The sequence below is a fragment of the Longimicrobium sp. genome, from assembly GCF_036399935.1.
Taxonomy (GTDB): domain Bacteria; phylum Gemmatimonadota; class Gemmatimonadetes; order Longimicrobiales; family Longimicrobiaceae; genus Longimicrobium.
Map to the genome: position 1 here is coordinate 1 of NZ_DASWMD010000012.1, position 107,992 is coordinate 107,992.

Sequence of the window (107,992 nt, forward strand, 5' to 3'; positions counted from 1 at the left end):
GTACAGGCCCTCGTCGTAGGCCACGATGAACCGCATCCGCTCGTCCATGGGATTCGTTTCCAGCCAAGGCACGGCTCGCCTCCTGAAGGGGGTTGCCATGCACGTTAACTGTCAACGATCCTCCCGGTTTAGATTGTCAACGATCTACCCGGTTTGTACCCTCGGGAGCCCCCTCCCCCCGGCCCCCGTCCCCCGCTGCGCAGGGGAGGGGGAGACCTGAATCGCGCTTCGGCTGGCTGCGCGAGGCCATCGGCAGCCCAGGAGCGGGTGAACCCGCGGCTGGGAAAGCGGAAAGCCCCGACTCGCGCCGCTGTCGCGTCGCGCTCGGGGCTTCAACTGCACGCGCTCCACACCATCCGAAGCGCACCGGGCTGGCTCCCTTCCCCCGCGCTGTTTGCGGGGGAAGGGTTGGGGATGGGGGGCGCCGGCCCGAGCACCAGACCGGTCCCGACACACCAATCCTGAAGTGTCAGCGCGGCCGGGTGACGGCCCCACGGCCGCCGGGGCCCACACTTCCGTGACCGCTGCCGCGCCCGACCTTGTACGTGTCCGCCGCTGGATCCTTCGGCCCGCGTAGGATGATGTACGGGCGGGTGCGGTGCGCCTGGGCCTCAGGATGACAGGGCCTCGTGGGGTGCCTGGCTGCGGCTTTACCGGATGGCCGGAATCGTCTAAGTTTGTGCCTCACCCGTGTCGCCATCCTCCCCTTCGTTTCCGGCCCCAGATGTTCCCAATCCTCTTCGAGATCGGCGGGTTCCAGGTCACCAGCTTCGGGCTGATGATGGCCCTGGCGTTCCTCGCCGCCTCGTGGGTCACCGCCCGCGAGCTCAAGCGGGCGGGGCACAACCCGGAGCACGCGTGGGACCTGGCGGGGTGGGCGGCCATCGGCGGCATCCTGGGCGCCAAGATCTACTACCTGATCCTCAACTTCTCCGAAACCGCGGCCGACCCGTGGACCGCCCTGCTGTCGCGCTCCGGCCTGGTGTGGTACGGCGGCTTCATCGGCGGCGCGGTGGCGGTGCTGTTCCGCCTTCGGCAGATGAAGCTCCCGGTGTGGCCGTACGGCGACACCATCGCGCCGGGGCTGGCCGTGGGGTACGCCATCGGCCGGCTGGGGTGCTTCATGGTGGGCGACGACTACGGCGCCCCCACCGACGCGCCCTGGGCCGTGGCGTTTCCCAAGGGCGCGCCGCCCTCCACCGCGGGCAACCTGCGCGCGTTCGGCGTAGACCTGCCCGCCAGCGTTCCCGACACCCAGGTGCTCGCCGTACATCCCACGCAGCTGTACGAGGCGGGGATGTCGTTCCTCATCCTCTTCGTCCTGTTCAAGCTGCGTCCACGCCTGGCCGACACGCCGGGGAAGCTGTTCTTCGCGTGGCTGGCGATGGCCGGCGTCGAGCGCTTCATCGTCGAGATCTTCCGCGCCAAGGACGACCGCTTCTTCGGGGCGATCTCGGTGGCGCAGCTGATCAGCATCGGGCTGGTGGCGACGGGGCTCGCCGTCCTGTACGCGCTCAACAAGCGGGGGGAACAGGCTCCGCGCCGGGTGGCTCGCGCCTGACGCCGCGCCGATGACCGATCGCGACGACGCGCCGGCCGGTGGACCCGTTCCACCGGCCGGCTCGCGTTCACCCCTCATCACGCGCAGGCGTTTTCTGGCCCTGGGCGCGGCCGGCGCGGCGGCGGTGGGGGGCGACGCCTTCCTGGTGGAGCCGCGGCGCGTGGAGTTCACCCGCCACGCCATCAACGCGCGCACCTCGCCGGAGCAGCGGCAGGTGCGGTTCGTCCAGGTCACGGACCTTCACCTGCACTCCGTCGGCCGCCTCCACCGGCGGATCGCGGCGGAGGTCAACCGGCTGAAGCCCGACTTCGTGCTCTTCACCGGCGACTCGGTAGACGACAAGGAGCGCCTCCCCGAACTGGCGTCGCTGCTCGAGTTGTTCGACCGGCGCACGCCCAAGTACGCCATCGCCGGCAACCGCGAGTACTGGGGCGGCGTGGACATGGCCGACCTGGGCGCCATCTACGCGCGGTTCAACGGGCGGCTGCTGGTGAACAAGTCGGCCGTGCACGAGGTGGGGGGCAGGGGGCTGGCCGTCATCGGGCTGGACGATCTCCTCGGCGGCCAGCCCGACGGTCCGGGCGCCTTTGTCCGCGCCGCCGCCAAGGGTGCCGATGCGCACCTGGTCCTGGCCCACTGCCCGGAGCACCGCGACCGGCTGTTCGCCAACTCGGCCTTCGGCGTCGCGGCGCCACCCACGCCGGCCCCGGACTTCGATTTGCGCCGAGTGGCGGCGGTGCTGAGCGGCCACACGCACGGGGGACAGGTGAACCTCTTCGGATGGACGCCCATCCTGCCCCCGGCCAGCGGGCGCTACGTCCGGGGCTGGTTCCGCGCTCCCGGCGCCGCGCCGCTCTACGTCTGCCGCGGCATCGGGATGTCGACGCTCCCGGTGCGCTTCGGCTCGCCCCCCGAGGTGGCCGTGTTCACGATGTGGGTCTAGCGGCGGAGTGCGTGCAAGAACCGAAAAACAAAAGCAATCACGCAGAGGACGCAGAGAGAACGGAGAGGACGCAGAGACGCTTGCATGCGCCTCTGCGTCCTCTCTTTCATCTCTGCGCCCTCTGCGTGAAACGTCTTGAAAAGCCGGCGGCTACTCCGGCAGCCGCTGCTCCACGCGAGAGTCGGGCTCCTGCACGGTGATGTTGTTGGGATCGTTCTTCAGCGCGGCTGCGCGCTTGGCCGCCTTGCCCGTGGGCCTGCCCTTCTTGCCCGTGGCCTCCGGTCCGCCGATCTCGTCGTTCATGCGCCGGGCCCCGGGTTGCGGCTCGATCCCGCTTCCTCGCTCGATCGCCCAGATCTGCGTGAACTCGGCGCCGAAAAGGATGATCATCGACGAGTAGTAGATCCACACCAGCACCAGCGCCAGCGACCCCGCCGCGCCGAACGCCTCGCCCGGGTTGCTGCGGCCCAGGTAGTAGCCCAGCGCGAACTTGCCGATGACGAAGAGCAGGCCGGTGAAGACGGCGCCCACCAGCGCATCCTTCCACGCGATCCGCGCGTCGGGAAGCACCTTGAAGATGGCGGCGAACAGCCCGGTGATCACCACCAGCGAAAAGATGAAGTTGAAGATGTGGAGCACCACCTCGTTCGCGCCCGGGATGATCTGCCCGATGAACCCGCCCAGCGCAGAGATGGCGGCGCTGAGGGCCAGCGACACCAGGAGCAGGAAGGCGATGCCGAGGACCATTCCCAGCGAAAGCACCCGCTTGAAGATCATGTTCTTGATGCCGCCCGCCTTCGGATCGGGCTCCACCTCCCAGGCCCTGTTCAGCGCGCTCTGCAGCTGAAGGAAGGCACCCGTCGCGCCGAACGTCACCGCCGCAATCCCCAGGAAGGCCTTGATCCCCCTGCCACCCGGCTTTTCCGATTGCTGGAGGATGGTGCCCACCTCTTCGGCGCCGGCCGAGCCCATCAGGCTGCCCATCTGCGTGGCCAGCGCCTCCTGCACCTGCGCCGGGTCGAACACCATCCCCGCGATCAGCAGGATCAGGATCAGCAGCGGCGGCAGGGAGAACACCGTGTAGTACGAAAGCGCCGCCGCCATCCGCGGGCATTCGTCGTCGGAGAAGTCCTTGAATGCCCGCTTCAGCAGGCCGAAGGTGCCTTTGACGTCCATCGTCCGGAGTTCCTGGTTTGTAGCAGGTTCGTCGAATGCGGAGCCGTTTGCAAAGGTGGTTCCAGCGGGAGAGCAGGGCAGGAGGGTCAAGGCCATCGGCAGCCCAGGAGCGGGTGAACCCGCGGCTGGAAAAGCGGAAAGCCCCGACTCGCGCCGCTGTCGCGTCGCGCTCGGGGCTTCACCTGCACCCGCCCCACACGATCCGAAGCGCACCGGGCTGGCTCCCTTCCCCCGCGCAGTTTGCGGGGGAAGGGCTGGGGTGGGGGGCGCTGGCGGGAGCACCAGGCTGTCCAGGCGCACCCAAACCCGAAGTGTACCCCCTCTCCCACGCTGTTTGTGGGAGAGGGTGGCACGCGTGTCAGCGCGGCCGGGTGAGGGCCCCACGGCAGCCGAGGCCTCGGGCTCCGTGACCGCTGCCGCGCCCGAGTTGGTACGCGTCCGCGGCTGGATCCTTCGGCCCGCGGCCATTGTGCTGCCGGCGAGTGCGGTGCGCCTGGGCCTCAGGATGACAGAGTTGCGTGGTTGGCTCGGTGCCATGCGCCTGGGCCTCAGGCTGACAGCGGTGCGAGGGTTGGTTCAGTGCGGTAGGGGTTAGTCCGGGGCTACGCTGAACCGGTAGACCGTGCGCGAGGTGTAGCGCTCGCCGGGACGGAGGATGGTGCTGGGGAAGGCCGGCTGGTTGGGCGCGTCGGGAAAGTGCTGCGGCTCCAGGCAGAACCCGCAGCGATGACGGTACGGCACTCCGCCTTTCCCCACGGCCTCGCCATTCAAGAAGTTGCCCGAGTAGAACTGCAGCCCGGGCTCGGTGGTGTGAAGCTCCAGCACGCGCCCGCTCTCCGGCTCCACTACCCGCGCCGCCAGAGACAGCGAGCCGCCGCCCCGAAGCACGAAGTTGTGGTCGAATCCGCCCGGGGCCTCGAACTGCGCGTCGCCATCGCCGATCTGCGCTCCGATGGCCACGGGCTGGCGGAAGTCGAACGGGGTGCTCTCGACGGCCGCCAGTTCACCCGTGGGGATCAAGGTATCGTCCACGGGGGTGAACCGGTCCGCGTTCAGCTGCAGCCGGTGTCCCAGGATGTCGCGCGCGGGATCGGCCGCGAGGTTGAAGTACGTGTGCTGCGTCAGGTTCACCGGGGTGGCGGCGTCCGTCTCGGCCTCGTAATCCACCGTCAGCGCATGGTCCGCGCTCCAGCGGTACGTCACCGTCGCCCGCAGGTTTCCGGGATATCCCTCGTCGCCGTCGGGGCTGGTGTACTCCAGCGCCACCCCGTCCTCCAGCGGCCGCGCGGACCAGAGCACCTTGTGAAAGCCGCGCGGGCCGCCGTGCAGGTGGTTCTGCCCGTTGTTGACGGGAAGCTGATACGCCCTCCCGTCGACGGAGAATTGCCCGCCGCGGATGCGGTTGGCGTGGCGGCCGATCAGCGCGCCGAAGTACGCGGGGTCGGCCACGTACTCCGCCAGGGTGTCGAAGCCCAGCACCACGTCGCCCAGCCGGCCGTCGCGGTCGGGGACGCGGATGGAAAGGATCGCCCCCCCGTACGGCGTGACCCGCACCTCGGCCCCGTCGGGCGACCGCATGGTGAACACCTCTACGACGTTGCCGTTCAGCTCACCGAACGGCGCACGCTCCACAGTCATTCGCGATCAGGAAGAAAGGTCAGAAAAGGACGCACGCGGAGGCGCGGAGAACGCGGAGAAACGGAGGAAACGCTCCGCGGCTCTCCGCGACCTCCCCGCCTCCGCGTGAAACCCGTCAGCTGGCCGGGCACTCGCCCGAGGGCCGGGCGATCTGCCGCCCCGAAGCCACCGGCAGCCCGAAGCTGGGCGATCCGTCGGCATTCCAGGTGAACATCTGCATGCGGATCACCCGGTCCCACCCCGGCGACGTGCTCGTCTTGGCGTGGTAGACGATCCAATCCTCCTTGCCGTCGGGCGACGTGGTGAACCCCGCGTGGCCCACACCGACCACGCCCTCGCCCGAAACGAACACGGGGCCGCTCTTCGTCCAGCTGGCCGGCGACAGCGGGTCCGCGCCGGTCAGCCGCAGCTGGCCCAGGCGGTAGTCGGGGAGCCACGACTCGCGCGTGGAGTAGATGATGAACGTCTGCCCGTTGCGCTGAAGGAACTCGGGCCCCTCCTGCAGGTCCAGCTCGGTCCCCCGCTCCCACGGCTCCACCGGCGAGCTGATGCGTACCCGCGCGCCGCTGATGGTGTACGGGTTGGACATCCGCGCGATGTACAGGTGCTGCGGCGTGCGGTCAGTGGCGGCGTTCTGCTCCCACCCGGACCAGGCCGCGTACATCTGCCCGTTGATGGTGGCCACGGAAACGTCGATGGCCCACTTGCTCTCGCCCGCCTGCGCCGGGTCGTCGCCCGTGTACAGCATCCCGCGGTCGACGTACGTGCCCTGCGGGTCGGTGCCCACCGACTCCAGCACGCCGCTCCGCTGGTGGACGTACGGCGGCCCGGCGCTCCCCGCGGCGTAGTAGATGTACCAGCGGTCGCCGATGCGGTGAAGCTCGGGCGCCCACACGTTGGTGGCGTTCCACCCCGTCGCCGGCGGCGTCCACACGCGCACCCCGTTGCCGGCCACGCCGGTGAGGGTGGTGGACTTCGTCACCCAGATGCCCCCGTCGCGCGACTGGACCATGTGGTACGAGCCGCCGTCGCGCACCACCCAGGGGTCCGCCCCCGCGACGACCGGGTTGGCGAAGGTGCACGCCGCCGTCGGCGGGGGCTCGATGGTGCCGGGGCCGTCGCCGCACGCCGCCAGAAGCAGCGGCAGCGCCGCGATCCGAAGCCAGTCCGTTCCTGTCATCGATAAGTCCTTCGCCAGCGGTCCCGGAAAGAAGGGCCGCGGACGGCCGCACGGGGCGGCCGTCCGCGGCTTTGAATCTCGCTGAACCCGCCCCGCCTTACCAGCCGGGGTTCTGCTTGACGTTCGGGTTCAGGTTCGTTTCCGTCGACGGAATGGGCAGCAGCGCCCGGTGCGGCGCGAAGGCGTCGAAGTCCGGGTCGCGCGAGCGCAGCACGGTGATGCGTCCCGCGTCCGCCAGCCATCCCTGCCGCGCCAGCCAGAGCCAGCGCTCGTTCTCCAGCCCCAGCTCCAGCAGGATCTGGTGCTCGATCTCGGTGCGCATGGCCGCCTGCGACATCCCCGCGGCCAGCGGCGCCAGCCCGGCACGGGCACGCACGCGGTTCACCAGCGGCCGCGCCAGCTCCACCTGGTTGTTCTCGGTGAGCGCCTCGGCATGGAGCAGCAGCACGCCACCCAGCCGCATCACCTCGACGTTCACCGGGTTGTCCCAGTCCTGGTCGGTCTTGTAGTACTCGCCGAACTTCTTCCAGAACTCGTCGCCCAGCCGGTTGCCGTAGCGGGTAGCGAAAGGCGTGCCGTACACGTCCATGCCGCCGGGGCGGTTGTAGAAGAGCGTGGCGTCGAGCCGCGGGTCCGTGCCCCCGGCGACCGTCGTTTCCCTGCGGAACTCGTCCACGTACCACTGGCGGGGCTCGCCGTCGCAGAAGCCCACGCCGCAGGGGCCCATCATCTTGATGATGTTCTGCCCGCGGCTGCCGGCCGCCAGCACTTCGGGGCCGCCGAACTGCACCTCGAAGATGGTCTCGGCGCTGTTGTCGCCCGCGGCGGTGAAGTTGTCGCCGAAGTTGGGCAGCAGCGAGTACTGGGTTCCGCCGGTGACGTCGGCGAACGCGCCGGCGGCGAGGGCCCACTCGCGCTGCTGCAGGTGCGCCCGGCCCAGCAGCGCCGCCGCGGCGCCGCGGGTGGCGCGGCCCACGTCGGTGCCGGTATAGCTGGCGGGAAGCGCGGCGCGCGCTTCCGTCAGGTCCTTCTCGATCTGCGCCCACACCACGTCGGGCGTCACCTGCGCCGGCCGGTCGGCGGGGTTCGAGGGCTCCAGCACCAGCGGGACGTTGCCGTACAGGTTCACCAGGTTGAAGTACGCCAGCGCCCGGATGAACTTGGCCTCGCCCACGATTCGGTCGCGCGTGCCCGCGTTCATTCCCGTGATGGCGGGAACGTACGCGATCACCTGGTTGGCCCGGAAGACCGTCTGGTAGTGGTGCTGAAAGATCTCGCGGTTCACCTCGAAGTCGTAGCTGCCCAGCACCGACTTGGTGAAGTTGGCCAGGTCGCCCCACGGGCTCCGGCTGTAGCCGATGTCGGAGCGCATGTCGTAGGCGAACTGCAGCCATCGGCCGTAGCCGCCGTTTTCCTGCAGCCCGCGGTAGGCGGCGTTCACCCCCATCACCGCGTCCTGCTCGGTTTGCCAGAAGGTGTCGGCCGTCCGCTGGTTGGGATCGGTCACGTCCAGCTCCGCGCACCCCGCCAGCAGCGCCGCCGCCAGCAGGGCCGGGATCACTCGAAAGGATTTCGTCATGGCTCGGGGTCTCCCCCCTGGTTGAAGGTCCATCCGTCGGCTGCGGGGCATCACAGGTTCACGTCGATGCCGAGCGAGAACGTGCGCGGGTTCGGGTAGATCCGCCCGTCGTCGATTCCGCGCGTCAGCGTGTCGCCGCCGCGGATTTCCGGGTCCCAGTTGGAGAAGCTGGTGAACGTGTGCAGGTTCTGGATGTTCAGGTAGATGCGCGACCCCTCGCCCGCGATCCCGAAGCGGCTGGTGAGCCCGGCCGGAAGCCGGTAGCCCAGCACCACGTTCTGAATGCGCAGGAACGACGCGTCCTCGATCCACCGGTCGGTGTTGGCGCGGGCGTTGTCGGCGCCCGCCGGGCCGAACACGGCGCGCGGGTCGTCGGTGCTGGTGTTCCCCGGCGTCCACGGGTCCAGGTCAGCGCGGTAGTTGCTGTTCTCGTCCATGCGGTCCGTCCAGAACCGCGCGACGTTGAACACCTCGGCGCCAAAGCTGCCGCGCATCGACACGCCGAAGTTGAAGGCGCGGTAGTCGGCGTTCAGGCTGAAGCCCGTCTCCAGGTCGGGGATGGGGCTCCCCGCCACGTAGCGGTCGTCGTCGTTGATCAGCCCGTCGTCGTTGTTGTCGGCGTAGCGGATGTCGCCGGCCTTGGCGTTGGGCTGAATGAGGACGCCCTTGCTGTTCCGGTACGCCTGCACCTCGGCGTCGCTCTGGAAGATGCCATCCGTCTGCAGCACGAAGAACTCGCCGATGGAGCCGCCCACCGTGGTGCGCGACACGTTGCCGAAGCCGGCGAAGATGGGCTGCCCGCCGTTGCCCAGCTCCGTCACCTCGTTGCGGATGGTGGTGAGGTTGGCGGCCAGGTCCAGGTCCAGGTCGCCGCGCTGCATCGTCATCTGCGCGCCCAGCTCGAAGCCGCGGTTGCGGATGGTGCCCGCGTTCACCGTGGGCGCGCCCACGGCGCCCAGGCTCCAGGGAATGGGCGCCTGCACCAGCAGGCCGCCGGACTCCGACACGTAGTAGTCGGCCGTCAGCAGCAGGTCGCCGCCCAGCACGCCCAGGTCCAGGCCCACGTTCATCTGCGTCTGGTCCTGCCAGCGGATGTCGGGGTTGGCCAGGCTGAGCTGCGTGGCGCCGGTGGCGATGGTGTTGCCGAACAGGTAGCTCTGGTTGGCGATGACCGACGCGGCGTACTGGAAGTCGCCGATGTCCTGGTTGCCCAGCGAGCCGTAGCTGGCGCGCAGCTTCAGGTTGTCGGCCCCGCCGACGAAGGGGATGCCGGCGAAGAACGTTTCTTCGCTGACCACCCAGGCCGCCGAGCCCGAGAAGAAATTGCCGTACTTGTTGCCGGGACCGAAGCGCGACGAGCCGTCGCGGCGGAAGGTGCCGGTGAGCAGGTAGCGGTCGGCGTACGAGTAGTTGGCCCGGCCCAGCAGGCCGCGCAGCGCGCCGGGGATGGTGAAGCCGCGGTTGGCGAAGTTGCTGGTGCCCGCGTCGATCTCGTTGATGTCTTCGTCGGCGAAGCCGCGGCGGTATGCCTCGATTCCGCGGATGTCCGTGGTCTGCTCGGTGATGCCCGCTACCGCGTTCAGGGCGTGCTCGCCGCGCGAGCCCTCGAACTGCAGCAGGTGCTCCTGCAGCAACGAGAGGAGGCTGCCGCGCCGATTGAGCCCCTCGTTGAAGGTGGGCACCGTGTTCTGCCGGATCTGCCGCTGACGGACGAACTGGCGGAAGTCGGTGTCGACGTACTCAGCCCCGAGGTTCACTCGGTAGCGCAGCCCGCCGATCAGCGAAAGTTCGCCGAAGACGTTTCCCAGCAACCGGTTGCTGACGTCGGTGTTGTCCTCGCGCTCGAAGGCGCCCACCGGGTTGGTGCCGAAGGTGGCCAGCGCCCCGCCGCCGCTGCCGTAGCCGAAGCCGCTGGCGTTGTTGGGGTCGTACACCGGGATCCCCGGCTGCAGCCGCACCACGTCGATCAGGGGAAAGCCCACCACGTTGTCGCGGGTGCTGCGCGAAACGGCCAGGTTCTCGCCCACGCGCCAGCGGTCGCCGCGCATCTCGCTGTTCACCCGCAGGCTCGCCCGCTCGAAGCCGGTGTTGATGATGGTGCCTTCCTGCTGGAGCCACCCGGCGCCCAGCAGGTAGCTGGCGTTGTCGGTTCCGCCGCCCACCGAGAAGTTGTGGTCCTGGATGTTGCCCGTCTGGAAGACTGCGTCCTGCCAGTCGGTGTCTACCGAGAACTGCGTGTTGTCGGCGGGCATGCCGGCGTTGGTGCGCGCCATGTTGTTGATCTGGCTCCACCGCGAGCCGCTGACGAGCTCGATGCGCTGCGGCACGTCCTGCACGCCGTAGTACGAGTTCACCGACACGCGCGGGGTGCCGGAGCGCCCCCGCTTGGTGGTGATCACGATCACGCCGTTGGCCGACTGCGCGCCGTACTGCGCCGCCGCCGAGGCATCCTTGAGCACCTGGATGGTCTCGATGTCCTCGGGGTTCAGGTTCGGGTTCTGGCGGGTGTACATCCCGTCGATCACGTACAGCGGGTCGCTGTTGCCCAGGAAGTTCTGCCCGCGGACGATGACGCGGGAGCTCTGCCCCGGCTCGCCGGTGGACTGCACCGTCACGCCCGGAATGCGGCCGCGCAGGGCCTCTTCCATCGTGGCGACCTGCTGGTCCTCGATCTGCTCGGCCGACACCTCCGACACCGCATCGCTCACGGTGGCGCGGCGCTGCGAGGTGTAGCCCACGGCCACGATCTCCTCGAGCATCACGGCCTGGGTGCCCAGGCGGAAGTTGGCGACGGCGGTCTGCCCGTCGGCCACGGTCACCGACACGGTGTTCGAGGCGAAGCCGAGCTGCCCGGCGCGGACCTGGTACGTGCCGGCGGGAACGCGGTCGATGGTGAAGCGGCCGTCGGGGCCGGAGCGCGCCCTCATCTGCGTGCCCACGACGGACACGGTTGCGTCGGCCACGGGCGCGCCTGCATCGGTGGTGACGGCGCCGGTGATCCGGCCCGTGCCCTGCGCGGCGAGGGGCGACGCGCCCCACGCGAGCAGGGCGAGGCAGGCGAGCGCGGAGAGCAGCCTCGCGGCGAGCCCGGCGCGGTTGAACAGGGAGTTCTTCATGGCGTTCCCTCGAATGGGAAGCGGGTGAACGGGCCCGGCCACGCGGGCCGGAAGGGTGAGCGGATCGTGGTGCTGCGTGCGCCGCGCCCTGGGGGGCGAACGGCCGGGTCGGAACGCGCTCATGGGTACCGCGGAACGGCAAGGGTGCGGAACAGGCGGCGGATGAGGCCGCGGGACTACCTCGATCTCAGGGCGTGGCCACGCTCCGGGCGCGCCCGCCGGCGGCGGCGGTGCCGCCGCCGTCCGCCGCCGCCAAGCGGATGCGGCCCCGCGGTGCGGGCTGGGAAACGGCCCGGGTGGAATCGCGCACCACCAGCTCGGCCTCCAGGTGAACCTTCTGGGGCGGAAGCGTTTCGCGCGACTCGATGTGCCGGATGAGCATCTGCGCGGCCAGCTGGCCCATCTCGAACTTGGGCATGCGCACGGTGGTCAGGCGCAGCGGCAGGTACTCCAGCATCTGGATGTCGTCGAACCCCACCACCGACACGTCGGTGGGCACGCCGATGCCCAGCTCGCCCAGCGCGCGGCACAGCCCCAGCGCCACCAGGTCGTTGTAGCAGGTGACCGCCGTGGGCCGCCCGGCGGGGGACAGCGCGCCGAAGTACTCCAGCCCGGCGCGGTAGCCGTCCTCCATGTGCGCCCCGGCGCGCACCACGTCGTCGTCGCCGAAGATCACGTGCGAGGCGCTGCAGGCGCGGCGCACCCCGTCGACGCGCTCCTGGCTGTGCCACGAGTAGGCGGGCCCGGCGAAGTGGACGATGCGGGTGTGGCCCTGCGCGATCAGGAACTCCACCGCCTTGCGCGAGGCTTCCTCGTTGTCCACGTCGATCAGCCCGGCGGGAACGCCGCGCAGCTCCTCGAGCAGGACGAAGGGAAAGTTGCGGCGCTTCAGCTCGAACAGGTGCGAAAGGTCGGCGTCGTAGTCCAGCACGGGCGTCAGGATCAGTCCGTCCACCTCCTTGCGCTGCAGCAGCTCCACCGCCTTGCGCTCGGCCTCGTACTCGCCCTCGGAGCTGGTCACCAGGAGCGTGTAGCCGCTCTCCTGCGCCGCGGCGCGGGCGCCGGTAACCACTTCGCCGTAGTAGGGGTTGTCGATCTCCTTGATGACCAGCCCGATGCTCCGCTCGTTCTGCGCGGCCGCCCGTCCGGAAAAGCCGGCGGGGCGGTAGTTGACGTTCTCCATCACCGACAGCACCCGGTCGCGGGTGCTGGCCTTGACCGTGCCGGTGTCGTTGAGGACGGCGGAAACGGTGGCCTTGGATACGCCCGCCAGCCGGGCGACGTCGGTGATGGTTGCGCGCTTGCTCTGCATTCGCTTGCGAAAAGGTGCCGCGGAAGGCACCGGCAGGAGGTCCCACGAGGAAGTCGAACACGCCTGAACTGGTTCGGGCGCGTTTAGGTTAGGCCGTGCGCCCCCGGGTGTCAAGCTCCTTGGTCCAGAGAACGGATGATCTGCTCCAAATCCTTGACAGCGGTGCTGGCCGCGTGTACTCTCGGATCAATTGAACCCGTTCGGACAGGTTCAGAACCTCCCCCGCGGCTCCGCCGCTCGCGTCGTCACCCCTGTACCCTCGGCACGACACATGTCCCTTCCGCAGCGCCGCAGCAGCAGGCTCCTCGCCGGCATCCTCGCCGTCCTGGCCGTCCTTCCCATGGCCGGGTGCCAGCGCAAGGACGATGGAAAGTTCACCGTGGGCTTTTCGCAGATGGGGCACGACAACCCCTGGCGGATGGCCCAGACGGCCAGCCTGCGCGACGAGGCCAAGAAGCGCGGGATGGAGATCGTGGTGACCGACGCGCAGGACCAGACGGCCAAGCAGGTGGCCGACGTCGAGGACCTGATCGCCCGCCGGGTGGACGTGATCCTGCTGGCGCCGCGCGAGTTCGAGGGACTCGCCCCCGCGCTGCAGGCGGCCCGCGACGCCAACATTCCCGTGATCCTGGTGGACCGCGAGGCCGAGGGCACGCCGGGCGAGGACTTCGTCACCTTCCTGGGGAGCAACTTCGTGGAGCAGGGGCGCCGCGCCGCCGAGTGGCTGGTCAAGGAGACGGGCGGCACCGCGGGCATCGTGGAGCTCACGGGCACGCCGGGTTCGTCGGTGGCGGCGGACCGCGCCAAGGGCTTCCGCGAGGTGATCGCCAAGCACCCGGGGATGAAGATCCTGGCCTCGCAGACGGGCGAGTTCTCGCGTGCCAACGGGCAGCGGGTCATGCAGAACATCGCGCAGTCGCTGGGTCCGCAGATCACCGCCGTCTACGCGCACAACGACGAGATGGCGCTGGGCGCCATCCAGGCGATCCGGGCGGGCGGCCGCACGCCGGGCACGGACGTGAAGATCGTTTCCATCGACGGCCAGCGCGCCGCGCTCGAGGCCATTCAGCGCGGCGAGCTGGGCGCCACGGTGGAAAGCAACCCGCGCTTCGGCCCCATCGCCTTCGAGACCATCGAGCAGATCCGCAAGGGCGAGCAGGTGCCCACGAAGAAGCTGATCTCCGACCGCTTCTTCGACCGGAACAACGCGGCGCAGTTCGTGGCAGAGGCATACTGAAGTGCGTGAGTGCGGAAGTGCGTTAGTGCGTGAGTAACCGCGCAAACGCACCTCCGCAGTTCACTTCCGCACTAACGCACTCACGCACTAACGCACTTCCCCCTCCCAGCCCCGCACCGCATGACGAACCCGGCCCCCGTGCCCCCGCCCTCCGTCGCCCCCGAGATTCTCCGCATGGAGGGCATCGTCAAGCGCTTCGCCGGCGCCACGGCGCTCGACGGCGTGAACTTCACCCTGCGCGCGGGCGAGGTGCACGCGCTCGTCGGTGAGAACGGCGCGGGCAAGAGCACGCTCATCAAGATCATGACCGGCGCCTACCGCCGCGATGGCGGGCAGATGTGGCTGGAAGGGCAGCCGGTGGATTTCACCACGCCCGCCGCCGCGCAGGCCGCCGGCGTCATCGCCGTGCACCAGGAAATTCACCTTCTCAGCTTTCGCACCGTGGCCGAGAACGTGTACCTGGGCCGCGAGCCGCGCCGCTGGGGGCTGGTGGACTGGGGCCGGATGAACACCGAGACCGCCGCCCTGCTGCAGCGGCTGGGGCTGGCGATCGACCCCGGCGCCACGCTCGGCGCGCTGAGCACCGCCGAGCAGCAGATGGTGGCCATCGCCCGCGGCGTCTCGCTCGGCGCCAAGGTTCTCGTTCTCGACGAGCCGACGAGTTCGCTGGCCGAGCGCGAGGTTTCCATCCTGTACGACCTCATCCGCCAGCTGCAGGCGCAGGGCACCGCCATCGTCTACATCAGCCACCGCTTCGACGAGCTGTACACCGTCTGCGACCGGGTGACCGTGCTGCGCGACGGCAAGCTGGTGGGCACCCATCGCGTGGCCGACCTGGAGCGGCTGGACCTCGTCTGCCTGATGCTGGGCAAGCAGCGCGACGAGCTCCGGCAGGGCACCACGGGGTTCGGCGCCAACCAAGCGGAAGCCGAGGGCACCGCGCCCCTGCTGCGCACCGAGGGGCTGCGCCGCGGGCAGAAGCTTCGCGGCGTGACGCTGGACGTGAGGAAGGGAGAGATCCTGGGCGTGGCCGGGCTGCTTGGGTCGGGGCGGACGGAGACGGCGCGCGCCATCTTCGGTGCCGACCCGGCCGAGGACGGCACCATCCAGCTGGATGGAAAGCGCCTTTCTCCGCGCACGCCGGACGACGCCATCCACGCGGGGATCGCCTTCGTTTCCGAGGACCGCAAGGGCGAGGGGATCATCCCCGAACTCTCCGTGCGCGAGAACCTGACGCTGGCCGCGCTCCCGACGCTCACGCGGATGGGGATCGTGGACCGGGCGAAGCAGCGCGAAGTCGTCGACCGCTTCATGAAGCGGCTGGGCGTCAAGGCCACCAGCGCCGACCAGAAGATCCGCGAGCTTTCGGGCGGCAACCAGCAGAAGGTGCTCCTGGCCCGCTGGCTGTGCATGAACCCCGCGCTGCTGATCCTGGACGAGCCCACGCGGGGCATCGACATCGGCGCCAAGGGCGAGATCCAGGCGCTGATCAACGAGCTGGCCGGCACCGGGCTGGGCGTGCTGATGATCTCGTCGGAGCTGGAAGAGCTGGTGGAGGGGAGCTCGCGGGTGGTGGTGCTGCGCGACGGCCAGAACGTGGCCGAGCTGCGCGGCGACGACATCTCGCAGCAGTCGATCATCCACGCGATGGCCGAGGGAAGCGCCGTGTCGGCCTCCGCGGCCCTGGAGGCCTGAGATGGAAGCAACTGCAGCGGTCCCGCGCGGCGCGGGGCTGGCCGGCCGGGGATGGGCGGCGCTGGGCGCCACGGGGGGCGCGGTGCTCGCGCTGGTGGTGCTGGTGATCGCCAACGCCCTCTTCACCCCCAACTTCGCCTCCGTCGGCAACTTCTGGAACATCCTGTTCCAGCTCGCCGTCACCCTCCTCGTCGCGGTGGGGATGACGCTGGTGATCGCTACCGGCGGTATCGACCTGTCCGTGGGCTCGGTCATGGCCATCGCCGCGGCGGTCGCGGCGGTGACGCTGGATTCCGGGCTCCTCGTCGCCATTCCCGCGGCGCTGCTGGCGGCGATGGCGGTGGGGCTGCTGAACGGCGCCTTCGTCTCGTACTTCAAGGTGCAGGCGATCGTCGTTACCCTCGCCACCCTGCTGGCCGGGCGCGGGCTGGCGCAGGTGATCAACCGCGACGGCGCCCTGATCGCCATCAACGATCCCGGGTTCCTGTCGCTGGGGCGGGGTCATCTTGGTCCTGTTCCCGTGCAGGTGCTGATCGCCGCCGTGGTCGTGGGCCTCGCCGTTTTCGTCCTTCGGTCCACGCCGTTCGGGCGGTACGTCCTGGCCGCCGGCGGGAATCCCGCCGCCGCGCGCTTGGCGGGCGTGCCCGTCAACCGCACCGTCGTCTCCGTCTACGTGATCAGCGGCTTGCTGGCGGGGATGGCGGGGCTGATCGAGGCGTCGCGCCTGGGCGCCAGCGCCGCCGCCAAGATCGGCCAGAACGTGGAACTGGATGCCATCGCCGCGGTGGTGGTGGGCGGAACGCTGCTCAGCGGCGGGCGCGCGACCATCATGGGCACCGTCGTGGGCGCGCTGATCATGCAGGTGATCGCCACCAGCTTCAACATGCTGCTGGTTCCCTACGCGTGGGCGCTGGCCTTCAAGGCGCTCATCATCTTCTTCGCCGTCTACCTCCAACGCCCGAGGCGGGTCTAGTGGAACATCAGGGGCAGATGGGCGGCGCCGCCCTCGACGTGCGCCTCGCGGAGCCCGGCAGCACGCCGCCGGGCGCGGGAAGCGGAGTCCCCTCGCGCCCGGTGCCGGCGCTGCGCGCCAGGGCCGCGTCGCTGCTGCAGCGCCAGGGCGCCGTGGTGGCGCTGATCGTGGTGTGCGTGTTCGGCGCCATTCGCTACGCGCCCTTCGCCACCCCCGAGAACCTGCTGAACGTGCTGCGCCAGAACAGCATGCTCGGCATGGTGGCGCTGGGGATGACGACGGTGATCCTCACCGGCGGTATCGATCTTTCCGTCGGCTCGGTGCTGGCGCTGGCGGGAATCGTGGCCGCCGTTCTTTCGCCCCAGGGGACGTTCGTCGCCGTCGCCGGGGGACTGGCGGCGGGGGCGGTGCTGGGGACCATCAACGGCGTGCTGATCACCAAGGCGCGCATCCAGCCCTTCATCGTCACCCTGGCGATGATGATCGCCGCGCGCGGCGTGGCGCTCGGCGTGACGGAAGAGAACTCGGTGCGGGTGGACCGGGCCGCGCAGGGCTTCATGTGGCTGGGCCGCGGGCGGATGCTGGGGATCCCCGTCCCCGTGGTCATGGCGGCGCTGGCGTTCCTGATCGGCTGGGTGGTGCTCCGCTACACGCGCTTCGGGCGCTACGTGTACGCCGCGGGCGACCACCAGGACGCCGCGCGGCTGCTGGGCTTGCAGGTGGACCGCGTGCTGATCGCCACGTACGCCATCAGCGGAGTGCTGGCCGCCATGGCGGGAATCGTCCTCGCTGGGCGGCTGGGCGCCGGGCAGCCGGTGGCGGGTACGGGCTGGGAGCTGGACGCCATCGCCGCCGTGGTCGTAGGCGGAACGCTGCTTTCCGGCGGGCAGGGCGGGGTGGGATCCACCGTCGTGGGCGTGCTGCTGTTGGGGGTGATCTTCAACCTGTTCAACCTGGAGGGCACCATCACCCCCTGGTGGCAGGGGGTGCTGCGTGGCGTGTTCCTGCTGGGCGTGGTGGTGGTGCAGAGCCGCCTGCAGCGCCGGGCCACGCCGGGCCATTGACGACCGTGACGGAAACGAACGACCTGCTGGAACACCCGCACCGCCGATTCAACCCGCTTTCCGGCGAGTGGGTGCTGGTTTCACCCCACCGCGCCAAGCGGCCCTGGCAGGGACAGGTGGAGCGGCCCGCCGCGGAGGTGCGCCCGCCGCACGATCCCGGGTGCTACCTGTGCCCCGGGAACGCGCGGGCCGGCGGCGAGCGGAATCCCGACTACACGGGCACGTACGTCTTCGGCAACGATTTCGCGGCGCTCCGGCCGGACGCGCCCGAGGCGGAGGTGGAAGTCGAGGGCCTGCTGCGCGCCCGCAGCGAGTCGGGCGTGTGCCGCGTCGTCTGTTTTTCGCCGCGCCACGACCTGTCGCTGCCGGACCTGGAGCCCGGCGCCCTCCGCGGCGTGGTGGACGTGTGGGCCGACGAGTTCGCGCGCCTGGGAAGCCGGCCCGACATCGGGCACGTGCAGATCTTCGAGAACAAGGGCGAGGCGATGGGGTGCAGCAACCCCCATCCCCACGGGCAGATCTGGGCCCAGCGCTCCGTTCCGCTGATCGCCGCGCGCGAGGGGGAGCGGCTGGGCGAGCACTTCGCCCGGCACGGCCGCACGCTGCTGGACGACTACCTGCGGCTGGAGCTGGATCGGCAGGAGCGGATCGTTTGCGCCAACGACGGTTTCGTGGCGCTGGTCCCCTTCTGGGCCGTCTGGCCGTTCGAGACGATGGTCGTCAGCCGCCGCCCCGTGCCCGACCTGCTGGCGCTGGACGACCGCGAGCGCGACGCCCTGGCTGACGTGCTCAAGCGGCTAACCACGCGTTACGACAACCTGTTCGGCGTCTCGTTTCCCTACTCGGCGGGGCTGCACCAGGCGCCCACCGACGGCCAGCCCCACCCGGAGTGGCACCTGCACATGCACTTCTTTCCCCCGCTGCTCCGCTCCGCCACGGTGAGAAAGTTCATGGTGGGATACGAGATGCTGGGCGAGCCGCAGCGCGACGTGACGCCGGAGAGCAGCGCCGAGCGTCTGCGCGCGCTCTCCGAGACGCGCGCCACGGCGGGTGCGGCGTGATGCGCATCGCCGTTCTCGCCCTTGCCGCGCTCTCCGCTTGCGCTCCGCCGTCCGGTCGCGCGCCGTCCGCGGACGCGTCCGCATCGACCGCGACGTACACGAACCCCGTCCTGGACATCAACTTCCCTGATCCGACGGTGATCCGGGCGTCGGACGGGACGTACTACGCCTATGCCACGCAGGGCGAGCGCGATGGCACTCCCATCAACATCCAGGTGGCGCGCTCCCGCGATCTGGTGGCCTGGGAGCGGATCGGCGACGCGTTGCCGGTGAAGCCATCGTGGGCCAGCCGCACGCAGGATTTCTGGGCGCCGCACGTCTCGGAGCACGGCGGCACCTTCTACCTCTACTACTCCGCCAAGCCCGACGCGGCGCTCAGCGACACCACGCGAGGGCTCTGCCTGGCCGTGGCGACCGCCAGCCGTCCCGAAGGTCCATTCACAGACAAGGGCCAGCCGCTGCAGTGCGGTCCCAGCTTCGTGAACATCGACCCGATGGCCTTCGACGATCCGCAGACCGGACGGAGGCTGCTGTACTGGGGCTCGGGCTTTGGACCGATCAAGGTGCAGGAGCTTGCGGCGGACCGCGTCTCCTTCGCGGCGGGGAGCACCCCGGTGGACCTGGTGCACACCGTGCCGACGTCGGATTCCACCGACTACCAGCGGCTGGTGGAGGGGGCGTGGGTGACGTACCGCGCGCCGTTCTACTACATGTTCTACTCCGGCGACAACTGCTGCGGCCCGCGTGCGCACTACGCGGCGCTGGTGGCGCGCTCGCGCAGCGCGACGGGCCCGTTTGAGACGCTGGCCCAGGCGACCGGCGCGCGGACGAGCGCCATCCTGGAGCGAAGCGGGCAGTGGAACGCGCCGGGGCACAACTCGGTGGTCACGGACGCGCGCGGCACCGACTGGATCGTCTACCACGCGGTAGACGTGCGCCGTCCGCGCTCCAAGCCCACGGACGACGTGAACACCCGTCGCGTGATGCTGATCGATCCGCTGGTCTACGTCGACGGCTGGCCCCGCGTGGACCGAGGCCCGTCTTCGGAGCCGCGGCCAGCGCCGGAAATGCAATGAATTCTCCCCTCTCCCGCGCAGTTTGCGGGGGAGGGGCGGGGGAGGGGGAACCGACGTGGCTCGGGCATTGGTGCTCGCTGCCGCGCCCACGCTGAGAAGTGCCGCAGGCTAGATCCTTCGGCGCGCGAAGGATGAGGTATGGGCTGGTCCGGCGCGCCTGCGCCTCAGGATGACAAAGCTCTGCTCTCCGGACGTAGTTTGTGCCGTGAGCGATGTTCTCCCCCTCCCCTGCGAAGCGGGGGACGGGGGCCGGGGGGAGGGGGCTGCCGCGGCATGCATCGGCATCCAGCCTCGACCGCCCCGACGTTCTCCCCCTCTCCGCACGTAGTTTGTGCGGGGAGGGGGCGGGGGGAGGGGCCTCCGGGGGAACTACGCCGGCGGCGGGCAGTACGGCAGCCCGTCCTCGTCCCAGCGAAGCTCCACGAGGGCGGCGTTGCGGGGCGCCTCCGGCGAGCCGAAGCGGGCATGGGTCACCAGCCACTCGCGGCCATCGGCGGCGCGGAACCAGTCGCAGTGGCCGGGCGCATGGAAGCCGTGCTCGGGAAGCGAGCCCAAAACGAACCCGCGCCCATCGCGCGTAACGTTCACCAGCGCGCCCGCGTCGTCCTCCACCAGCGCGCCGACGGCGTAGAAGCCGAAGTAGCATCCGCCGCTGTACAGGTAGACGCGCCGGCCTTGGGGATTCACCAAGCCCCCGACCGGCCCCTCGATGGTGCTCCAGCGCACGGTGTCGGTGCGCCAGTCCACGCCGGGGATGTTCTTCCACGGCATGCGGCGCGCGCCGTCGAACAGGTGCCAGTCCTCGGACGGGCGCGCCAGCAGGGCGGGGGATGACAGGACGCGCGTGAGGTCGTCGCTCACCGCCACCTCCACGATGCCGGTGCCGTACGGCTCGCGGTCCACGAAGTCGGTGGCGTACGCCATCCGCAGCGAGCCGTCGGGAGCGGGGTACACGTCGGCGTCGATGGCGAAGTCGGTATCCGGCGTCAGCACGTGGCCGGTGTCCACGAACGGGCCCTCCGGGCGCTCGCTGTCGGCCCGGCGGATCTGGTGGCCGATGTGCGCCTGCTCGCCGATGCCCGCGCCGTGCGAGTACAGCATCACGTACGGGCGCTCCAGGCCGGCCACGTACCGCACGCACGGCGCCCAGAAGGCGTAGCGCGTCGCGTCGCCCTCCAGCGTGGGCCCGAGCGGGTGCCAGGTGGCCAGGTCGTGCGAAGCGAACGCGGGAAAGGCGCCGGGGGTCGCCGTGCCGCCCCGCCCATCGCTCGTTTGGTCCCGCGTCACGTACACGTAGTAGCGGTAGTCCGCCGCCACGCCGTCGGGAATGGCGAGCAGGTAGGGATCGCCCTGGTCGGCGGGCTCGGGAAAGAGGGGCCGGTAGCTTGCCGGCCCGGGAACAGCCTCTGAGGAAGTCATACGATGAATCGCGCTCGTGGTCAGACTGCCTTCGCCCGCGCCGCCTGGGGCCTGCTCGCCGCCGCGCAGCTCGCGGCGTGCACCCCGCCCGTGCAGGCGCCGGGCACGCCCGCACCCGCCACGGGCGCGGTGTGCACGTTCACGAACCCCGTCGCCCGCGGCGCCGACCCGTGGCTGGAGTTCCGCGACGGCTACTACTACATGGCGCAGTCGAAGAACCAGGAGGGTCAAAATAGCACCATCTGGGTCTTCCGGTCGAGAAAGCTCACCGACCCCATGCGCGACAGCGTAAAGGTGTGGACCGCGCCCGACACGGGGTGGAACCAGACGCACGTCTGGGCGCCGGAAATCCGCCTGGTGGACGGCCGCTGGTACATCTACTACGCAGCCGGCCGCCCCGGGCCACAGGACGCGCCGTTCATCTACCAGCGCGCGGGGGTCATCCGCGCCGCGACCAACGATCCGCAGGGCGCGTACGAGGACCTGGGCCAGCTGGATACGGGCGGCACCCTGGCTACGCACGCCGACGACGTGTGGGCCATCGACTTTACGGTACATCGCTTCAACGGCCAGCTATACGGCATGTGGTCGGGGTGGGAGAACAACACGCCGCTCGCGCGCACGCCGCAGTACATCTACATCGCGCGGATGTCCAACCCGCACACCATCAGCGGCCCGCGCGCGCAGATCTCCGCGCCCACCGAAAGCTGGGAGCGGAGGGAAGATCCCGTCGACGGGCTGGACCTGAACGAGGGGCCGCAGGTGCTGGCGCGCGGCGACCAGACGTTCGTCGTGTACTCCACGCGCGAGTCGTGGCTGCGGTCGTACCGCCTGGGGATGCTGCGGCTGAACAGCCCCACGGCGGACCCCATGCTGCCCTCCAGCTGGACCAAGACGGGCCCCGTGTTCGCCGAGGCCAACGGGGTGTACGGCCCGGGGCACAACGGCTTCGCGAAGTCGCCGGACGGCACCGAGGACTGGATCATCTACCACGCGAAGGTGGACACGGGGCCCAACTGGAACCGGGTGATCCGCGCGCAGCCCTTCACCTGGAACGCCGACGGTTCGCCCAACTTCGGCCAGCCGGTGGCGTCCGGGGTGCCGCTGCGCGTTCCGTCCGGCGAGCCCTGCGAAGGCTGACCGGGCGCGTTCGATGAACGAAATCCGGCTCGCCGCCGTCACCGATGCGCCTTTCCGGTTCGAGGGGGCGATCACGGACGGGTGCACCCTCGTCGTCATGGGACCGGACGCGGCCGGCGCGCGGGCCGTGGGGGAGTACACCCTGCGCGAGCGGACGCACAATGGCTGGCTGGACGTCTACGCAGAACTGGCGGCGCGCTTCGGCACGCGGGTGCCGCGCAACCGGCAGCCGCCCGAGCCGGCGACGTTCCGTGCCCCCTTTCGCCCGCTGCTGACGGAGAACCTGTCGCCGGACGTGCTGCACGGGTACGGCGACCCGGCGGTGATGCGCGCGGACGAGGAGGGCGGGAGTTGGTACTACCTGGTCGCCACCTCCAACGACGCCCCCGACGCGTTTCCCATTGCCCGCTCGCGCGACCTCGAGGACTGGGAGATGGTGGGCTTCGTCTTTCCCCGGGGCCACAAGCCGGCGTGGGCGGCGGACGGCGAGGGCGTCAGCGACTTCTGGGCGCCGGAGATGCACCGGGTCGGCGGCGAGTACCGGGTGTACTTCGCGGCGCGGGAACGGGATGGACACGACCTGGCGATGGGCGTGGCGACGTCGCCCAGCCCCGGCGGGCCGTTCCAGACACCGTCGGAGCCGGTGCTACGCGGCGGCGTGATCGATCCGCACGTGGTGGTGGACGACGATGGTGCCGCCTACCTGCTGTGGAAGGACGACACCAACGGCGTCTGGCCGGGGCTGCTTCACCAGCTGCTGCACGAGCACGGCCGGCTGATCGCCGAGCTGCTGCCGGACGAAGCCGACCGCCGCACCGCGTCCCTATTGGCGACGCTCTGGCCGTGGGTGCGGACACTGGAGCCGATGGAGCGCTTCTTTGCCCAGCAGGTGCTGGTGGAAGCCGTCACCGAGCGGTTTTCGGCGGTGAGGAACCGGTTCTCGGCCATGCTCGGCCGCGAGGCGGACCCGGCGGTGCGGCAGGCCATCCGCGCGGTCCTCAGCGCGATGCGCACGCCGGTGTGGGCGCAGCGACTTTCGGCGGACGGGTGCAGCCTGGAAGGGGAACGCACCCTGGTGCTGCAGAACGACCAGCCCTGGGAGGCGCACCTCATCGAGGGCATCTGGGTCACCCGTCGCGGGGGCAAGCACTACCTGTTCTACGCCGGCAACGACTTCTCCACCGCGCGCTACGGCATCGGCGTGGCGGTGGCGGACGCGCCGCTGGGGCCGTACCGGAAGATGGCCCAGCCGCTCCTTCGCTCGACCGCGGAGTGGTGGGGGCCCGGGCATCCGTCCGTGGCGGAGGGGCCGGACGGAGAGCCGTGGCTGTTCCTGCACGCCTTCTTTCCCGGCCGGACGGGCTACAACGAGTTCCGCGCGCTCCTCGCCGTGCCGCTGGTGCTGGACGGGGAACGCGTGGTGGTGAAGGCGGACGACGAGGGCGTCGCCGCATACGATGACGTGACGGAAATGCAAACGATCGGAGTTGCGCGATGAGGGTGCTGGTTACGGGTGGGGCGGGGTACATCGGCAGCGCCGTGGTGCACCAGCTGGTGGCGGGTGGGGACGAGGTGGTGGTGTTCGACGACCTGTCGCAGGGGCACCGGGCCGCCGTGCATCCCCAGGCGACGCTGGTCGTGGCGGGGCTGGACGACCGCGGGGCGATCGACCAGGCGATGGCGGAGCACCGGCCGGAGGGCATTCTCCACTTCGCCTCGCACACGCTGGTGGGCGAGTCGATGGAGCACCCGTTCCGCCACCTGGGGAACAACGTCCGCAACGGGCTGAACCTGCTGGAAAGCGCCGTGGAGCACGGCGTCGGCCGCTTCATCCTGTCGTCGACGGCCAACCTGTTCGGCCTGCCGGACCGCGACCCCATCGACGAGGGCACGTCCATCTCGCCGGGAAGCCCGTACGGCGAGTCGAAGTTCATCCTGGAGCGGATGCTTCACTGGATGGACGACCGCTTCGGGATGCGCTATGCGGCGCTGCGGTACTTCAACGCCTGCGGCGCCCTCTCGCCCGAGCTGGGCGAGGACCACGATCCCGAGACGCACCTGATCCCGATCGTCCTGCAGGTGGCGCTGGGGCAGCGGGAGCGCGTGACCATCTTCGGCGAAGACTACGAGACGCCGGACGGCACCTGCATCCGCGACTACATCCACGTCGAGGATCTGGCCGACGCCCACATCCGCGCCCTGCGCGCGCTGGACGAGGGGAGCCGCACGTACAACCTGGGGATCGGCCACGGCTTCAGCGTGCGCCAGGTGATCGAGGCCGCGCGCGACGTCACGGGCCACGCCATTCCCGCCGTCGCCGGCCCCCGCCGCCCCGGTGACCCCGCGCGGCTGATCGCCGCGAGCGACCGCATCCAGCGTGAGCTGGGTTGGAAGCCGAAGTGGACGGACCTGCACGCCATCATCGAGAGCGCCTGGGCGTGGCACCGGACGCACCCCCGCGGATACGACGACCGCGCCGCCGCGCCCGCTTCCTGAACCTTGATCCATTTCCTGACATGAGCAGCGACAACGGCCTTCGCGCCCGCGTGACGCGGGAGTTCGAGGCGCGCTTCGGCGAGCCGCCGGCGTGCGTGGCCCGCGCGCCCGGCCGCGTGAACCTGATCGGCGAGCACACCGACTACAACGACGGCTTCGTGCTGCCGATGGCCATCGACCGCGCGGCCTGGATCGCCCTGCGCCCGCGCGACGACTCGAAGGTGTTCATCCACTCGCTGGACTTCGACGAGGACCGCGAGTTCGACCTGGACCACCTGGCCAGCACGGGCAACGAGTGGATCAACTACGTGCAGGGCGTGGCGTGGGTGCTCCAGAAGAAGACGCGCGGCCTGAAGGGATGGGACGGCGTGGCGGCCGGCGACGTGCCCATCGGGGCGGGGCTTTCGTCCAGCGCCGCCTTCGAACTGGCCTCCGCCCGCGCCTTTGCGTCCATTTCGGGAATGCCGTGGGACCCGCGCGAGATGGCGCTAGCGGCGCAGCGGGCGGAGAACGACTGGATCGGCGTGCGCTGCGGCATCATGGACCAGATGATCTCGGCCGCGGGCGAGGAAGGGCACGCCCTGCTGATCGACTGCCGCTCGTTGGAAACGCGCTCGGTGCCCATGCCGCCCCGCAGCGCGGTGGTGATCCTGGACACCGCCACCCGCCGCGGTTTGGTGGACTCGGCGTACAACGATCGGCGGCTGCACTGTGAGGAGGCGGCCGACTTCTTCGGAGTCGAGGCATTGCGCGACGTGGACGTGGAGCGGTTCGAGCGGCTGGCCCCCCGGATGGAGAACGTGATGCGCCGTCGCGCCCGCCACGTCATCACCGAGAACGCGCGCACCCTGCAGGCGGCGGATGCGCTGGAGCGGGGCGACGCCGCCACCGTGGGCCGGCTGATGAACGAGAGCCACGCGAGCCTGCGCGACGACTTCGAGGTGTCGCGGAAGGAACTGGACGTGATCGTGGAACTGGCGCAAGGTCACGATGCCTGCCGCGGCGCGCGGATGACGGGCGCCGGCTTCGGCGGGTGCGCGGTGGCGCTGGTGGACGGGGAAGGCGCCGACGACTTCGCCCGCACCGTGGCGGAAGCCTATCAATCCGCGACGGGGCTGGAGCCGCGCGTCTACGTCTGCTCGGCGTCCGCGGGCGCATCCATCGAGACCCCCGCGCCCATGCCAGTCTAAAACTGCAAAACAGTTTCACGCAGAGGACGCAGAGAAGACAGAGAGGACGCAGAGACTTCTATCAGTTCTCTGCGTCCTCTCTTTTCCCTCTGCGACCTCTGCGTGAAACTGTTTTGATCAGTGAGGTTACGCGCGTCCAGCGGCTTCCAGCTTGGGGGCGGCGGCCACGCGGTTGCGGCCCGACTCCTTGGCCCGGTACAACGCCGCGTCGGCCAGGCCCAGGAGCTCGGAAGGGGTGGCGGTGCAGTCAGGGCAGGCCGAGACGCCGACGGAGGCCGTCACCGAGAGCGGCCGGCCCTGCCAGTTGACCGTGCGCGATTCCAGCGTGCGCCGGATGCGCTCGGCCGCGTCCATGGCCTGGCGCAGCGTGGTCTCGGGAAGCAGAACCGCGAACTCCTCGCCGCCCAGCCGCGCGGGCAGGTCCACGTCGCGCACGGTGCTCTTCAGCAGCTCCGACACGTGCTGCAGCACGCGGTCGCCCGCCTCGTGGCCCCAGGTGTCGTTGAACTTCTTGAAGAAGTCCACGTCCAGCGTCACAAGCGCGAACGGGCGCGCGTAGCGGTCGAAGTAGCTGGAAAGCGCCGCCAGCCGCTGGTCGAAGGCGCTCCGGTTGGGCAGCCCCGTCAGCGGGTCGGTGGATGCGCGCTGGTCCAGCGCCTCGAAGCGGCGGGCGCTGCGCATGGGCATGGGCGCCACCGAGCACAGCAGGTGAAGGATCTCCCGCTCCCGCTCGCCGAAGCGCCCCGGCTCCGGGTGCCACGCCGCTACCACGCCGATCGCCCGCCCATCCACCATCAGCGGCAGCACCGCGGCCGAGCGCGGCGCCTGCTCCCACTTCTCGCCCGGGGCCAGCAGGGGCAGCCGGTCGCGCTCGCGTCGCAGGTCCACGTAGTTCAGGTCTACGCCGTGCTTCACCGCCAGCGACAGCCGCGACTCGCCCTCGCCGAACGCCTCGGCGCCCATGGGCATGGGCTCGCCGGACGCGTGGAGCACCTTGCCGCGCCCCGCGTCGTCCGTCACCAGGGCGACCGCCGCGCCCGCGGCCCCGGTGCCCTGGCGCACAGCGGCGGCAAGCTGCGCGGCGAACTTGTCCAGTTCCAGCTCGCCGGGAAGGGTGCGCACGGCATCCGCCATCGCCCGCATCCCCGCGTCGGCGCGGCGCACGGCGGCGCGCGACTTCAGCAGCCCCAGCAGCGTGCCCAGGTGCTGGCCTCCGCGCACCGCCGCGGCCTCGGCCCCGGGCGGCACCTGGCCGGGGTACGCCAGGGCGAGCACCATCACCCGTGCCTCCACCTCCACCGGCAGCAGCAGCATCTCCGCCGCCCAGGGCGACGGCAGGTCGCGCTTGCCCCGCTGGATGCGCTGCGGAAGCCGCTCGTCGATGGCCCACGCGAAGGGGTGCCCGGCCAGCGCCACGGGCGACTCGGCCGCGGGCACCTCGGGCGCCGCGGCGCGCACCAGCACCGCGGCCGTGCGCTGGTCGTCCACCCCGTCGGCCCGCCACAGCGCCGCCTCGTGCGCGTCCGTGGCGCGAAGGATCACCGCCAAGGCGTTCTCCACCGCCTCCGCGTCCGTCGCCTCGCCATCCCGCCGGGGCGCCGCCTCCGGCTCCGGGACCACCGCGCTCCCCATCCGCTTCGCCCCCGGCCCGTGCGCCACCCAGGCCGCCAGTCCAGCCGCCAGCGCCATCAGCAGCACCCATCCCGCCGCCGCCGTCCATACCGGCGCCGTCCCATCCATCCAGTCCGCACCGATCGCCAGCGCCGCCACAACGCCCGCCGCGGGCGCCGCCCACTTGGGCGCGCGCCGGCCGAACAGCACCACCCATCCCGCCGCGAGCGGCGCCAGGGGCGATGCCAGGTGTCCGGTGGCGGCGATCAGCAGGTGGACGGGGGGCCAGAGCGCCGCGGCGGCCCCGGCGTCCTTGCCGCGAACGCGGAACGCCCACACGGCCAGGGCCAGGAGGAGGATGACGAACAGTCCCGCGCCCCACCACGGCAGCCGCGCCGCGAGCCCGAGCGCGGCGGCGTACGCCAGCGCCGAGACGGCGAGCGGAAGCGGATGGGGAACGCGGATCGACGTGGAAATCGTCAGGCGGGCGGAAGCAGGTTGATGCGCGACGCGGCGGCCGCCGCGCCGAACCCGTTGTCGATGTTCACCACGGTGACGCCCGAGGCGCAGGAGTTCAGCATCCCCAGCAGCGCCGAGAGGCCGCCGAACGAGGCGCCGTAGCCCACGCTGGTCGGCACGGCGATCACGGGGACGGAAACCAGGCCGCCCACCACGGAGGGGAGCGCGCCCTCCATCCCGGCGATCACGATGACCACGGCGGCGGACGACAGCGTGTCGCGCGCGCTGAGGATGCGGTGGATGCCGGCCACTCCCACGTCCGTCAGCCGCTCCACCGGGTTGCCGTAGGCGCGCGCCGTCACCGCCGCCTCCTCCGCGACGGGCAGGTCGCTGGTGCCGGCGGTGACGACCAGCACGGTGCCGCGCGTCCGCCGCTCCACCGGCTGCGCGGGCGCCAGGTACGCCGTCCGCCCCAGCTCGTTCAGCTCGATGGCGGGAAGCGCGGACCGCAGCGGTTCGCGCGCCTCGGGCGCCAGGCGCGTGGCCAGGAACCCCTCCCCGCGCTCCGCGATGCGAACGGCGAGGGCGACGACCTGGTCCGGCGTCTTCCCCTGCCCGAAGACGACCTCGGGAAAGCCATGGCGCAGGGCGCGGTGGTGGTCCACCCGCGCGAAGTCCAGGTCTTCCACCGGCGCCCAGGCCAGCCGCCGCTCGGCGTCGGCGATGGACGACGCGCCGCTGGCCACCTCGCCCAGCAGCGCGCGCAGAGATTCGGGGGTCACGCCGCCGCCCCCTGCTCCACCTGCGCCAGGTAGCCTTCCAGCAGCCGCTCGGCCTCGTCCAGCCGCCGCACCTCAAACAGCTCCTGGCGCAGGTAGCGCCCGTTGGGGAGCCCCTTGGTATACCAGCCCAGGTGCTTGCGGAACTCGATCATCGCCTTTTCCTCGTCCGCTTCCCAGGCGATGGCCAGCCGCGCATGCTCGATGACGATGCGGAACCGCTCGGCCGCCTCGGGGTCGGCGGGAATGGGCCGCCCCTCCAGCGCCGCGCGGGCCTGCGCGAACAGCCACGGCGCCCCGTGCGAGCCCCGGGCGATCATGATGCCGTCGCAGCCGGTGTGCTCGCGCATCCGCGCCGCCGCCTCGCCCGTGAACACGTCGCCGTTGCCGATCACCGGGATGTCGAGCGCCTGCTTGACGGCGGCGATCTCGTCCCAGTTGGCCGTTCCGCTGTACATCTGCGTACGGGTGCGGGCGTGCAGCGTCAGCACCTCGGCGCCGGCGTCCTGGCAGCGCAGGGCGATCTCCACCGGGTTGCGCGTCTGCTCGGTGAAGCCGCTGCGGATCTTGACCGTCGTGGGGATGGAGATGGCCGCCTTCACCGCCCGGATGATGTCGCGCACCAGCTCCAGGTCGCGGAGGCACCCCGAGCCGCCGTTGCGGTTGACCACCTTCTTTACCGGGCAGCCGAAGTTGATGTCCAGGAAGTCGGGCTCGTACACCTCTTCCACGAGACGCGCGGCCTGGGCCATGGCCTCCGGCTCGGCGCCGAAGATCTGGATGCCGATGGGCCGCTCGTCGTCGTGAAAGCGCAGGTATGAGTGGGTGCGCCGGTCGTGGCGCCGGATGCCCTCGGCCGACACGAACTCCGACACGACGACGTCGGCCCCGTACGACCGGCACAGCCGGCGGAAGGGCGATTCGCTGACTCCCGCCTGCGGGGCCAGGTACAGCGGCACGGTGCCGCTCTTGAGCAGGTCGATGGCACTGGTGGACATGCGGCAATATAACCCGCCCGCGCCGGACGGTTCAACCACGGCAGCTCGCGTCCTCGAAATCCTCTCCCTGCGTCTCCGCGGCTCTGCGTGAGGCCTGTCGTTTACTGCCTTTGGATCACGCAGAGGACGCAGAGGAAACAGAGAGGACGCAGAGGGAACCCCGCACCTGGTGCAGTTCTCTGCGTCCTCTCCGTCATCTCTGCGTCCTCTGCGTGAAACTCTTTGAATGTCAGCCATCGAGCTCCAGAGTCGCAGAGCCGGCGCGGCCTACTCCCACTCGGGCTGCAGGTTCGCGTACTTGAGCAGGATGCTCTTGCGGCCCACGTCGTCGAATTCGATCGTCGCCTTTACGTTCTCGGCGTAGCCCGACAGCTCCATCACCGTTCCCACGCCGAACGTGGCGTGCCGCACGCGCGAGCCCTTGCGCAGCGAGGGCGAGTCCTGCGAATCGGAGTAGTCCACCTGGTAGCTGGGGTCGCCGTCGTACGCGGGCGCGGCGGGTGCGGAGCCGTACAGCCGCTCGCGGCGGGTGCCCGGACGCCCGAAGTCGCCGAACTGCTTCCACGGCTGCGGATAGCTGGACGTGCGCTCCAGGATGCGCGGCGTGCGGCGCGTCTCCGTCAGCTCCTTGGGCACCGACTCCAGGAACTGCGACGCCACGCAGTCCATGTACGTGGCCCCCCGCCGCCGCCGCCGCGCGTGCGACAGGTACAGCTTGCGCTCGGCGCGCGTCACCCCGACGTAGAACAGCCGCCGCTCCTCTTCCATGTCGGCGGGCTCGTCCATGGCGCGCACCAGGGGGAACAAGCCGTCCTCCAGGCCGGTGATGAAGACCAGGGGAAACTCCAGCCCCTTGGCGTTGTGAAGCGTCATCATCGACACCGCGTCGGCGTGCGGGTCGTGCTGGTCCACGTCCGCGACAAGCGCTACATGGCCCAGGAACAGGTCGACGGCGCGCGGTGAGGTTTCGCCCACCTCTTCCAGCTCCATCATCAGCTCGGGATCTTCGTCCTGCAGCCGCCGCTGCACGTCGGCCGCCCCCGCGATCAGCTCGTCCAGGTTCATCAGGCGGTCCTTGCCCTCGGGCCCCTCGGCCTTGAGCGCCTCCACCAGCCCCGCCTCGATCACCAGCTCCCGCAGCAGCCCGTCGAGCCCGATGCCCTCGCGCCCGGCGAGCGCGGCATACTTGCGGATCAGCGCGGCCATCTCCGGCAGCGCCCGGGCCGCCACGCCGCGGATTCCATCCACCGAGGCCGCTTCCTCGGCCGCGCGCAGCAGGGGCAGCCCCCGCGCCGTCGCGTGCTCCGCCAGCCGCGCCACCGACGCATCGCCGATCCCCCGCCGGGGAACGTTGACGACGCGCAGAAATGCCTCGTCCGCGGCGGGGTTGGCGACGAGCCGCAGGTAGGCCAGCGCGTCCTTCACCTCGCGGCGTTCGTAGAAGCGGGTTCCGCCGATCACCCGGTACGCCATCCCCTCGCGCCGCAGCCCCTCTTCCATGGCGCGCGACTGGGCGTTCGTCCGATACAGGACGACGAAGTTCTTCAGCGCCAGCGACGGGTTGTCGGCCATCCGCACTCGGATCTCCTCCGCCACCCAGCGCGCCTCGTCGGCCTCGTCGGCGCATTCGACCAGGGTGATGCGCTCGCCCGCGCCGGCGTCGGTGCGCAGCGTCTTCCCCTTGCGATGCACGTTCTGCGAGATCACGCGGTTGGCGGCGTCCAGGATGGTGCTGGTGGAGCGATAGTTCTGCTCCAGCCTTACCATTCGCGCGGCGGGGAAGTCCTTTTCGAAGTCCAGGATGTTGCGGATGTCGGCCCCGCGCCAGCCGTAGATGGACTGGTCGTCGTCGCCCACCACGAACAGGTTGTGCTGCTCCCCGGCCAGCAGGCGCAGGAACACGTACTGCGCGCGGTTGGTGTCCTGGTACTCGTCCACCAGGATGAACGGAAAACGCCGTTGGTAGCGCTCCAGCACGGGCGGGCTCTGCCGGAACAATTCCACCGGCTTCACCAGCAGGTCGTCGAAGTCGAAGGCGTTGGCGTCCTTGAGCGCCTTCTGGTAGCGCGGAAACACGTCGGCCACCACGCGCTCGAACGGATCGCTGGCGCCGTGCCCGTACGCCTCCGGGCCCATCAGCTCGTTCTTGGCGGCCGAGATGGCCCCGTGCACCGCGCGGGGCGAGAACTTCTTGATGTCCAACTGCAGCTGGTCGCGAAGGATGCGCTTCACCAGCCCGTCGGCGTCGTCCGCGTCGTACACGGTGAAGCCGGGGCTCCACCCCAACCGGGTGCCGTCGCGGCGCAGGATGCGCACGCCCACGGAGTGGAAGGTGCCGATCCACATCCCCGCGAGGTCCTTGCCCAGGCTGGCCCTCACCCGCTCGCGCATCTCCCCCGCGGCCTTGTTGGTGAAGGTCAGCGCCAGGATGGCGGCCGGGTCCACCCCCATCTCCTCCACCAGCCAGGCGATGCGGGTGGTGAGCACGCGGGTCTTGCCCGATCCGGCGCCGGCCAGCACCAGCAGCGGCCCCTCGAAGTGGGAGGCCGCCTCGCGCTGCTCGGGGTTCAGGTGCGACAGGTCAAACGTCATCGGTGACTGCGGTCAGGACGGTAACAGAAAACGAGATGCGGAAGCCCGGCCCAGCGGCTTCCGCATGCGATGGCGTCGGCCAAGCGCACCATACCCTCGGATGCAGTCCGCGAAGGCGGACTTCGGGCCGTCGTTGCCGCGGATTCATCCGCCCGAGCCCAGCCCGAGGGCTGAACTCAGGACGCCGCCTTCCGCGCGAAGCGCTTGGGCACCAGCTGGTCGTCCGCCGCATCCTTTTCGCGCGGGGCGGCGGGCAGGATCATCGCGAAGCGCGCCCCCCGGTCCGACGGCTCCAGGCGCAGGCGGCCGTGGTGCACGTCTTCCACGATCCGGCGCGCGAGCGAAAGGCCCACGCCCCACCCCCCCTTCTTGGTCGAAACGCCCGGGTCGAAGAGCGTGCTGCGGACCGCCGGAGAGACACCCGGTCCGTCGTCGATCACGCGGATCTCCACCCGCCGCTCGCCGTGCGCCTGCGCCTCGATGCAGATGCGCCCGCCGGAACCCGCCAGCGCGTCGAGCGCGTTCTTCACCAGGTTTTCAAGCGCCCACTCCAGCAGGATGGCGTTGCCCAGCACCGGCGGCGTCCCCTCGGGCACGTCCACCTCCAGGTCTACCCCGCGCCCCAACTGCGGCAGCCGCACGCGGATGTAGCGCTCCAGCACCCGCAGGAGGGTCCGCACGTCCACCGGGTCCTTCTGCACCGGCCGGCCGATCCACTCGAAGCGCCGCGCCACCTTCTCCAGCCGGTCCAGGTCGGCTTCCATCTCGCCGGCCACCGCGGGAAGGGTGGCCATGGGCTCGCGCTCCTCGTCCGGGAGGCGAAGGATCTCCACCCATCCCGCCAGCGACGACAGCGGCGTGGCCATCTGGTGCGCCGACTCGCGGGCCATCGCCGCCCAGATGCGCTCGCGCTCGGTGCGCTGGTTGTGGCGGATCAGGGAGGCCAGTGCGCCCAGCAGCCCCACCAGCGCGCCCACCTGCAGCAGGGGAATCCACCGCAGCCGCTCCACCGTGGGCGGATCGCCGAAGTAGATGGTGCCCAGCCCCTCCTCCGTCAGTGGCGGGTTGCGCGAGGCGAGCCGCGCGGAGTAGTCCATCACCCGGATCATGTCGGCGGTATCACCCGGGATGGCCTCGAACGGAAGGTTCACCCAGTACGCGGGAACGCCGTCCTGGTCGGCGTACACGATGGGCACGCGCAGGCGCTGGATCTCTCCCGACAGGGCCAGCAGGGTGCCCACCGGCTCGGCCTCTGGGTCCGTCAGGCCGTGGAACACCCGCACCACCATGCGCGAGTGCACCTGGGCGTCCTTGCGCATCTCGCGCACGAGCGCCTGGCTGTACACCAGGTACCAGGCCAGGATGGCCGCGGCCAGCACCGCGAGCGCGGTGGGCCAGTGGCGCCGGTTCATCCGCGGCGCGGCGGGGCGGGGGTCCGCATGAAGGAGCGGTGGATGGGGTCCGGCGCGCCCGGCGGGGCGCGCCCGGCCGCGGTCAGGGGCGAACCAGCCGGTCCGTCCCCAGGTACGGGCGCAGCGGCTCGGGAACGATGACCGACCCGTCCTCCTGCTGCCCGTTCTCCAGCAGGGCGATCACCGTGCGCGGCAGCGCCAGCCCCGACGCGTTCAGCGTGTGGACGAACTCGGGCCGGGCGCCGGGCTCGGGGCGGTAGCGGATGCTGGCGCGGCGCGCCTGGAAGTCGGTCATGTTGCTGGCGCTCGACACTTCCAGCCAGCGGTCGACGCCCGGCGCCCACACCTCCAGGTCGTACGTCTTGGCCGAGCCGAAGCCCGTGTCGCCGCCGGCCAGCAGCAGCACGCGGTACGGAAGCCCCAGCAGCTGAAGCACCCGCTCGGCGTGCCCCGTCATCTCTTCCAGCGCCTCCCACGAGTGCTCCGGCCGCTCGAAGCGCACCAGCTCCACCTTGTCGAACTGGTGAAGCCGCAGCAGCCCGCGCGTGTCCTTGCCCGCCGCCCCCGCCTCGCGCCGGAAGCAGGGCGAGTAGGCGGTGAAGCGCGTGGGCAGGCGGCCGGCGTCGAGCAGCTCGTCGCGCAGCAGGTTCACCAGCGGCACCTCGCTGGTGGGCACCAGGTAAAGCCCGTCCTCCGGCAGCTCGTAGGCGTCGCCGTCTTCCACGAACTTGGGGTACTGCCCCGTGCCCTGCATGGACTCGCGCGTCACCAGGAAGGGCGGCTCCACCTCGGTGTAGCCGTGCTCGCGGGTGTGCAGGTCCAGAAAGAAGTTGATCAGCGCGCGCTGCAGCCGCGCCCCCATCCCCCGGTACGCGGGAAAGCCGCTTCCCGCCACCTTCGCGCCGCCCGCCAGGTCCATCAGCCCCAGCTCGGCGCCGATCTCCCAGTGCGGCCGCGGGGCGAAGCCGAACGCGCGCGGCTCGCCCCAGGTGCGGACGACCACGTTCGCCTCTTCGCCGCCCTCGGGAACGGACGGGTCCACCAGGTTGGGGATGCGCAGCAGCTCGTGCTCGACGGCGCCCTCCACCTCGCGCAGCCGGGCGTCGATTTCACGGATGCGGTCGCCGGCCGTGCGGGTTTCGGCGATCAGGTCGTCGGCGCTCTCGCCCCTGCGCCGGCGCTCGCCCACCTGCTGGCTGACGGCGTTGCGGCGGGCCTTGAGCTCGTCGCCCTCGCCAATCAGCGCGCGCCGCTCGGCGTCGAGGGCCAGCACTCGCTCGATGGCCGCGCTGGTTTCGCCGCCCTTGCCGCGCGCCGCCAGCCGCTGGCGTACGGCGTCGGGGTCCTGCCGGATCAGCCGAACGTCGATCATCAGTCGGCGAGGCGCTCGTCGTCGCAGTTTTCGTTGAGCACCACCGCCAGCCTCACCGTCTGCGCCGCCGCGTCGAGCGCCGTCACCTTGGCCTTGGCGTACGTCTGGCAGCGCTGCAGGCCGTTGCCCCAGGGGCGCGAGCGCATGATGTAGGTGGTGTTCAGCACCAGCGGCACGGCTTCTTCGCCGTAGTCGGCGCCGCCGCGGGGCGCCGTGCGAAGGGCGTCGAAGTCGCGGGTGGAGAGGCCGATCTCGGCGCCGCTGCCGCCGCCCAGGGGCACGAACGGGCGCAGCACCAGCTGCGCTCCCACCTTGCGGACCGTGAAGTCGAAGCGGTCGGCGTCGGCGGGGGTTTCCGGGAAGCTTTCCAGCGGGCTCCCCGGCACCCCGGGGACCAGGTCGATGGCCGTGGCGAAGGTGGTGGCGCTGGTGGGCGCGGCAAGCGAAACCGTGTCGGTGCGGAGCCGCGGCTCACCGAAGAACGAGTTGCCTTCGCAGGCGCTGAGCGCGCCGGCGAGCGGAAGAACGAGCACAAGAGCAAGGAGCGAAAGTCGCACCGCCGGATCCCTCCAGGAGCGGCCCGGCCCGCGCGCGCTGCGCGGGTGGACGCGTGAAAAAAACAGCGCCGCCACGAGGGCGGGCGCGCGGGTAACCATAGGGGACGGCGGGAGCGCGCGTCAAGGTGGCCGCCCGGTTTTCCAGGGTTGACGCGGGGCCGCGCCCGCCGGTACGTTGCTCGCGTTCCACCGGCCCTTTTCACCACGGCGGAGAGCGCGCGAAATGCCCCAGCTCGAGACGGCCCTTTCCTCGCTTCGCGGCCACCCGGGGGTGCAGCACGTGCTGGTGCTGGGCCACGACGGCCTGCTGATCGCGCACCAGGGCGAGGGACCCCTCGATGCCGAGACGGTGTCGGCCATGGTGCCGGGCGTGGCCAGCGCCGCGTCGCAGCTGGGACGCGCCGCCGGCGCGGGCCCCGCGTCCGTGGTGGCGGCCCGGCTGGAGCGCGGCGTGGCGCTGGTGGCCACGCTTTCGCCCGAGGTGCTGCTGGCCGTGCTGCTGGGCGAGGGCGTGGGCTTCGCCCCGCTGCTGCGCGAGCTTGCCGACCGCCGCGACGAGCTGGCCGCGCTGGTGTGAGCGATACAACCCCGTCCGCGCCCAGCCGGTTCCCTTCGCACCGCCCGACCCCATGACCGAAACTCCCGACGGCGGGCCGCGCCGCGTGCTCGTGGCCGACGACGAGCCCCACATCGGCCGCATCATCCAGATGAAGCTGGAGCAGGGGCCGTACGAGGTGACCCTGGTGGCCGACGGGCGCGCGGCGCTCGACGAGCTGCAGGGCCCCGAGCCCATCGACGTGGTGCTGCTGGACATCATGATGCCGTACGCCACCGGGCTGGAGGTGCTGGCCGAGGCGCGCCAGCTGCCGCACCGGCGCGACACGCCCATCATCATCCTCACCGCCAAGGGCCAGGACGCCGACCGCAGGCAGGCGCTGGAGCTGGGGGCGACGGACTTCTTCACCAAGCCCTTCAGCCCCAAGAAGCTGCTGGCCCGGGTGGACGAGCTGTTCGGCGGCCCGCCCGCCGGGGAGGACGACGAATGACGGCCGGCGGGCCTCACCTGTGGACGGTGATCCTGGCCGGGGGCGTGGGCTCGCGCTTCTGGCCGGTCAGCACCCCGCGCCGGCCCAAGCAGCTGCTTCCGCTGGCCTCGGACCAGCCGCTGATCCGCGATACGGTAGACCGCATCACCCCCCTGGTCCCGCCCGAGCGGCTGCGCATCCTCACCGGCCCGCACCTGGCGGAGCCGCTGCTTTCGGCCCTGCCCGAGTTCGACGCCGGCAACCTGCTGCTGGAGCCGCGCGCGGCGGGAACGGCGCCGGTGCTGGCCTGGGCCGCCGCCGAGCTGGAGCGGATGGACCCCGACGCGGTGATGGTGTCGCTCCATGCCGACCACGTCATCCATCCCCCGGAGGCGTTCCGCGCCCTGATCGCCCGTGCGGCGGAGCTGGCGGCCGGCCACCGCCGCCTGTTCACCATCGGCGTTCCGCCCACGCGGGCCGAGACCGGGTACGGCTACATCCACCTGGGCGCGCCGCTCTCCGCGCTGGACGGCGACGCGCACCCGGAGCCGGGGAACGCGGTGGCCGAGTTCGTCGAAAAGCCCAACCGCGAAACGGCGGAGGCGTACCTGGCGGCGGGCACCTACCTGTGGAACACGGGCCTGTTCGTATGGCGCTGCGCGGACCTGCTGGACGAGCTGGACCGGCACGCGCCCGAGTTCGCCGGGCTCGTCCCGCTCCTGCGCCGGGGCGGCCCCGATGCCACGGTCGAGTTCTTCGCCCGGGTGCCCACCATCTCCATCGACGAGGCGCTGCTGGAGCGCTCCGACCGGGTGGGCGTGGTGCGTGCGACCTTCGCCTGGGACGACGTGGGGGCGTGGGACGCGGTGGCGCGCACGCGCACCCCCGACGAGGCGGGCAACGTCCTCCTGGGCGAGGCCCACGCGGTGGACAGCAGCGGGTGCATCCTGTACGCGGACGCCGGGCCCGTGGTGGCCTTCGGGTTGACCGACGTGGTGGTCGTCCGCACCGAGGGGGTGGCCTTCGTGGCCCAGCGCGACCGGCTGCCGGAGCTGAAGTCGATGCTGGAGCGGCTGCCGGAGGCGCTGCGGAAGCTGGACTGAACTGCAGTGCGTGAGTGCGGGAGTGCGTGAGTGCGGTAGTGGGCCTGGGTGCGCACTGCCGCACTCGTCGTTTGGGCGCGGTTTCGAACTCGCCTAGCCTAGCTCAAAAGATGCAGAGGCGCGCGCCCGGACTCACGCACTAACGCACTAACGCACTCACGCACTCACGCACTCGCTCCTCCATGCTTTCCCTGATCCTCTTCGACGACGCGATTTCCCGCGGGTGGCAGCCGTTCGCGCTCACCCGGCCGGGCGGCGAGCTGGCGTTCGGCGCCCTGTCCATGCGCCGCCGCGCCGAGCGGGTGTTCGGGGCGCGGTGCGCGGCGCACCTGGCGGCGGATCACCTGGCCGGCTTCGCGGAGGGCGATGCTCCTCCGGTGCTTGCCTACGCGGACGCGCCGGCGGAGGGCGACCGCTTGTTCCTTTCCGCCCGCGCGGTGCCGGCGTGGGGGAGCGGCGAGGTGTGGAAGGCCCGGCGCGGCGGGGCAGGGCCCATCCTGGTGAACGGCGAGGTGGCAGGCTGGTTCGCGCCGGACGGCACCCCCGGCCCCGACGCCCGCTTCTTCGACGCGCCGCCCACCATGCTGGACCGCACGGGCGCCGTGGAGCTAGCGGGACGAATGATCGGCCCCGTGTGGGAGCTGATGTCGGGCAACGGCGACCAGCTGACGATCGACATCCAGTCGCTTTTCCCCGAACCTCCCGCGGTCGACCTCCCCGCGGGCGCGCACCGCCTCGGCGAGCACGCGCTGGTGCTGGGGGAGGGGGTGCGCATCGAGCCGGGGGTGGTGCTGGACCTATCCTCCGGGCCCGTCTGGCTGGACGACGGGGTGACCGTGCGCGCGTTCACCCGGCTGGCCGGCCCGGCGTACGTCGGGCGCAACAGCACCGTGCTGGGCGGGCCTCTGGAGCAGGTGACCATCGGGCAGGGGTGCCGCATCCGGGGCGAGTTCGCCGAGAGCGTGTGCCTGGACTTCGTGAACAAGGCGCACGACGGCCACATCGGCCACGCGTACCTGGGCGCCTGGGTGAACCTGGGCGCGGAGACGACGAACAGCGACCTGAAGAACAACTACGGCAGCGTGCGCCTGTGGACGCCGGAGGGCGAGCGGGACACGGGCGAGATCAAGCTGGGCTGCTTCCTGGGCGACCACGTAAAGACGGGGATCGGCCTGCTGCTGAACACGGGCACCGTCGTGGGCGCGGGAAGCAACCTGTACGGGGCCGCCATGCCGCCCAAGTACGTTCCCCCGTTCAGCTGGGGCACCGGCGACGAGCTGACGGCGTACCGGGCCGACAAGTTCCTGGAGGTGGCGAAGCGGGCCATGGCGCGCCGCAAGGTGCAGATGGCCGACAGCTACGCCGAAGCCCTTCACCGCGCCTGGAACCTGGCCCGCGGCGGCGAAGGCTGACGCGCCGATCCGCCGGGCCCGAACAGGGTTAGACGCTCTCCCCCACTTCGATTACATTGGAGCAGGGGAGAGCGTCCGTCGTTCCGCAGTTCACTCCCGCACTCCCGCACTCCCGCACTCCCGCACTCACGCACTTCGTTTTGAACGTCACCATCCTGGGCAGCGGCAGCCGCGGAAACGCGATCCTGGTGGAATCCGGCGACACCCGCCTGCTGGTGGACGCCGGGTTCAGCGGGCGCGACCTGGAGCGCCGGCTGGCGGAGGTGGAGGTGGACCCCGCCTCGCTGACCGCCCTGCTGGTGACCCACGACCACGGCGACCACACCCGCGGGATGGGCGTGGCGGCGCGGCGGTGGAACGTGCCGCTGTACCTGACGGAGCTCACCCGCAACGCCTGCCGCCAGCTGCTGGACGGCAGCGAAGAGGTACGGACGTACGAGAGCGCGTCGCCCGTGGAGATCGGCGGACTGGTGGTGACGCCGTTCCTGACGGTGCACGACGCCATCGATCCCGTCGCCGTGACGGTGACGGAGGCGGGGACGGGCGAAAAGCTGGGGATCGCCACCGACCTGGGGCGCGCGACGGCGGGGGTGCGGCACGCCCTGCGGTGCTGCGACGTGCTGGTGCTGGAAAGCAACCACGACGAGATCCTGCTGCGCGAAAGCCCCTATCCCTGGTCAGTCAAGGCGCGCATCGGCGGAAGCCACGGGCACCTTTCCAATCGCGCCGCCGGCGAGCTGGTGACGGAGCTGTTCCACGACGGCCTCTGCGCCGTGGTCCTGGCGCACCTGAGCGAGAACGCCAACGAGCCGTCGCTGGCCAGGGAAGTGGTCGGCCAGGCGCTGGCCAGGCGGCGCTTTTCCGGGATGCTCGACGTGGCGCGCCAGGACCGGCCCACGCCCCCCATCGACGTCACCCGCATGAAGGCCCTGCGCCTGCCCCCGCAGATGGCGCTGTTCTGACCCCTTGAACGGCTGTTTCACGCAGAGGACGCAGAGATGAAAGAGAGGACGCAGAGAAAAACATTCTTTTCTCTGCGTCCTCTCCGTTTCCGCTGCGTCCTCTGCGTGAAACCGCAGTTCGTCAGGCCGCCTTTTCCTCTTCTTCGCGGCGCTTGCAGTCCAGGCAGTATCGCGCGTGCGGCAGCGCCTCGAGCCGCTGGAAGGGAATTTCGTTCTGGCAGCCGTGGCAGATGCCGAACGCCTCGGGCTCGGTGTACAGCCGGCGCAGCGCCTCTTCGATACGGTACAGGTACCGCCCTTCCTTGCTGGCGAACAGGAACGACTTCTCCCGCTCCATGGCGTCGGTGCCCTGGTCGGCCATGTGGAACGAGTAGCTGGAAAGGTCCGCGTCGGCAGAGTCGCGGCTGACGGAGTGCTGCTGGAAGCGGCCGATGGAACGCCTGATCTTGTCGCGCTCGCGCACAAGAAGACGCTCGATGGATTCGATTTGGGTCCGATCCATGTCGCCTGTCTCGACTGTCACTGGTGTGGCCCGGCGCAGGAAGCCCCGGAGCGGGGCGCGCCCGAATTCGAACGAACATCCGTTCCCGGCAGAGGTGCGGAACAGCCAGGAAATGTAGCACCAAATGGGGCGCGCGTTCAAGTGCGCGCCCCGGCCGCGCGTTTCAGCGGCTGAGGAAGCGCTCCACGTAGCGCACCACGTCGTTGCCGTTGGCCCACAGCATCAGCCCCACCACGATGATCAGCCCCACGTGCGAAAGGCGGATGCGCGCCTCCACCGAGAGCGGCCGGCCGCGCACCGCCTCCACCAGCAGGAACATCAGGTGCCCGCCGTCGAGGATGGGGATGGGGAGCAGGTTCAGCACGGCCAGGTTCACGGAAAGCAGCGCCAGGAACTCCAGGAAGCTCCATCCGCCCTGCTGCGCGCTCTGCCCCGACGCCTCGCCGATGGAAAGCAGTCCGCCCAAGTTGCGCGGCGACAGCGCGCCGGTCACCAGGTCGCGCAGCGTGGTCAGCAGCAGCTCCACCATCGCCACGGTCTGGTGCCACCCGTGGGCGATCGCCGCGCCGAAGCCCAGCCTGCGGTAGTGGATCAGCGGAAGCTCCTGCGCGCCGATCTTCCCCACCATCCGCTTCTGCCCGTCCACCTTTTCCTCTTCGGCGTCGGGCGTCATCACCACCGAAACCCGCTTGCCGCCCCGCTCCACCTCTACCTGCAGGGGCTTGCCGGGGCTGCCGCGGAAGCGCTCCACCGCCTCGTGCCACGCGACGACCGGCTGTCCGCCGATCGCCACGATGCGGTCGTTCGGCTTCAGCCCGGCCCGGGCCGCGGGGCGGTCGGGAAGGACGATGGCGAACACGGGCGGGCTGTAGGGACGCAGCGCGCCCTGCACGGTGTCGCGGCTGGGGCCGGGGGCGGGAAGCTGCAGCGTCACCGCCGCGCCGCCCTGCACGCCCAGCTGCACCGGCCCCGCGGGAAGGGCGGCCAGCCGCTCCTGCATCTGGTTGTAGTCGCCCACCGGCCGGCCGGCGACGGAGACGATTTCGGCGCCGGTGGGAATCTGCCGCACCTGCGCCGCGCTGCCGCCCAGCTCGTGCATGGGCGCAAGGCGCCGGGTGCCCACGTACGGCTCGCCCTGGCCGGCGGCCAGCACGATGTTGGCGAGCAGCGCGAAGACCAGGTTCATGATCACCCCGGCCGAGATCACCCAGGTGCGTGCCCAGATGGGCTTGGCGTCGAAGGTGCGCGCCGGGTCCACCGGGGGCGCTTTTTCGCCGCCCTCCAGCACCTCCATGGCCTCGTCGTCCTCCATCCCCGCCATCTTCACGTACCCGCCCAGCGGGATGGCCGAGATCACGAAGTCCGTCTCGCCCCACTTGAAGCCGGTCACCCGCGGCCCCAGCCCCAGCGAAAAGGTGGGCGCGGCGATGTCCACCGACTTGGCGGCGAAGAAGTGCCCCAGCTCGTGGATGAGGATCAGTACGGAAAGGGCGACCAGGGTCGCGACGACAGTCAGCACGGGGCCAGCTGGTTCAGGAAATCGTTCGTGGCGCGCCGGGCCCATCCGTCGGCGGCCAGCACGTCGTCCAGGGTATCGACGGGGCCGTTGGGCCACCGGTCCAGCGCGTCGGAGATGGCTTCGGCGATGCCGGGAAAGGTGCAGCGGCCGGCCAGGAACTCGGCCACGGCCACCTCGTTGGCGGCGTTGAACACCGCCGGCGCGGTGCCCCCGGCCCGCCCCGCCTGCACTCCCAGCGCGAAAGCGGGAAACCGGGCCGTGTCCACCGCCTCGAAGGTCAGCGGTCCCCCCGCCACGGGGTCGTACCGCCGCGCATCGTACGGCAGGCGCTCCGGGTACGTCAGGGCGTAGAGGACGGGGATCTCCATGGTGGGAAAGCCCATTTGCGCCAGCACCGATCCGTCCACCGTTTCCACCATCGAGTGGATGATGGACTGCGGATGCACCACGGCCTCGATGCGGTCGTACCCCACACCGAAGAGAAAGTGTGCCTCGATCACCTCCAGCGCCTTGTTGGCCAGGGTGGCGCTGTCGATGGTGACCTTGGCCCCCATGTTCCAGGTGGGGTGGCGCAGGGCGTCGGCGGGAGTGACGGCGCCGATGCGCGCCAGCGGCCACTCGCGGAACGGCCCGCCCGACGCGGTGAGCACCAGGCGGCGCACGTCCTCCACCCGCGTCCCCGACAGGCACTGCAGGATGGCGCTGTGCTCGCTGTCCACGGGGGTCAGCGCGCCCCCGCCGCGCCGCGCGGCCTCCAGCACCAGCGGACCGCCGCACACCAGCGACTCCTTGTTGGCCAGCGCCACCCGCTTGCCCGCACGGAGCGCCGCCAGCGTGGGCTCCAGCCCCGCGGCGCCCACCAGGGCGTTGATGACGATGTCGGCGTGGGGGTGCGTGGCGGCGTCCAGCAGCGCCTGCCGCCCGGAACGCCACTCCGTCGGTCCCGGCGGCAGGTCGCCCGGGACGGGTGCGTCGGCGATCACGGCGAGGGAGGGCCGGAGCTCGGCGACCAGCTCGCGCAGGGCGCCCGCGTTGCGGTGGGCGGTCAGGGCGACGGCGCGAAAGCGGTCCGGGTGCTGGCGGAGGACGGCGCGCGCGCTCGCGCCGATGGAGCCGGTGGCCCCCAGGATGGCGACGCCCTTCATCCCGCGGTCAGGGGCCGACGACCAGGGCGAAGAAGGCGTACCCCAGGGGCAGCGTAACGATCAGCGAGTCGAAGCGGTCGAGCGCGCCCCCGTGGCCGGGAAGCAGCGTTCCCGAGTCCTTGACGCCCACGTCGCGCTTCCACAGCGACTCGGCCAGGTCGCCCAGCTGCGCGAAGACGGAGACGAGAAGGCCGAGGAGGGCGCCTTCCCAGGGGCTGGGCTGATAGGTCCAGAAGCTGGTGAGCAGGTACGCGTAGGCGATGCCGCCGATCACCCCGCCGAGCACGGCGGAAAGCGCGCCCTCCACCGTCTTTCCGGGGCTCACGCGCGGGATCAGCTTGCGGCGCCCGAACGCGCGCCCGCCGAAGTACGCGGCCGAGTCGCTGATCCAGGTAAGGAGGACGGGGGCCAGCAGCAGCGCCGGGCCGTGCAGTTCGCCGCGCAGCTCCGGCAGGTGGCGCAGGTACAGGCCGAAGCCCAGCAGCGCCGCGTACCCCGCGCCGAAAACGGTGACCGCGGTGGAGACCAGCGGCTCGCCCTCTACCCCGCGGGCCCAGATGCACACGCAGGCGGCGGTGATGGCCAGCAGCACGAGGGCGATGGTGGGGAGCGGGTTCCGCACGCCGTCCTCGGGCATGGCGCCCGCGGCCAGGACGATGGCGGCGGCGCCGGCCGAGCCCAGGAGGGCGAGGGGCCGGGCGGGCTTCTTCTCCGCCATCCGGTACAGCTCGAACGCCGTCAGCGCGGCGCAGAGCGCCAGCAGCCCCGCCAGCACCCAGCCGCCCATCCACACGGCGGCCAGGGCGGGGGGAATGCCGGCGATGGCCACGCCGACGCGCTTCAGCGTTTCCGATGCCGCCACGGGGTAGTCTTCAGGAAGCCAGGACGCGGCCGAACCGCCGCTCGCGCCGCTGGTAGTCCAGCAGGGCGCGGAAGAAGTGCTCGCGGCCGAAGTCCGGCCACAGCACGGGGGTCACGTACAACTCGGTGTACGCCAGCTGCCAGAGCATGAAGTTGCTGATGCGCTGCTCGCCCGAAGTGCGGATCAGCAGGTCCGGGTCCGGGTCGCGCGGCGTGTACAACTGCTGGCTGAACAGCTCCTCGTCGATCTCGCCCGGGAGCAGCGTGCCGGCCGCCACGCGCTCCGCCAATTTCCGCGCGGCCAGCACGATCTCCTGCCGGGCGCCGTAGCTGATGGCCAGGTTCAGGCGCATCCGTGCGCCGCCGCGGGTGTGGTCGACGATGGACTGGATGGCGGCGCGGGTGCGCGGCCCCAGCCGGTCGAGCTCGCCGATGCAGTGCACCTCGATCCCCTTTTCCTTGAGGTCGCGGCGCTCGCGGCGCACGTACAGTTCCAGCAGGCCCATCAGCGCCGAGATCTCCGTGGCGGGGCGCCCCCAGTTCTCCTGCGAAAAGGCGTACAGCGTAAGCACCTCGACCCCGGCGTCGCCCGCGGCCTCCACGGCCTGGCGAACGGCCTGCATGCCGGCGCGGTGCCCGAACTCGCGCGGCTGCCCGCGTTCCCGCGCCCATCGCCCGTTGCCGTCCATGATGACGGCCACGTGGCGGGGCACCGTTCCGTTCAGCCGGATTTCCTGGAGGAGCTGCTCGCAAGACATGCCGGGTAAGATGGACGGCTGCGGCGGGTTTGTCAAAGCAAGTTCTTTTCGAATGCAACGAATTGGATCGTGAGACCCGGATGGCGACGGACCGCGAACGGAATCTATTCGTCGCGGCGCAGCTCCGGGATGCGCCACGCGGCAATGAGCGTCAGCAGGGCCATGAGCGCCACCCCCCAGAACACCCAGTGCAGGCTCTCCGCCAAGCCTCCGCGCACCAGCGCCAGCGCGTCGGTGCCCAGCCGGGTGGCGCGGGGGGCGGCCTCGCCCAGCAGGTCCTGGATGCTGTCGAGCGACACGCGCCTCCCCAGCCCCTCGCGCTCCAGGTAGCGCGCCATCTGGTAGTTCAGCATGCCGCCGAACAGCGCCGCCCCCAGGGCGTTGCCCAATATCCGCATCAGCATGTTGCTGGCGGTGGCCACGCCGCGCTGGTTCCACGCCACCGTGGTCTGGATGGCGACGATGGAGGTGGTGCTCACGAATCCCAGCCCCACCCCCACGAGAAAGGAGCCGATCCCCGCGGGCAGGGGTCCGCGGGACGAAAAGAGGGCGATCAGCAGCGTGCCCGCCAGCAGGGCCACGCCCCCGGTGCGCACCAGCCGCCGGACGCCCAGCCTCACCAGGCTGCGCCCCGCCCAGAACGCCGAGAGCGGCCACCCCAGCGTCATCATCGACAGGGTGAACCCCGCCAGCAGCGCCGACCCGCCCAGCACCCCCTGCACGTAGGTGGGAAGAAAGGTGATCAGCCCGATCATCATGATCCCCGACGCCAGCGTGGCCAGGTTCGCGTAGCGGATCAGCGGGCTGGCCCACAGCTCCAGGTGCATCAGCGGGTCCGGCGCGCGGCGCTCCTGGCGGACGAAGAGCACCAGCGCCACCCCGAACACCGCCAGCAGCGGTCCCGCCGCGGCCACCCCCCAGGTGCCCGCCTGGGTGAGCGCCAGCATCAGCGAGCCCACGCCCGCCAGCAGGAGCACGGCGCCGGGATAGTCGATCTGCCGCTTTTCCCGCTCCACCCCCTCGTGAAGGTACATGGCCACGAGTGCAATGGAGGCGATGCCGAAGGGCACGTTCACCCAGAAGATCCACGGCCAGCCCACGCTGTGCACCACGATGCCGCCCACCAGCGGCCCCACGATGGACGCCAGTCCCCACAGCCCCGACATGTAGCCCTGGATGCGCCCGCGCTCCTCGATGGAGTACAGGTCGCCCGCCAGCGTGGTGGTGATGGGCTGCACGGCGCCCGCCCCCAGCCCCTGCACGAAGCGAAAGGCCACCAGCATGGGCATGGTGCGCGCGAAGCCGCACAGCACCGAGCCCGCCAGGAACACGACGACGCCGGCGATGAACACCGGCTTGCGCCCCACCAGGTCCGAGAGCTTTCCGAAGATGGGAATGGCCACGGCCTGCATCAGCAGGTACGACGAGAACACCCAGCTGTAGAGCGAAAAGCCGCCCAGCTCGGCGGCGATGCTGGGCATTGCCGTGGCGATGATGGTGCCCTCGACGGCCGCCATGAACATGGCCAGCAGCAGCCCGGTGAACACGAGTCCCCGGTGGGTGGTTGCTTCCTTCAACGTGCTCCGCCTGCAAAGGACCGAAACGCGAAAAGCGGCCACCGGGCCGCCAGCCTGCTCTGGATGCACCCACCGTACCCCCGGCGGGGCAGGACGCGAAAGGGGAGGGGAGCGCGGGTCTCCCCTTCGCGCTTCCCGTCAGCCGTGCCCCGTCAGCAGCGGAGTAGCTTGCGCAAGTCGTGACAACGCCGTACCTTCGTTGTTCAGACCACCTTCCGGCCATCCCGGCCTCCGGCACTCTCAGCCCCGTCGTCCCTTCTGGTTTCGGACGTCCGCTCCGTGCGCGAGCCACGGCGCTCGCGCATTCCATTCCACCCTGCGCATCGAGAGGTCATCTCGCACAACCGCGGTACGCGTGAGTTCTCCAACACTCCCCCACGAGGATGTATGTCGAAACGAATTCTATTGTTTGTGTTGACGCTGCTGCTGATTGCCGGCAGCGCCTCCGGCCTGTCTGCCCAGCAGCGGCAGGTAAGCGGCACCGTGACCGGGCCCGACCAGCGGCCGGTCGGCGGCGCCTCGGTCACCATCACGGGCACCACCCGCGGCGTCCAGACCGACGCGGCCGGCCGCTACACGATCTCCGTTCCGGCGGGCGCCACCTCGCTCACCGTTCGCCGCATCGGCCTTGCCTCGCGCACGGTCGCCGTGGCCGCGGGGCAGAGCTCGGCCGACGTGCGGCTGCAGGACGACATCCTGAACCTGGACGCCGTCGTCGTCACGGGCCAGGCGACCGCCGTACGGCGTGAGAACCTCGCCAACGACGTGGCGGTGGTGAGCGCACGGCAGCTCGTGGGGAACGCGCCTGCCCAGACGGTAGACCGCGCGCTCCAGGGCAAGGTGGCCGGCGCGACCATCCGCACCAACTCCGGCGCCCCCGGCGGCGGCGTGCAGATCCGCCTGCGCGGCCCGGCGACCATCACCGGCAACTCCACCCCGCTGTACGTGGTGGACGGCGTGGTGGTCAGCGACGTGGCCATTCCCGGCGGCCAGAACGCCATCTCCCGCGCCGCGAGCGCCGTGGGCGTGAATTCGTCCAACCAGGACGTGGTCGTCAACCGCATCTCGGACCTCAACCCGAACGACATCGAGAGCATCGAGATCCTCAAGGGCGCTTCGGCGGCCTCGATCTACGGCTCGCGTGCCGCGGCCGGCGTGGTGGTGATCACCACCAAGCGCGGCCGTGCGGGCGCTCCCCGGTACACCTTTTCGCAGCGCTTCGGCTACGCGGAACTCTCGCGTACCCTGGGTTCGCGCGAGTGGACGGCGGAGCGGGCGATGGAGGCGGGGTACGTGGACGACGACAACGTCGGCCAGTACTTCAACGCCGACGGGTCGCCCATCGCCACGTACGACCTGGAGCGCGAGGTGTTCGGGCGCAAGGGCCCGCAGCGCCAGACCACGTTCAGCGTGGGCGGCGGCAGCGAGACCACGCAGTACTTCCTCTCGGGCCTGGTTCAGAACGACGAGGGCATCGCGGCCAACACGGGCTACGAAAAGCAGTCGCTGAACCTGAACGTGAGCCAGCAGGTGGGGCGGCGCGCCCGCTTCTCGGCGACCAGCAACATCCTGCACTCGGTGGCCGCGCGCGGCGTGACGGGCAACGACAACACGGGCGCCAGCTACGTCAGCGCCATCTCGTTCACCCCCAACTTCGTCAGCTACCGGCCGCAGAACGGCGTGTACCCGCGCAACCCGTTCCTGGAAAGCAACCCGCTGGAAACCTCGGCGCTTTCCACGAACGACGAGGACGTGTGGCGGGTGATCGGCTCCGCGAACGCGCAGTTCGACATCCTGAGCCGTGGCGCGCACGAGCTTCGCCTGGTGGCCACCGGCGGCGCCGACTACTTCAGCCAGGACAACCGCCTGTACTTCCCGCCCAGCCTGCAGGTTCAGGCCGACCCGGCCAACCCGGGCACCACGGTGAAGGGCGGCGGCACGAACCTGAACCTGAACACCAACGTCAACCTGGTGCACACCCTGCGTCCGGAATCGGGTGTCTTCTCGGCCACCACCTCCGGCGGTGTGCAGTACGAGGACCGCGACCTGCGCCTCGCCCAGGTGACCGGCCGCTACCTGCTGGGCAGCCTCGAGCTGCCGTTCCAGGCCGCCAACCAGCTTTCGGCCGGCTCGCGCCAGCGCGTGCGTACCTTCGGCGGCTACGTGCAGGAGGAGCTGCTCCTGTTCAACGAGAGCCTCTCGCTGACGGGGAGCCTTCGCGGCGACCGCAGCAGCAACAACGCCGACACCGACCAGTACTACCTGTACCCCAAGGCGGCGGCCGCGTACAGCTTCCCGCGCTCGTTCGGCTTCCTGGACCAGCTCAAGCTCCGCACGGCCTTCGGGTCCAGCGGAAGTGAGCCGCAGTACGCCCAGAAGTACACCCCGCTGTCGGTGAGCAACACGGAAGGCAATCCGCAGCTCACCATCAACGGCGCGATCGGCTCGTCCACGCTTCGCCCGGAGCGCGTCACCGAGCTCGAGGGCGGCTTCGACGCCACGCTGTTCGGCCGCCGCGCGCAGCTGGCCGTGACCGCGTACAGCCGCAACATCACCCAGCTGCTGCTGTCGCGCACGCTGGCGCAGTCGAGCGGGTTCACGACCGAGTTCTTCAACGGCGGCGAGATGCAGAGCCGGGGTGTCGAAGTGTCGCTCGAGGGCACGCCGATCCAGCGTGGCGCCTTCCGGTGGAACACCACCACCACCTTCTCGCACAACCGCACCGAGATCACCGACCTCCCGGTGCCGGAGTTCAGCGCCGGCAACTCGTTCGGCAACTCCTACGGCAGCTACCGGATCCGCAAGGGCTATTCGCCCACCACGGTGTTCGCCAACAACGGGCGCGACGAGGCCGGAGTTCTCAAGGTCGACCCGATCGGCGAGTCCGAGCCGGACTTCCAGATGGGCTTCCTGAACGACCTGCAGTTCGGGCGCTTCCGCCTCAGCTCGCTCTTCGACTGGAGCAAGGGCGGCCTGGTGGTGAACCTGACGCGCAACTACTACGACGGCGCCTACACGGCGGCCGATTACGACGCGCCCAGCAACCTCAAGCGCGACGCGGACGGCCACCTCATCGAGAGCCGCCCGTTCTCTTCGTGCGGACCGACCTGCCTCTCGGGCGAGGAGCGCCTGTTCCTCTTCGCGTCGCCCAACAACCTGCCGGTGTACATCGAGGACGGCAGCTTCGTGAAGCTGCGCGAGCTCGCGCTGAGCTACGACATCCCGGCGCAGATGCTGGGCGGCCGCATCAGCGGGGCGCAGCTGCAGCTTTCGGGGCGCAACCTCATGACCTGGACCGACTACACGGGCTACGACCCGGAAGTCAGCAACTTCGGGAACGTGTCCGCGGGCCGTAACCAGGACGTGACTCCGTTCCCGCCGAGCCGCGTCTACTCGCTCGGCGTCAACCTCGAGTTCTGAGAGATTACATGCGAATTCCTAGAAACAGGCAACGGTACGTTGCCTCCGCGCTCGCCCTGGTCCTCGCCACCGGCGCGTGCTCGGACATCAACGTGCCCGACTACAACCGGGCGGGCTTCGGCGACCTGCAGACCAGCCCGAACCGCACCCTGGTGGACGCGGCGGCGGCCGGCATGCTCGCTTCGGCGCGCATCGATGCGGCGAATCGCGTGCGCTTCACCGGGATCGTGGGCCGCGAGGCGTACTACCTGGACCCGAACGAGGGCCGGTACGTCACCGAGCTCGTCACCGGCGCGATCGACCCGTCGAGCTTCGCGGGCAACCACAACTTCCTGAACCCGTACGGCACCATCGCACAGGGGAACGTGCTCCTTACGGCCATCGACAAGGTGGCGTCGACGGAGTACTCCGACGCGCAGAAGGAGGCGCTGCGCGGCTTCGTGAAGACCGTGATGGGGAGCGAGTACCTGGTGATCGCCATGATGCACCAGTACGCCGTGGTCGACGTGAACGCCGACCCCCTCGCGGCGCCTGCGCCGCTGAAGCCGCAGGCGGAGGTCTACGCCAAGGCGCGCCAGCTGCTCGACGAAGGCGCGGCCCACCTGGCCAACGGCGGAACGGAGTTCACCTTCAAGCTGCCCTCCGGCCTGACGGGCTCGGGGCTGAGCCTGAGCAGCCCGAGCACGACGTTCCGGCAGTTCAACCGGGCGCTGCGCTCGCGGCTGGACATCCTCACCAAGGACTACACCGCTGCGCTGACGAGCCTTGCCGCGTCGTTCATCAGCACCTCGAGCGGTACGCGCGCGGAGTTCAACCGCGGTGCGTACTACACCTTCAGCTCCGCTTCGGGCGACCGGGCCAACGGCCTTGCCACGGGCACGCCCGAGGTGGCCGAGCCCACGCTGCGGACCGACGCGCAGCTCAAGGCGAACGGTACCCGCGACGAGCGCTTCCTGCTCAAGGTGGACACCACCGGCACCACCATCAACCGGTACAGCATCTCGAGCTCGCTGCGCTTCAAGCATTACCGCGCGGCGCCGTTCTTCGGCTCCAGCGGCGCGGCTTCGCCCATTCCCTGGGTGCGCAACGAGGAGCTGATCCTTTCGCGCGCCGAAGCCCGCTGGTTCACGGGCGACAAGCCCGGCGCGCTGGCGGACCTGAACTTCGTCCGCACGAACTCGGGCGGGCTGGCGGCGATCGCGATGCCGGCCAACGACGAGGCGTTCATCACCGCGCTGCTGTACGAGCGCCGGTACTCCCTGATGTACGAGGGCGGGTACCGCTGGCTGGACCTGCGCCGCTTCGGCCGCCTGGGCACGCTGACCAACTATCCGCGTGCGGGGGACAAGTCGATCGAGTTCTTCCCCATTCCCTTCGTGGAGTGCCTGTCGCGCGGGGGCGCGGGTTCGGCGCCCGGGTGCTGAGCACCGCCGGTGTAGTCTGATCGGTGCGGCGCCCGGGGGGACCCTTCCCCCGGGCGCCGCTTTCATGCCGGGCCCAGCGTCACCTTCCCATTCCTTCGCGGCTTTTCCCACCAGGGCCACGCCGCGTCTCCAACCCGGACGGAACCATGAAGAACCTGTTACGCGCGCTGGTGATGCCGGCGGCTGTTCTCGTTGCGGCGGCGTGTGCGCCGGCGTCCGGCTCGAGCCGGAAACCGGCGGCGGACCCGGTGACGGTGGAGGTCACCAACCAGAACCGGCGCGACGTGCGGGTCTACGTCGTCCGCGGCGGCACGTCGGTGCGGCTCGGTACCGTCGTGTCCGGGCGCACCGGGACGTTCACGTACCGCGGCATGTCGGCGGGGCAGTCCGAGACCCTGCAGATGGGCGCCGAGGTCATCGGGGGTGATGCCAGGTACACCAGCGGGGGCGTGCGCGTGGCGCCCGGGGAGCGGGTGGCGCTTCGCGTCGAGGACCTGATCCAGTCATCGTCCATCTCGGTGCGCAGGCCGTAGCGGCGGATCGTTGGCCGGGGAAGTGCCTCACCAGGGCCCACGGCGGCAACGTCGCCGTGGGCCGGTTTGCTGCGCGCTTCCCGGATGATCGTTTTCGTTTCGTCGAGGAGAAGGATCGGACATGGCGGTTCCCCTTTCGGTGCTGGACCTGGCGCCTGTCGCGTCGGGGTCTACGGCGAGCGAGGCGCTGAGGAACACGGTGGACCTGGCGCAGCTGGCGGAACGGCTGGGCTTCGCCCGGTGCTGGTACGCCGAGCACCACGGGATGCCCAGCATCGCCAGCTCGGTCCCGGAGATCGTCGTCGCGCACGTGGCGGCGGCCACCTCGCGCATCCGCCTGGGGTCGGGCGGCATCATGCTCCCCAACCACGCGCCCCTGCGCATCGCCGAGGCGTTCCACACGCTCAACGCGCTTCATCCCGGCCGCATCGACCTGGGGATCGGGCGTGCGCCGGGGACGGACCCGGTGACGTCGAGCGCGCTGCGGCCCTTCGACGCCGAGCAGTTTCCGCAGCAGCTGGAGGAGATGTTCGCGCTTTCCCGGGGCGAGTACGGCGAGGGGCACCCCTTCCGCGGCGTGCGCGTGGTGCCCGGCGACGTGCCGCTGCCGCCGGTGTGGCTGCTGGGCTCCAGCGGGGCGAGCGCGCGGCTGGCGGGGTCGCTGGGGCTGGGCTACTCGTTCGCGCGGCACTTCAGCCCCAGCCCGCCCGCGCCCGCGTTCCAGGCCTATCGCGAGAGCTTTCAGCCGTCGGACGCGTTCCCGGCGCCGCACGCCATCGTGGCGGTGTCCGCCGTCTGCGCCGAATCGCGCGACGAGGCGGAGTTTCTCGCCTCGTCCATGCAGCTGGGGTGGGTGCGGCTTCAGCGGCGCGAGTTCGGCCCCATCCCCACCCCCGAAGAAGCCACCGCGCACCCGTACACGCCCCGCGAGCGCGCCGTGGCCGAGAGCTACCGCGCGCTGACCTTCGTCGGCACGCCGGCGGAGGTGCGGGAGCGCATCGATGCCGTCGTGGAGGAAACGGGCGCGGACGAGGTGATGGTGATCACCACGGTCCACAGCCACGCGGCCCGCCGCCGCTCGTACGAGCTCCTGGCGCGCGAGTACGGCATCGGCTGATGGTCGCACGCAGAGCAGAAGAGCAGCAGGGGAACCGAGCGGAGTTCACCTGCTGCTCTTCTGTACGTCGCGCCGAGAATCAGGCGTATTTTCGCGCGTCGAGCACCTGGCCGGTGAACGCGCCCGAGACGGCATCCACGTAGGCGTGGGCGACGATCGCGGCGGGGAGGCCGCCGGCCGGGTCGCGGCCCATCGCCTGGAGCGTTTCGCTCACCCACGGCGGGCTGACCACGTTGATGCGGATTCCGCGCGGCGCATCCAGGGCGGCGGCCCGCGCGAAGCCTTCCAGCCCCGCGTTCACCAGGCTGATGGCCGACGTGCCGGGGGCGGGCTCCTGGCTCAGCAAGCCGCTGGTGACGGTGATGCTCCCGCCGTCCGCCACGTGCTCCAGGCCCAAGCGGATCACGTTCACCTGCCCCATCAGCTTGTTCGACAGGCTGAACGCGAAGTCCTCGTCCGAAAGCTGGTCCAGCGGCTTGAACGCCGCGCTTCCCGTGCACGACACCACCGCGTCCACGCGCCCCACCTGCCGGAACAGGTCGCGGAGGGAGTCCCGCGAGGCGATGTCCACCCGCACGTCCCCGCTCCCCCGCGCAACCGAAACCACCTCGTGCTCCGCCCGCAGCGCCTCGGCCACCGCGCGGCCGATGGTTCCCGTCGCCCCGATCACCAGCACCTTCATCCGCATCTCCCATCTGCGTGTGAGCCGACCCCCGAGGGACGGGGCTCGCCGCAAATCCCGCGCGAGCGGAGGTGCGCAACGGAGAACGCGGCGGGCCGATGCATCCGGCTCGCCGCGTCTGTCCGATCAACCGCCCGCTGTGCTCAGTGCGAAACGGCTACGGGCGAGGTGCGCCGCGTGGTGCTGCCGTCGCCCAGCTGCGAGAAGTCGTTGCGGCCCGAGCACCAGGCCTGGCCCACGCCGTCCAACCCGCAGGTCTGCTCCGATCCGGTCGTCACCAGGCCGTAGCTGACGCCCAGGGGCTGCGACACCGCGGTGGGGGTCAGCGCCCCCGTCAGCGTGCCGTCGCCGAACTGCCCCTGCGTGTTGCGGCCCCAGCAGTAGGCCTGTCCGCCACTGGTGACGCCGCAGGTGTGGGAGCCGCCCGTGGACAGCTGCGAAAAGGTGACGCCGGCGGGCTGCACCACGGCCACGGGCACCTTGCGCGGCGACACCGTGGTGCTGTCGCCCAGCTGGCCGTAGAAGTTGTAGCCCCAGCAGTACGCCTGCCCGGCGGAGGTCAGTCCGCACGAGTGGTTGTACTCGGTGGCGATGGAGGTGAACGTTACCCCCGCCGGCTGCTGCACCGCCACGGGAATGCGGCTGCCCAGGAGGGAGTTGTTGCCCACCGCGCCGTCCCCGCCATACCCCCAGCAGTACGCCTGGCCCGTGGTGGCCAGGGCGCAGGTGTGCATTCCGGCCGCGGCGATGGCGTTGAAGGTGACGCCGGCGGGCATGCGCACCGCCACCGGCGTTACGGCGAAAGTCTTGGTGCTGTCGCCGATCTGCGCGTACGAGTTGTTCCCCCAGCAGTACGCCTGCCCCGAGCCGTTCAGCCCGCAGGTGTGGGCGTTGCCCGCGCTGATGCTGGTGAAGGCGATGGCCCCGAGCGGCTTCACCGCGACGGGCATCAGGGGCAGGACCGTCGTGCTGTCGCCCAGGCGGCCGTCGCCGTTGCTGCCCCAGCAGTAGGCCTGCCCGGCGGCGGTGATGGCGCAGGTGTGGATGGCTCCCGCGCTCACCTGGGTGAAGGTGACGCCCGTTGGATGAAAGACGGCGACGGGCACGGTGGTGGAGGCGGCCGTGCTGTCGCCCAGCTGGCCGACGTTGTTGCGGCCCCAGCACCAGCCCTGGCCGGCGGAGGTCAGGCCGCAGCTGTGGGTGGCCCCGGCGTCGATGGTGGCCAGCGCGTTGGTGGGGATCACGGTGAGCGCGGGGCCGGCCGGCGGGGCCGCGCGGGGGTCCAGGGGCTGGTCGGCGCAGGCGGCCAGCGCGGCCGCGCCGAGCAGGGTGAGCGCGGCGCGGAAGAACGTTGGGGGTTTCATGGGGGGTTCCGGGTGCGGAGTGGGTGAGAACCTGCGTGGTCCCCCCAAGGTGCGCGCTCCGCCGCGCCCGGGTCAACGGAAATTTTGTCTCTATTCGGTCATTCGTGCGAAGTGCGCCGCCGCATGCGGAACGAGGCCGCGAACGACACGACGAAGATGGCGAAGGAGGCCAGGGCCGTGACTGTGGCTGTGAATTGCGCGTGCCGGTTCGCTTCGCACCCCCGCGGAAACCGTTCGCAGTCGATGGCGCAGCATCCGATCATGTTCATGCAGGAAACGAGGAGCACCAGCAGGGGCCAGCATCGCGACCAGCCTCAACACGATCACCATCCGCCGCTCCTCTCCTTTCCAACCGAACACTCGCGATAGGCCCTCCGCCGGCGCTATCTTCCGCGCACCCCGGCACAAGCGTACTCTGAGCCAGCCGGCGCCCCGTCCGCCGGCCCATCCCGCGTCCTTCTCGCATGACTCAGCATCCTTCCTCTCCCGACCAGCCGCGGCCGAACACGCCCGTGTGGGACGACGAGCCCTGGGCCGCGCTGCCGCCGCTCGATGGCGACGTGCGCGCGGACGTGTGCGTGGTGGGGCTCGGCGGCTCGGGGCTGGCCGGCGTCACGGAGCTGCTGGGCCACGGGTTCAGCGTCGTCGGGGTGGACGCGGGGATGGTGGCGGGGGGCGCGGCGGGACGGAACGGCGGGTTCCTGCTGGCGGGGACGTACGACTTCTACCACGACGCCGTCCGCAAGCTGGGCCGCGAGTGGGCGAGTTCCGTCTATGGGCAGACGCTGGAGCAGGTGGCGCGGATGGCGGCGGAAACGCCCGATGCCGTGCGGATCACCGGGTCGCTGCGCATCGCCGACACGCCCGGGGAGGAAGACGACTGCCGGAGGCAGATGCAGGCGCTGCAGGCGGACGGCTTTGCGGTGGAGTGGTACGACGGGCCGGAGGGGCGCGGCCTGCTCTTTCCCGCCGATGCCGCCTTCCAGCCGCTGCGCCGCTGCCGCACGCTCGCGCGCCGCGCCGCAGATCGGGGCGCGCGCCTGTACGAGCACACGCCCGCCGTCGACATCCGCCATGGAGAGGTGGTCACGCCCGCGGGACGGGTGCGGTGCGGCGCCGTGATCGTGGCGGTGGACGGGCGGCTGGAAGGCCTCTTCCCCGAGCTGCGGGGCCACGTGCGCACCGCCCGCCTGCAGATGCTGGCCACCGCGCCTACGGACGAGGTGCGCCTGCCGCGGCCCGTGTACGCGCGCTGGGGCTACGAGTACTGGCAGCAGCTGGCGGATGGACGGATTGCGCTGGGCGGGTTCCGCGACTTCGGCGGGGAAGGGGAGTGGACGGACGCGTGGGAGCCTTCGGAGAGCATCCAGGCGCGGCTGGAAGGGTTTCTCCGCGAGCGCATCGGCGTGAAGGCGCCGGTCACGCACCGCTGGGCGGCATCGGTGGGCTACACGCCGTCCGGGCTGCCGGTGCTGGAGGAGGTTCGCCCCGGCGTGTGGGCGGCGGGCGGCTACAGCGGCACCGGCAACGTGATCGGCGCCCTCTGCGGCCGCGCGATGGCGCAGATGGCGATGACGGGCGGCTCGGCGCTCGCCGACACCCTGCGGGAGCCCGCCGCGGTCGCGGGGCGCGCAGCCGCCGTCAGTGGCTGACCGGGTACAGCTCCAGGCCCACGTCCAGCGTGAACATCGTCTGCACGGCGCCGAGCCGGGGCATTCCCTGCACAAAGCTGCCGACCTCCGAGCCCGGCCCGATCGCCACCGCCGGCCCCAGGCCCACGTACGGGCGCACCTCCTCGATCGTGGATGGCCGCGCCTGCAGCCCGATGGTCCCCGCGGCGAACACGAACCTCGGAGGGCGCTTCGCCGTCGGCTCGCCCTCGCGCCGGGTGGTGAACGCGGAGAGCGTCGTCATGCCGATGTCGATCCCGGCAAACGTCTGGTCTCCCATCAGCCCGTAGCGCTGGGCACCGCATCCCACGGCATGCAGACCGGGCCCCACCGTAAACCCGCACTGCGCGGCAACCTCGTCCTTGACGAATCGCTTGAGCGAGAGGGTGGCGCCCAGCCGCGGACCGAAGTTCATCGAGATTCCGACCGAGGTTTCCCCCGCGGTCTGCGCCTGCAGCGGAACGGTCGCCAGGGCGGTGAACAGGATCAGCAGGGCGGGCACGCGTCGCATCCGTGAACCTGGTTCGGGGAAGGTCGGGCGCCTTTCAAGATCCCGTGGCCGGGTAGCGGAGCGCAAGAAGAACGAGGGAGCCTTGCCGGGTGCGCCACTTGGCACTTATCTTCGATCCAGATGGATCACCTCCGCCGAGGGGAAGCAATGACGATCAACGCAGCGCGCGTCGCCGACGTAATGGGTGGAGAGCGGACGCTCGGTGAACAAATCCGCAACGTTGGGCAGCTACGCCGCGCGGTGGAGCTGGGGCTCCCGGTTTCCGCGCTGGACGAAGTGGTCAGGCACGTGTCGCGCGACGACCGCAGCGCCGCCGAGCTGAAATACCGCATCGTGCCCAAGACGACGCTCCGCCGGCGGCAGAAGCTTGATCCCGAGGAGAGCATGCGCCTCGAGCGTCTGGCCCGCATGACGGCACTCGCCGAGTACGTCTGGAGCGACGCGGAACTCGCGCACCAGTTCCTTACCAGCGTGCAGCCGCAGTTGGATGGCGAGCGCCCGGTGGACCTTTCGCGTTCCGACCTGGGCACCCGGCAGGTGGAGGACCTGCTCAACAAGCTGGAATACTCGCTCCCCGTATGATCGTCGCGTGGCGCATCGCGAAAACGCGGCATCCGCCGTTCGACGGCACCGGGGCCAGGCTGACGGGGGCGCGGTGGAACTCTCCCGGGCGGCCGGTCATCTACGCGGCCGATTCCTTTGCGGGGGCGATCGTAGAGATCCTGGCCCACGCGGCCCACCCGCGTACCCTGCCCGGCCCGCACCACGCCGTTCGCATCGAAGTGCCTGAGGATGTGGCCGAGGTTCTGGACCCAGCGGCCCTCCCGGGGTGGGACGAGCGCGGATCGCCGGTTGCCCTGGCTTTCGGCGACCAGTGGCTCGGCGAGGCCCGGAGCGCCGCGCTCGTCGTTCCGTCCGTTCCGTCGCGCCCAATCGGGCGAAACGTCCTCATCAACCCCGATCATCCCGAGGCGCGTAGCATCGTCGTTTCCGACCCCTTTCCGGTGCCGTGGGACGAGCGGCTGTTCTGAACTCGTCCAGCGACCGCATCACGGACCCGTGACCGGGCGCAGGTCGGACTGCGTGCGGGGCAGGATCTCGCGGTGCGCGTCGTACTGGCCGGAGTAGCCCGTCACCTGCAGCCACTGTCCGGGGCGGATGGCGCCGACGTCGATCCCCGCCTGCGCATCCACGAACACCAGCAGCGGCCCGGAGCCGTCGTCCAGCATCAGCTTCCATCCCCACGGGCGGTCGTCCACCACCTCGCCCGTCACGCGCCCCCGCACCCGGATCAGCAGCCCCTCGCTCGCCTCGTCCACCGCGCCCGTGCGGACCGGCCGCGCATCCGGAACCGTCCCCGTTCCCATCACCTCGATGCGTGACGGCTGGATGGCGAGCTGGTTCTGCGGATCGGAGATCGTCCCGGCGATGCGCAGCCTCGTACCGGCGGGGTAGCGCGCGGAGTCGGCGGGCGGGAGCACGTAGATGCCGCCCGTGCCGTCCTGCACGGCGAATCCGCCGTCGAAGGTACCGGATGCCACGGTGACCACGCCCTCCACCGCTGCGCCCGACGTCAGCGGCAGCCGGCGCACCTGGTCGATCGAGATCGCCCCGGGCGAGGGTTCGCGCGTGGATGCGCAGGCCGCGAGGAGCGCGAGTGCGGTCGCGGCGGTCGGGAGGGGGCGAATTCGCATCGGCGGACGGGGAGGGCGGGGCGACGATGGCCATCCCAAGATCCCGATTCGTGGTGCCGGTCCGCAAGCACCGCGTGACGCGAACGGGCCCTCCGCCGAAATCCCGGCGGAGGGCCCGTCGTCCCTCTCGTCCGCGTGGCCGCTACCGCCAGCGGTGGAGGTTCTCTTCCCAGACCCAGGCCACCAGCTCGTTGTCGTTCAAAATCCCCACGACGTCGCCCCAGCTGTTGATGGCCAGGGCGCGGCTCTGCGTGGCGCCGCCGGCGTTCAGCCGCACCATGCCCGTGGCGGGATGCCAGGTGAACGCGTGCACCTGGCCGTCGAAGCCGGGGGTTGCGGGCAGGTCGCGCGTGGTGCTGGAGCCCACCACCTCGCCCCAGTGGTTCACGTCGTACGCTTCGCTGAAGTTGCCGCCCAGCGTGCCCAGGTTCCGCAGCCCGCCCTCGGGGGTCCACAGCGCCGCCCGCATCTCGGGCACGCCCCGCTCCACCTCGTCCTTCCAGCTGACCATCGCCACCGCGCCCTTGTTGCTGATGGCGGTCGCCATGCTGCCCACGTAGCCCGGAAGCGTGCCCAGCTCGCGGATGCCGCCCGCCTTGGGCCAGAGAACGGCCTTGCGCACGCCGTCGGCGGGAACCGAGTAGCCCACGGCGTCGTCGCTGTGGTTGATGTCTTCGGCGGAGCTGCCGTGCCGCTCCAGCGAGGGGAGCACGGTGCCTCCGCTGTACGGAGACCAGCGGTACGCCCGGGTGTGCATGTCGCTGTTGGTGCGGTAGTTCCCCACCACGCGGCCCCAGTCGTTGATGGACATGGCCTCGCCGAACCGCATGTCGGGGAGCGTGATGCGGCTCTTGATGCGGTTGTTCTCCCAGACCACGGGCCTGAGTTCGGACGTTCCGGCGATCAGCCGGTGCCAGCTGTTGATTGCGCGCCACTCCTCGCCGTTGTTGCGCACCAGCCCCGTGGCCTTGGACCACCGGTGTCCGGCGGCGATCACCTCGGCGTGCTCGTTCAGCGACGCGTAGCTGAAGTACCCGATGGTGCCCAGCCGTACCAGGCAGCGCCCCTTGCAGGTGGTGCTGGCCTGCGCAGCGGCGACGGGGTCGGTGCCCACCGGCGGGTCCGGAGGGGTTTCGGGCTCCCCCACCCCTGAGGGCGAATCCAGGCAGGCCGACAGGGCGAACGTCGCCGCGAGGGCAAGAAGGACGCGTTTCATTGCGTAGCTCCCGCAATCTGCTGTTTCCGGCTTTGGGATGCGCCCGGTAAAGCATCCAGCATGCCAAACATGTGTCTCCGCTGATCCCGTAGCAGGGCAAGAACTCGCGATTCCGTCGCGGGATCGGTTGATTGGGGCCCGGCCGCGCGCTATCGTCAACTCCTGGTTTCCATCGTCCCCGGCGATCCCCGAAGTGCCGTGACTTCCCGACTGATCCCGTCCGCCCTCGTTCCGCTGCTGGCGCTGGCCGCCGCGCCCGCCGCGGGGCAGCAGCTTTCGCCGCAGGAGCAGGCCATCGTGCGTTCCGTGGACGCCCACGCGGCCGACGCGGTGAACTTCCTTGAGCGCATCGTCAACATCAACAGCGGCACGCTGAATCCGCAGGGCGTGCGCGAGGTGGGGCGGCACTTCCAGGCGCCTCTGGACTCGCTGGGGTTCGACGTGCGGTGGATCGGCATGCCCGATTCGCTGAACCGCGCCGGACACCTGTTCGCCTACCGCACCGGGACGCAGGGCAGGCGCGTGCTGTTGATCGGCCACCTGGACACGGTGTTCGAAAAGGACGACGCCTTCCAGCGCTTCGTGCGCGAGGGACGGTTCGCCACCGGGCCGGGGGTGAACGACATGAAGGGCGGCGACGTGGTGATCCTGTACGCGCTGCGGGCGCTTCACGCGGCGGGCGCGCTGGAGGGCACAACCGTCACCGTGGCGCTCACGGGGGACGAGGAGTCGGCGGGGCGGCCGCTGGAAATCTCGCGGCGCCACCTGATCGAGGCGGGCAGGAACAGCGGCGCGGCGCTGGAGTTCGAGACGGGGTCGCGCGACTCCCTGGGCGAGTACGCCGTGGTCGCGCGGCGCAGCAGCAGCGGGTGGACGCTCCGGGTGCGCGGGCGCACGGGGCACTCGTCGGGCGTGTTCGGCGAGGGCTCGGGAAGCGGGGCCATCTTCGAGGCGGCGCGCACCCTCAACGCCTTTCACGAGGAGCTGCGCGGCGAGCCCAACCTCACCTTCAACCCGGGGGTGATCGTCGGCGGGACGGACGTGGAGTACGATCCGCAGCGCAGCGCGGGGACGGCGTTCGGCAAGACCAACGTGATCGCGCAGACGGCCATCGTCACCGGCGACATCCGCACGCTCACCGACGAGCAGCTGCAGCGGACGCGCGAGCGGATGACGGCCATCGTCGCCCGCCACCTGCCGCGCACGGAGGCCGAGATCACCTTTGGCGAGGGCTATCCGTCCATGCCGCCGACGGAAGGGAACCAGGCGCTGCTGGACGTGCTGAACACCGTGAACTGCGACCTGGGCACGGCGCCGATGCAGGCGTTCGACCCCGGCCGGCGCGGCGCGGCGGACGTGTCGTTCGTGGCCCCGTACACCGACGCGCTCGCGGGGCTGGGCGTGCACGGCTCCGGGGCGCACGGGCCCAACGAGCGCATCGACCTGGAAACGCTTCCGCTGCAGATCAAGCGCGCCGCGCTGCTCATCTACCGCCTGACCCGCTGAAAAAGCGGGGGTACAGAGGAACAGAGAAAAGCCAGAGATACAGAGGAAGACGGGTGCTCTGTATTTCTGGCTTTTCTCTGTTCCTCTGAAACTTCGCTGTTGTCTTTTATCCGGCCAGAGGCCGCGACGACAGGCTACGGGTTGCGCCCGTTGCCGTTGTTCCCGTTGCGGCAGCGCCCGTTGCCGTTTCCGTTGCCACGCCCGGCGTTGCAGCGGGTCTCGTCGCGGCGGCCCTTGTCCTTGTTCGGCCGCGCGTCGCGGTTCCGGTCCCCGTCACGATCGCGGCCGTCGCGCTCGCCCACGCTGGGGCGGAACACGCCGGGCACGCTGCGCCCGCGGTCGTTGCCCGAACAGGCGGAGGTGGTCAGCAGGCCGGCGGCAAGCGCCATGATGCCCAGGTGGCGCAGGTTTCTCATCGGTCACTCCGTACGCGGATTGGATCTCGTCCTTCGGCGCGCGGCTCTCGACGCACGGGCGCACCGACATGTGTTCTGCCATCCGGCAAGGTGCGGGCCGCTGCGCCCGTAGCAGATTCAAGGACGTGCGACGAGCGCGGCCGGCACTGTACACCGGGCCCGGCGCGGGGTAGTTTGCGCGCCTTGGAGGTGCCCGATCCTGACCGTGACGCCCGGGAAAAGACGCATGGACGCGCTGAAGCAAACCGACTCCGAGATCCACCGCCTGCTGGTGGACGAAGCCAGCCGGCAGGAAACCCAGCTGGAGATGATCGCCTCGGAGAACTTCGTTTCCCAGGCCGTCCTGCAGGCCATGGGCTCGGTGCTCACCAACAAGTACGCCGAGGGCTACCCGGGCAAGCGCTACTACGGCGGCTGCGAGGTGGTGGACGTGGTGGAAGACCTGGCCCGCCAGCGCCTTCTGCAGCTCTTTGGCGCCGAGCACGCCAACGTGCAGCCGCACTCCGGCGCGCAGGCCAACATGGCCGTCTACTTTGCCCTGATGCGGCCCGGCGACACGCTGCTGGGAATGAACCTGAGCGAGGGCGGGCACCTGACGCACGGCTCGCCGGTAAACTTCAGCGGGCGGCTGTACAACGTGGTGGCGTACGGCGTTCGCCCCGACGACCACCGGATCGACTACGCCGCCCTGCGCGACCAGGCCATGAAGGTGAAGCCCACGGTGATCGTGGCCGGCGCCAGCGCCTATCCGCGGCAGATCGACTTCGAAACGTTCGGCGAGATCGCGCAGGAGTGCGGGGCGCGCCTGGTGGTGGACATGGCCCACATCGCCGGGCTCGTGGCCACCGGGCACCATCCCAACCCGGTGCCCTTCGCCGACGTGGTGACCTCTACCACGCACAAGACGCTGCGCGGCCCCCGCGGCGGGCTGATCCTGTGCCGCGAGGAGCACGCCAAGGCCATCGACAAGCAGATCTTCCCCGGCATCCAGGGCGGCCCGCTGATGCACGTGATCGCCGCCAAGGCCGTGGCCTTCGGCGAGGCGCTGCGGCCGGAGTTCGGCGACTACAGCGGGCGGGTGATCGCCAACGCGCGCGCCCTGGCGGGCGAGCTGACGGAGCGCGGCTTTACGCTCGTTTCCGGCGGCACCGACAACCACCTGCTGCTGGTGGACCTGCGCAGCAAGGGCGTCACCGGCAAGGTGGCCGAGAAGGCGCTGGAGCGGGCGGGGATCACGGTCAACAAGAACACCGTGCCGGGCGAGACGGAATCGCCGTTCGTCACCTCGGGCGTGCGCATCGGCACGCCGGCGCTGACCACGCGCGGGCTGGGCGAGGACGAGATGCGGACGATCGGCGCGTTCATCGACCGCGTGATCCAGAAGGCCGACGACGAGGGCGTGGCGCGCACGGTCCGCGGCGAGGTGGCCGAGCTGTGCTCGCGCTTCCCCCTGTACGGCGAGTGGGCGCGGAGCTGACCGGCGGATCGAACGCGCCCGGGGCCGCCCCGGTGGCGCCTGGCGCGGGGCTCTGCCTGCGGGGGTACATGGAATTTGCATCCACCTGTCCGGAACAGCCCGTATTTCCCCAGCGCCGTTCAACAAGTGAACGGCATGTTCTTTGCCTGAGCATCTACATACGTTTTGCCGAAAAGCCCCGCGCCACGCGGGCTTTCGGGCCCGGGAGGTACCTGAACCCCCGTCCCACGCGCACCTGAATGCTCAGCCAGCCCAGCGGCACCGACGCACCCGAGGCGGTCGACCTTCGCGGCCGCATCTTCACCGACCTCGACAAGCTGGCCTTCTCGCTGGAAATGGAAGCCTCCGAGCACCTGGAGCGCGGCCACTCCGCCGAGTACCTGCGCGCCCAGGAGCGCCGCCTGGGCGTGCGCCTGGCGCAGCGCCTGGTCGCCGGCGTGCCGGCCGAGGAGGTGAACGGGCGGATGGAGCGCTGGGACGGCGACTACGCCCGCCGCCTGGGCGCGGAGCAGGGGTGAGGCACCTGGGACGGCTCCGGCTGCCGGTGCGCGGCGTCCGCGTCTGACACGGCACTCTCCGCGGGCGGGGGATCGGTCTCGGTCCCCCGCGCCGCTTGTGGAGCAGGCGGCGGTAGAAGTGGACGCGTTCCGCAAACGTATGTAGATGTTGAAGATGCGGGAGTGCGGTGCCGGGTGGCCCCAACGTGCTGCTTGATTCCTGGGCTCGCGGGGACGATTTTGGCCGCGTGAGCGCGCCGAACGGGACGTATCGGGTGCTCGGAGCAGGGAGGGGAAGGGCGGGCGCGCCGGGGGCGCGGCGCCGTGGGATCACCGCGAACGGAGGTGGGGAGTGTCGGCTCGGAGAGTGCTGGTGACGGGAGGGGCGGGGTTCGTGGGAAGCCACCTGGTAGACGCGCTGCTGGCGCGCGGCGACCGCGTGCGCATCTTCGACAACCTCGATCCGCAGGTTCACCCCGAGGGGCGCCGGCCGCACTGGGTGCCCTCCGACGCCGAGTTCGTCCAGGGCGACATGCGCAACGCCGGCGAGGTGCTCGCCAGCCTGCAGGACATCGACGTGGTCTATCACCTGGCGGCCGCCGTGGGCGTGGGCCAGTCGATGTACCAGATCGCCGACTACACCGCCGTCAACGCCATGGGCACCGCGCACCTGCTGCAGGCCCTGGTCGACGACCGCAACGGCCCGAAGAAGCTGAGCGTCGGCAAGCTCATCGTGGCCTCGTCCATGTCCATCTACGGCGAGGGCCGCTACGGCCGCCCCGACGGCGCCGAGCCGCGCAACACGCTGCGCCCGGCGGACCAGCTGCGCGCCCACCAGTGGGAGCCGCGCGACGTGGACGGCACCGAGCTGCGGCCCCTGCCCACCGACGAAGGCAAGCCGCTGGACCCCACCAGCATCTACGCGCTCACCAAGGCCGACCAGGAAAAGATGGTCCTGCAGATCGGCGCGGCGTACGGAATTCCCTCGGTGGCGCTCCGCTTCTTCAACATCTACGGCCCCCGCCAGGCGCTTTCCAATCCCTATACGGGGGTGGCCGCCATCTTCAGCGCGCGGCTGCTGAACGGCCAGCCGCCGCTGATCTTCGAAGACGGCGAGCAGAGGCGCGACTTCGTATCCGTGCACGACGTCGTGCAGGCGCTGCTGCTGGCGGCGGACGAAGAAGCCGCGGCGGGCAAGGCGTTCAACGTAGGCTCGGGGCGCGGCGTGAGCGTGCGCGAGGTGGCCGAGACGCTGGCGCGCGTGCTGGGGAGCGACATCGAGGCGCAGGTGACGGGCAAGTACCGCGTCGGCGACATCCGGCACTGCTTCTCCGACATCTCCCTTGCCCGCGAGGTGCTGGGGTACGAGCCAAGGGTGACGTTCGAGCAGGGGATGGAAGAGCTGGTGGCCTGGCTGCAGGAGCAGGACCGCCCGCAGGACGGGGTGGAAGCCCACGCGGCCGAGCTGGCCGCCCGCGGACTTACGCTGTGAGGAGGGGACGATGAAGGGAACGCGTGACCACATCCTGATCACGGGCGGCGCGGGCTTCGTCGGCAGCAACCTGGCGCACGCGCTGCTGCGCGACGGCGAGCGGGTGATCGTGGCCGACAACTTTTCCCGTGACGGGGTGCGGCTGAACGCCCAGTGGCTTCGCGGCCAGCACGGCGACCGCGTGCGCATCGAGCAGGTGGACGTGTGCGACGCCGACCGCATCGGCGCGCTGGTCAGGCAGAGCAAGCAGGTGTTCCACCTGGCCGCGCAGGTGGCCGTCACCACCTCGCTCGACGACCCGCGGACGGACCTGCAGACCAACATCCTGGGCACCTTCAACGTGCTCGAGGCGGCCCGCGCCATGGACGACTCGCCCCCCGTCCTCTTCACCAGCACCAACAAGGTGTACGGGGGGATGGACGACGTGAAGGTGGAGCTGGCCGGCGACGCCTACCGCTACGCCGACCGCCGCGCCGGCGTGGGCGAGGACGCGCGGCTGGACTTCCACTCGCCCTACGGCTGCAGCAAGGGCGCCGCCGACCAGTACGTGCACGACTACGCCCGCATCTACGGGCTGCGCACCGTGGTCTTCCGGATGAGCTGCATCTACGGAACCCGCCAGTTCGGCACCGAGGACCAGGGGTGGGTGGCGCACTTCGGGCGCGCGCTCTTCGGCCGCGAGCCCATCACCATCTACGGCGACGGCTGCCAGGTTCGCGACATCCTGTGGATCGACGACCTGGTCGAGGCCATGCGCCTGGCCATGGGGCGCATCGACACGGTGGCGGGGCAGGTGTTCAACGTGGGCGGCGGCGCGGCCAACGCGGTGACGGTGCGCGGGGTGATCGACCGGCTGATCGAGATCACCGGCCGCTCCGTGCCCGTGCGCATGGCCGAGTGGCGCCCCGGCGACCAGCGCATCTACGTGAGCGACAACGCCAAGCTGGAGCGGGTGCTGGGGTGGAAGCCGCGCACCTCGTGGAAAGCCGGGCTGGAGAACCTGGTCGACTGGCTGCGCGAGGCCGACCTGATGTCGCCCGTGCCCAGCCTGGCCGCCGAGGCCGACGAGGCGCTGCTGGCCCAGGCCGCCGCGGTGCCCTGAACTACCTGGAGATGACGATTCAAGACGAGACCATCACCGCGACCATGCGCGCGGTGCGGCTGACCGGCCCCGGCCGGATTGCGGTGGACGAGGTGGCGGTTCCCGAGCCGGGACCCGGGCAGGTGCGCCTTCGCCTGGAGGGGTGCGGCGTGTGCGCGTCCAACCTGACGCCCTGGTCCGGCCCCGACTGGATGAAGTTTCCCACCGACCCCGGCGGGATGGGGCACGAGGGATGGGGCGTGGTGGACGCGGTGGGCGAGGGCGTGCACGAGTTCGCCGTGGGCGACCGCGTGGCGGCCCTCTCATACAATTCGTACGCCGAGTACGACGTGGCCGACGCGTCAGCGACGGTGAAGCTTCCCGCGGCGCTGGACGGGCAGCCGTTTCCCGGCGAGCCGCTGGGGTGCGCCATGAACATCTTCCGCCGCAGCGACATCCAGGCGGGGCAGACGGTGGCCATCGTGGGCATCGGCTTCCTGGGCGCGCTGCTCACGCGCCTGACCAAGGACGCCGGCGCGCGGGTGATCGCCATCAGCCGCCGTCCCTTCTCTCTGGACGTCGCCCGGGAGATGGGCGCGGACGAGACGATCGCCATGGACGACCACTGGGCGATCATTGAGAAGGTGAAGGAGCTGACGGGCGGCGTGCTGGCCGACCGGGTGATCGAGGCGGTAGGCAAGCAGTGGCCGCTGGACCTGGCGGCGGAGATCACCAGGGAGCGCGGCCGGCTGGTGATCGCGGGCTACCACCAGGACGGCCCGCGGCAGGTGAACATGCAGATGTGGAACTGGCGCGGCCTGGACGTGATCAACGCCCACGAGCGCGATCCGGCGGTGTACATCGAGGGCATTCGCCTGGCGGTGGACGCGGTCGCCTCGGGCCGGCTGGACCCCACGCCGTTGTACACGCACACCTTCGCGCTCGACCAGCTGGACGAGGCCCTGAACGCGACGCGCGACCGGCCGGATGGGTTTCTCAAAGCTTTGGTGCGCACTGAGGCTTGAGGGGAAGTGCGTGAGTGCGTGAGTGCGTGAGTGCGGAAGTGAAACGACGGGCCGGGCGGATGTCATCCCGATGGTGGAGCGGCCACGCCGGCCCGGCACTCACACGATAGACGGCAGCGACTGAGGGATCCGCCACACACGGCGGGTCCGCCATTGAACGGACGAAACGGGGCAGCCCGTTTTTTCTCAGCTTTGTAGATCCTCCGGAGACGCGAGTGAGCGAAGTCCTGACCGAAGCGCAATCTGTGGAAGCGAGCACGGAAGCCACTTCCGCACTCACGCACTCCCGCACTCCCGCACTCGGGTTTCTCGGTGTCGGCTGGATCGGCCGGAACCGCATGGAGGCCATCGTGAAGGCGGGCTTGGGGCGCGTCGCCGCGGTCGCGGACACGTCTCCGGAGATGATCGCGGCGGCCAAGGAATCCGCGCCGGATGCGGAGGTGGTGGACGGGCTGGATGCGCTGCTGGCGATGGATTTGGATGGGATTGTGATCGCCACGCCCAGCGCCATGCACGCCGAACAGTCCATCCGCGCGCTGAACGCCGGTGTCGCCGTCTTCTGCCAGAAGCCGCTGGGGCGCACGGCGGATGAAGTTCGCGCCGTCGTCGACGCGGCGCGCGTGGCGGACCGCCTGCTCGCCGTCGACCTTTCCTACCGCTTCACCGAGGGGATGCGCGCCATCCGCGAGCGCATCGGCCGCGGCGAGCTGGGCAGGGTGTACGCGGTGGACCTCGTCTTCCACAACGCCTACGGCCCCGACAAGCCCTGGTTCTACGACCCCGCCCTTTCCGGCGGCGGCTGCGTGATGGACCTCGGCGTGCACCTGGTCGATCTGGCCCTGTGGACGCTGGGCTTTCCCGCGGCGGAGAACGTCCGGTCGCGCCTCTTCGCAGGCGGCGAGCCGCTGGGCGCCGCCGCGGACCGGTGCGAAGACTACGCGTCGGCCACGGTCGATTTGGCGGACGGGACCACGGTGCAGCTGGCGTGCTCGTGGAAGCTTTCCGCCGGGCAGGACGCGGTGATCGGCGCCTCGTTCTACGGCACGGGCGGCGGCGCGGCGCTCAGGAACGTAAACGGCTCGTTCTACGACTTCACCGCCGAGGCGTACCACGGCACCTCGCGCGATACGCTCGCGACGCCGCCCGACGAGTGGGGCGGGCGCGCGGCGGTGGACTGGGCCCGGCGCCTGTCCGAGGGCGCGCGCTTCGACGCCGAGGCCGAGCGGCTGGTGGACGTGGCCGCCGTCCTGGACCGCATCTACGGGCGATGAAGGTCCTCCTCACCACCGACACGGTCGGCGGGGTGTGGGACCACACGGTCACCCTGGCCCGTGAATTGGACGCGGCCGGGCACGAGGTGCTGGTGGCCGCCATCGGCGAGCCCCGCGACGAGCGGCTGGCCGCGCTCCCCCCCGGCGTGCAGGTGGTGTGGCGGCCGTACAAGCTGGAGTGGATGGGGGATGCGCAGGCGGACGTCCGGGCCGCGGGCGAGTGGCTGAGCGGCCTGTGCACGCTGTGCGCGGCCGACGTGGTGCACCTGAACCAGGTCGCCTACGCGGTGCACCCGTTCAGCGCGCCCGTCCTGGTCGCCGTGCACAGCGACGTGCTCTCGTGGTTCACCGAGGTCGAGGGCAACCCAGCGCCCGCCGCCGAGTGGGGCGCCTACCGCGAGTGGCTGCACGCCGGGCTGATGGCCGCCGACGCCGTCGTCGCGCCCACGGCATACCAGGGCCACCTGGTGATGCGGCACTACGGCGTGCCCGCGCCCCGGGTGATCCACAACGGCACCCACCTCGCCCCGGACGAACCCGCGCCCCGGCCCGACGCGCTGGTGCTGACGGTCGGCAGGCTGTGGGACGCGGGAAAGGGCGTGGACGTGCTGGATGCCGCGGCCGGGGTGCTGGGGCCGGACGGGCCGCCGGTGCACGTCATCGGCGAGACGGCCGCGCACGGCGATGCGTACCAGCCGCGCCACGTGGTCTCGCACGGCCGGGTGGAGCGCGCGCAGGTGGACGAGTGGATGCGCCGCGCCTCCATCTACGCCGCCCCCAGCCGCTACGAGCCGTTCGGCCTGGCGCCGCTGGAGGCCGCGCTGCACGGGTGCGCCCTGGTGCTGAGCGACATCGGCAGCTTCCGCGAGCTGTGGGACGGCTGCGCGGAGTTCTTCCCCGCCGGCGACGCCGCGGCGCTCGCGGAGGCCATCCGCCGGCTGGCGGGCGATCCCAAGCGCCGCGAGCGGCTGGCCACCGGCGCACGCACCCGCGCCGCGCGCCGCTACACCGCCGCGCGCATGGCGGGCGACTACATCGAACTCTATCACGAGCTGGCGCGGGGCGGGGAGGCGAAACGCCGACGCGCCGACGCGCTGGCCGCGGCATCATGAAATTCGTCTTCTTCGTCCACAGCGCCGTTTCCGACTGGAACCACGGCAACGCGCACTTCGTCCGCGGGCTGATGAGCGCGCTCACCCGCCTGGGGCACCAGGTGGTGAGCTACGAGCCGCGCGGCGCCTGGTCGCTGGAGAACCTGCTGCGCGACCACGGCGTGGGACCGGTGGTGGAGTTCGCCCGCGCCTATCCCGAGATCGACGTCCGCTCGTTCGATCCGCACTCCGCCACGCTGGGCGACGACCTGGCCGCCGCCGTCGCGGGCGCGGACGTGGTGCTCGTCCACGAGTGGAACGATCCGCACGTGGTGAACGCCATCGCCCCGGCGGTGCGCGCGGCGGGGGGCATCGCCCTCTTCCACGACACGCACCACCGTCCGTGGAGCCAGCCGGAGGTCATCGCCCGCTTCGATCTTGTGGCGTACGACGGCGTGCTGGCCTTCGGCGACGTGCTGCGCGACGTGTACCGCGAGCGGTTCGCGGTCGAACGCGCCTGGACCTTTCACGAGGCGGCCGACGCCGTGCGCTTTCGGCCACTTGATCGTCCGAAGACGCAGGACGTGATGTGGATCGGCAACTGGGGCGACGAGGAGCGCACGCAGGAGCTGCGCGACTACTGGCTGGGCAACGCGCGGCGCTTTCCCGAGCTGCGCTTCGCGGCCCACGGCGTCCGCTATCCCGAGTACGCGCTGGCCGAGCTGGCCGACGCGGGGGTGGAGTTCCGCGGCTGGGCGCCGTCTCTCCAGGTGCCGGAGGCCTTCGCCCACAGCCGGGTGACGCTCCACGTTCCCCGCCGCGCCTACGTCGAGGCGCTTCGGGGCATCCCCACCATCCGCGTGTTCGAGGCGCTGGCCTGCGGCATTCCGCTGGTCTCCGCCCCGTGGCTGGACTCGGAGAACCTCTTCCGCCCCGGCGACTACCTGGCCGTGCAGTCGCCGGCGGAGATGGGCGACGCGCTGCGCCGCTTCGCCACGGACGACGACGCGCGCCAGCGCCAGGCGGAGCGCGGGTTGGAAACCATCCTGGCGCGCCACACCTGCGACCACCGCGCGGCCCAGCTGCTGGACATCGTCGGCGAGCTGGCGAGCGCCGGGGCCGCGGGCACCCTCGCCACCACGGAGGCGGCATGCACCTGACCTTCTTCGGCTCGTCCCTGGTCTCCTCGTACTGGAACGGCGCCGCAACCTACTATCGCGGGCTGATCCGCGCGCTTCACGGGCTGGGGCACCAGGTTACCTTCTGCGAGCCGGACGCGTACGACCGCCAGAAGAACCGCGACCTCAAGGACGATCCGCCCTACGCCCGGGTGATCGTCTACACGACCGAGGCCGAGCGCGACGCGCTGATGGAGCAGGCGTTCGCCGAGAGCGACTGGGTAATCAAGTGCAGCGGCGTCGGCGTGTGGGACGCGGAGCTGGAGGAGGCCGTCGCCGCGCGCGCCGGAGGGACGGTGATGACGGCGTTCCTGGACGTGGATGCGCCCGCCACGCTCAGCCGCATCGCCGCGGACGAGGCGGACCCCTTCCGCGCCTGCATCCCCCGCTACGACCACGTGTTCACCTACGGCGGCGGGCCGCCCGTCGTGGAGGAATACGAGAGCTGGGGCGCCCGCGCCTGCACCCCCATCTACAACGCGCTGGACCCGGACGAGCACCGGCCCGTGGAAGGCGTCGACGTGGAGTACGACATCCTGTTCATGGGCAACCGCCTGCCGGACCGCGAATCGCGCGTGCAGGAGTTCTTCTTCCGCGCCGCCGCGCTCTGCCCCGAGCACAAGTTCCTGCTGGGCGGCGAGGGGTGGGGTTGGAAGCAGGAGATGCCGGCCAACGTCACCTCGCTGGGGCACGTGCCCACCGCGCGGCACAACACGGTGAACGCGTCGGCGCGGCTGGTGCTGAACATCCACCGCGACAGCATGGTGCAGAACGGCTGGTCGCCCGCCACGCGCATGTTCGAGGCGGCGGGCGCCGCGAGCTGCCAGGTGACGGACGAGTGGAAGGGGATCGAGGACTTCTTCGCGCCCGGCGACGAGATCCTGGTCGCTTCCAGCGCCGAGGACGTGGCGCGCATCGTCCGCGAAACGTCGGGCGGCGACGCCCGGCGCATCGGGCAGGCCGGGCGCCGCCGCGCGCTGGCCGACCACACCTACGCACAGCGGGCGCTGCAGATGGATGCCATCCTGCGCGCGCCGGTGGGGAGCGCCGTATGAAGCTCGTCGTCTTCGGCCTGACGATCTCGTCCAGCTGGGGCAACGGTCACGCGACCACGTACCGGGCCCTGCTGCGCGCCTTTCGCGCGCGCGGCCACGAGATCACCTTCTACGAGTGGAACGCGCCTTGGTACAGCGGCAACCGCGACATGGCGCGCCCAGGCTTCGTGGACCTGAAACTGTACGAGGACTGGGATGCCGTCGCCCCGCGCGCCATCGCCGAGGCGAAGGAGGCGGACGCCGTGATCGTCGGCTCGTACGTCAAGGACGGGCCGCGGGTGATCGACGCGCTGGCGGAGGCCGGCGTGGACCCGCTGTTCTTTTACGACATCGACACGCCGGTGACCGTCGCCGCACTGCGGACGGGCGGCACGGAGTACCTGCGCCCCGACCAGGTGCCGCTGTTCACCCGCTATCTCTCGTTCACCGGCGGCCCTTTCCTTCACGAGGTTCTGGAGCGCGAACTGGGCGCGCGGGAGGCGAGGCCGCTGTACTGCTCGGTGGATGTGGATCGCTACCAGCCCACGGAAATCGATCCGCTGCTGGTGAGCGACCTGGCCTACATGGGCACCTACGCGCCCGACCGGCAGCCGGTGCTGGAGCGCTATCTGCTGGAGCCGGCGCGGCGGATGCCGGAGCGCAAGTTCTACGTCGCGGGCCCGCAGTACCCGGCCGATACCGCGTGGCCGGCGAACGTGCTCCACAACCCGCACCTGCCGCCCTCGCTGCATCCCGTGTTCTACAGCAGCGCGCGCTGGCAGCTGAACGCCACCCGCGCCGACATGGTGGCTGCCGGCTGGTCGCCCTCCGTCCGCCTGTTCGAGGCCGCGGCCTGCGGCGCCGCCATCATCAGCGACCGCTGGCCGGGGATCGACCACTTCCTCACGCCGGGGAAGGAGATCCTGCTTCCCTCGACCACGGAGGAAGTCGTCCAGATCCTCGCCGACACGCACGACGACGACCGCCGCGCCATCGGCCTCGCCGCGCGCGCCCGCATCGTCGCCGAGCACACGGCCGAGCACCGGGCCGAGGAGCTGGAGTCCCTCGTGGGGACCGCGGCCCCGGTCTGACGGCTGAGAGCGGCCCGGGGCTGAAGTGCCCGGGGCCGCTCTCCGAATCATCCTCCACCCATGTCCACGATGACCTCCTCCACGTTCCGCTCCGCTCGCGCGGCGATGGCCGCCTGCGCGCTGGCCCTGGCGACCGCGTGCCAGCCCGTCCGTCCATCCACCGCACCCGAGCCCGCGGCAGCGCTGGAGGCGAGGGAGTGGACGGCGCAGTCGCCCGCGCCCGAGATCGCGGCGTGGGCGTGGCAGGGGTGCCGGCGCGCGGCCGGAGGCGCCGGGCCGTGCGTGGAGCGGGCGCTGGTCTCGCTGATCGACCAGGCGGGGGTCGGCAAGAGCATGGAGGTGCTGGACACGCTCGCGGGCCGGGAGCCCGTGGTGAAGGCGCTCGCCCACTCGCTGGCCCACGGGCTGGGCATCTCCGCGTACCGATCGCCGGAGACCGTGGCGCAGACGTTCGCTGGCTGCCCCGCGTCGCAGATGTCGGGATGCTATCACGGCGTCGTCCAGGGCTACTTCCTGGACCTGGGCGCCAAGGGCCAGGCCATCGACCGCACGGTGCTGGACGGCCTTTGCGCGCCGCACGGGGACAAGCCGTTCCTGTACTTCCAGTGCGCGCACGGCATGGGGCACGGGCTGATGACGGTGCACCAGAACCAGCTGCCGATGGCGCTGGAGGCGTGCGACCAGGCGAGCGATGCCGTGGTGCGGGAAAGCTGCTACGGCGGCGCGTTCATGGAGAACATCGTCAACGCCCTGCACCCGCACCACACGGCCACCGGCCACGCGCAGACCCAGGGCGAGGGCCACGGGCAGCACGCCGCGGCGGATGCGCACGGGTCGGGCGGCCACGATGCACACGCCGCCGCGCCGGGCCACGGCGAGTGGAAGGCGCTGGACCCGGCGGACCCGCGGTACCCCTGCAGCGTGGTCGACGAGAAGTACCAGGCGTCCTGCTACAACATGCAGAGCTCGCCGGTGATGCAGTGGACCCAGGGCGACCTGGCAGCCACGGCGCGGATGTGCGCCGGCGCGCCCGAGGGGATGCGGCTGGCCTGCTTCAGCGGGCTGGGCCGCGAGCTGACCGCGTGGATGGCGCAGGACCACGGCCGCAGCATCGAGGCGTGCCGGCGGGTGGGCGCGGCTACGGGAACGCGGGAGCAGTCGTGGTGCCTGGTCGGCGCGGCGGAGACGCTGATCAACCAGACCGCCGACGCGCGCGACGGCATCCGCTTCTGCCGCGCGGTAGACGGCGGCGAGGCCAAGCGCGAGTGCTACGAGGCGGCCGGCCGGTTCATGCGCACCCTGGTCGCCACCCCCGAGGGCCGCGCCGAGCAGTGCGCGCTGGCCGAGCCGGAGCACGTCGCCAGCTGCCGCCAGGGCGCGCGGCTGGACCCCTCGGCGAGCGACGATTGACCGGGGCTGGCCGCCAACTTGCGAGCGGGCAGGCCGATCCGCACCCGCCGAATCACCGATCCACATCCGACCGATGACATCCGTTCTTCCCCGTTTCCTGCGCGCGGCCACGGCCGGCTGCGTTGCCCTGCTTGCCGCGTCGTGCTCGCCTTCACAGCGCGGGACGTACGGTCCCTCGCCGGCCGACGTGGGCCCGCGCACCTCGCTGGCGCCCGCGTCGTGGAGCGCGCAGTCGCCCGCGGGCGAGATCGCCACGTGGATGCGCGAGGGCTGCCGCCGTCCCGAGGGGAGCAGGGCGGCGTGCGTGGAGCGCGCGCTCACGGGATTGATCGACCCCGCGGGCATCGCCAAGTCCATGGAGGTGCTCGACACGCTGGTCGCCACCGACGAGGAGGTGCGCCGCAACGCCCACGCGCTGGCGCACGGGCTGGGCATCTCCGCGTACCGCTCGCCCGAGACGGCCGCCGCCACCTTCGCCGGCTGCACGCCCTCGCAGATGTCGGGATGCTATCACGGCGTGATCCAGGGATACTTCCTGGCGCAGGTGGCGCAGGGGCAGGAGATCGGCACGCCGCAAATCGACGCGCTCTGCGAGCCGCACCGGGCGTCGATGTTCCTGTTCTTCCAGTGCGCGCACGGCATGGGGCACGGGGTGATGGCGCTGCACGAAAACCACGTTCCCATGGCCCTGGAAGCGTGCGACCTGGCGACGGACGACTTCATCCGCGGAAGCTGCTATGGCGGCGTGTTCATGGAGAACATCGTCAACGTCACGCACCCGCACCACACCGCCGAGGGCCACGCAGGCACCCAGGGCCAGCACGCCGCGGCCGGCGCCGATCCGCACGCGGGCCACCAGGCGCAAGCGGCGGACGCGCACGCCGGGCACCAGGCGGGCTCGGCGGACGCGCACGCGGGGCACGGGGCGGCGCAGCAGGCGGGGATGAACCACGGCGAGTGGAAGGCGCTGGACCGCAACGACTTCCAGTATCCGTGCAACGCCGTCGCCGAGAAGTACCGGACCTCCTGCTACACCATGCAGACGTCGGCCGTGCTGTACTTCACGCAGGGAAACCTGGGCGCCGCCGCACGGGCGTGCGGCGAGGCGCCCCTGGAACATCGCCACACGTGCTTCAGCAGCCTGGGGCGCGACATCACGGCCTACGCCGCGCAGAACCATCAGCGCTCGCTGGAGTTCTGCGGCCTGGCGCGCGGCCTGGCCGAAGGAATGGGCGAGGTGTGGTGCGTCGCCGGGGTGGCGGTGAACTTCGTGAACCTGGCCGCCGACCCGGGCGAAGGCATCCGCTTCTGCGGGCTGGTGCGGGACGAGCGCGGAAAGACGGAATGCTACCGTTCCGTCGGCCAGACCATCGCCTCGCTGGAAAACACCACGAGCGGGCGCGCGGCCCACTGCGAGCGCGCGGAGCCCGCCTTCGTCATCACCTGCCGCCGAGGCGCCGGCATCCAGCCCGCCGGCACCGACGACTAACGGACACCTTTGCTGCGGCATCACCAGACGGCCCCGCCACCGCGGGGCCGTCTGCGTCAGGGGCATTGACGAATGTCCGGTTCGTGCGCATTGTTGATCGGAGCCGCACCTCGGAGGGAATCATGGCGAAAGAAACCCTGATCGTCGATCTGGACGCGGAGATGGCGAACCGCGTCCGCCAGTACAGCCGCGAGCACGGGGCCGATGTAGCCGACGTGCTCAACGAGCTGATCGCGGCACTGCCGGTGAATGGAGGATGCGGCAATGGTGGCTCGGCGCACCAGAACGGCAACGGCAACGGCAACGGTTCAGCTACAAACCGCGGGGACGGTGCGCTGTCGTCCGGTTCGACGTTTGGTGGCGACCGCGATGAGGAATGGATTCAGTCCCTCCCCCCGATCACCAGGCGGCTGCTCGGCGTTGCTCGGCAGGGCGTAGATGAGGATGACTACAAAGAATACCTCTGGCAGAAGTACGGTCGATGAAACTTCTGGTTGACACGAACGTCGTGCTGGACCTTGCACAGCGGCGGCCGGGATTCGCCGAGGCCGCCGCAGGCGTTTTCGCTGCGATCGAGGCCAAGCGTGCGACGGGGTTCGTCGCCGGGCACACGCTCACAACGGCGTTCTACGTGATCCGTCGAACGGAGGGAACCCAATCCGCTGCCCTGGCCATTGGTGACTTGCTTCGCGTTCTGGAGGTCGTTCCCGTCGAGAGGGCGGATTTTATGGAAGCGCTCGCCTTCCAGTGGCGAGACTTCGAAGACGCGGTGCAGGCGGTGTGCGCGCAGAAAGTTGGAGTGGACGTAATCGTGACCCGTGATCTTGCTGATTTCCGGGACTCACGCATTCCCGCCGTCTCGCCTGTCGACGCGCTCGCCCGACTGGCCGCGTAGCCCCCACGCGCGATACGCGAGCCTTCTCTCTCGCGAACTGATCGGCGGCTCGGGTGTACGCGGGAGTCTTACGCCCCCCGGACCGGCAGTGCCTACCATGAAGCGAGCCTACATCGAAACGTACGGGTGCCAGATGAACATCAGCGACAGCGAGCTGATGCACGGCATCCTGGCGGAGCAGGGATACACCCCCGCCGACAAGCCCGAGGACGCGGACGTGATCCTGGTGAACACGTGCGCCATCCGCGACCACGCCGAGCAGCGCGTGATCGGGCGCGTGGGCCAGCTTCAGCAGATCCGCCGCGACAACCCCGATGTCGTCATCGGCGTCACGGGGTGCATGGCGCAACGAATGGGCGAGTCGCTGCTGGGCAAGGCGGGGGGCGTGGACATGGTGATGGGCCCCGACGCCTACCGCCAGCTCCCCGAAAAGCTGGCCGAGGTGGTCACCCGCCGCGGCCCCGCGGCGGCGCGCCTGGTGCCCGCCACGCAGGCCACAACCATCGCGGCGCGCGGCCTGACGGTGCTCAACTTCGACCCGTTCGAGAACTACGAGGGCATCACCGCCCGCCGCACGTCGGCGGTGTCGGCGTGGGTGCCCATCCAGCGCGGCTGCAACTACCGCTGCACGTACTGCATCGTGCCGTACGTGCGCGGCGACGAAAAGAACCGCGATCCGCAGGCCATCCTCGACGAGGTGCGCGCCCTGGCCGCGGACGGCGTGCCCGAGGTGACGCTGCTGGGCCAGACGGTGAACTCGTACGAGCACGGCGGCTGGAACTTCCCCCGCCTGCTGCGCGAGGTGGCGCGGGTGCCGGGCATCCGCCGCGTGCGCTTCACCAGCCCGCATCCCAACGACTTCACCCGCGAGCTGGTGGAGGTGATGGCCGCCGAGCCCACGGTCTGCAAGCAGCTTCACCTGCCCGTGCAGGCCGGGCACGACCGCACCCTCAAGCGCATGCTGCGCCGGTACACGGTCGCCGAGTACATGGAAAAGATCGAGTGGGTGCGCGAAGCCATGCCCGGCATCGCGCTTTCCACCGACATCATCGTGGGCTTTCCCGGAGAGACGGACGAGGAGTACCAGGCCACGCTGGACCTGGTGCGCGCGGTACGGTTCGACGACGCGTTCCTGTACAAGTACTCCGAGCGCGATGGCACGCCGGCCACCCGCCTGCCGCGCGACCAGTTCGTTCCCGACGAGGTTGGCCAGGCGCGGCTGGAGGGGCTGATCGCCGTTCACCGCAGAATCCAGGCGGAGATGTACCAGGCCGAGGTGGGGCGCACCGTCGAGGTGCTGGTAGAAAAGGAAGGCCGGCGCGGGGGCGTGCAGGGGCGCACGGAAAGCAACAAGGTGGTCACGTTCGAGGCACCCGCCGAGCTGATCGGCTACTTCGTCGACGTGACGCTGGTTTCCACCACCGGGGCCACGTTCACGGGCGAGCTGATTCCCGCGCTGGCGGCCGCGTGACGATCCCTCGCTGGCTGCCCCCGGCAGGGATTGCCCTGGCCGCGGGGCTGCTCACCTGGCTGAACCGCGGGGAGCGCGCCATCGTTCACCTGGGCATCGCCACGTTCTACGGCGCCCCGCTCACGGTGGTGCTGTTCCTGGCGTTCCTGGCCGGCATGCTGGCGATGCTGGCGCTCAGCCTGCGGCACGACCTACGGATGCGCGAGGAGCTGCGCGCGCGCGGGCTGCTGGGCGCCCCCCCGGTCCCGGGCACGTCCGCGTGGCCGGCCGTCGCGGCCTCCCCCGCCCGGCATCAGCCCGGGCCCGGGGACGAGACCGTGGCGTTTCCCGCCGACGACGTCACGGCCGGGTTCCCGGGCGATGATGGTCCCGGCTACGGCGCAGACGGCGAGCAGGCACATGACTCCACCCTTGCCCGTCGCCAGCAGCCCGATCCACCGTTGAACTGACATCGCGCCGTCGGTACGTCACCGCCGCTCCCTCGCAGGGGGCGGCGGTTCGTCTTTGCCGCAATCCTCATGGGGCGGAGGAGATGGCCGCCGAACTGCGGCGGCTTGCGGGAGCAGAAATAATCTCCTTGCAATCGCTACGGAAGCAGACAATCTTATGGTTGACCATCTCGCAACTCCGCGGTCGGTTTGGGGCACGAGGTGGACTTTCCGTGGTCGCGACCTCCGGTTGCGCCCGGGTGCGGCCTTTGTGGCCGCTGCGCTCACCCTCACCGGGAGATGGATCCATGAAGAAGGTCAAGCTGCAGCTGGACGAGATCCGCGTGAACAGCTTCGAAACCACGGCGGCGAAGGACCAGAAGGGCACGGTGTTCGGCGAGCAGTGCACCTGCTGGACGAACTGCACCTGTCCGGGCTGCCCCACCTGCGACGCCTCGTGCGGGGGAGGAACGTGCGAGCCGACGTCGCCTGATCCCGTCGGTACCTGCTGCGGCTACCAGTGCTGAGCCGCACGATCCGCTGAAGGGCACCGCCGCGTTCCCACCCGGGGGCGCGGCGGTTCTGTTTCTGCCGATCTGCATGTCGGGAAATGGGTCCGCACGGTGGCGGCTCGCGGTTAGGAGAATCGAGATATGCCGATTATCATGCGAGCCGTCCACATCTCGCGAATCCGTCTGCTCTCCCGGCCAGGGTGAACCAGCTTCGATTGCCCCTCGTTCTCGCGTTTTTCGCCTTCCTGGCCGGGCTGCTGATCGGGTTGCGCGTCGATGGAGTCACAGGCGGTACCGCACTCGCTGCGGTGCCGCTTCTTCTTGCCCCCTGGCTTCACCGCCGGCTGGTCGGCTCGGCAATGTCCGCGCGAGCCACGGGACTGCTCATCCTCGGCGCGATCATGGCCGCCGGGGTGGGGCATGGCGCCGGTGCGCGGGTGAATGCCGAGCGCGACTGCCGGGTGTGGCTGGTGGATGGGGACCAACTCGTCGTCCGCGGGGTGCTCGCGGCCAACTGGATGCCGCCGCCGGACTCCGCCGCGCGCCGCCCTCTGCTGCCGGTGCACGCGGGCGCCGTTTCGTCCGCGGGAGGACCGATCGCGGGATGCACGGGAGGGATGCGCGTCCGCCTGCCGCGCGGATCCAGTCCCGCCCTGGCCGGCTCGGAAGTGGTCCTCCGCGGCCGATGGCGGCCGATGCCCAAGCCCGTGCTGGGCAGCGCCTGGCCGCGCGAGCCCGCCTGGGCCGGGTTCGTGATGGCCGATTCGATCGGCGTGCTCGCCCCGCCGCGCGCCGCCGCGCACCCGCTGCTCTGGGCGCGCGGGCGTGCGGAGGCGCAGCTGCACCGGCTGATGGGGCGGCACGGCCCGCTGGCCGACGCACTGCTGCTGGGGCGGCGCGAAACGCTGGACCGCACGCTGGCGGACCGGTTCGCGCAGACCGGGCTGGTGCACCTGCTGGCCATCAGCGGCACCCACGTGGCCCTGCTCGGCGCCGTGTTCGTGCTCATCGGGCGGATGCTGCGGCTGTCGCGCTCGCGCGTCGCCTGGCTGACCATCGCGCTGATCGCCGCGTACCTGGCCCTGATCGGCGCGCCTGCGTCCGCCGTCCGCTCGGGGATCATGATGGCGCTCGCCCTGCTCGCCACGGTGCTGCAGCGCCCGTCCGCATCGCTCCCCATCGTCTCCGCCGCCGCGCTGCTGATTCTGGCTGTGCAGCCGATGGCCGCGCTGGATCCGGGCTTCCAACTGTCATTTGCAGGAGTCTTAGGGATCATCCTCCTGCGCGGCCCGATGCTGCGGCGCATCCCGGAGCGGTATCGGCGCAATCCGGCCGCGCGGTGGACGGCGGAGTCGCTCGTCGTCAGCGTGGCCGCGTTCGTTACGACGGCGCCCGTAGTTGCTCATCATTTCGGGCAGGTCGCCGCGATATCGATCATCGCGAACCTGCCCGCGATTCCCCTTAGCAGCCTGGCGCTGGTGGGGATCGGGGCGGCGGCGGTGCTGGAGCCCGTCGCCCCGCCCGTCGCGCGGCTGGTCGCGGACGGGGCGGGGCTGGCGCTGGACCTGCTGAACCGCGTCGTGGACGTGGCGCTGCTGGTTCCCGGAGGACACGCCGCGGTCGCCCGGCCGCAATGGTGGCTGTGGGGATTGGCGGGCCTCGCCTTCCTGCTCGCGCTGGACGCGACGGCGCGGATGCGCGACCGGGTGAGGTGGGCGGTCGCCGTGATGTCGTCCGCCGCGGCGTTCCTGCTGCTTCCCTTCGCGGGGAGGGCGGTGGACGGCGGGGTGGAGCTGGCGTTCATCGACGTGGGGCAGGGCGATGCCGTCGCATTGCGGACGCCCGCGGGGCGGTGGCTGCTGATCGACGCGGGGGAGCGGGACGACGGGTGGGACGCGGGGGAGCGGCGGGTACTTCCGTTTCTGCGGGCGAGCGGGGCCCGGCGCCTGGAGGCGATGGTGCTCACGCATCCGCACGCGGACCACATCGGCGGGGCGGCGGCGGTGATGCGGGGGATGCCGGTGGGTCGGCTGATCGAGCCCGGCGTTCCCGTCGGCTCCCCCATCTACCTGGAAACGCTGCAGACGGCAGAGGAGCGCGATGTGCCGTGGGCTGCGGCAAGCCAGGACCGGGCCTTGCGGGTGGACGGAGTGGAGATCGTCTTCCTCTGGCCCGCCGTGGACGCTCTTGACGCCCCAGCCGACGCAAACGACATTTCCGCCGTGGTCCGCGTTCGCTATGGCGGGTTCACCGCGCTGCTCACCGGCGACGCGCCGGCCTGGGTGGAGGAACGCATGATCCAGCGATACGGCGCCGGCGCCCTGCGCGGCGACGTGCTCAAGGCCGGGCACCACGGCAGCCGCACCTCCTCCTCCGCGGCGTTCCTGGACGCGGTGAAGCCGGAGCTGGTGGTGGTTTCGGCGGGGGCGCGCAACCGGTACGGCCATCCGCACCGCGAAGTCCTGTCGCGCCTGCGGGCGCGAGGGATCGACGCCGCGCGCACGGACGAGGACGGCACGGTGCGCATCGTGGTGGAAGAGGGCGGAACGTCGTGGACGAGGGTGCCGTGAGCCTGGCCGCGCGCATCGCCGACCGCGTGCTGGGGCCGCGGGTGCCCGACGCGGAGCTGCCCCACCCGGTGCCGCCCGGCGTGGTGATCCGCCGCAACCGGCTGATCCCGGCCATCGGCGGGGTGTTCATGGGCGGCGGCAGGGCGCCCGCGGGGGCGGTGACGCTGGGGCGCACCATCCTGTTCAACGCGGAGCAGCCCATCACCCCCGACCTGATCGTGCACGAGCTTGTGCACGTGCAGCAGTGGAAGAGCGACCCGCTGTTCGCGCTGAAGTACTGCGGCCAATGGCTGCGCCACGGGTATCGGAAGAACCCGTACGAAGTAGAAGCGTACGCGCGGCAGAGGGAGTTTGCCGCATTGGAACGGAAATCCGCACCCGCGAGGAAGGCGTGACCAGCAAGTCCCTGGTGACCATCGAGCGTCACATCATCGAGGCCGAGCGCCAGTTCCCGGAAGCGACGGGCGCGTTTTCCAACATCCTGTACGACATCGCCTTCGCGGCCAAGATGATCGCCCGCGAGGTGCGCCGCGCCGGCCTGGCCGACGTGCTGGGCTACACGGGCGAGGTGAACGTGCAGGGCGAAGAGGTGAAGAAGCTCGACGAGTACGCCCACGAGGTGATCTTCAAGGCGCTGGACCACACGGGGCACCTGTGCGGCATGGCGTCGGAAGAGGTGGCGGACTTCATCCCCATCCCCGACCGCTTTCCCACGGGCAAGTACTGCGTGCTGTTCGACCCGCTCGACGGCTCGTCGAACATCGAGGCAAACGTCAGCGTGGGCACCATCTTCTCGGTGCACCGCAAGGTGAGCGAGCACCCCCGCGGCTGCGCCCAGGACTGCCTGCAGCCGGGCTACAGCCAGGTGGCGGCCGGGTACGTGGTGTACGGCTCGTCGACGATGCTGGTGTACACCACCGGCAACGGGGTGCACGGCTTCACGCTGGAGCCGTCCATCGGCGAGTTCCTGCTTTCGCATCCCGACATCCGCATTCCCATCCCGGGGCAGCGCATCTTCAGCGTCAACGAGGGCAACTTCATGAAGTGGTCGCCCCAGCAGCGCGCGCTGGTCGACTACCTTAAGGGGCTCGACGGCACCAATCCCAAGCCGTTCAGCGCGCGGTACATCGGCTCGCTCGTGGCCGACTTCCACCGCAACCTGCTGTACGGCGGGATGTTCATGTACCCGGCCGACGACAAGAACCCGCGCGGCAAGCTGCGCCTGCTGTACGAGGCCGCGCCCCTGGCCATGATCGCCGAGCACGCGGGCGGACGCGCGTCCACCGGCACCAGCCGCATCATGGAGATCGAGCCGGAGTCGCTGCACGAGCGCACCCCGCTGTACATCGGCAGCGCCGACCAGGTGGAGATCGCCGAGCGCTTCCTGGCCGGCACCGCGGGCGCGGGGCTCGACGCCGCCCTGGAGCCGCTGGCCGCGGGGGTCTAACCGCCCGGGACGATCCCGGGCTTCGAATCGCAGAAGCGCGCGCCGGCCCATCCCGGGCGGCGCGCGCTTTTGCTTCTCGAGTAGATCAGCGGGTGGAGCCGGTCAGCGCGCGGCCCCGGCGCCCTTGGTTTCGCGCTGCGCGATGTCGATCCATTCCTTCTCGGCCTTGCGGTAGTGGCCCGGCGACACGCGCGCGTGGCGCAGGATCTCCTCGAACGCGCGCATGGCCTCGGCGTCGCGGCCCAGCCGCTTGAGGACGAGCCCCTGCCGGCAGCGGGCCTCGGCGCCGGCACCGGGGGCGGCGGCCGTGTATTCGCGCAGCGCCAGCTCCAGGTCGCCGGAATCTTCGGCGATGCGCCCGCTGATGGTCAGCTCCTCGGCCGTGGGCTGGCGTGCGCGGCGCAGGCGGTCGAACGTGGCGCGCGCGTCGCCCAGCCGCCCCGCCAGGTAGTACGCCACGGACAGCTCCGAAAGGGCCCGCGGGGCGTCGGAGTACATCCCCTCCAGGCTGCTTTCGTACATCCGGATCGCGTCGTCCAGGCGCCCCGCCTGCCGGTACGCGCGCCCCAGCGCCACACGGTTGTCGTGCGTGTCCGTGAGTGAAAGCTGGTCTTCCAGCCGGCGGATCTCCGCGCCGGGATCCAGCACCTTCTTCACCGTCTTCGTGACCGTCGACAGCCCCGAGCGGCCGGCCCGCGCGCTGGGCAGGTACTCGGCGAACAAGTACACCAGGCTGCCGACGAGCGGAAAGAAGAAGATGATGAAGAGCCAGTAGAACCGCCCGGTGCGGACGGCGTGCACGGCCAGAAAGATCTGCAGCGCCAGGATCGGCAGAGAGCCGAAGAACCAGTAGCCCGTAAGGAAGTCCATCGATCGGCCGCGCGCGGTTGAAGAGAGCAGGGGAGCGGCCGAAAGATGACGGTGCGGCGGTGCGGCTGGCAAGCATGGTGATAAAAAGCGGCGCCCGGAGCGACTGGCTCCGGGCGTCGCGTGCGTTCATTGGATGAGATCAGTCGTCCGCGGTGAGGTGCAACTCGGTGCCCCACGGGTCGGCCGAGCGCCATCCGCCATCCCTGCGGTCCGCCGTGTACCCGGCAGACCGGAAGCTCGCCGCCGCCTCGTCCGCGTCGGCTGACGTGGGGACGATGATCTGCCACGAGAGCAGCCGCGCGTCGTTCTCGCCCGCCGGGCGTGCGCCGGCGCCGGCCCAGGTGTTCAGGCCCAGGTGATGGTGATAGCCGCCCGCGGACAGGAAGAGCGCGCCGGGATAGCTCCACACCACCTTGTCGAACCCGAGCGCGCCGTGGTAGAACGACGCCGCCTCGTCGATCGTGCCGACGTGCAGGTGCACGTGGCCGATCACGGTGTCGGCCGGCATTCCCGTCCACGGCTGGCCCTCCGCGGCGCGAACGAGGCTCTCCAGGTCCAGCGGACGCGTATCCATCGCCAGCTGCCCGTTCTGCCACGCCCAGCTCCCGCGCGCCCGGTCGGCGTACACCTCGATGCCCAGCCCGTCCGGATCGTTCAGGTACAGCGCCTCGCTCACCCGGTGGTCCGAGGCCCCGGCCCGCTCGCCGACCTCCGCCAGGTGGGCGACGAAGCGGCCCAGCGCCGCGCGGTCCGGCAGCAGGATGGCGAAGTGGTACAGCCCCAGCCGTCCGCGGTGCGGAGCGGGCGCCGCGCCGGGACGCTCGTGCAGCTCGAGCAGCGGGCGGTCGTCGCCGTGGGCCGCCAGCGTGGCGTGCCCGTCCGCGCGCTCCAGCACCCGCAACCCCAGCACGTCGCCGTACCAGGCCAGCGACCGCGCCAGGTCGGCCACCTGCAGGCGCACCCGCCCCAGCCGCGTGGCGGCCGGAAGACGGAATCCGGCGGGCGCCACGCCCTGCTCGCCGCTGGCCGCGGCGCGATCGGTGATCGTCATCGTGCGTATCCTCGCGGAAAGAGGAGGAGTGCTCAGAAGCGGCCGGCGGCGTCGTCGCGGCGGCGCGCGATGGCCGCATCCACCGAGTACTCACCGGCACCCGCCATCGCCAGGGCGACCGAGCCGCCGAGCAGCGCCAGCGCAAACTCGTAGCCCTGCGGCAGGAAGAAGCCGGCCGCGTAGTGCACCATGAAAATGGCTCCGAACATGTTGATGGCCAGGCCCAACGCCGCCAGCCGGGTCAGCAGGCCCAGGATCAGCGCGATGCCGCCGAAGAACTCCAGGAACGCCACGGCGGGCCCGGTGATGCCCGGCAGCGGGATGCCCATGCCGGCGAACGAGCCCGAGACGCCCGCCAGGCCGTAGGTGAACAGCTTCTGCGCGCCATGCGCCACGAAGATGATGCCCACGATCACGCGGAGGAAGGCGAGGCCGGCGCTCACGCGGTGCGGGATGATGCTGGTTCCGTTGATGGCCATGTTCGGCTCCTGTTGTTTAGTGCATGACGATGCTCAAGAACATTATATACGTTGCAACGGATATCGTCAAGCGTACGACACCTCTCACCGGCAGTGCCGGTGTGTGGGCTGGGTCTGTAACCGGCTTTCGGGGCGATTGGAGGGCGACCGTGCAGTCCCCGGCCGCCCCCCATCCCTTCCCCCGCAAACCGCGCGGGGGAAGGGAGCCAGCCTGGTGCGCTCCGGCTGGCTCAGCGCACTCGCGTTCGCATGCAGTCCGCGAAGGCGGACTTCGGGCCGTCGTTGCCGCGACTTCAGTCGCCCCAGCGGAGTATGGGACGAGCCCCTCAGTCCGCGGCCATCGCCTCGATCTCCTGCACCTCCGCATCCGCCACCGGTGCGGGCGCTGCCTCGGGGTCCGTCGTGCGGTCCTTCAGGACCGCGTGGGCGGCCGCCAGGCGCGCGACGGGAACGCGGTAGGGCGAGCAGGACACGTAGTTCAGCCCCACGGCGTGAAAGAACTCCACCGAGCGCGGGTCGCCGCCGTGCTCGCCGCAGACGCCCACCTTCAGGTCGGCCTTCACGCCGCGTCCCAGCCGCGTCGCCATGTCCACCAGCTTGCCCACCCCCTCCACGTCCAGCGTCTGGAAGGGGTCGTCCGGGAGCACGCCCGCCGCCACGTACTCGGGCAGGAACCGGCCCGCGTCGTCGCGCGACAGGCCGAACGTGGTCTGCGTGAGGTCGTTGGTGCCGAAGGAGAAGAACTGCGCGTGCTCCGCGATCCGGTCGGCGGTGAGGGCGGCGCGGGGCAGCTCGATCATCGTTCCCACCAGGTAGTCCACCCGGGTCTCGCACTGGAAGAACACCTCCTCCGCCACCTCGTCGACGATCTTCCGCTGCCGCTTCAGCTCCTCGGCCGTGCCCACGAGGGGAATCATGATCTCGGGGCACACCGTCACCCCCTGCGCCTGCACGTTGACGGCGGCCTCGAAGATGGCCTGCGCCTGCATCCAGGTGATGTCGGGGTAGGTGATCCCCAGCCGGCAGCCGCGGTGGCCCAGCATGGGGTTGGCCTCGTGGTGCCGCTCCACCTGCTCGCGCATGCGCACGGGGTCCATCCCCAGCTTGCGGGCCAGGTCCTTGATCTCGGCCGGGCCGTGGGGAAGGAACTCGTGCAGCGGCGGATCCAGCAGGCGGATGGTCACCGGCAGCCCGTCCATCGCCCGGAAGATCCCCTCGAAGTCCGCGCGCTGCATGGGAAGCAGCTTGGCGACCGCGATGGCCCGCTGCGCACCGGTCTCGGCCAGGATCATCTCGCGGACGGCGTCGATGCGGTCGCCCTCGAAGAACATGTGCTCCGTGCGGCACAGCCCGATCCCCTCGGCGCCGAAGCGGCGGGCCACGGCGCTGTCGTTGGGCGTGTCGGCGTTGGTACGCACGCGCAGGCGGCGGAACCCGTCGGCCCACTCCATCAGCCGGTGGAAGTCGCCCGTCAGCTCCGGCTCCACCGTGGGCACCTTGCCCAGGATCACCCGCCCCGTGGTGCCGTCCAGCGTGATCCAGTCGCCTTCCTTCACCGTCGTCCCGCCGGCGGAGAACTGGCGCCGCGCCTCGTCCATCAGCACGTCGCCGGCGCCGGCCACGCAGCACTTGCCCATGCCGCGCGCCACCACGGCCGCGTGCGACGTCATCCCCCCGCGGCAGGTGAGAATGCCCTGCGACACCACCATGCCGTGAAAGTCCTCGGGAGAGGTTTCGCGGCGCACCAGGATCACCGGCTCGTGCGCGCCGCGCTCTGCCGCCTCGTCGGGGTTGAACACCACGCGCCCCGACGCCGCGCCCGGCGAGGCGGGAAGGGCCGTCGTCAGCAGGTGCACGGAGGCGCCGGGGTCGATCATGGGATGGAGGAGCTGGTCCAGCTGGCCGGGATCCACCCGCAGCACCGCTTCTTCCGGGGTGATGCGCCCCTCGTCCACCATCTCCACCGCCATGCGCACGGCCGCGCGCCCGGTGCGCTTGGCGTTGCGCGTCTGCAGCAGGTACAGCCGCCCGCGCTCCACCGTGAACTCCAGGTCCTGCGCGTCGCGGTAGTGGTCTTCCAGCAGCCGCGCCGCCTCCACCAGCTCGTGGAACGACGAGGGGAGGGCCTGCTCCATCCCGTCGATGTGAAGCGGGTCGCGGATGCCGGCCACCACGTCCTCACCCTGGGCGTTCACCAGGAACTCGCCGTACAGCCGCCGCTCGCCGGTGGAGGGATCGCGGGTGAAGGCCACGCCCGTCCCCGAGTCCGCCCCCATGTTGCCGAACACCATGGAGCAGATGTTCACTGCCGTGCCCAGGTCGTCGCTGATGCCGTTGATGCGGCGGTACGCCTTGGCGCGCGGCGTGTCCCACGAGCCGAAGACGGCGTGGATGGCGCCCCAGAGCTGGTCCTGCGGCTCTTCCGGAAAATCCGCGCGGGTGTGGTCGCGCACGAGCGCCTTGAACCGGGCCACCAGCTCACGGAGGTCATCCGCGGACAGGTCGGTGTCTTCGCTGACGCCGCGGGCGTGCTTCGTGTCCTCGAGCAGCCGCTCGAACTGCTCCGCGTGCACGCCCAGCACCACGTCGGCGTACATCTGCACGAAGCGGCGGTAGCTGTCGAAGGCGAAGCGCTCGTCGCCGCTGGCGGCGGCCAGCGCGGCGGCCGTGCGGTCGTTCAGCCCCAGGTTCAGGATGGTGTCCATCATCCCCGGCATGCTGAACGCCGCCCCGGAGCGCACCGAGACCAGGAGCGGCGCCTCGTCCCCGCCGAACACCTTGCCCGTGGCACGCTCCAGCCGCGCGAGAGAAGTGGCCACCTGTTCGCGGAGCCCGTCGGGATAGCGCCCCCCGCGAAGGTACAGCCGGCACACCTCGGTGGTGATGGTGAACCCCGGGGGCACGGGCACGCCGATGCGCGCCATCTCGGCCAGCCCGGCGCCCTTGCCGCCGAGCAGGTCCTTCATCTCCTTGCTGCCTTCCGTTTCTCCCGCGCCAAAGAAATAGACGTAGCGGTCGGCCATGGCTTCGTTTGATGGATTGGAGTGCTGTCGCGCGTTTCCCGGGCGGGGCGCCGCCCGGGCTCTGGCAATAATGAAGCCGAGGCGGGCGCCGTCGCGTAGACGCGTGGAGGGTGATCGGTTGACGAACCCCAGGCCCCGGGATACCTTTACGCGTTTCCCCGCGCGCGCCTGCCGGCGTGCGCGTCTGTTTTCGCTATGATCGAAATGTCGATCCGGGGCCACTGGCCCCTTCCCCAGCACACGTCAGAGGGTCCCCGCATGGCATCGTCCACCACCGCACGCTCCCGCCGGCCGCAGAGCACGATCGACTCCGACGACGCGTTCGCCCTTCGCGCCGCCGAGGCGGCCGCGTGGGCCAAGCGCAACGTCCGCATGATCGTCACGATCGCGGCGGTGGCGCTGGTGACGGTGGGCGGATACCTGGTGTACCGGGTGAACGCGGCCGGCAAGGCGGCGCGCGCCGCCGAGCAGTACCTGGCCCTGCGCGCCAACCCCTCGGTGTCTACCGCGGCGGGCGCCGGGCAGGTGGAGGCGTTCATCAAGGCGCACGCGGGTACCGTGGAGGCCGACGAGGCCCGCCTGCTGCTGGCGGAGATCCGCCTGAACAGCGGCAACCCCAAGGCGGCCGTCACCGCGCTCGCCCCGCTGGCGGGGAGCGACTCGCGGCTGGCCGCGCAGGCGGCGATGATGCTGGGCTCGGCGCACGCGCAGGCGGGTGACCGCGCGGCCGCCATCCGCGCCTACCAGCAGTCGGCCGACCAGGCCAATGCCGACTACCAGCGGGTGGAGGCGTTGGCCCAGGCCGCGCTGATGCACGAGCAGAACAATGACTTCGCCGGCGCGGTCGCCATCTACGAGCGGCTGCTGGCGGACGCCAAGGATGGCTCGCAGCAGGCGCAGGTGATCGAGATGCGGCTGGCCGAGGCGCGCTCCCGGGCCGCCGCGAAGCGCTGATCTCCACCGGTTCCACCGTCGTGCCGGCCCCGCTGGGGCTGATCGAGATCCCGTTCCCCCGCATCGACCCCGTCGCCCTGGAGCTCCCGGGCGGCCTGGCGATCCGGTGGTACGGGATCGCTTTCATGCTGGGCTTCTTCGCGGGCTACCTGCTGATGCGCAAGATGGCGCGCGACGGCTACGTGCCCATGGAGCAGGACTCGGTGGGCGACCTGCTGTTCATGTTCATCCTGGGCGTAATCCTGGGCGGGCGGCTGGGCTACATCCTCTTCTACGACTTCCCCACCTTCGTGGCCAACCCGGCGCGCATCATCCGCATCTGGGAGGGCGGCCTCGCGTTCCACGGCGGCCTGCTCGGCGCCCTGACCGCCGGATGGTGGTTTTCGCGCAAGCACAAGGTGCCCTTCCTGCGCCTGGGCGACGGGCTGGCGCTGGCCGTTCCGCCGGCCATCCTGACCGTGCGCATCGCCAACTTCATCAACGGCGAGCTGTACGGGCGGGTGACCACGGACGCGGTGCCCTGGGCCGTGCGCTTTCCCACCGACCCTGTCGCCGCGCGGCTGCTGGGGACCGCTGGCGCCGGCTCCATGCGCGAGCGCGAGCTGCTGATCGAGCAGGCGTACCGCACGGGGCTGTGGGACCAGGTGCAGGCGCAGGTGCCGCTGCGCCACCCGTCGCAGCTGTACGAGGGGCTGGCCGAAGGGCTGGTGCTGGGGCTGGTACTGTGGGGATTGTACGCGTGGATCCACAAGCGCGGCATCCGCCTGGCCCCGGGAACGCTCGGCGGGGTGTTCATGCTGGGGTATGGCCTGATCCGCTCGTTCCTGGAGCTGTTCCGCCAGCCCGACGCGCAGTTCACGGACGCGGGCGACCCCGTGGGCACGGTGCTGGGACCGCTGACGATGGGGCAGACGCTCAGCCTGGGGATGATCGCCGTGGGCATCTTCTTCGTCGTCCGCGGCCTGCGCGCACTCCGCCACGGCCCTCCTCCCGTGGACGCAGTTTCCCGCTGACCCACGAGGCGCGCTCCGGCGCGCCTCTTTCGTTTCTGCCGCGGCCGCGAACTTCCGCCGACTCACGCGGTATCCATCCAGGCGGTTCGCTCACGCACTGACGCACTCCCGCACTCCCGCACTAACGCACTCACGCACTCACGCACTCACGCACTAACGCACTCACGCACTCACGCACTCACGCACTCACGCACTCCCATGGGCGCCGGACACCACCACGGGCACGGGCATGGCCACTCGCATTCCCACGGCGCCGCGCGCAAGACGCGGCGGCTGAAGCTGACGCTCGCCCTGGCCGCGGTGTACCTGGTGGCGGAGGTGGTCGGCGGCATCCTGGCCAACTCCCTGGCCCTGCTGGCCGACGCGGGGCACATGCTGTCGGACGTGGGGGCGCTGGCGCTGTCGCTGTTCGCCATCTGGATGGCGCAGAAGCCGGCGACGCCCCGGCGCACCTTCGGCTATCACCGCACGGAGATCCTGGCGGCGCTCGCCAACGCGGCCACGCTGATCGCTATTTCCATCTTCATCTTCGTCGAGGCGTGGCATCGCTTCCACGCGCCGGAACCCGTGGCGGGGCTCACGGTGATGATCATCGCCGTGGGCGGGCTGGCGGTGAACGTGGCGGGGCTGTTGATCCTGCATGGCGGCAAGGACGAAAGCCTGAACATCCGCGGCGCGTGGCTGCACCTGCTGACGGATGCGCTGGGGAGCGTGGGCGCCATCGCGGGCGGCCTGCTGATCTGGGCGTTCGGCTGGGCGTGGGCAGACCCCGCCGTTTCGGTGGCCATCGCGGTGCTGGTGCTGTACTCGTCGTGGCACCTGCTGAAGGAGAGCGTGGGGGTGCTGCTGGAGGGCACGCCGGCGCACATCGACCTGGGCGCGGTGCGCGGGGCGATGCTCGGTGTGGACGGGGTGGAGGACGTGCACGACCTGCACGTGTGGACGATCACGAGCGGACTGGATGCGCTCAGCGCGCACGTGGTGGTCGGCGAGCGGATGGAGCGGCGGCACTCGGGCGAGATCCTGGCGGACCTGCACTGCGTGCTGCATGACCGCTTCGGCCTACACCACCTGACCATCCAGATCGAGCCTCGCGACTTCGAGGAGCACCGCTGCGTGGCCCTCGGGCGCGCCGAGGAGCACGCCGGGGCCGGTGCCTGACACAGAACCCTGCCGCTTTGGACAGCAATGTGTTACGATGATGGAGCACCGCACAGCGGAGGAGACGATGATCCAGCGGAAGGTGTTGTGGGAGCAGTTCGAGCAGCTGGAACCCGACGCACAGCGTCAGGTCGAAGCCCTGATCATTCGATTGGCCATCAAGGATTTCTACAAGGATCGGAAGACGAAACCTGAGACCCCGATCGAGGACGAGCCCTTCATCGGGATGTGGCGTGATCGCGAAGACATGTCGGACAGCACGGACTGGGTCCGCCAGGTTCGTGCGGAACAGTGGGGGACGTAGATGCCTCCCCGGGTCCTGTTCGATACCGACGTCCTGATCGACGCATCCCGCGGAGTACCCGATGCAGTCACGGCTCTCCGTGATGCGGCGCGAAAGTATGAGGTAGCGATCAGCGCCATCACGCGGATGGAATTGATCGTGGGCTGTCGAGACACACGTGAATTGCGCGCCACGGAGGCTTTCGTGAAGCGGTTCACGGTGCTCCCCGTCGATGAACCGGCATCGGATGAGGCCGTCGAACTGCTTGTGCAATATCGGCTGAGCCACGGGCTGCTGATTCCGGATGCACTGATCGCGGCCACCGCGATCAAGGCGAGGCTCCGCTTCGTCACCAAGAACCTGAAGGACTACAAGTATCTCCCGACGCTGGACCTCGCCCCCTACCCGCCCACCTTCTGACGTCCGTGAACGCCGAGAATGTGGAGCGCCTGAAGGAGTTGCGTCGCGAGCGGCTATACGCGGCGTATCAGGAGGCCGCCAACGACCCCGCTTACGTTGCGGATATGGTAGAAATCAATGCTGAGTTCGATGTGGCGGTTGGTGACGGACTCGAGGTCCGATGACGACGGCGGCCCTTACGCCAAAGGCTACGCGAGGTGCGGTTTGGGCCGGCACCCGTCAGGGCGGTTGAATCCAACCGCCACAGATCGCGCCGGCGGTACCTCACCACAGTACGCCTTCTACGAGGATTTCCTTCACCCGCCTCGCCCCCACCCCCCTCACGGCAGCGGGATGCGGTCGCGGATGAGGAGGAGGATGGCGTTGTGCGGCACGATCTGGTACTTGCTGCCGTCGATCTCCACTTCCACCGCGGGCGTCTTCAGGAAGATGGCGTAATCTCCCTTCTCCGCCTGCAGCGGCACGTAGCGCAGCTCGGTGCGCGTGCGGCCGGTCCACGTTTCCCCATCCGCCGCCGCCTCCCCCAGCGGGTAGCCGGGGCCGGTGTTCACCACGTATCCCTGCATCACCTGCTCCTTCTGCTGCACTCCCTGCGGCAGAAACAGCCCCGACGGCGTCTGCTGGTTCTCTTCTTCGGGCTTGATGAGGACCTTGTCCCCGATCAGGATCACTTCGCGGCTCATCGCGGATACGTCTCCCGTGTTTTTCCTCGCTCGCCCGGACCCGCCGGGGAGGCCCACAACGTAACGGATTCGGCCCGATCCTGCACGGCTGATGGAGCGTCGCTTGCAAGCCCGTGCGCGGTTCGCCGCCGGGCCAATCTCCCGCAGCGCCGTCCCGACTTTCGGACGCGCGCCACGGGAGATAAACTGTCGATGGCACGCGCCCCGTCGCACGGACGGGTGGCCGGGTGGTGAGGGCGGCGGGGCGCACCCTGGGTTCTGGTTCCCGAACAGGAGATCGTTGATGGCCGACAGCTTCGGCGCCCGCTCGACCCTATCGGTCGGCGGACGCGATTACGAGATCTTTCGCCTGGCCGCGCTGAGCCGCGAGGGCGTAGACGTGTCCCGCCTGCCGTACTCGCTGCGCATCCTTCTGGAAAACCTGCTGCGCACCGAAGATGGAGTCACCGTCACGCGCGACGACATCCTCGCTTTGGCGCGGTGGAACCCCAAGGACCCCCCGGACCGTGAGATCGCCTACTCGCCCGCGCGGGTGGTGCTGCAGGACTTCACCGGCGTTCCCTGCGTGGTGGACTTGGCCGCCATGCGCGACGCCATGGCGCAGCTGGGCGGCGACCCGTCGAAGATCAACCCGCTGCAGCCGGTGGAGCTGGTGATCGACCACTCGGTGCAGGTGGACGCGTTCGGCACCCCCGAGGCGTTCGAGCAGAACGTGGAGCTGGACTACCAGCGCAACGCCGAGCGCTACGCGTTCCTGCGCTGGGGGCAGCAGGCCTTCCAGAACTTCCAGGTGGTGCCGCCCAACACGGGCATCGTGCACCAGGTGAACCTGGAATACCTGTCTCGCGTGGTGTTCAGCACCGACGAGAACCCCAACCTGATGAAGGGCGACGTTCCGCAGGCCTATCCCGACACCTGCGTGGGCACCGACAGCCACACGCCCATGGTCAACGGGCTGGGCATCCTGGCGTGGGGCGTGGGCGGCATCGAGGCCGAGGCGGCCATGCTCGGCCAGCCCATCAGCATGCTGATCCCGGAGGTCGTCGGCTTCAAGCTCGAGGGCGAGCTGCCGGAGGGGGCCACGGCCACCGACCTGGTGCTCACCGTCACCGAGATGCTCCGCAAGAAGGGCGTGGTCGGCAAGTTCGTAGAGTTCTACGGCCCGGGCATCGCCAGCCTGGCCCTGGCCGACCGGGCGACCATCGGCAACATGTCGCCCGAGTACGGGGCCACCTGCGCCATCTTCCCGCCGGACCAGGTGACGCTGGAGTACCTGCGCTTCACCGGCCGCCCGGCGGAGCGCATTGCGCTGGTCGAGGCGTACATGAAGGAGCAGGGGCTCTTCCACACGGCCGCCAGCCCCGAGCCGGTGTTCACCGACACGCTGACGCTGGACCTGAACAGCGTGGAGCCCAGCATCGCCGGGCCGCGCCGCCCGCAGGACCGCATTCCGCTCAGCAAGGCCAAGAAGGCGTTCAAGGCCGCGCTTCCGGAGCTGATGCCCGAGAAGAAGGGCGCCCCCGTCGCCGCGGTGAAGGACGCGACGGCAATCGGCAAGGAGAGCCAGGCCGGCACGGACGCCGCGGTGTGGGGCGAGGGCTCGGGCGCGGTGGAGGAGGCGCACGCGGCCACCGACGCGTCGCCGTCGGGCGGGGCGGGGGAGATCGACCACGGGTCGGTGGTGATCGCCGCCATCACCAGCTGCACCAACACCTCCAATCCGTCGGTGATGATCGCGGCCGGGCTGCTGGCCAAGAAGGCCGCCGAGCACGGGCTGACGCGCAAGCCGTGGGTGAAGACGTCGCTGGCGCCGGGCTCCAAGGTGGTCACCGCGTACTACGAGAAGGCGGGGCTGCAGGAGTACCTGGACCGGCTGGGCTTCCATACCGTGGGCTACGGCTGCACCACCTGCATCGGCAACTCGGGGCCGCTGCCGGAAGAGATTTCGCGCGAGATCCAGGAGCGCGGGCTGGTGGCCTGCTCGGTGCTTTCCGGCAACCGCAACTTCGAGGGACGCATCAACTCCGAGGTGCGCGCCAACTTCCTGATGTCGCCCCCGCTGGTGGTGGCCTATGCCATCGCCGGGCGGATGGACTGGGACCCATACAACGAGCCCATCGGCACCGACCCGGAGGGGCGCTCGGTGTTCCTCAAGGACATCTGGCCCACGCTGACCGAGGTGCAGGCGGCGGTGCAGTCGTCCATCGACAGCGCCATGTACGAGCGCAGCTACGCCGGGGTGTTCGAGGGCGACGAGCGGTGGAAGTCCATGCCCGTCCCCGCCGGCGACCGCTTCGAATGGGCCGACAGCTCCACCTACGTGCGCCAGCCGCCCTACTTCGAGAACATGGCTCACGACGCGCCCGAGTCGGTGGGCGACATCGTGAAGGCGCGCGCCGTGGCCCTGCTGGGCGACAGCGTAACGACGGACCACATCTCGCCGGCCGGCTCCATCAAGAAGGACTCGCCCGCGGGCACGTACCTGGTGGAGCGCGGGGTCGATGCCAAGGACTTCAACTCGTACGGCGCCCGCCGCGGCAACCACGAGGTGATGATCCGGGGCACCTTCGCCAACGTGCGCATCCGCAACCAGCTGGCGCCGGGCACGGAGGGCGGATACACCACGTACTTCCCCGGCGACGAGATCACCACGATCTACGACGCGGCCATGCGGTACCAGGGCGACGGCACGCCGCTGGTGGTGCTGGCGGGCAAGGAGTACGGCAGTGGCTCGTCGCGCGACTGGGCGGCCAAGGGCCCGTACCTGCAGGGGATCAAGGCGGTGATCGCCGAAACGTACGAGCGCATCCACCGCAGCAACCTGGTGGGGATGGGCGTGCTGCCGCTGCAGTTCCTGAACGGCGAGAGCGTGAAGTCGCACGGGCTGACCGGCCGCGAGCACTTCGACATCGTCGGCGTGGGCGAGGTGATCTCCAGCAACCTGGAGACGCGAGAGGTCACCGTCCGCGCCACGGGCGAGGACGGCGAGGCCAGGGAGTTCCGCGCCCTGGTGCGCATCGACACCCCGCAGGAGGTGCTGTACTACCGCCACGGCGGCATCCTGCAGTACGTGCTCCGCCAGCTGCTGGGCGGCCGCGAAAAGCCCGAGGCCGTGTCGCCGTCCGTCGCCGCGGGCGCGGTGGTCCACAAGGATAAGGACAAGGGCAGCGCCCGCGTGACCGAGGCCGCCGAGGAGTCGTTCCCGGCCAGCGACCCGCCTGCGTACTGAAGTGCGTGAGTGCGTTAGTGCGTTAGTGCGTTAGTGCGGAAGTGAACTGCGAAGCCGCGGCGGCATCCTCTCGGGGGTGCTGGCGCGGCTCGTTTGGGGGATGCATCGGGTCCTGTCGAATGTCCCCGAAGTGCCGCACTCACGCACTAACGCACTCACGCACTTTCTTCCCTTCGCTTTCGCACTATGTTGTCTGCATGCGCGAACGCCCGCCCACCACCCCCGGCCCCCGCCTGGCGCCCGGCCCCGAGTTCGACCTGATCCGCGGCTTTCTCGCGAACGGGCCGGCCGAGGGGGCGCGGGCCGACGTGCGCGTGGCCCCGGGAGACGACTGCGCGGTCGTGGCGGCCGAGGGGGTGGCGCTTTCCACCGACATGAGCGTGGAGGGGGTTCACTTTCGCCGCGACTGGCTGACTCCGCACGAGATCGGCTGGCGTGCGGCGGCCGCCGCGCTCAGCGACCTGGCCGCCGTGGCGGCGCGGCCCATCGGCATCCTGGTGTCGCTCGCGGTGCCGGCGGAGGACGCGGGCGAGTTCGCCCAGCAGCTGATGGCGGGGTGCCGCGAGGCGGCCGAGTCCGTTGGCGGGCTGCTGCTGGGGGGCGACACCACCCGCTCGCCCGGGCCGGTGGTGGTGGACGTCACCGTCGTGGGCGAGGCGCCGCGCCCCGTGCTGCGCTCCGGCGCCGCGCACGGCCACGAGGTGTGGGTCACCGGCGAGCTGGGCGGCGCCGCGGCGTGCGTGGCGGCGCTGGAGGCGGGAAAGCAGCCCAGGCCCGGTGCGCGCGCGCGCTTCGCGCACCCGCTGCCGCGCATCCGCGAGGCCCTGTGGCTGCTGGGGCGCGGCGCTCCCTCCGCCATGATCGACCTTTCCGACGGCCTGGCGGGCGATGCCGCGCACCTCTCCGCCTCCAGCGGCGTGGCCATCCTCCTGGTTCCCGAGCTGATCCCCGTCCATCCCGCCGCCCGCTCGCGTTCGCGGGAAAGCACGCTGGGCGCGGGGCTTCACGGCGGCGAAGACTACGAGCTCTGCTTCACCGCGCCGGTCGGTGCCGTGCAGCCCCACGTGGACGCGTTCGTCCGGGCCTTCGGCGTCGCGCTCAACTGCGTCGGCCGCGTGGGCGGGGGCGCGGGCGTGTGGTTCGTGGACGCCGAGGGGCACCGGACGCCGGTGCAGGGCGGGGGGTGGCAGCACTTCCGCGACGGCGCCTGATGGGGATCGTCCGGGCGCTCTGGATGGTGTTCTGGATGACGATCGCCACCTTCACCTACGGGGGAATGGCGATCGTCCTGGCGCTGTTCGGCGTCCGCGGGCACCTGTTCGTGGCCTGGTCGCGGCAGTGGGCGCGCATCGCCCTGTGGTCCAGCGGGTCGCGGGCGGTGGCGCACGGGATGGAGAACGTGAAGCCGGGCGAGCCCTTCATCCTCGTCGCCAATCACGTGTCGTGGTTCGACGTCTTCGCCATCGCCGTGCTGCTGAAGGTGGACTTCCACTTCGTCGCCAAGAAGGAGCTGGAGCGGGTGCCCGTGTTCGGCCTGGCGTGGAAGGCCGCGGGGCACATCTCCATCGACCGCAGCAACCGCGAGCGTGCGGTGGAAAGCCTGCGCGTCGCCGGGCAGCAGATGCGGGAGCAGCGAAGCGTGGTGATCATCTTCGCGGAGGGCACGCGCTCGCGCACGGGGCGCCTGCAGCCGTTCAAGAAGGGCGCGTTCGTCCTGGCGCACGAGACGGGCATCCCCATCATCCCCACGGTGGTGACGGGCAGCTACGACATCATGCGCCCCGACACGTTTTCCGTGCGCCCGGCCACCATCCACGTCTGGTTCGAGCCGCCGGTGACGGTGCGGCCCGGCGAAGACCTGGAAGCGCTTACGGACCGCGTCCGGGCCGTGTTCGTGGAGCGCCTCGCCGAAACCGAGTCGATGCCGCCGCTGGAAGCCGGGCGAGAAGATTTTTCCGGCCCTGCCCGCCGCGCCTCCTGATCGCCGCCTCTTGACGAGCCATTCGTTTGCACTCGGCGGTCACGGCCGCCCCACCTGCCTGGGACACCTGCCCCACCAGCGCACATGAGCGACGATCCCGGCTTCACGCACCTGGACCCCGAGGGCCGCCCCCGCATGGTGGACGTGGGCCAAAAGGCGCCCACGCAACGGGTTGCGACCGCGGAGGGCCTGATCCGCATGTCGCCCGACACGCTTGCGGCCATCGTCGAAGGGCGCACCGCGAAGGGAAACGTGCTCGTGATCGCCCAATTAGCGGGCATCATGGGCGCAAAACGCACCGCCGACCTGGTGCCCCTGTGCCACCCCCTTCCGCTCGATTCGGTGGAGGTGGAGGTGGCGCCCGACCCCTCTCTCCCCGGGCTGCGGGTGACCGCGACGGCGCGGGTGGAGGCGCGAACGGGCGTGGAGATGGAGGCGCTCACGGCCGTATCGTGCGCCCTGCTCACCGCTTACGACATGTGCAAGGCGCGGGACCGCGGGATGGTCATCGAGGGCGTGCGGCTGCTCCGCAAGGAGGGGGGCCGCAGCGGAACCTGGACCGCGCCGGACGGGGGCTGACCCGGCATACCGCTTGCTCTGCTGGGGGCTCGACCTGTGAAGAACGGAGGCTCCACCCATGCATTCAATCATCCTCAAGCTGCAGGCCGAAGTCGAGGCCCGCAAAGCGCCGCGGCTTGAACTGAACGCCGCCGCGCGCACCGCCCTCACCGGGGTGGCGCTGTTCCTGTGCGCGTTCCTGCTGGGTGTGCGCGCCGCGGACGGACGTGTCGCCGTGCCGTTCGCCAGCGGCTTCGCGGCCTCGGCCCCCGAAGGCGTCATCGAGCTTCAGCAGGTGGAGATCGACCGCCTGAAGCGCATCCACGAAAAATCTGCGCGGTTCGGCATTCCCGCGGACCTCGCCGAGCGCATCGAGGACATCGCCCTGTCCGAGGGGATCGAGCCCGAGGTGGCGTTCGGCCTGGTGCGCGCCGAGAGCGAGTTCAACCGGCGCGCCGTCAGCCCGGTGGGCGCGGTGGGGCTCACGCAGCTGATGCCATCGACGGCCCGCTACTTCAAGGCCGGCGTGAACCGCAACGACCTGTTCGACCGCGACACCAACCTGCGTATCGGCTTCCGCTACCTGGCCACGCTGGTCAAGAAGTACGACGGCAACCTGCAGTTGGCCCTGCTGGCCTACAACCGCGGCCCCGAGCGCGTGGACGGCCTGCTGCGGCAGGGCGCGGACCCTAACAACGGCTACGTGGAGATGGTGCTGGGCAAGGATCGGAAGTAGCGGAATCGAGCGAAGTTGCCGTGCTCGGAAGAGCGGCGGCGGACCACCCGGAGAATGAAAGCGGCCCTCCCGAGCAAATGCTCGGGAGGGCCGAATCGTTGTTTCGACGGTTTTGCTGTGGCCTGCGCCTCGGCTCAACTCGCCAATGGGGCGGGGCTGGACTCGTCTGCGTCGGCCGGAACCTCTTCATCGACGCTGTCCTCAGCCGGTGCACCGGGCTCGGCGGGTTCGCCGTCGTCGGCGCGCGCACCGTCGTCTTCGGGTGCCCCCTCGGCCGATTCACCGTCTGCAGCTTCATCGCCGGTCGGCTCCTCATCGACAGGCGCATCGTGGTCCAGCGCTTCGACTGCTGCCGGCTGGGGCGGGTCGCTGGTGGCCGTGGGGAGGGGCAGGCCCTCTCCCGAAATCAGGCGCATGTCCAGCTTGGGCGGCAGGCAGAGGCGGAAGCTGCTTCCATCGCCCACGGTAGACTCCACCGTCAGCGTTCCCCCCAGCAGCACGGCCAGACGGCGCGAGATGGGCAGCCCCAGCCCGGTGCCCACCTGCTGGTCCGGATCCGCCAGCTGCACGAACTCGTCGAAGATGCGGTCGAGGTCCTGCGGCTCGATGCCGCGGCCCCGGTCGATCACGTCGACCTCCATCCCCCCGTCGTCGCGCCTGTGGCAGCGCACGGTGATGGGCTTGCCGTCGCCGAACTTGATGGCGTTGGAAAGCAGGTTCAGCAGGATCTGCCGCACCCGCCGCGCGTCGGTGGTGATCACCGCGTCGCCGTCGGACTCCAGCGTGAGCTCCGAGCCGTGCTCGTCGGCCAGGGGGCGCACGGTGACGAACAGGTCCTGCACCAGCGAGGGGAAGGGCGCGGGCTGCACCTCGATGTCCACCTTGCCGGCCTCGATCTTGGAAAGGTCGAGGATGTCGTTGACCAGTTCCAGCAGGTGCTTGGCCGCCGCGTGCGCGCGCTCGATGCCGCGGGACTGCTCGGGGTTCAGCGGGCCGTAGATGCTGTCGAGCAGCAGCGAGCTGTAGCCCAGGATGGCGTTGATGGGCGTGCGCAGCTCGTGGCTCATGGAGGCGTAGAACCGGCTGCGCGACGCCATGGCGTTTTCCAGCTCGCGCTGGCGCGCCTGCAGCTGCCGGTTCAGCGACTTGAGCTCCGCCGCCTGCTGGCGGAGCGCCTCTTCGGCGCGCTTGCGCTCGGTGACGTCGCGGGCGATGACGGTGTACACCCGCTCGCTGTCCAGCTGCAGGCACGAGATGGAGCCCTCCAGCGGAAACACCTCGCCGTCGGCGCGCATCCCCTCGAGCGCATGCTCGTGGAGCGCGTCGTCGTCTTCGGGAGGCTTGCCCTCGAGCACCGAGGCCGCGCGGGCCGCCGCGGCGCCGCACATCTCCTCCAGCGCCACGCCGCGGAAGCCGGGGCTCAGCAGCTCGTCGAAGGGCAGCCCCATGGCGTCGGCCGCGGGGCGGCCGAAGGTGCGCTCGGCGGCCGCGTTGAACAGGGTGATCCGGCGCTCGTCGTCGAAGGTGAGGATGGCCTCCAGCGCCGAACCCACGATCTCGGCCATGCGCGCCTCCGACTCCAGCAGCCGCGCCCGGTGCGCAAGCTCCAGCTCGCGCACCTCGCTTTCGCGAAGCCGCTTCTCCTGGTCCTTGAGCTGCTCCGTCTTCAGGTACAGGTCGATGAAGACGGCCACCTTGCTGCGCAGCACGTCGGGGTTGAAGGGCTTGGACAGGTAGTCCACCGCGCCCACCGAGTACCCCGTGAAGACGTACTGCTCGTCCTTGCTGATGGCGGTGAGGAAGATGATGGGCGTGGACCGCGAGCGCTCGCGCGACTTGATCAGCTGCGCCGTCTCGAAGCCGTTGATCCCCGGCATCTGCACGTCGAGCAGGATCACCGCGAAGTCGTGAAGCAGCACCTGCCGCAGCGCCTCTTCGCCCGAGTTGGCGCGCACCATGTCGTGCCCCAGCGGCTCCATGATGGCTTCCAGCGCCATCAGGTTCTCGGGGCGGTCGTCCACCATCAGAATGCGGGCGCGCGAGCCCGCCACTGCCTCGGCGACCTGTGTCATGCGGCCGAGCGGCAGCGGGGAACGCGGCGGCCGCGGATGGCGGCCAGGTGCGGGCCGATCTCTTCCAGCGGCAGCACGCAGGCGTCGGGAACGGCGCGCACGGCGAAGCGGGGCATCACCCGCACCTCCGACGTCTCGGGGTCCTGCACCACGCAGTGGCCCCCGGCGTCGGCGATGCGGCGCAGCCCCGCGGCGCCGTCCTGGTTGGCCCCGGTCAGCACCACGCCCACCGTGTCCATCCCGTACACGTCGGCGGCCGATTCGAACATCACGTCGATGGAGGGGCGGCTGTAGCGCACCGGCTCGTCGGTGGAAAGCGAAAAATATCCGTCGCGGTCCAGGAGAAGATGGTAGTCGGGAGGGCCCACGAACACCCCCGGCCCGATCTCCTGCTTGTCGGTCACCTCGTACACCGGCATGGGCGAGCACTCCTGCAGCAGCTCGCACAGCAGCTCCGACTCCTTGGCCCGGTGCTGCACGACGACCACGGGAACGTCGAAGTCCTGCGGCAGCGCCGACACCAGGGTGCGCAGCGCGTGAAGCCCGCCGGCCGAGGCGCCCACGACCACGATGCGGTACCCGATGGGTGGCGGGGTCACGCCAGCCTCCGGTAGATCTTTTCGCGGGCGTCCACCACCTCGTACCGGTCCTCGAACTCCGTGAACCGCAGCGTTTCCTTGTTGCCCAGCGCCAGCGCGCCGAAGCGCCCCAGGCTTTCGTAGAACAGGCCGTGCACGCGGTTCTGCAGCTTGCGGTCGAAGTAGATCATCACGTTGCGGCACACGATCACGTTGAACTCCGAGAACGAGCCGTCGGTGACCAGGTTGTGCTGCGAAAACACCACGTTGCGCGTGAGCGCCGCGTTGAACAGCGCCCCGTCGTACAGGGCCGTGTAGTACTCCGAGAACGACCGCCTGCCCCCCGCCTTCAAATAGTTCTGCGTGTACTCCTGCATCTTGTCGAGCGGAAAGATGCCCGCCCGCGCCCGCTGCAGCACCACCTCGTTGATGTCGGTGGCGTAGATGCGGGCCCGGTCGTACAGCCCCTCCTCTTCCAGGAGGATGGCCATGGAGAACACTTCCTCGCCCGTGGAGCACCCGGCGTGCCAGATGCGGATGAACGGGTACGTCCGCAGCGCGGGCACCACCTTCTCCCGGAAGGCCGCGTAGAAGCCCGGGTCGCGGAACATGGCCGTGACGTTGATGGAAAGGTCCAGCAGCAGCTTTTCCATCATCGCCGGGTCGTGCAGCACCCGGTCGGCCAGCTGGGTGATGGTGTTCAGTCCCTCCTGGTGAATGCGCTTCCACACGCGCCGCTTGAGCGACGAGTACGCGTAGCTGCGAAAGTCGAATCCGTAGTGCCGGTACACGGCCTCCAGGAGCAGCTCCACCTCGATGCGCTCCAGGTCGCGGTCGTACGCCGCGGGTGTGTCGGGCAGCTGTACCTTGGGTGCCTGCGCCACTGCGTTGCCTTCGGGTTCTCCGCCTTGTGCGCCGCGCGAGGGCTTCGCGCGGCGCCTTCAAGCGGAGGTGCACGGCAAGGTGCGTGCTTGACCCCGGCGCGCCTCAGCGGTACAGCCAGACGCGCATCAGCGAAAGCAGCTGGTCCACGTCCACCGGCTTGGTGATGTAGTCCGACGCGCCGGCCGCGATGGACTTCTCGCGGTCGCCCTTCATGGCCTTGGCCGTCAGCGAAATGATGGGCAGGCTGCCGAACTCCGGCATCCCCCGGATGGCGCGGGTGGTCTCGTACCCGTCCATCTCCGGCATCATCACGTCCATCAGCACCAGGTCCACGTCGGGCTGCGCCTTGAGCAGCTCGATGGCGTCGCGGCCGTTCTCGGCGAAGATCACGTTCATTCCCTGCTGCTCCAGCACCGACGTCAGCGAAAAGATGTTCCGCACGTCGTCGTCCACCACCATGATCTTCTTGCCGCCGAAGACCGAATCGGTCTTGTGCAGCTGCTCCAGCATCCGGCGCTTCTCGTCCGGCAGGCTGCTTTCCACCCGGTGCAGGAAGAGCGCGGTTTCGTCCAGCAGCCGCTCGGGGCTCTTGGCGTCCTTGATGATGATGCTTTCGGCGTAGCGCCGCAGGCGCGTTTCCTCCTGCGGGCTCAGGTCCTTGCCGGTGTAGATGATGATGGGCAGGTCCTGCATCTCGGGCGTGCCCTTCACCCGCTCCAGCAGCTCGAAGCCGTCCTCGCCGTGCAGCCCCAGGTCCAGCACCATGCAGTCGAACCGCGTTTCGCGAAGCCGGTCCACCGCCTCTTCGGCGCTGCTCACTGCCACGATCTCCACGTCGTCGTCGCCGATCAGCTCGATGATGCTCTGGCGCTGCGTCTCGTCGTCCTCCACCACCAGCAGGCGCTTGGTTCCATCCGACAGCAGGTTGTTGATGCGGTCGAACGCGCCGTCCAGCGCCTCCTTGCTGATGGGCTTTTCCAGGTAGTTCACCGCGCCGTTGCGCAGGCCGCGCTGCCGCTGCCCCACGCCCGATACGATGTGCACGGGAATGTGGCGCGTGTCGGGCGAGTGCTTCAGGCGGTCGAGCACCGTCCACCCGTCGATTCCCGGCAGGTCGATGTCGAGCGTCACGGCATCGGGCCGGTACTCCTGCACCAGGTCCAGCCCCGTTTCGCCGTCCATGGCCACGAGCACCTTGTACCCCTTTTCGCGCGCCATGTCGAGAAGGATGCGCGCGAAGTGCGGGTCGTTCTCCACCACCAGCACCACCCGGTCGCCCGGCTGAATGCTGGCGCGGTCGTCGTGGATCCCCGCCTGGCTGGGGTCGCGCGGGTAGCGGCGCCGGTCTTCCTGCAGCGCCGACGCGGCCTCGTTGCGGCGCTGCGCCTCGATCATGGCCGGCCCGGCGCCCGCGCCGGACCCGAAGACCACCGGCGACTCGGTTCCGCCGCCGCGGCCGTCGGGGTCGCCCGGCCAGCGCAGCGGCAGGAACAGGGTGAAGGTGCTCCCCCGGCCCTCGGCGCTCTCCACCCGGATCTCGCCGCCCAGCAGCCGGGCGATCTCGCGGCTGATGGAAAGCCCCAGCCCCGTGCCGCCGTACTTGCGGCTGGTGGTGCCGTCGGCCTGCTGGAAGGCCTCGAAGATCAGCCGCTGCTTGTCGGCCGCGATGCCGATGCCCGTGTCGGCCACCGAGAACGCCACCACCACGTCGGCGTCGTTCAGCATCTGGTTGGCGTAGCGCCGGCCCTTGTCGGCCTTGCGCATCCCCAGGGTGATGCTGCCCTCGTGCGTGAACTTGAAGGCGTTGGAGAGCAGGTTCTTCAGCACCTGCTGAAGCCGCTGGCCGTCGGTGTACACGGCCGGCGGAAGCTCGGGGTCGATGTCGATCCTGAGCTCCACCCCCTTCTGCTCCGCCTGGGGCCCGAACGAGCGCTCGGCGTAGTTGCTGATGTCGGCCAGCAGCACGTCGCCCGGGTTGATGTCCATCTTCCCGGCCTCGACCTTGGACAGGTCGAGCACGTCGTTGATCAGGTTCAGCAGGTCGGTACCCGACGCCAGGATGGTCTGCGCGTACTCCACCTGCTTGGGCGACAGGTTGCCGTCCTTGTTGTCGGCCAGGAGCTTGGCCAGGATCAGCAGCGAGTTCAGCGGCGTCCGCAGCTCGTGGCTCATGTTGGCCAGGAACTCGCTCTTGTACTTGGACGAAAGGGCCAGCTGCTGCGCCTTTTCCTCCAGCTCCGCCCGCGCCGCCTCGACCTCGCGGTTCTTCTGCTCGACCTTGCGGTTCTGCTCGGCCAGCAGCGCCGCCTTCTCCTCGAGCTCCTCGTTCACCTGCTGAAGCTCTTCCTGCTGGTCGCGCAGGGCTTCTTCCGAGGCCTTGAGCGTCTTGGCCTGCGCCTCGAGCTCCACGTTCGTCCGCCGCAGCTCTTCCTGCTGGGCCTGCAGCTCCTGCGACTGGCTCTGCAGCTCCTGCGTGAGGTTCTGCGACTGCTGCAGAAGCTCCTCGGTGCGCATGTTGGCGGTGATCATGTTGAGCACCACGCCCACGCTTTCCGTCAGCTGGTCCAGGAACACCTGGTGGATCTGGCTGAACGGAAGGAAGCTGGCCAGCTCGATCACGGCCTTCACCTCGCCCTCGAAGAGGATGGGAAGGACCATGATGTTGCGGGGCGGCGCCTCGCCCAGCCCCGACGAGATGGTGATGTAGTCGTCGGGAACGCCCGTCAGCAGGATGGGCTTCTTTTCCAGCGCGGCCTGGCCCACCAGCCCCTCGCCGGGGCGGAAGCGGTTGCTGACGCTCTTGCGCGCCTTGTACGCGTAGCTGGCGATCAGGCGCAGGAGGAAGTCCTTGCTTCCCTCGCCCTCGGCGATGAAGAAGGCGCCGTGGTGCGCGCCCACCAGCGGGGTGAGGTCCGACATGATCAGGCGCGACACGCTTTCCAGGTCGCGCTGCCCCTGCATCATGCGGCTGAACTTGGCCAGGTTGGTCTTCAGCCAGTCCTGCTCCTGGTTGCGCTCCGTGGTTTCCTTGAGGTTGGCGATCATCTGGTTGACCGAGCGCTTCAGCTCGTCCAGCTCGCCCTTGGCCTCTACGGTCACCGTCCGCGTCAGGTCGCCCTCGGTCACCGCCGTCGCCACGTCCTTGATGGCGCGCACCTGCGCGGTCAGCGAGTTGGCCATGGCGTTCACGTTCTCCGTCAGCGCCCGCCAGGTGCCGGCCGCGCCGGGCACCTCGGCCTGGCCGCCCAGCTTGCCCTCGGTGCCCACCTCTCGCGCCACGCGCGTCACTTCGTCGCCGAAGATGGAGAGTCGGTCGACCATGGCGTTGATCACCTCCTTGATCTGGAGGATCTCGCCCGCGGCCTCGACCGTGATCTTGCGCGTCAGGTCGCCGTCCGCGATCGCCGTCGCCACGGCCGACACGTCGCGCAGCTGGACGGTCAGGTTGCCGGCCAGCTGGTTCACGTTGTCCGTCAAATCCCGCCACACGCCGGCGACGCCTTCCACCCGCGCCTGGCCGCCCAGCTTGCCCTCGGTGCCCACCTCCTTGGCCACGCGGGCGACTTCCGAGGCGAAGGCGCTCAGCTGGTCCACCATGGTGTTGATGGTGTTCTTCAGCTGGAGCTTCTCGCCCTTGACGTCCGCCGTGATCTTGCGGCTCAGGTCGCCCTTTGCCACGGCCGTCGTCACGTCGGCGATGTTCCGCACCTGGCCGGTGAGGTTGCCGGCCATGCTGTTCACCGAGTCCGTCAGGTCTCGCCACACGCCGGCGACGCCTTCCACGTTGGCCTGGCCGCCCAGCTTGCCCTCGGTGCCCACCTCCTTGGCCACGCGCGTCACCTCGGATGCGAATGCGCTCAGCTGGTCCACCATCGTGTTGACGGTGTTCTTCAGCTGGAGCATCTCGCCCTTGACGTCCGCCGTGATCTTGCGGCTCAGGTCGCCCCGGGCCACCGCGGTGGTGACGTCGGCGATGTTCCGCACCTGGTTGGTGAGGTTCGACGCCATGAAGTTCACCGAGTCGGTGAGGTCCTTCCAGGTGCCCGCCACGCCCGGCACCCCGGCCTGGCCGCCCAGCACGCCCTCGGTACCCACCTCTCGCGCCACGCGCGTCACTTCCGATGCGAAGGTGCTCAGCTGGTCCACCATCGTGTTGATGGTGTTCTTCAGCTCCAGCATCTCGCCCTTCACGTCTACGGTGATCTTCTGGCTGAGATCGCCGTTGGCCACGGCCGTCGTCACCTGGGCGATGTCGCGCACCTGGCTGGTGAGCGAGGCGCCCATGAAGTTCACCGCCTCCGTCAGGTCCTTCCACGTTCCCGCCACACCCGGCACGGCCGCCTGGCCGCCGAGCACGCCCTCCGTGCCCACCTCTCGCGCCACGCGCGTCACCTCGTCGGCGAAGACGGAGAGGCGGTCGACCATCGTGTTGATCACCTCCTTGATCTGGAGGATCTCGCCGGACGCCTCGACGGTGATCTTGCGCGTCAGGTCGCCGTCCGCG

General features: G+C 70.4%; 92 protein-coding genes. 57 read left to right on the top strand and 35 right to left on the bottom strand.

Going from position 1 to position 107,992, the window contains the following annotated elements:
• The first annotated feature begins 724 nt into the window (after positions 1–724).
• Together lgt (VGB24_RS03870) and VGB24_RS03875 are read left to right on the top strand one after the other, a co-directional pair.
• Complete coding sequence (gene lgt / locus VGB24_RS03870; RefSeq protein WP_331071644.1) at positions 725–1,561, top strand: prolipoprotein diacylglyceryl transferase; 837 nt, start codon at positions 725–727, stop codon at positions 1,559–1,561.
• Positions 1,562–1,571: 10 nt separating this feature from the next.
• Positions 1,572–2,504, top strand: coding sequence for a metallophosphoesterase (locus VGB24_RS03875; RefSeq protein ID WP_331071645.1), 933 nt, complete (start codon positions 1,572–1,574; stop codon positions 2,502–2,504).
• Between the two features lie 150 nt (positions 2,505–2,654).
• On the opposite strand, the gene VGB24_RS03880 is transcribed toward VGB24_RS03875, so the two are convergent.
• The 6 genes from VGB24_RS03880 to VGB24_RS03905 form a co-directional block, all read right to left on the bottom strand.
• Complete coding sequence (locus VGB24_RS03880; protein ID WP_331071646.1) at positions 2,655–3,680, bottom strand: YihY/virulence factor BrkB family protein; 1,026 nt, start codon at positions 3,678–3,680, stop codon at positions 2,655–2,657.
• A gap of 591 nt (positions 3,681–4,271) precedes the next feature.
• Positions 4,272–5,318 (bottom strand): aldose epimerase family protein, encoded by a 1,047-nt coding sequence (locus VGB24_RS03885; protein ID WP_331071647.1) that lies wholly within the window; start codon positions 5,316–5,318, stop codon positions 4,272–4,274.
• Positions 5,319–5,433: 115 nt separating this feature from the next.
• Positions 5,434–6,498, bottom strand: coding sequence for a glycoside hydrolase family 43 protein (locus VGB24_RS03890; protein ID WP_331071648.1), 1,065 nt, complete (start codon positions 6,496–6,498; stop codon positions 5,434–5,436).
• Positions 6,499–6,595: 97 nt separating this feature from the next.
• Positions 6,596–8,077: a RagB/SusD family nutrient uptake outer membrane protein gene (locus VGB24_RS03895; protein WP_331071649.1), complete on the bottom strand. Its 1,482-nt coding sequence runs from the start codon at positions 8,075–8,077 to the stop codon at positions 6,596–6,598.
• 50 nt (positions 8,078–8,127) lie between these two features.
• On the bottom strand, positions 8,128–11,193 hold the full coding sequence (locus VGB24_RS03900; protein ID WP_331071650.1) for a SusC/RagA family TonB-linked outer membrane protein: 3,066 nt from the start codon (positions 11,191–11,193) through the stop codon (positions 8,128–8,130).
• A gap of 187 nt (positions 11,194–11,380) precedes the next feature.
• A complete protein-coding gene (locus VGB24_RS03905) occupies positions 11,381–12,505 on the bottom strand; it encodes a LacI family DNA-binding transcriptional regulator (RefSeq protein ID WP_331071651.1) in 1,125 nt (374 codons plus the stop codon).
• A gap of 271 nt (positions 12,506–12,776) precedes the next feature.
• Between VGB24_RS03905 and VGB24_RS03910 the strand changes: the two genes are divergently transcribed.
• The 6 genes from VGB24_RS03910 (at position 12,777) to VGB24_RS03935 (ending at position 19,611) form a co-directional block, all read left to right on the top strand.
• Entirely contained in the window at positions 12,777–13,742 is a 966-nt protein-coding gene (locus tag VGB24_RS03910; RefSeq protein ID WP_331071652.1) for an ABC transporter substrate-binding protein, read from the top strand.
• Between the two features lie 120 nt (positions 13,743–13,862).
• Positions 13,863–15,437, top strand: a complete 1,575-nt coding sequence (locus VGB24_RS03915) for a sugar ABC transporter ATP-binding protein (RefSeq protein ID WP_331071653.1) — start codon at positions 13,863–13,865, stop codon at positions 15,435–15,437.
• Position 15,438: 1 nt separating this feature from the next.
• Complete coding sequence (locus tag VGB24_RS03920; protein ID WP_331071654.1) at positions 15,439–16,410, top strand: ABC transporter permease; 972 nt, start codon at positions 15,439–15,441, stop codon at positions 16,408–16,410.
• Complete coding sequence (locus VGB24_RS03925; RefSeq protein ID WP_331071655.1) at positions 16,410–17,474, top strand: ABC transporter permease; 1,065 nt, start codon at positions 16,410–16,412, stop codon at positions 17,472–17,474. Before VGB24_RS03920 ends, VGB24_RS03925 begins: the two co-directional genes overlap by 1 nt.
• Before the next feature lie 5 nt (positions 17,475–17,479).
• Positions 17,480–18,535, top strand: coding sequence for a UDP-glucose--hexose-1-phosphate uridylyltransferase (locus tag VGB24_RS03930; protein ID WP_331071656.1), 1,056 nt, complete (start codon positions 17,480–17,482; stop codon positions 18,533–18,535).
• Entirely contained in the window at positions 18,535–19,611 is a 1,077-nt protein-coding gene (locus VGB24_RS03935; RefSeq protein ID WP_331071657.1) for a glycoside hydrolase family 43 protein, read from the top strand. Before VGB24_RS03930 ends, VGB24_RS03935 begins: the two co-directional genes overlap by 1 nt.
• Before the next feature lie 369 nt (positions 19,612–19,980).
• Here the strand turns inward: VGB24_RS03935 and VGB24_RS03940 are convergent, their stop codons facing one another.
• A complete protein-coding gene (locus VGB24_RS03940) occupies positions 19,981–21,030 on the bottom strand; it encodes a family 43 glycosylhydrolase (protein WP_331071658.1) in 1,050 nt (349 codons plus the stop codon).
• A 3-nt stretch (positions 21,031–21,033) separates the two neighbouring features.
• Here VGB24_RS03940 and VGB24_RS03945 point away from each other — a divergent pair, with 3 nt between their 5' ends.
• Genes VGB24_RS03945 through galK form a run of 4 tightly spaced genes read left to right on the top strand, consistent with a single transcriptional unit; the run spans position 21,034 to position 25,856 of the window.
• Positions 21,034–22,170 carry a glycoside hydrolase family 43 protein gene (locus tag VGB24_RS03945; RefSeq protein WP_331071659.1) on the top strand — a complete coding sequence of 379 codons (1,137 nt, stop codon included), beginning with the start codon at positions 21,034–21,036 and terminating at the stop codon, positions 22,168–22,170.
• Between the two features lie 13 nt (positions 22,171–22,183).
• Positions 22,184–23,668 carry a glycoside hydrolase family 43 protein gene (locus VGB24_RS03950; protein WP_331071660.1) on the top strand — a complete coding sequence of 495 codons (1,485 nt, stop codon included), beginning with the start codon at positions 22,184–22,186 and terminating at the stop codon, positions 23,666–23,668.
• Positions 23,665–24,666 carry a UDP-glucose 4-epimerase GalE gene (gene galE / locus VGB24_RS03955; protein ID WP_331071661.1) on the top strand — a complete coding sequence of 334 codons (1,002 nt, stop codon included), beginning with the start codon at positions 23,665–23,667 and terminating at the stop codon, positions 24,664–24,666. The genes VGB24_RS03950 and galE overlap by 4 nt, the downstream gene beginning before the upstream one ends.
• 20 nt (positions 24,667–24,686) lie before the next feature.
• Positions 24,687–25,856, top strand: a complete 1,170-nt coding sequence (gene galK / locus VGB24_RS03960) for a galactokinase (RefSeq protein ID WP_331071662.1) — start codon at positions 24,687–24,689, stop codon at positions 25,854–25,856.
• A gap of 126 nt (positions 25,857–25,982) precedes the next feature.
• Here galK and VGB24_RS03965 read toward each other — a convergent pair whose 3' ends face one another.
• Positions 25,983–27,806 (bottom strand): sensor domain-containing diguanylate cyclase, encoded by a 1,824-nt coding sequence (locus VGB24_RS03965; protein ID WP_331071663.1) that lies wholly within the window; start codon positions 27,804–27,806, stop codon positions 25,983–25,985.
• Positions 27,807–27,825: 19 nt separating this feature from the next.
• Here VGB24_RS03965 and VGB24_RS03970 point away from each other — a divergent pair, with 19 nt between their 5' ends.
• The gene (locus VGB24_RS03970) at positions 27,826–27,969 is read left to right on the top strand and encodes a hypothetical protein (protein ID WP_331071664.1); all 144 of its coding nucleotides are present in this window, start codon (positions 27,826–27,828) and stop codon (positions 27,967–27,969) included.
• On the opposite strand, the gene larB is transcribed toward VGB24_RS03970, so the two are convergent.
• The 6 genes from larB to VGB24_RS04000 form a co-directional block, all read right to left on the bottom strand.
• Positions 27,947–28,708 (bottom strand): nickel pincer cofactor biosynthesis protein LarB, encoded by a 762-nt coding sequence (larB, locus tag VGB24_RS03975; RefSeq protein WP_331071665.1) that lies wholly within the window; start codon positions 28,706–28,708, stop codon positions 27,947–27,949. The genes VGB24_RS03970 and larB overlap by 23 nt on opposite strands.
• Positions 28,705–29,703, bottom strand: a complete 999-nt coding sequence (gene dusB / locus VGB24_RS03980) for a tRNA dihydrouridine synthase DusB (protein ID WP_331071666.1) — start codon at positions 29,701–29,703, stop codon at positions 28,705–28,707. Before dusB ends, larB begins: the two co-directional genes overlap by 4 nt.
• A 267-nt stretch (positions 29,704–29,970) precedes the next feature.
• Positions 29,971–32,295, bottom strand: coding sequence for an ATP-dependent helicase (locus tag VGB24_RS03985; protein ID WP_331071667.1), 2,325 nt, complete (start codon positions 32,293–32,295; stop codon positions 29,971–29,973).
• Between the two features lie 176 nt (positions 32,296–32,471).
• Positions 32,472–33,707, bottom strand: coding sequence for a HAMP domain-containing sensor histidine kinase (locus tag VGB24_RS03990; RefSeq protein ID WP_331071668.1), 1,236 nt, complete (start codon positions 33,705–33,707; stop codon positions 32,472–32,474).
• A gap of 82 nt (positions 33,708–33,789) precedes the next feature.
• On the bottom strand, positions 33,790–35,079 hold the full coding sequence (gene serS / locus VGB24_RS03995; protein WP_331071669.1) for a serine--tRNA ligase: 1,290 nt from the start codon (positions 35,077–35,079) through the stop codon (positions 33,790–33,792).
• A complete protein-coding gene (locus VGB24_RS04000) occupies positions 35,079–35,636 on the bottom strand; it encodes a hypothetical protein (RefSeq protein WP_331071670.1) in 558 nt (185 codons plus the stop codon). The genes serS and VGB24_RS04000 overlap by 1 nt, the downstream gene beginning before the upstream one ends.
• A 223-nt stretch (positions 35,637–35,859) precedes the next feature.
• On the opposite strand from VGB24_RS04000, the gene VGB24_RS04005 reads away from it, so the two are divergent.
• The 5 genes from VGB24_RS04005 (at position 35,860) to VGB24_RS04025 (ending at position 40,138) form a co-directional block, all read left to right on the top strand.
• Complete coding sequence (locus tag VGB24_RS04005; protein WP_331024114.1) at positions 35,860–36,213, top strand: roadblock/LC7 domain-containing protein; 354 nt, start codon at positions 35,860–35,862, stop codon at positions 36,211–36,213.
• A 52-nt stretch (positions 36,214–36,265) separates the two neighbouring features.
• Positions 36,266–36,682, top strand: a complete 417-nt coding sequence (locus VGB24_RS04010) for a response regulator (RefSeq protein WP_331024115.1) — start codon at positions 36,266–36,268, stop codon at positions 36,680–36,682.
• Entirely contained in the window at positions 36,679–37,764 is a 1,086-nt protein-coding gene (locus VGB24_RS04015) for a mannose-1-phosphate guanylyltransferase (RefSeq protein WP_331071671.1), read from the top strand. The genes VGB24_RS04010 and VGB24_RS04015 overlap by 4 nt, the downstream gene beginning before the upstream one ends.
• Positions 37,765–37,946: 182 nt before the next feature.
• Complete coding sequence (locus tag VGB24_RS04020) at positions 37,947–39,176, top strand: putative sugar nucleotidyl transferase (protein WP_331071672.1); 1,230 nt, start codon at positions 37,947–37,949, stop codon at positions 39,174–39,176.
• Between the two features lie 140 nt (positions 39,177–39,316).
• Positions 39,317–40,138, top strand: a complete 822-nt coding sequence (locus VGB24_RS04025) for an MBL fold metallo-hydrolase (RefSeq protein ID WP_331071673.1) — start codon at positions 39,317–39,319, stop codon at positions 40,136–40,138.
• A gap of 121 nt (positions 40,139–40,259) precedes the next feature.
• Here the strand turns inward: VGB24_RS04025 and VGB24_RS04030 are convergent, their stop codons facing one another.
• The 6 genes from VGB24_RS04030 to VGB24_RS04055 form a co-directional block, all read right to left on the bottom strand.
• Complete coding sequence (locus tag VGB24_RS04030) at positions 40,260–40,640, bottom strand: TraR/DksA family transcriptional regulator (protein ID WP_331071674.1); 381 nt, start codon at positions 40,638–40,640, stop codon at positions 40,260–40,262.
• 163 nt (positions 40,641–40,803) lie between these two features.
• Positions 40,804–42,159, bottom strand: a complete 1,356-nt coding sequence (gene rseP, locus VGB24_RS04035; protein WP_331071675.1) for an RIP metalloprotease RseP — start codon at positions 42,157–42,159, stop codon at positions 40,804–40,806.
• The gene (gene dxr, locus VGB24_RS04040; protein ID WP_331071676.1) at positions 42,153–43,304 is read right to left on the bottom strand and encodes a 1-deoxy-D-xylulose-5-phosphate reductoisomerase; all 1,152 of its coding nucleotides are present in this window, start codon (positions 43,302–43,304) and stop codon (positions 42,153–42,155) included. The genes rseP and dxr overlap by 7 nt, the downstream gene beginning before the upstream one ends.
• 7 nt (positions 43,305–43,311) lie before the next feature.
• Positions 43,312–44,166 (bottom strand): phosphatidate cytidylyltransferase, encoded by an 855-nt coding sequence (locus VGB24_RS04045; RefSeq protein ID WP_331071677.1) that lies wholly within the window; start codon positions 44,164–44,166, stop codon positions 43,312–43,314.
• A 10-nt stretch (positions 44,167–44,176) separates the two neighbouring features.
• Positions 44,177–44,923 (bottom strand): isoprenyl transferase, encoded by a 747-nt coding sequence (locus VGB24_RS04050; protein WP_331071678.1) that lies wholly within the window; start codon positions 44,921–44,923, stop codon positions 44,177–44,179.
• A 104-nt stretch (positions 44,924–45,027) separates the two neighbouring features.
• Positions 45,028–46,500 (bottom strand): MDR family MFS transporter, encoded by a 1,473-nt coding sequence (locus VGB24_RS04055; RefSeq protein WP_331071679.1) that lies wholly within the window; start codon positions 46,498–46,500, stop codon positions 45,028–45,030.
• Positions 46,501–46,914: 414 nt separating this feature from the next.
• On the opposite strand from VGB24_RS04055, the gene VGB24_RS04060 reads away from it, so the two are divergent.
• From VGB24_RS04060 to VGB24_RS04075, 4 genes are all read left to right on the top strand, one after another.
• The gene (locus tag VGB24_RS04060; protein ID WP_331071680.1) at positions 46,915–49,920 is read left to right on the top strand and encodes a SusC/RagA family TonB-linked outer membrane protein; all 3,006 of its coding nucleotides are present in this window, start codon (positions 46,915–46,917) and stop codon (positions 49,918–49,920) included.
• 8 nt (positions 49,921–49,928) lie between these two features.
• Positions 49,929–51,344, top strand: a complete 1,416-nt coding sequence (locus VGB24_RS04065) for a RagB/SusD family nutrient uptake outer membrane protein (RefSeq protein WP_331071681.1) — start codon at positions 49,929–49,931, stop codon at positions 51,342–51,344.
• A gap of 146 nt (positions 51,345–51,490) precedes the next feature.
• Positions 51,491–51,877 (top strand): hypothetical protein, encoded by a 387-nt coding sequence (locus VGB24_RS04070; RefSeq protein WP_331071682.1) that lies wholly within the window; start codon positions 51,491–51,493, stop codon positions 51,875–51,877.
• A gap of 121 nt (positions 51,878–51,998) precedes the next feature.
• On the top strand, positions 51,999–52,994 hold the full coding sequence (locus tag VGB24_RS04075; protein WP_331071683.1) for an LLM class flavin-dependent oxidoreductase: 996 nt from the start codon (positions 51,999–52,001) through the stop codon (positions 52,992–52,994).
• A gap of 79 nt (positions 52,995–53,073) precedes the next feature.
• Here VGB24_RS04075 and VGB24_RS04080 read toward each other — a convergent pair whose 3' ends face one another.
• On the bottom strand, positions 53,074–53,676 hold the full coding sequence (locus VGB24_RS04080; RefSeq protein WP_331071684.1) for a short chain dehydrogenase: 603 nt from the start codon (positions 53,674–53,676) through the stop codon (positions 53,074–53,076).
• 143 nt (positions 53,677–53,819) lie between these two features.
• On the bottom strand, positions 53,820–55,040 hold the full coding sequence (locus VGB24_RS04085; protein WP_331071685.1) for a hypothetical protein: 1,221 nt from the start codon (positions 55,038–55,040) through the stop codon (positions 53,820–53,822).
• 464 nt (positions 55,041–55,504) lie between these two features.
• Between VGB24_RS04085 and VGB24_RS04090 the strand changes: the two genes are divergently transcribed.
• On the top strand, positions 55,505–56,692 hold the full coding sequence (locus tag VGB24_RS04090; protein ID WP_331071686.1) for an FAD-binding oxidoreductase: 1,188 nt from the start codon (positions 55,505–55,507) through the stop codon (positions 56,690–56,692).
• Here the strand turns inward: VGB24_RS04090 and VGB24_RS04095 are convergent.
• Positions 56,682–57,221, bottom strand: coding sequence for a hypothetical protein (locus VGB24_RS04095; RefSeq protein WP_331071687.1), 540 nt, complete (start codon positions 57,219–57,221; stop codon positions 56,682–56,684). The genes VGB24_RS04090 and VGB24_RS04095 overlap by 11 nt on opposite strands.
• A gap of 147 nt (positions 57,222–57,368) precedes the next feature.
• Here VGB24_RS04095 and VGB24_RS04100 point away from each other — a divergent pair, with 147 nt between their 5' ends.
• Positions 57,369–57,803 (top strand): antitoxin Xre/MbcA/ParS toxin-binding domain-containing protein, encoded by a 435-nt coding sequence (locus VGB24_RS04100; protein WP_331071688.1) that lies wholly within the window; start codon positions 57,369–57,371, stop codon positions 57,801–57,803.
• Entirely contained in the window at positions 57,800–58,252 is a 453-nt protein-coding gene (locus tag VGB24_RS04105; RefSeq protein ID WP_331071689.1) for an RES family NAD+ phosphorylase, read from the top strand. Before VGB24_RS04100 ends, VGB24_RS04105 begins: the two co-directional genes overlap by 4 nt.
• A gap of 18 nt (positions 58,253–58,270) precedes the next feature.
• Here the strand turns inward: VGB24_RS04105 and VGB24_RS04110 are convergent, their stop codons facing one another.
• Both VGB24_RS04110 and VGB24_RS04115 read right to left on the bottom strand, forming a co-directional pair.
• Positions 58,271–58,915 carry a hypothetical protein gene (locus VGB24_RS04110; RefSeq protein WP_331071690.1) on the bottom strand — a complete coding sequence of 215 codons (645 nt, stop codon included), beginning with the start codon at positions 58,913–58,915 and terminating at the stop codon, positions 58,271–58,273.
• Positions 58,916–59,057: 142 nt separating this feature from the next.
• Positions 59,058–60,131 (bottom strand): hypothetical protein, encoded by a 1,074-nt coding sequence (locus VGB24_RS04115; protein WP_331071691.1) that lies wholly within the window; start codon positions 60,129–60,131, stop codon positions 59,058–59,060.
• Between the two features lie 198 nt (positions 60,132–60,329).
• Between VGB24_RS04115 and VGB24_RS04120 the strand changes: the two genes are divergently transcribed.
• The gene (locus VGB24_RS04120) at positions 60,330–61,637 is read left to right on the top strand and encodes a M20/M25/M40 family metallo-hydrolase (protein ID WP_331071692.1); all 1,308 of its coding nucleotides are present in this window, start codon (positions 60,330–60,332) and stop codon (positions 61,635–61,637) included.
• 134 nt (positions 61,638–61,771) lie between these two features.
• On the opposite strand, the gene VGB24_RS04125 is transcribed toward VGB24_RS04120, so the two are convergent.
• Positions 61,772–62,053 carry a hypothetical protein gene (locus tag VGB24_RS04125; RefSeq protein ID WP_331071693.1) on the bottom strand — a complete coding sequence of 94 codons (282 nt, stop codon included), beginning with the start codon at positions 62,051–62,053 and terminating at the stop codon, positions 61,772–61,774.
• A gap of 226 nt (positions 62,054–62,279) precedes the next feature.
• On the opposite strand from VGB24_RS04125, the gene glyA reads away from it, so the two are divergent.
• The 20 genes from glyA to fbp all read left to right on the top strand — a co-directional run bounded on the left by glyA (position 62,280) and on the right by fbp (position 83,512).
• Complete coding sequence (gene glyA / locus VGB24_RS04130; protein WP_331071694.1) at positions 62,280–63,530, top strand: serine hydroxymethyltransferase; 1,251 nt, start codon at positions 62,280–62,282, stop codon at positions 63,528–63,530.
• A gap of 239 nt (positions 63,531–63,769) precedes the next feature.
• A complete protein-coding gene (locus tag VGB24_RS04135; RefSeq protein WP_331071695.1) occupies positions 63,770–64,048 on the top strand; it encodes a hypothetical protein in 279 nt (92 codons plus the stop codon).
• A gap of 331 nt (positions 64,049–64,379) precedes the next feature.
• Positions 64,380–65,519 carry an NAD-dependent epimerase/dehydratase family protein gene (locus VGB24_RS04140; RefSeq protein ID WP_331071696.1) on the top strand — a complete coding sequence of 380 codons (1,140 nt, stop codon included), beginning with the start codon at positions 64,380–64,382 and terminating at the stop codon, positions 65,517–65,519.
• A 10-nt stretch (positions 65,520–65,529) separates the two neighbouring features.
• Entirely contained in the window at positions 65,530–66,621 is a 1,092-nt protein-coding gene (locus VGB24_RS04145) for a GDP-mannose 4,6-dehydratase (protein WP_331071697.1), read from the top strand.
• Positions 66,622–66,632: 11 nt separating this feature from the next.
• Positions 66,633–67,625 carry an MDR/zinc-dependent alcohol dehydrogenase-like family protein gene (locus tag VGB24_RS04150; protein ID WP_331071698.1) on the top strand — a complete coding sequence of 331 codons (993 nt, stop codon included), beginning with the start codon at positions 66,633–66,635 and terminating at the stop codon, positions 67,623–67,625.
• A gap of 245 nt (positions 67,626–67,870) precedes the next feature.
• A complete protein-coding gene (locus VGB24_RS04155; protein ID WP_331071732.1) occupies positions 67,871–68,896 on the top strand; it encodes a Gfo/Idh/MocA family oxidoreductase in 1,026 nt (341 codons plus the stop codon).
• Positions 68,893–70,008 carry a glycosyltransferase family 4 protein gene (locus VGB24_RS04160; RefSeq protein ID WP_331071699.1) on the top strand — a complete coding sequence of 372 codons (1,116 nt, stop codon included), beginning with the start codon at positions 68,893–68,895 and terminating at the stop codon, positions 70,006–70,008. The genes VGB24_RS04155 and VGB24_RS04160 overlap by 4 nt, the downstream gene beginning before the upstream one ends.
• Positions 70,005–71,147 (top strand): CgeB family protein, encoded by a 1,143-nt coding sequence (locus VGB24_RS04165; RefSeq protein WP_331071700.1) that lies wholly within the window; start codon positions 70,005–70,007, stop codon positions 71,145–71,147. Before VGB24_RS04160 ends, VGB24_RS04165 begins: the two co-directional genes overlap by 4 nt.
• The gene (locus VGB24_RS04170) at positions 71,138–72,220 is read left to right on the top strand and encodes a CgeB family protein (RefSeq protein WP_331071701.1); all 1,083 of its coding nucleotides are present in this window, start codon (positions 71,138–71,140) and stop codon (positions 72,218–72,220) included. The genes VGB24_RS04165 and VGB24_RS04170 overlap by 10 nt, the downstream gene beginning before the upstream one ends.
• On the top strand, positions 72,217–73,290 hold the full coding sequence (locus tag VGB24_RS04175) for a CgeB family protein (RefSeq protein ID WP_331071702.1): 1,074 nt from the start codon (positions 72,217–72,219) through the stop codon (positions 73,288–73,290). The genes VGB24_RS04170 and VGB24_RS04175 overlap by 4 nt, the downstream gene beginning before the upstream one ends.
• Before the next feature lie 69 nt (positions 73,291–73,359).
• Positions 73,360–74,700 (top strand): hypothetical protein, encoded by a 1,341-nt coding sequence (locus VGB24_RS04180; RefSeq protein WP_331071703.1) that lies wholly within the window; start codon positions 73,360–73,362, stop codon positions 74,698–74,700.
• Positions 74,701–74,773: 73 nt separating this feature from the next.
• Positions 74,774–76,189 (top strand): hypothetical protein, encoded by a 1,416-nt coding sequence (locus VGB24_RS04185; RefSeq protein WP_331071704.1) that lies wholly within the window; start codon positions 74,774–74,776, stop codon positions 76,187–76,189.
• A 122-nt stretch (positions 76,190–76,311) separates the two neighbouring features.
• A complete protein-coding gene (locus VGB24_RS04190) occupies positions 76,312–76,674 on the top strand; it encodes a hypothetical protein (RefSeq protein ID WP_331071705.1) in 363 nt (120 codons plus the stop codon).
• Entirely contained in the window at positions 76,671–77,084 is a 414-nt protein-coding gene (locus tag VGB24_RS04195) for a PIN domain-containing protein (protein ID WP_331071706.1), read from the top strand. The genes VGB24_RS04190 and VGB24_RS04195 overlap by 4 nt, the downstream gene beginning before the upstream one ends.
• Positions 77,085–77,181: 97 nt before the next feature.
• On the top strand, positions 77,182–78,555 hold the full coding sequence (miaB, locus tag VGB24_RS04200) for a tRNA (N6-isopentenyl adenosine(37)-C2)-methylthiotransferase MiaB (protein ID WP_331071707.1): 1,374 nt from the start codon (positions 77,182–77,184) through the stop codon (positions 78,553–78,555).
• Positions 78,552–79,004, top strand: a complete 453-nt coding sequence (locus VGB24_RS04205; protein WP_331071708.1) for a LapA family protein — start codon at positions 78,552–78,554, stop codon at positions 79,002–79,004. The genes miaB and VGB24_RS04205 overlap by 4 nt, the downstream gene beginning before the upstream one ends.
• Positions 79,005–79,291: 287 nt before the next feature.
• On the top strand, positions 79,292–79,510 hold the full coding sequence (locus tag VGB24_RS04210; protein WP_331071709.1) for a hypothetical protein: 219 nt from the start codon (positions 79,292–79,294) through the stop codon (positions 79,508–79,510).
• A 293-nt stretch (positions 79,511–79,803) separates the two neighbouring features.
• On the top strand, positions 79,804–82,065 hold the full coding sequence (locus VGB24_RS04215) for a DNA internalization-related competence protein ComEC/Rec2 (protein ID WP_331071710.1): 2,262 nt from the start codon (positions 79,804–79,806) through the stop codon (positions 82,063–82,065).
• On the top strand, positions 82,062–82,460 hold the full coding sequence (locus VGB24_RS04220; RefSeq protein WP_331071711.1) for an eCIS core domain-containing protein: 399 nt from the start codon (positions 82,062–82,064) through the stop codon (positions 82,458–82,460). The genes VGB24_RS04215 and VGB24_RS04220 overlap by 4 nt, the downstream gene beginning before the upstream one ends.
• Positions 82,457–83,512: a class 1 fructose-bisphosphatase gene (fbp, locus tag VGB24_RS04225; RefSeq protein ID WP_331071712.1), complete on the top strand. Its 1,056-nt coding sequence runs from the start codon at positions 82,457–82,459 to the stop codon at positions 83,510–83,512. Before VGB24_RS04220 ends, fbp begins: the two co-directional genes overlap by 4 nt.
• Before the next feature lie 102 nt (positions 83,513–83,614).
• Here the strand turns inward: fbp and VGB24_RS04230 are convergent, their stop codons facing one another.
• From VGB24_RS04230 to ppdK, 4 genes are all read right to left on the bottom strand, one after another.
• Positions 83,615–84,382: a tetratricopeptide repeat protein gene (locus VGB24_RS04230; protein WP_331071713.1), complete on the bottom strand. Its 768-nt coding sequence runs from the start codon at positions 84,380–84,382 to the stop codon at positions 83,615–83,617.
• Between the two features lie 139 nt (positions 84,383–84,521).
• Positions 84,522–85,433 (bottom strand): VOC family protein, encoded by a 912-nt coding sequence (locus tag VGB24_RS04235; RefSeq protein ID WP_331071714.1) that lies wholly within the window; start codon positions 85,431–85,433, stop codon positions 84,522–84,524.
• 32 nt (positions 85,434–85,465) lie between these two features.
• A complete protein-coding gene (locus VGB24_RS04240) occupies positions 85,466–85,912 on the bottom strand; it encodes a DoxX family protein (RefSeq protein WP_331071715.1) in 447 nt (148 codons plus the stop codon).
• Between the two features lie 326 nt (positions 85,913–86,238).
• Entirely contained in the window at positions 86,239–88,935 is a 2,697-nt protein-coding gene (ppdK, locus tag VGB24_RS04245) for a pyruvate, phosphate dikinase (RefSeq protein WP_331071716.1), read from the bottom strand.
• A gap of 258 nt (positions 88,936–89,193) precedes the next feature.
• Between ppdK and VGB24_RS04250 the strand changes: the two genes are divergently transcribed.
• The 6 genes from VGB24_RS04250 (at position 89,194) to VGB24_RS04275 (ending at position 92,930) form a co-directional block, all read left to right on the top strand.
• A complete protein-coding gene (locus VGB24_RS04250) occupies positions 89,194–89,889 on the top strand; it encodes a tetratricopeptide repeat protein (RefSeq protein WP_331071717.1) in 696 nt (231 codons plus the stop codon).
• 20 nt (positions 89,890–89,909) lie between these two features.
• Positions 89,910–90,902: a prolipoprotein diacylglyceryl transferase gene (gene lgt / locus VGB24_RS04255; RefSeq protein WP_331071718.1), complete on the top strand. Its 993-nt coding sequence runs from the start codon at positions 89,910–89,912 to the stop codon at positions 90,900–90,902.
• 198 nt (positions 90,903–91,100) lie between these two features.
• Positions 91,101–92,063 (top strand): cation diffusion facilitator family transporter, encoded by a 963-nt coding sequence (locus tag VGB24_RS04260; protein WP_331071719.1) that lies wholly within the window; start codon positions 91,101–91,103, stop codon positions 92,061–92,063.
• A 67-nt stretch (positions 92,064–92,130) separates the two neighbouring features.
• Entirely contained in the window at positions 92,131–92,367 is a 237-nt protein-coding gene (locus tag VGB24_RS04265; RefSeq protein WP_331071720.1) for a hypothetical protein, read from the top strand.
• On the top strand, positions 92,368–92,766 hold the full coding sequence (locus tag VGB24_RS04270) for a type II toxin-antitoxin system VapC family toxin (protein ID WP_331071721.1): 399 nt from the start codon (positions 92,368–92,370) through the stop codon (positions 92,764–92,766).
• A gap of 5 nt (positions 92,767–92,771) precedes the next feature.
• A complete protein-coding gene (locus tag VGB24_RS04275; RefSeq protein WP_331071722.1) occupies positions 92,772–92,930 on the top strand; it encodes a hypothetical protein in 159 nt (52 codons plus the stop codon).
• 156 nt (positions 92,931–93,086) lie between these two features.
• On the opposite strand, the gene VGB24_RS04280 is transcribed toward VGB24_RS04275, so the two are convergent.
• Positions 93,087–93,449 carry a co-chaperone GroES family protein gene (locus VGB24_RS04280; RefSeq protein ID WP_331024838.1) on the bottom strand — a complete coding sequence of 121 codons (363 nt, stop codon included), beginning with the start codon at positions 93,447–93,449 and terminating at the stop codon, positions 93,087–93,089.
• 283 nt (positions 93,450–93,732) lie between these two features.
• Here VGB24_RS04280 and acnA point away from each other — a divergent pair, with 283 nt between their 5' ends.
• From acnA to VGB24_RS04305, 5 genes are all read left to right on the top strand, one after another.
• Complete coding sequence (gene acnA, locus VGB24_RS04285) at positions 93,733–96,678, top strand: aconitate hydratase AcnA (protein ID WP_331071723.1); 2,946 nt, start codon at positions 93,733–93,735, stop codon at positions 96,676–96,678.
• A gap of 197 nt (positions 96,679–96,875) precedes the next feature.
• On the top strand, positions 96,876–97,889 hold the full coding sequence (gene thiL, locus VGB24_RS04290; protein WP_331071724.1) for a thiamine-phosphate kinase: 1,014 nt from the start codon (positions 96,876–96,878) through the stop codon (positions 97,887–97,889).
• Entirely contained in the window at positions 97,889–98,659 is a 771-nt protein-coding gene (locus VGB24_RS04295) for a lysophospholipid acyltransferase family protein (RefSeq protein ID WP_331071725.1), read from the top strand. The genes thiL and VGB24_RS04295 overlap by 1 nt, the downstream gene beginning before the upstream one ends.
• A gap of 84 nt (positions 98,660–98,743) precedes the next feature.
• Positions 98,744–99,238, top strand: coding sequence for a cyclic pyranopterin monophosphate synthase MoaC (moaC, locus tag VGB24_RS04300; protein WP_331071726.1), 495 nt, complete (start codon positions 98,744–98,746; stop codon positions 99,236–99,238).
• A gap of 58 nt (positions 99,239–99,296) precedes the next feature.
• Positions 99,297–99,953 carry a transglycosylase SLT domain-containing protein gene (locus tag VGB24_RS04305; protein WP_331071727.1) on the top strand — a complete coding sequence of 219 codons (657 nt, stop codon included), beginning with the start codon at positions 99,297–99,299 and terminating at the stop codon, positions 99,951–99,953.
• 134 nt (positions 99,954–100,087) lie between these two features.
• On the opposite strand, the gene VGB24_RS04310 is transcribed toward VGB24_RS04305, so the two are convergent.
• From VGB24_RS04310 to VGB24_RS04325, 4 genes are all read right to left on the bottom strand, one after another.
• Positions 100,088–102,025 (bottom strand): ATP-binding protein, encoded by a 1,938-nt coding sequence (locus VGB24_RS04310; RefSeq protein WP_331071728.1) that lies wholly within the window; start codon positions 102,023–102,025, stop codon positions 100,088–100,090.
• A complete protein-coding gene (locus tag VGB24_RS04315; RefSeq protein ID WP_331071729.1) occupies positions 102,022–102,624 on the bottom strand; it encodes a chemotaxis protein CheB in 603 nt (200 codons plus the stop codon). Before VGB24_RS04315 ends, VGB24_RS04310 begins: the two co-directional genes overlap by 4 nt.
• Positions 102,621–103,487: a protein-glutamate O-methyltransferase CheR gene (locus VGB24_RS04320; protein WP_331071730.1), complete on the bottom strand. Its 867-nt coding sequence runs from the start codon at positions 103,485–103,487 to the stop codon at positions 102,621–102,623. The genes VGB24_RS04315 and VGB24_RS04320 overlap by 4 nt, the downstream gene beginning before the upstream one ends.
• 103 nt (positions 103,488–103,590) lie before the next feature.
• The coding region (locus VGB24_RS04325) for a response regulator (RefSeq protein WP_331071731.1) at positions 103,591–107,992 on the bottom strand (4,402 nt) is incomplete at its 5' end.

Bases quoted from the DNA above. Each gene is read 5' to 3' on its own strand.
- lgt (WP_331071644.1), top strand. From the start codon at position 725: ATGTTCCCAATCCTCTTCGAGATCGGCGGGTTCCAGGTCACCAGCTTC.
- VGB24_RS03875 (WP_331071645.1), top strand. From the start codon at position 1,572: ATGACCGATCGCGACGACGCGCCGGCCGGTGGACCCGTTCCACCGGCC.
- VGB24_RS03880 (WP_331071646.1), bottom strand. From the start codon at position 3,680: ATGGACGTCAAAGGCACCTTCGGCCTGCTGAAGCGGGCATTCAAGGAC.
- VGB24_RS03885 (WP_331071647.1), bottom strand. From the start codon at position 5,318: ATGACTGTGGAGCGTGCGCCGTTCGGTGAGCTGAACGGCAACGTCGTA.
- VGB24_RS03890 (WP_331071648.1), bottom strand. From the start codon at position 6,498: ATGACAGGAACGGACTGGCTTCGGATCGCGGCGCTGCCGCTGCTTCTG.
- VGB24_RS03895 (WP_331071649.1), bottom strand. From the start codon at position 8,077: ATGACGAAATCCTTTCGAGTGATCCCGGCCCTGCTGGCGGCGGCGCTG.
- VGB24_RS03900 (WP_331071650.1), bottom strand. From the start codon at position 11,193: ATGAAGAACTCCCTGTTCAACCGCGCCGGGCTCGCCGCGAGGCTGCTC.
- VGB24_RS03905 (WP_331071651.1), bottom strand. From the start codon at position 12,505: ATGCAGAGCAAGCGCGCAACCATCACCGACGTCGCCCGGCTGGCGGGC.
- VGB24_RS03910 (WP_331071652.1), top strand. From the start codon at position 12,777: ATGTCCCTTCCGCAGCGCCGCAGCAGCAGGCTCCTCGCCGGCATCCTC.
- VGB24_RS03915 (WP_331071653.1), top strand. From the start codon at position 13,863: ATGACGAACCCGGCCCCCGTGCCCCCGCCCTCCGTCGCCCCCGAGATT.
- VGB24_RS03920 (WP_331071654.1), top strand. From the start codon at position 15,439: ATGGAAGCAACTGCAGCGGTCCCGCGCGGCGCGGGGCTGGCCGGCCGG.
- VGB24_RS03935 (WP_331071657.1), top strand. From the start codon at position 18,535: ATGCGCATCGCCGTTCTCGCCCTTGCCGCGCTCTCCGCTTGCGCTCCG.
- VGB24_RS03940 (WP_331071658.1), bottom strand. From the start codon at position 21,030: ATGACTTCCTCAGAGGCTGTTCCCGGGCCGGCAAGCTACCGGCCCCTC.
- VGB24_RS03945 (WP_331071659.1), top strand. From the start codon at position 21,034: ATGAATCGCGCTCGTGGTCAGACTGCCTTCGCCCGCGCCGCCTGGGGC.
- VGB24_RS03950 (WP_331071660.1), top strand. From the start codon at position 22,184: ATGAACGAAATCCGGCTCGCCGCCGTCACCGATGCGCCTTTCCGGTTC.
- galE (WP_331071661.1), top strand. From the start codon at position 23,665: ATGAGGGTGCTGGTTACGGGTGGGGCGGGGTACATCGGCAGCGCCGTG.
- galK (WP_331071662.1), top strand. From the start codon at position 24,687: ATGAGCAGCGACAACGGCCTTCGCGCCCGCGTGACGCGGGAGTTCGAG.
- VGB24_RS03970 (WP_331071664.1), top strand. From the start codon at position 27,826: ATGACGAACAGTCCCGCGCCCCACCACGGCAGCCGCGCCGCGAGCCCG.
- dusB (WP_331071666.1), bottom strand. From the start codon at position 29,703: ATGTCCACCAGTGCCATCGACCTGCTCAAGAGCGGCACCGTGCCGCTG.
- VGB24_RS03985 (WP_331071667.1), bottom strand. From the start codon at position 32,295: ATGACGTTTGACCTGTCGCACCTGAACCCCGAGCAGCGCGAGGCGGCC.
- VGB24_RS03990 (WP_331071668.1), bottom strand. From the start codon at position 33,707: ATGAACCGGCGCCACTGGCCCACCGCGCTCGCGGTGCTGGCCGCGGCC.
- serS (WP_331071669.1), bottom strand. From the start codon at position 35,079: ATGATCGACGTTCGGCTGATCCGGCAGGACCCCGACGCCGTACGCCAG.
- VGB24_RS04005 (WP_331024114.1), top strand. From the start codon at position 35,860: ATGCCCCAGCTCGAGACGGCCCTTTCCTCGCTTCGCGGCCACCCGGGG.
- VGB24_RS04010 (WP_331024115.1), top strand. From the start codon at position 36,266: ATGACCGAAACTCCCGACGGCGGGCCGCGCCGCGTGCTCGTGGCCGAC.
- VGB24_RS04015 (WP_331071671.1), top strand. From the start codon at position 36,679: ATGACGGCCGGCGGGCCTCACCTGTGGACGGTGATCCTGGCCGGGGGC.
- VGB24_RS04020 (WP_331071672.1), top strand. From the start codon at position 37,947: ATGCTTTCCCTGATCCTCTTCGACGACGCGATTTCCCGCGGGTGGCAG.
- VGB24_RS04030 (WP_331071674.1), bottom strand. From the start codon at position 40,640: ATGGATCGGACCCAAATCGAATCCATCGAGCGTCTTCTTGTGCGCGAG.
- dxr (WP_331071676.1), bottom strand. From the start codon at position 43,304: ATGAAGGGCGTCGCCATCCTGGGGGCCACCGGCTCCATCGGCGCGAGC.
- VGB24_RS04050 (WP_331071678.1), bottom strand. From the start codon at position 44,923: ATGTCTTGCGAGCAGCTCCTCCAGGAAATCCGGCTGAACGGAACGGTG.
- VGB24_RS04065 (WP_331071681.1), top strand. From the start codon at position 49,929: ATGCGAATTCCTAGAAACAGGCAACGGTACGTTGCCTCCGCGCTCGCC.
- VGB24_RS04070 (WP_331071682.1), top strand. From the start codon at position 51,491: ATGAAGAACCTGTTACGCGCGCTGGTGATGCCGGCGGCTGTTCTCGTT.
- VGB24_RS04075 (WP_331071683.1), top strand. From the start codon at position 51,999: ATGGCGGTTCCCCTTTCGGTGCTGGACCTGGCGCCTGTCGCGTCGGGG.
- VGB24_RS04080 (WP_331071684.1), bottom strand. From the start codon at position 53,676: ATGAAGGTGCTGGTGATCGGGGCGACGGGAACCATCGGCCGCGCGGTG.
- VGB24_RS04085 (WP_331071685.1), bottom strand. From the start codon at position 55,040: ATGAAACCCCCAACGTTCTTCCGCGCCGCGCTCACCCTGCTCGGCGCG.
- VGB24_RS04090 (WP_331071686.1), top strand. From the start codon at position 55,505: ATGACTCAGCATCCTTCCTCTCCCGACCAGCCGCGGCCGAACACGCCC.
- VGB24_RS04095 (WP_331071687.1), bottom strand. From the start codon at position 57,221: ATGCGACGCGTGCCCGCCCTGCTGATCCTGTTCACCGCCCTGGCGACC.
- VGB24_RS04100 (WP_331071688.1), top strand. From the start codon at position 57,369: ATGACGATCAACGCAGCGCGCGTCGCCGACGTAATGGGTGGAGAGCGG.
- VGB24_RS04105 (WP_331071689.1), top strand. From the start codon at position 57,800: ATGATCGTCGCGTGGCGCATCGCGAAAACGCGGCATCCGCCGTTCGAC.
- VGB24_RS04110 (WP_331071690.1), bottom strand. From the start codon at position 58,915: ATGCGAATTCGCCCCCTCCCGACCGCCGCGACCGCACTCGCGCTCCTC.
- VGB24_RS04115 (WP_331071691.1), bottom strand. From the start codon at position 60,131: ATGAAACGCGTCCTTCTTGCCCTCGCGGCGACGTTCGCCCTGTCGGCC.
- VGB24_RS04125 (WP_331071693.1), bottom strand. From the start codon at position 62,053: ATGAGAAACCTGCGCCACCTGGGCATCATGGCGCTTGCCGCCGGCCTG.
- glyA (WP_331071694.1), top strand. From the start codon at position 62,280: ATGGACGCGCTGAAGCAAACCGACTCCGAGATCCACCGCCTGCTGGTG.
- VGB24_RS04135 (WP_331071695.1), top strand. From the start codon at position 63,770: ATGCTCAGCCAGCCCAGCGGCACCGACGCACCCGAGGCGGTCGACCTT.
- VGB24_RS04145 (WP_331071697.1), top strand. From the start codon at position 65,530: ATGAAGGGAACGCGTGACCACATCCTGATCACGGGCGGCGCGGGCTTC.
- VGB24_RS04150 (WP_331071698.1), top strand. From the start codon at position 66,633: ATGACGATTCAAGACGAGACCATCACCGCGACCATGCGCGCGGTGCGG.
- VGB24_RS04160 (WP_331071699.1), top strand. From the start codon at position 68,893: ATGAAGGTCCTCCTCACCACCGACACGGTCGGCGGGGTGTGGGACCAC.
- VGB24_RS04165 (WP_331071700.1), top strand. From the start codon at position 70,005: ATGAAATTCGTCTTCTTCGTCCACAGCGCCGTTTCCGACTGGAACCAC.
- VGB24_RS04170 (WP_331071701.1), top strand. From the start codon at position 71,138: ATGCACCTGACCTTCTTCGGCTCGTCCCTGGTCTCCTCGTACTGGAAC.
- VGB24_RS04175 (WP_331071702.1), top strand. From the start codon at position 72,217: ATGAAGCTCGTCGTCTTCGGCCTGACGATCTCGTCCAGCTGGGGCAAC.
- VGB24_RS04180 (WP_331071703.1), top strand. From the start codon at position 73,360: ATGACCTCCTCCACGTTCCGCTCCGCTCGCGCGGCGATGGCCGCCTGC.
- VGB24_RS04185 (WP_331071704.1), top strand. From the start codon at position 74,774: ATGACATCCGTTCTTCCCCGTTTCCTGCGCGCGGCCACGGCCGGCTGC.
- VGB24_RS04190 (WP_331071705.1), top strand. From the start codon at position 76,312: ATGGCGAAAGAAACCCTGATCGTCGATCTGGACGCGGAGATGGCGAAC.
- VGB24_RS04195 (WP_331071706.1), top strand. From the start codon at position 76,671: ATGAAACTTCTGGTTGACACGAACGTCGTGCTGGACCTTGCACAGCGG.
- miaB (WP_331071707.1), top strand. From the start codon at position 77,182: ATGAAGCGAGCCTACATCGAAACGTACGGGTGCCAGATGAACATCAGC.
- VGB24_RS04210 (WP_331071709.1), top strand. From the start codon at position 79,292: ATGAAGAAGGTCAAGCTGCAGCTGGACGAGATCCGCGTGAACAGCTTC.
- VGB24_RS04230 (WP_331071713.1), bottom strand. From the start codon at position 84,382: ATGGACTTCCTTACGGGCTACTGGTTCTTCGGCTCTCTGCCGATCCTG.
- VGB24_RS04235 (WP_331071714.1), bottom strand. From the start codon at position 85,433: ATGACGATCACCGATCGCGCCGCGGCCAGCGGCGAGCAGGGCGTGGCG.
- VGB24_RS04240 (WP_331071715.1), bottom strand. From the start codon at position 85,912: ATGGCCATCAACGGAACCAGCATCATCCCGCACCGCGTGAGCGCCGGC.
- ppdK (WP_331071716.1), bottom strand. From the start codon at position 88,935: ATGGCCGACCGCTACGTCTATTTCTTTGGCGCGGGAGAAACGGAAGGC.
- VGB24_RS04250 (WP_331071717.1), top strand. From the start codon at position 89,194: ATGGCATCGTCCACCACCGCACGCTCCCGCCGGCCGCAGAGCACGATC.
- VGB24_RS04260 (WP_331071719.1), top strand. From the start codon at position 91,101: ATGGGCGCCGGACACCACCACGGGCACGGGCATGGCCACTCGCATTCC.
- VGB24_RS04265 (WP_331071720.1), top strand. From the start codon at position 92,131: ATGATCCAGCGGAAGGTGTTGTGGGAGCAGTTCGAGCAGCTGGAACCC.
- VGB24_RS04270 (WP_331071721.1), top strand. From the start codon at position 92,368: ATGCCTCCCCGGGTCCTGTTCGATACCGACGTCCTGATCGACGCATCC.
- VGB24_RS04280 (WP_331024838.1), bottom strand. From the start codon at position 93,449: ATGAGCCGCGAAGTGATCCTGATCGGGGACAAGGTCCTCATCAAGCCC.
- acnA (WP_331071723.1), top strand. From the start codon at position 93,733: ATGGCCGACAGCTTCGGCGCCCGCTCGACCCTATCGGTCGGCGGACGC.
- thiL (WP_331071724.1), top strand. From the start codon at position 96,876: ATGCGCGAACGCCCGCCCACCACCCCCGGCCCCCGCCTGGCGCCCGGC.
- VGB24_RS04295 (WP_331071725.1), top strand. From the start codon at position 97,889: ATGGGGATCGTCCGGGCGCTCTGGATGGTGTTCTGGATGACGATCGCC.
- moaC (WP_331071726.1), top strand. From the start codon at position 98,744: ATGAGCGACGATCCCGGCTTCACGCACCTGGACCCCGAGGGCCGCCCC.
- VGB24_RS04305 (WP_331071727.1), top strand. From the start codon at position 99,297: ATGCATTCAATCATCCTCAAGCTGCAGGCCGAAGTCGAGGCCCGCAAA.
- VGB24_RS04310 (WP_331071728.1), bottom strand. From the start codon at position 102,025: ATGACACAGGTCGCCGAGGCAGTGGCGGGCTCGCGCGCCCGCATTCTG.